Source organism: Mitsuaria sp. MSU3D, from assembly GCF_056867975.1.
This window is the reverse complement of record NZ_CP200314.1, coordinates 508105-618252: the sequence shown is the minus strand read 5'-3', so window position 1 is coordinate 618252 and position 110148 is coordinate 508105. Positions and strand designations below refer to the sequence as shown.

Annotated in this window: 105 protein-coding genes, 2 tRNA genes and 1 pseudogene (2 of these 108 cut by a window edge); 44 read left to right on the top strand and 64 right to left on the bottom strand. The window is 69.3% G+C overall.

Annotated features, from left to right (window positions below; translation table 11 throughout):
• On the top strand, positions 1-3 hold the final stretch of the coding sequence (locus tag AC1VNM_RS02840; protein WP_483105792.1) for a PEP-CTERM sorting domain-containing protein. Its footprint begins 666 nt before the window's first position; the window shows 3 of its 669 coding nt (coding positions 667-669); its start codon lies beyond the left edge, outside the window; the stop codon is at positions 1-3.
• Positions 4-69: 66 nt separating this feature from the next.
• Here the strand turns inward: AC1VNM_RS02840 and AC1VNM_RS02835 are convergent, their stop codons facing one another.
• The 6 genes from AC1VNM_RS02835 to AC1VNM_RS02810 form a co-directional block, all read right to left on the bottom strand.
• Entirely contained in the window at positions 70-456 is a 387-nt protein-coding gene (locus AC1VNM_RS02835) for a hypothetical protein (protein ID WP_483105791.1), read from the bottom strand.
• A gap of 9 nt (positions 457-465) precedes the next feature.
• On the bottom strand, positions 466-1068 hold the full coding sequence (locus tag AC1VNM_RS02830; RefSeq protein WP_483105790.1) for a hypothetical protein: 603 nt from the start codon (positions 1066-1068) through the stop codon (positions 466-468).
• 179 nt (positions 1069-1247) lie between these two features.
• Entirely contained in the window at positions 1248-3428 is a 2181-nt protein-coding gene (locus tag AC1VNM_RS02825) for a TonB-dependent receptor (protein ID WP_483105789.1), read from the bottom strand.
• A 133-nt stretch (positions 3429-3561) separates the two neighbouring features.
• Positions 3562-4656 carry an enoyl-CoA hydratase/isomerase family protein gene (locus AC1VNM_RS02820; protein WP_483109226.1) on the bottom strand — a complete coding sequence of 365 codons (1095 nt, stop codon included), beginning with the start codon at positions 4654-4656 and terminating at the stop codon, positions 3562-3564.
• A gap of 8 nt (positions 4657-4664) precedes the next feature.
• Entirely contained in the window at positions 4665-5591 is a 927-nt protein-coding gene (locus AC1VNM_RS02815; RefSeq protein WP_483105788.1) for a DMT family transporter, read from the bottom strand.
• Positions 5592-5617: 26 nt separating this feature from the next.
• Positions 5618-6685, bottom strand: a complete 1068-nt coding sequence (locus AC1VNM_RS02810) for an isoaspartyl peptidase/L-asparaginase family protein (RefSeq protein ID WP_483105787.1) — start codon at positions 6683-6685, stop codon at positions 5618-5620.
• A gap of 178 nt (positions 6686-6863) precedes the next feature.
• Between AC1VNM_RS02810 and AC1VNM_RS02805 the strand changes: the two genes are divergently transcribed.
• The 4 genes from AC1VNM_RS02805 to AC1VNM_RS02790 all read left to right on the top strand — a co-directional run bounded on the left by AC1VNM_RS02805 (position 6864) and on the right by AC1VNM_RS02790 (position 10936).
• Positions 6864-8042 carry an acyl-CoA dehydrogenase family protein gene (locus AC1VNM_RS02805; RefSeq protein ID WP_483105786.1) on the top strand — a complete coding sequence of 393 codons (1179 nt, stop codon included), beginning with the start codon at positions 6864-6866 and terminating at the stop codon, positions 8040-8042.
• Between the two features lie 15 nt (positions 8043-8057).
• The gene (locus AC1VNM_RS02800; RefSeq protein ID WP_483105785.1) at positions 8058-9179 is read left to right on the top strand and encodes an acyl-CoA dehydrogenase family protein; all 1122 of its coding nucleotides are present in this window, start codon (positions 8058-8060) and stop codon (positions 9177-9179) included.
• A 144-nt stretch (positions 9180-9323) separates the two neighbouring features.
• Positions 9324-9872, top strand: coding sequence for a DUF3617 domain-containing protein (locus tag AC1VNM_RS02795; RefSeq protein WP_483105784.1), 549 nt, complete (start codon positions 9324-9326; stop codon positions 9870-9872).
• Between the two features lie 68 nt (positions 9873-9940).
• A complete protein-coding gene (locus AC1VNM_RS02790) occupies positions 9941-10936 on the top strand; it encodes a P1 family peptidase (protein ID WP_483105783.1) in 996 nt (331 codons plus the stop codon).
• Positions 10937-11012: 76 nt separating this feature from the next.
• Here AC1VNM_RS02790 and AC1VNM_RS02785 read toward each other — a convergent pair whose 3' ends face one another.
• On the bottom strand, positions 11013-11915 hold the full coding sequence (locus AC1VNM_RS02785) for a hypothetical protein (RefSeq protein ID WP_483105782.1): 903 nt from the start codon (positions 11913-11915) through the stop codon (positions 11013-11015).
• Between the two features lie 131 nt (positions 11916-12046).
• Between AC1VNM_RS02785 and AC1VNM_RS02780 the strand changes: the two genes are divergently transcribed.
• The 4 genes from AC1VNM_RS02780 (at position 12047) to ileS (ending at position 19058) form a co-directional block, all read left to right on the top strand.
• A complete protein-coding gene (locus AC1VNM_RS02780) occupies positions 12047-12850 on the top strand; it encodes a pseudouridine synthase (RefSeq protein WP_483105781.1) in 804 nt (267 codons plus the stop codon).
• A 163-nt stretch (positions 12851-13013) separates the two neighbouring features.
• Positions 13014-14852 (top strand): ATP-binding protein, encoded by a 1839-nt coding sequence (locus tag AC1VNM_RS02775; protein WP_377155994.1) that lies wholly within the window; start codon positions 13014-13016, stop codon positions 14850-14852.
• 89 nt (positions 14853-14941) lie between these two features.
• The gene (locus AC1VNM_RS02770) at positions 14942-16030 is read left to right on the top strand and encodes a bifunctional riboflavin kinase/FAD synthetase (RefSeq protein WP_483105780.1); all 1089 of its coding nucleotides are present in this window, start codon (positions 14942-14944) and stop codon (positions 16028-16030) included.
• Positions 16031-16178: 148 nt separating this feature from the next.
• Positions 16179-19058 carry an isoleucine--tRNA ligase gene (gene ileS, locus AC1VNM_RS02765; RefSeq protein ID WP_483105779.1) on the top strand — a complete coding sequence of 960 codons (2880 nt, stop codon included), beginning with the start codon at positions 16179-16181 and terminating at the stop codon, positions 19056-19058.
• 115 nt (positions 19059-19173) lie between these two features.
• Here ileS and AC1VNM_RS02760 read toward each other — a convergent pair whose 3' ends face one another.
• The 6 genes from AC1VNM_RS02760 to AC1VNM_RS02735 all read right to left on the bottom strand — a co-directional run bounded on the left by AC1VNM_RS02760 (position 19174) and on the right by AC1VNM_RS02735 (position 26702).
• Positions 19174-20928 carry a trypsin-like peptidase domain-containing protein gene (locus AC1VNM_RS02760; protein WP_483105778.1) on the bottom strand — a complete coding sequence of 585 codons (1755 nt, stop codon included), beginning with the start codon at positions 20926-20928 and terminating at the stop codon, positions 19174-19176.
• A 55-nt stretch (positions 20929-20983) separates the two neighbouring features.
• Positions 20984-21805 carry a hydroxypyruvate isomerase family protein gene (locus AC1VNM_RS02755; protein WP_483105777.1) on the bottom strand — a complete coding sequence of 274 codons (822 nt, stop codon included), beginning with the start codon at positions 21803-21805 and terminating at the stop codon, positions 20984-20986.
• Positions 21806-22027: 222 nt separating this feature from the next.
• Entirely contained in the window at positions 22028-22264 is a 237-nt protein-coding gene (locus AC1VNM_RS02750) for a YbdD/YjiX family protein (protein WP_297523945.1), read from the bottom strand.
• Positions 22257-24335 (bottom strand): carbon starvation CstA family protein, encoded by a 2079-nt coding sequence (locus AC1VNM_RS02745; protein ID WP_377156003.1) that lies wholly within the window; start codon positions 24333-24335, stop codon positions 22257-22259. The genes AC1VNM_RS02750 and AC1VNM_RS02745 overlap by 8 nt, the downstream gene beginning before the upstream one ends.
• A gap of 250 nt (positions 24336-24585) precedes the next feature.
• Positions 24586-25287 (bottom strand): response regulator transcription factor, encoded by a 702-nt coding sequence (locus AC1VNM_RS02740; RefSeq protein WP_483105776.1) that lies wholly within the window; start codon positions 25285-25287, stop codon positions 24586-24588.
• Positions 25284-26702, bottom strand: a complete 1419-nt coding sequence (locus tag AC1VNM_RS02735) for a cache domain-containing protein (RefSeq protein ID WP_483105775.1) — start codon at positions 26700-26702, stop codon at positions 25284-25286. The genes AC1VNM_RS02740 and AC1VNM_RS02735 overlap by 4 nt, the downstream gene beginning before the upstream one ends.
• A gap of 144 nt (positions 26703-26846) precedes the next feature.
• Between AC1VNM_RS02735 and lspA the strand changes: the two genes are divergently transcribed.
• Positions 26847-27344, top strand: coding sequence for a signal peptidase II (lspA, locus tag AC1VNM_RS02730; protein ID WP_297523949.1), 498 nt, complete (start codon positions 26847-26849; stop codon positions 27342-27344).
• 352 nt (positions 27345-27696) lie between these two features.
• The gene (locus AC1VNM_RS02725; protein WP_483105774.1) at positions 27697-29484 is read left to right on the top strand and encodes a sensor histidine kinase; all 1788 of its coding nucleotides are present in this window, start codon (positions 27697-27699) and stop codon (positions 29482-29484) included.
• On the opposite strand, the gene AC1VNM_RS02720 is transcribed toward AC1VNM_RS02725, so the two are convergent.
• A complete protein-coding gene (locus AC1VNM_RS02720) occupies positions 29464-30447 on the bottom strand; it encodes a quinone oxidoreductase family protein (protein WP_377156009.1) in 984 nt (327 codons plus the stop codon). The genes AC1VNM_RS02725 and AC1VNM_RS02720 overlap by 21 nt on opposite strands.
• A gap of 95 nt (positions 30448-30542) precedes the next feature.
• Between AC1VNM_RS02720 and AC1VNM_RS02715 the strand changes: the two genes are divergently transcribed.
• The gene (locus AC1VNM_RS02715; RefSeq protein ID WP_483105773.1) at positions 30543-31460 is read left to right on the top strand and encodes a DMT family transporter; all 918 of its coding nucleotides are present in this window, start codon (positions 30543-30545) and stop codon (positions 31458-31460) included.
• A 17-nt stretch (positions 31461-31477) separates the two neighbouring features.
• Here the strand turns inward: AC1VNM_RS02715 and AC1VNM_RS02710 are convergent, their stop codons facing one another.
• Complete coding sequence (locus AC1VNM_RS02710; protein WP_483105772.1) at positions 31478-32266, bottom strand: SDR family NAD(P)-dependent oxidoreductase; 789 nt, start codon at positions 32264-32266, stop codon at positions 31478-31480.
• 120 nt (positions 32267-32386) lie between these two features.
• Positions 32387-33322, bottom strand: coding sequence for a DMT family transporter (locus tag AC1VNM_RS02705; RefSeq protein WP_431102616.1), 936 nt, complete (start codon positions 33320-33322; stop codon positions 32387-32389).
• Between the two features lie 478 nt (positions 33323-33800).
• On the opposite strand from AC1VNM_RS02705, the gene AC1VNM_RS02700 reads away from it, so the two are divergent.
• Both AC1VNM_RS02700 and AC1VNM_RS02695 read left to right on the top strand, forming a co-directional pair.
• The gene (locus tag AC1VNM_RS02700) at positions 33801-34826 is read left to right on the top strand and encodes a GGDEF domain-containing protein (RefSeq protein WP_483105771.1); all 1026 of its coding nucleotides are present in this window, start codon (positions 33801-33803) and stop codon (positions 34824-34826) included.
• Positions 34827-34890: 64 nt separating this feature from the next.
• Positions 34891-36444, top strand: a complete 1554-nt coding sequence (locus AC1VNM_RS02695; RefSeq protein ID WP_483105770.1) for a sensor histidine kinase — start codon at positions 34891-34893, stop codon at positions 36442-36444.
• A 48-nt stretch (positions 36445-36492) separates the two neighbouring features.
• Here the strand turns inward: AC1VNM_RS02695 and AC1VNM_RS02690 are convergent, their stop codons facing one another.
• Entirely contained in the window at positions 36493-36714 is a 222-nt protein-coding gene (locus tag AC1VNM_RS02690; protein WP_377156019.1) for a hypothetical protein, read from the bottom strand.
• A gap of 122 nt (positions 36715-36836) precedes the next feature.
• A complete protein-coding gene (locus tag AC1VNM_RS02685; protein WP_483105769.1) occupies positions 36837-37295 on the bottom strand; it encodes a hypothetical protein in 459 nt (152 codons plus the stop codon).
• A gap of 222 nt (positions 37296-37517) precedes the next feature.
• On the opposite strand from AC1VNM_RS02685, the gene AC1VNM_RS02680 reads away from it, so the two are divergent.
• Positions 37518-38393 (top strand): transglycosylase SLT domain-containing protein, encoded by an 876-nt coding sequence (locus tag AC1VNM_RS02680; protein ID WP_483105768.1) that lies wholly within the window; start codon positions 37518-37520, stop codon positions 38391-38393.
• 64 nt (positions 38394-38457) lie between these two features.
• Here the strand turns inward: AC1VNM_RS02680 and AC1VNM_RS02675 are convergent, their stop codons facing one another.
• The 4 genes from AC1VNM_RS02675 to AC1VNM_RS02660 all read right to left on the bottom strand — a co-directional run bounded on the left by AC1VNM_RS02675 (position 38458) and on the right by AC1VNM_RS02660 (position 41813).
• Entirely contained in the window at positions 38458-40140 is a 1683-nt protein-coding gene (locus tag AC1VNM_RS02675; RefSeq protein ID WP_377156023.1) for an MFS transporter, read from the bottom strand.
• Positions 40141-40384: 244 nt separating this feature from the next.
• The gene (locus AC1VNM_RS02670) at positions 40385-41038 is read right to left on the bottom strand and encodes a DsbA family protein (RefSeq protein ID WP_483105767.1); all 654 of its coding nucleotides are present in this window, start codon (positions 41036-41038) and stop codon (positions 40385-40387) included.
• Between the two features lie 11 nt (positions 41039-41049).
• Entirely contained in the window at positions 41050-41286 is a 237-nt protein-coding gene (locus AC1VNM_RS02665; RefSeq protein WP_377156027.1) for a DUF1289 domain-containing protein, read from the bottom strand.
• Positions 41283-41813 carry a YbaK/EbsC family protein gene (locus AC1VNM_RS02660; RefSeq protein ID WP_483105766.1) on the bottom strand — a complete coding sequence of 177 codons (531 nt, stop codon included), beginning with the start codon at positions 41811-41813 and terminating at the stop codon, positions 41283-41285. Before AC1VNM_RS02660 ends, AC1VNM_RS02665 begins: the two co-directional genes overlap by 4 nt.
• Before the next feature lie 118 nt (positions 41814-41931).
• Here AC1VNM_RS02660 and AC1VNM_RS02655 point away from each other — a divergent pair, with 118 nt between their 5' ends.
• The 5 genes from AC1VNM_RS02655 (at position 41932) to AC1VNM_RS02635 (ending at position 46682) form a co-directional block, all read left to right on the top strand.
• Positions 41932-42858: a LysR substrate-binding domain-containing protein gene (locus AC1VNM_RS02655; RefSeq protein ID WP_377156031.1), complete on the top strand. Its 927-nt coding sequence runs from the start codon at positions 41932-41934 to the stop codon at positions 42856-42858.
• A gap of 110 nt (positions 42859-42968) precedes the next feature.
• Positions 42969-44135: a CaiB/BaiF CoA transferase family protein gene (locus AC1VNM_RS02650; RefSeq protein WP_483105765.1), complete on the top strand. Its 1167-nt coding sequence runs from the start codon at positions 42969-42971 to the stop codon at positions 44133-44135.
• A complete protein-coding gene (locus AC1VNM_RS02645) occupies positions 44135-45061 on the top strand; it encodes an HpcH/HpaI aldolase/citrate lyase family protein (protein WP_483105764.1) in 927 nt (308 codons plus the stop codon). The genes AC1VNM_RS02650 and AC1VNM_RS02645 overlap by 1 nt, the downstream gene beginning before the upstream one ends.
• Positions 45062-45133: 72 nt before the next feature.
• Complete coding sequence (locus AC1VNM_RS02640) at positions 45134-46108, top strand: Bug family tripartite tricarboxylate transporter substrate binding protein (protein WP_483105763.1); 975 nt, start codon at positions 45134-45136, stop codon at positions 46106-46108.
• Positions 46109-46208: 100 nt separating this feature from the next.
• Positions 46209-46682, top strand: coding sequence for a thioesterase family protein (locus AC1VNM_RS02635; RefSeq protein ID WP_431102606.1), 474 nt, complete (start codon positions 46209-46211; stop codon positions 46680-46682).
• A 75-nt stretch (positions 46683-46757) separates the two neighbouring features.
• Here AC1VNM_RS02635 and AC1VNM_RS02630 read toward each other — a convergent pair whose 3' ends face one another.
• The 4 genes and pseudogenes from AC1VNM_RS02630 to AC1VNM_RS02615 all read right to left on the bottom strand — a co-directional run.
• The gene (locus AC1VNM_RS02630; protein WP_483105762.1) at positions 46758-47384 is read right to left on the bottom strand and encodes a helix-turn-helix transcriptional regulator; all 627 of its coding nucleotides are present in this window, start codon (positions 47382-47384) and stop codon (positions 46758-46760) included.
• Entirely contained in the window at positions 47381-48631 is a 1251-nt protein-coding gene (locus AC1VNM_RS02625; protein WP_377156043.1) for an MFS transporter, read from the bottom strand. The genes AC1VNM_RS02630 and AC1VNM_RS02625 overlap by 4 nt, the downstream gene beginning before the upstream one ends.
• A gap of 5 nt (positions 48632-48636) precedes the next feature.
• The gene (locus AC1VNM_RS02620) at positions 48637-49086 is read right to left on the bottom strand and encodes a questin oxidase family protein (protein ID WP_483109225.1); all 450 of its coding nucleotides are present in this window, start codon (positions 49084-49086) and stop codon (positions 48637-48639) included.
• 465 nt (positions 49087-49551) lie between these two features.
• Positions 49552-49959 (bottom strand): annotated as a pseudogene (locus AC1VNM_RS02615) (VOC family protein); the annotation flags it as partial.
• A 164-nt stretch (positions 49960-50123) separates the two neighbouring features.
• Here AC1VNM_RS02615 and AC1VNM_RS02610 point away from each other — a divergent pair.
• The 3 genes from AC1VNM_RS02610 to AC1VNM_RS02600 are packed head-to-tail and all read left to right on the top strand — an operon-like array spanning position 50124 to position 52130.
• The gene (locus AC1VNM_RS02610) at positions 50124-50600 is read left to right on the top strand and encodes a protein-tyrosine phosphatase family protein (RefSeq protein WP_483105761.1); all 477 of its coding nucleotides are present in this window, start codon (positions 50124-50126) and stop codon (positions 50598-50600) included.
• Positions 50601-50648: 48 nt separating this feature from the next.
• Positions 50649-51296 carry a pseudouridine synthase gene (locus tag AC1VNM_RS02605; RefSeq protein ID WP_483105760.1) on the top strand — a complete coding sequence of 216 codons (648 nt, stop codon included), beginning with the start codon at positions 50649-50651 and terminating at the stop codon, positions 51294-51296.
• 36 nt (positions 51297-51332) lie between these two features.
• Positions 51333-52130 (top strand): SDR family NAD(P)-dependent oxidoreductase, encoded by a 798-nt coding sequence (locus AC1VNM_RS02600; protein WP_483105759.1) that lies wholly within the window; start codon positions 51333-51335, stop codon positions 52128-52130.
• 190 nt (positions 52131-52320) lie between these two features.
• Here AC1VNM_RS02600 and AC1VNM_RS02595 read toward each other — a convergent pair whose 3' ends face one another.
• The 6 genes from AC1VNM_RS02595 to rpsP all read right to left on the bottom strand — a co-directional run bounded on the left by AC1VNM_RS02595 (position 52321) and on the right by rpsP (position 56576).
• Entirely contained in the window at positions 52321-53310 is a 990-nt protein-coding gene (locus AC1VNM_RS02595; protein ID WP_377156050.1) for a CobD/CbiB family protein, read from the bottom strand.
• Positions 53311-53379: 69 nt separating this feature from the next.
• Positions 53380-54183, bottom strand: coding sequence for an NUDIX hydrolase (locus tag AC1VNM_RS02590; protein ID WP_377156052.1), 804 nt, complete (start codon positions 54181-54183; stop codon positions 53380-53382).
• 133 nt (positions 54184-54316) lie between these two features.
• Entirely contained in the window at positions 54317-54682 is a 366-nt protein-coding gene (rplS, locus tag AC1VNM_RS02585) for a 50S ribosomal protein L19 (protein ID WP_297523974.1), read from the bottom strand.
• A 182-nt stretch (positions 54683-54864) separates the two neighbouring features.
• Positions 54865-55665 carry a tRNA (guanosine(37)-N1)-methyltransferase TrmD gene (trmD, locus tag AC1VNM_RS02580; RefSeq protein WP_483105758.1) on the bottom strand — a complete coding sequence of 267 codons (801 nt, stop codon included), beginning with the start codon at positions 55663-55665 and terminating at the stop codon, positions 54865-54867.
• Positions 55666-55685: 20 nt separating this feature from the next.
• A complete protein-coding gene (rimM, locus tag AC1VNM_RS02575; RefSeq protein WP_483105757.1) occupies positions 55686-56282 on the bottom strand; it encodes a ribosome maturation factor RimM in 597 nt (198 codons plus the stop codon).
• Between the two features lie 18 nt (positions 56283-56300).
• Positions 56301-56576 carry a 30S ribosomal protein S16 gene (gene rpsP / locus AC1VNM_RS02570; RefSeq protein WP_377156057.1) on the bottom strand — a complete coding sequence of 92 codons (276 nt, stop codon included), beginning with the start codon at positions 56574-56576 and terminating at the stop codon, positions 56301-56303.
• Positions 56577-56842: 266 nt separating this feature from the next.
• On the opposite strand from rpsP, the gene AC1VNM_RS02565 reads away from it, so the two are divergent.
• Together AC1VNM_RS02565 and AC1VNM_RS02560 are read left to right on the top strand one after the other, a co-directional pair.
• Positions 56843-57460 carry a GNAT family N-acetyltransferase gene (locus tag AC1VNM_RS02565; protein WP_483105756.1) on the top strand — a complete coding sequence of 206 codons (618 nt, stop codon included), beginning with the start codon at positions 56843-56845 and terminating at the stop codon, positions 57458-57460.
• Positions 57457-57930, top strand: a complete 474-nt coding sequence (locus AC1VNM_RS02560; RefSeq protein ID WP_377156060.1) for an NINE protein — start codon at positions 57457-57459, stop codon at positions 57928-57930. The genes AC1VNM_RS02565 and AC1VNM_RS02560 overlap by 4 nt, the downstream gene beginning before the upstream one ends.
• Positions 57931-57940: 10 nt before the next feature.
• On the opposite strand, the gene AC1VNM_RS02555 is transcribed toward AC1VNM_RS02560, so the two are convergent.
• From AC1VNM_RS02555 to murJ, 9 genes are all read right to left on the bottom strand, one after another.
• Entirely contained in the window at positions 57941-58951 is a 1011-nt protein-coding gene (locus AC1VNM_RS02555) for an inorganic phosphate transporter (protein ID WP_377156061.1), read from the bottom strand.
• A 21-nt stretch (positions 58952-58972) separates the two neighbouring features.
• Positions 58973-59620: a DUF47 domain-containing protein gene (locus AC1VNM_RS02550; protein WP_297523981.1), complete on the bottom strand. Its 648-nt coding sequence runs from the start codon at positions 59618-59620 to the stop codon at positions 58973-58975.
• 165 nt (positions 59621-59785) lie between these two features.
• Entirely contained in the window at positions 59786-60139 is a 354-nt protein-coding gene (locus tag AC1VNM_RS02545; RefSeq protein WP_483105755.1) for a DMT family protein, read from the bottom strand.
• A 40-nt stretch (positions 60140-60179) separates the two neighbouring features.
• The gene (gene folK / locus AC1VNM_RS02540; protein WP_483105754.1) at positions 60180-60680 is read right to left on the bottom strand and encodes a 2-amino-4-hydroxy-6-hydroxymethyldihydropteridine diphosphokinase; all 501 of its coding nucleotides are present in this window, start codon (positions 60678-60680) and stop codon (positions 60180-60182) included.
• On the bottom strand, positions 60677-62308 hold the full coding sequence (pcnB, locus tag AC1VNM_RS02535) for a polynucleotide adenylyltransferase PcnB (protein WP_377156067.1): 1632 nt from the start codon (positions 62306-62308) through the stop codon (positions 60677-60679). Before pcnB ends, folK begins: the two co-directional genes overlap by 4 nt.
• Positions 62305-62973 carry a histidinol-phosphatase gene (locus AC1VNM_RS02530; RefSeq protein ID WP_483105753.1) on the bottom strand — a complete coding sequence of 223 codons (669 nt, stop codon included), beginning with the start codon at positions 62971-62973 and terminating at the stop codon, positions 62305-62307. Before AC1VNM_RS02530 ends, pcnB begins: the two co-directional genes overlap by 4 nt.
• A 52-nt stretch (positions 62974-63025) precedes the next feature.
• Entirely contained in the window at positions 63026-63700 is a 675-nt protein-coding gene (gene hda, locus AC1VNM_RS02525) for a DnaA regulatory inactivator Hda (RefSeq protein ID WP_377156071.1), read from the bottom strand.
• Positions 63701-63823: 123 nt separating this feature from the next.
• Entirely contained in the window at positions 63824-64600 is a 777-nt protein-coding gene (locus tag AC1VNM_RS02520) for a SirB1 family protein (RefSeq protein WP_377156073.1), read from the bottom strand.
• A gap of 56 nt (positions 64601-64656) precedes the next feature.
• Complete coding sequence (gene murJ, locus AC1VNM_RS02515; protein ID WP_483105752.1) at positions 64657-66231, bottom strand: murein biosynthesis integral membrane protein MurJ; 1575 nt, start codon at positions 66229-66231, stop codon at positions 64657-64659.
• 192 nt (positions 66232-66423) lie between these two features.
• On the opposite strand from murJ, the gene rpsT reads away from it, so the two are divergent.
• Positions 66424-66720 (top strand): 30S ribosomal protein S20, encoded by a 297-nt coding sequence (gene rpsT, locus AC1VNM_RS02510; RefSeq protein ID WP_067269869.1) that lies wholly within the window; start codon positions 66424-66426, stop codon positions 66718-66720.
• A gap of 60 nt (positions 66721-66780) precedes the next feature.
• Here rpsT and AC1VNM_RS02505 read toward each other — a convergent pair whose 3' ends face one another.
• The 3 genes from AC1VNM_RS02505 to AC1VNM_RS02495 form a co-directional block, all read right to left on the bottom strand.
• Positions 66781-67587 carry an alpha/beta fold hydrolase gene (locus AC1VNM_RS02505; RefSeq protein ID WP_377156076.1) on the bottom strand — a complete coding sequence of 269 codons (807 nt, stop codon included), beginning with the start codon at positions 67585-67587 and terminating at the stop codon, positions 66781-66783.
• A complete protein-coding gene (locus AC1VNM_RS02500) occupies positions 67584-68639 on the bottom strand; it encodes a M14 family zinc carboxypeptidase (RefSeq protein WP_483105751.1) in 1056 nt (351 codons plus the stop codon). The genes AC1VNM_RS02505 and AC1VNM_RS02500 overlap by 4 nt, the downstream gene beginning before the upstream one ends.
• A gap of 100 nt (positions 68640-68739) precedes the next feature.
• Positions 68740-69075 (bottom strand): DUF3579 domain-containing protein, encoded by a 336-nt coding sequence (locus tag AC1VNM_RS02495; RefSeq protein ID WP_377156079.1) that lies wholly within the window; start codon positions 69073-69075, stop codon positions 68740-68742.
• A gap of 246 nt (positions 69076-69321) precedes the next feature.
• On the opposite strand from AC1VNM_RS02495, the gene AC1VNM_RS02490 reads away from it, so the two are divergent.
• Together AC1VNM_RS02490 and argF are read left to right on the top strand one after the other, a co-directional pair.
• Complete coding sequence (locus tag AC1VNM_RS02490; protein ID WP_483105750.1) at positions 69322-70545, top strand: acetylornithine/succinylornithine family transaminase; 1224 nt, start codon at positions 69322-69324, stop codon at positions 70543-70545.
• On the top strand, positions 70542-71504 hold the full coding sequence (gene argF, locus AC1VNM_RS02485) for an ornithine carbamoyltransferase (protein WP_431102586.1): 963 nt from the start codon (positions 70542-70544) through the stop codon (positions 71502-71504). The genes AC1VNM_RS02490 and argF overlap by 4 nt, the downstream gene beginning before the upstream one ends.
• Before the next feature lie 74 nt (positions 71505-71578).
• Here the strand turns inward: argF and AC1VNM_RS02480 are convergent, their stop codons facing one another.
• A complete protein-coding gene (locus tag AC1VNM_RS02480; protein WP_377156082.1) occupies positions 71579-72502 on the bottom strand; it encodes a substrate-binding periplasmic protein in 924 nt (307 codons plus the stop codon).
• 260 nt (positions 72503-72762) lie between these two features.
• Between AC1VNM_RS02480 and AC1VNM_RS02475 the strand changes: the two genes are divergently transcribed.
• The 3 genes from AC1VNM_RS02475 (at position 72763) to AC1VNM_RS02465 (ending at position 75570) form a co-directional block, all read left to right on the top strand.
• Positions 72763-73521 carry a metallophosphoesterase family protein gene (locus AC1VNM_RS02475; RefSeq protein ID WP_483105749.1) on the top strand — a complete coding sequence of 253 codons (759 nt, stop codon included), beginning with the start codon at positions 72763-72765 and terminating at the stop codon, positions 73519-73521.
• Between the two features lie 101 nt (positions 73522-73622).
• Positions 73623-75185: a serine/threonine protein kinase gene (locus AC1VNM_RS02470; RefSeq protein WP_377156084.1), complete on the top strand. Its 1563-nt coding sequence runs from the start codon at positions 73623-73625 to the stop codon at positions 75183-75185.
• A 43-nt stretch (positions 75186-75228) separates the two neighbouring features.
• Positions 75229-75570 (top strand): YkgJ family cysteine cluster protein, encoded by a 342-nt coding sequence (locus AC1VNM_RS02465; RefSeq protein ID WP_431102582.1) that lies wholly within the window; start codon positions 75229-75231, stop codon positions 75568-75570.
• A gap of 39 nt (positions 75571-75609) precedes the next feature.
• Here the strand turns inward: AC1VNM_RS02465 and AC1VNM_RS02460 are convergent, their stop codons facing one another.
• A complete protein-coding gene (locus AC1VNM_RS02460) occupies positions 75610-76851 on the bottom strand; it encodes a tetratricopeptide repeat protein (RefSeq protein WP_483105748.1) in 1242 nt (413 codons plus the stop codon).
• A gap of 178 nt (positions 76852-77029) precedes the next feature.
• Positions 77030-79885, bottom strand: coding sequence for an alpha-1,6-glucosidase domain-containing protein (locus AC1VNM_RS02455; RefSeq protein WP_483105747.1), 2856 nt, complete (start codon positions 79883-79885; stop codon positions 77030-77032).
• Between the two features lie 229 nt (positions 79886-80114).
• Here AC1VNM_RS02455 and AC1VNM_RS02450 point away from each other — a divergent pair, with 229 nt between their 5' ends.
• The 3 genes from AC1VNM_RS02450 to AC1VNM_RS02440 all read left to right on the top strand — a co-directional run bounded on the left by AC1VNM_RS02450 (position 80115) and on the right by AC1VNM_RS02440 (position 84867).
• Positions 80115-81872, top strand: a complete 1758-nt coding sequence (locus tag AC1VNM_RS02450; protein WP_483105746.1) for an alpha-amylase family glycosyl hydrolase — start codon at positions 80115-80117, stop codon at positions 81870-81872.
• Positions 81873-81998: 126 nt separating this feature from the next.
• The gene (locus AC1VNM_RS02445) at positions 81999-83864 is read left to right on the top strand and encodes a glycoside hydrolase family 13 protein (RefSeq protein ID WP_483105745.1); all 1866 of its coding nucleotides are present in this window, start codon (positions 81999-82001) and stop codon (positions 83862-83864) included.
• Between the two features lie 106 nt (positions 83865-83970).
• Positions 83971-84867: an amidohydrolase family protein gene (locus AC1VNM_RS02440; protein WP_483109224.1), complete on the top strand. Its 897-nt coding sequence runs from the start codon at positions 83971-83973 to the stop codon at positions 84865-84867.
• Positions 84868-84969: 102 nt separating this feature from the next.
• Here AC1VNM_RS02440 and AC1VNM_RS02435 read toward each other — a convergent pair whose 3' ends face one another.
• Positions 84970-86883, bottom strand: a complete 1914-nt coding sequence (locus tag AC1VNM_RS02435; protein WP_483109223.1) for an amidohydrolase — start codon at positions 86881-86883, stop codon at positions 84970-84972.
• A gap of 255 nt (positions 86884-87138) precedes the next feature.
• On the opposite strand from AC1VNM_RS02435, the gene AC1VNM_RS02430 reads away from it, so the two are divergent.
• Positions 87139-87336: a hypothetical protein gene (locus AC1VNM_RS02430; RefSeq protein WP_483105744.1), complete on the top strand. Its 198-nt coding sequence runs from the start codon at positions 87139-87141 to the stop codon at positions 87334-87336.
• Between the two features lie 167 nt (positions 87337-87503).
• A complete protein-coding gene (locus tag AC1VNM_RS02425) occupies positions 87504-87731 on the top strand; it encodes a type II toxin-antitoxin system death-on-curing family toxin (RefSeq protein ID WP_431102576.1) in 228 nt (75 codons plus the stop codon).
• Between the two features lie 57 nt (positions 87732-87788).
• On the opposite strand, the gene AC1VNM_RS02420 is transcribed toward AC1VNM_RS02425, so the two are convergent.
• Genes AC1VNM_RS02420 through AC1VNM_RS02410 form a run of 3 tightly spaced genes read right to left on the bottom strand, consistent with a single transcriptional unit; the run spans position 87789 to position 91733 of the window.
• A complete protein-coding gene (locus AC1VNM_RS02420) occupies positions 87789-89168 on the bottom strand; it encodes a hypothetical protein (protein ID WP_483105743.1) in 1380 nt (459 codons plus the stop codon).
• 41 nt (positions 89169-89209) lie between these two features.
• Positions 89210-90592 (bottom strand): PEP-CTERM sorting domain-containing protein, encoded by a 1383-nt coding sequence (locus AC1VNM_RS02415; protein WP_483105742.1) that lies wholly within the window; start codon positions 90590-90592, stop codon positions 89210-89212.
• Positions 90593-90629: 37 nt separating this feature from the next.
• Positions 90630-91733 carry a porin gene (locus AC1VNM_RS02410; protein WP_483105741.1) on the bottom strand — a complete coding sequence of 368 codons (1104 nt, stop codon included), beginning with the start codon at positions 91731-91733 and terminating at the stop codon, positions 90630-90632.
• Between the two features lie 257 nt (positions 91734-91990).
• On the opposite strand from AC1VNM_RS02410, the gene AC1VNM_RS02405 reads away from it, so the two are divergent.
• A complete protein-coding gene (locus AC1VNM_RS02405) occupies positions 91991-92911 on the top strand; it encodes a LysR family transcriptional regulator (protein ID WP_483105740.1) in 921 nt (306 codons plus the stop codon).
• The gene (locus AC1VNM_RS02400; protein ID WP_483105739.1) at positions 92904-93860 is read left to right on the top strand and encodes a Bug family tripartite tricarboxylate transporter substrate binding protein; all 957 of its coding nucleotides are present in this window, start codon (positions 92904-92906) and stop codon (positions 93858-93860) included. The genes AC1VNM_RS02405 and AC1VNM_RS02400 overlap by 8 nt, the downstream gene beginning before the upstream one ends.
• A gap of 109 nt (positions 93861-93969) precedes the next feature.
• Here AC1VNM_RS02400 and AC1VNM_RS02395 read toward each other — a convergent pair whose 3' ends face one another.
• On the bottom strand, positions 93970-95076 hold the full coding sequence (locus AC1VNM_RS02395) for an NAD(P)/FAD-dependent oxidoreductase (protein WP_483105738.1): 1107 nt from the start codon (positions 95074-95076) through the stop codon (positions 93970-93972).
• A 51-nt stretch (positions 95077-95127) separates the two neighbouring features.
• Entirely contained in the window at positions 95128-95976 is an 849-nt protein-coding gene (locus tag AC1VNM_RS02390) for an NUDIX hydrolase (RefSeq protein WP_483105737.1), read from the bottom strand.
• A gap of 129 nt (positions 95977-96105) precedes the next feature.
• Between AC1VNM_RS02390 and AC1VNM_RS02385 the strand changes: the two genes are divergently transcribed.
• A complete protein-coding gene (locus tag AC1VNM_RS02385; RefSeq protein WP_377156110.1) occupies positions 96106-96546 on the top strand; it encodes a hypothetical protein in 441 nt (146 codons plus the stop codon).
• Between the two features lie 48 nt (positions 96547-96594).
• Here the strand turns inward: AC1VNM_RS02385 and AC1VNM_RS02380 are convergent.
• The 6 genes from AC1VNM_RS02380 to AC1VNM_RS02355 form a co-directional block, all read right to left on the bottom strand.
• Positions 96595-96669 (bottom strand) — tRNA-Val (locus AC1VNM_RS02380).
• 87 nt (positions 96670-96756) lie between these two features.
• Positions 96757-96831, bottom strand: a tRNA-Val gene (locus tag AC1VNM_RS02375).
• A 123-nt stretch (positions 96832-96954) separates the two neighbouring features.
• Positions 96955-97674, bottom strand: a complete 720-nt coding sequence (gene dnaQ, locus AC1VNM_RS02370; protein ID WP_483105736.1) for a DNA polymerase III subunit epsilon — start codon at positions 97672-97674, stop codon at positions 96955-96957.
• Positions 97675-97702: 28 nt separating this feature from the next.
• Positions 97703-98539: a prolipoprotein diacylglyceryl transferase gene (gene lgt, locus AC1VNM_RS02365; protein ID WP_377156113.1), complete on the bottom strand. Its 837-nt coding sequence runs from the start codon at positions 98537-98539 to the stop codon at positions 97703-97705.
• A gap of 177 nt (positions 98540-98716) precedes the next feature.
• The gene (locus tag AC1VNM_RS02360; RefSeq protein WP_483105735.1) at positions 98717-99772 is read right to left on the bottom strand and encodes a tetratricopeptide repeat protein; all 1056 of its coding nucleotides are present in this window, start codon (positions 99770-99772) and stop codon (positions 98717-98719) included.
• Between the two features lie 147 nt (positions 99773-99919).
• Positions 99920-100819, bottom strand: coding sequence for a LysR family transcriptional regulator (locus AC1VNM_RS02355; RefSeq protein WP_377156116.1), 900 nt, complete (start codon positions 100817-100819; stop codon positions 99920-99922).
• 103 nt (positions 100820-100922) lie between these two features.
• Between AC1VNM_RS02355 and ilvD the strand changes: the two genes are divergently transcribed.
• Complete coding sequence (gene ilvD / locus AC1VNM_RS02350; RefSeq protein ID WP_377156118.1) at positions 100923-102641, top strand: dihydroxy-acid dehydratase; 1719 nt, start codon at positions 100923-100925, stop codon at positions 102639-102641.
• 19 nt (positions 102642-102660) lie between these two features.
• Here ilvD and AC1VNM_RS02345 read toward each other — a convergent pair whose 3' ends face one another.
• The gene (locus AC1VNM_RS02345) at positions 102661-102900 is read right to left on the bottom strand and encodes a TIGR04438 family Trp-rich protein (RefSeq protein WP_483109222.1); all 240 of its coding nucleotides are present in this window, start codon (positions 102898-102900) and stop codon (positions 102661-102663) included.
• 171 nt (positions 102901-103071) lie between these two features.
• On the opposite strand from AC1VNM_RS02345, the gene AC1VNM_RS02340 reads away from it, so the two are divergent.
• Positions 103072-103383 carry a c-type cytochrome gene (locus AC1VNM_RS02340; protein WP_377156122.1) on the top strand — a complete coding sequence of 104 codons (312 nt, stop codon included), beginning with the start codon at positions 103072-103074 and terminating at the stop codon, positions 103381-103383.
• 106 nt (positions 103384-103489) lie between these two features.
• Here AC1VNM_RS02340 and AC1VNM_RS02335 read toward each other — a convergent pair whose 3' ends face one another.
• Positions 103490-104017, bottom strand: a complete 528-nt coding sequence (locus tag AC1VNM_RS02335) for a helix-turn-helix transcriptional regulator (RefSeq protein WP_377156124.1) — start codon at positions 104015-104017, stop codon at positions 103490-103492.
• A 335-nt stretch (positions 104018-104352) separates the two neighbouring features.
• On the bottom strand, positions 104353-106323 hold the full coding sequence (acs, locus tag AC1VNM_RS02330; protein WP_431102563.1) for an acetate--CoA ligase: 1971 nt from the start codon (positions 106321-106323) through the stop codon (positions 104353-104355).
• A 173-nt stretch (positions 106324-106496) separates the two neighbouring features.
• Between acs and AC1VNM_RS02325 the strand changes: the two genes are divergently transcribed.
• Entirely contained in the window at positions 106497-107111 is a 615-nt protein-coding gene (locus tag AC1VNM_RS02325; protein ID WP_483105734.1) for a TIGR00645 family protein, read from the top strand.
• A gap of 95 nt (positions 107112-107206) precedes the next feature.
• Here AC1VNM_RS02325 and nhaA read toward each other — a convergent pair whose 3' ends face one another.
• Complete coding sequence (nhaA, locus tag AC1VNM_RS02320) at positions 107207-108373, bottom strand: Na+/H+ antiporter NhaA (protein ID WP_483105733.1); 1167 nt, start codon at positions 108371-108373, stop codon at positions 107207-107209.
• Positions 108374-108621: 248 nt separating this feature from the next.
• Here nhaA and AC1VNM_RS02315 point away from each other — a divergent pair, with 248 nt between their 5' ends.
• Positions 108622-108870, top strand: coding sequence for a hypothetical protein (locus AC1VNM_RS02315; protein WP_377156132.1), 249 nt, complete (start codon positions 108622-108624; stop codon positions 108868-108870).
• A 51-nt stretch (positions 108871-108921) separates the two neighbouring features.
• Here the strand turns inward: AC1VNM_RS02315 and AC1VNM_RS02310 are convergent, their stop codons facing one another.
• Positions 108922-109482 (bottom strand): outer membrane beta-barrel protein, encoded by a 561-nt coding sequence (locus AC1VNM_RS02310; protein WP_483105732.1) that lies wholly within the window; start codon positions 109480-109482, stop codon positions 108922-108924.
• Positions 109483-109713: 231 nt separating this feature from the next.
• Here AC1VNM_RS02310 and AC1VNM_RS02305 point away from each other — a divergent pair, with 231 nt between their 5' ends.
• Positions 109714-110148: the start of a fumarate hydratase gene (locus tag AC1VNM_RS02305; protein WP_377156135.1), read on the top strand. Its footprint extends 1104 nt past the window's final position; the window shows 435 of its 1539 coding nt (coding positions 1-435); it begins with the start codon at positions 109714-109716; the stop codon falls past the right edge of the window.

The window sequence follows — 110148 nt, the reverse complement described above, 5'->3', positions numbered from 1 at the left end:
TAAGTCTGCACCGGGGCCTGCCCGGCCCCGCACCGACGATCAATGCGCCTGGAGGCGCATTGATTGTCATCAGCTGCCGCAGGTCTTGAAGAGCAGGCGCGCGTCGTAGAGTTGCTTCTTGAGATCGATCTCACTCACGGAGCGCCGCAAACGATAGTCCGCGATCACGCGCTGATCCTTCTGGCGGCTCAGGAGCCGGTGCAGGTCGACCGATTGACACTTCTGCTTCGACGTGCAGGCACCGTTTGGCGCGCCGAGCCTGTCGATCAGGCGCTGATGAATGCCGCCCTGCGGTTTCGCGACTTGGCCGCGCCGGGCCAGCCCACGCTCCCACGCCAGACATCGGTGGAAAGACGCGTAGTACGCGCGGGAAATGGCAGAACGCCGCCACGGCTCACCAACATGCCGGGCTTGCTCGCTGGCCAGTTCCAAAAGGTTTTCGGGTTTGATTGACATGCGATCTCCTCAGTCCAAGTCTTGATCCCAATCAAGACTCTCATCCGTTTCGTCGTCTCCAGCCCCTTGAACGAAGCTGAAGCAGAATCCGTGATAAGGCACGCCAACCTGATTGGCGAGCCCATCGAGTTCACGCGTCAAGTCACTGGCTCGCTTCCAGTCGGTGTCGACGCTCAACTCGATGAAGATGTCCATCGTGTCCTCCTCATGGAGGAAAAGGATCGCCATCTCACCAGCGCAGATCCGGACGCCATGCTTGAGGAGCACCTCGACCCCCAAGTGCAGGTGAAACAACACATCGCTGCAGCGAGTGTCCCAGTAGGCAAGGAACTTGCCGATCTCCCGCGGCGCCGATGCCCAGTCGACCGACTCTCCCCGGTCCCTGGCTTTGCGCTCAGACGGAGTTCCAAAGAACTCTTCGGGCACGCGCAACATGCGCATCAGCCGAGCCAATCCAGGCATGCCTTCCAGCGCATCAAGCTCCGCCGCGGTCGACGGGTTGACGGGCGACAAGGAAGGCACCGACGCCGTCTCCGGCTCGGTCACGCGGTCATCGAGTGACTCCACCTCCGGCTCCATCTCCAGCTCAGATTCCATTTCTGCAAACGCCATTTGCATATCTCTCCATGTCTACTGCGACAACCATCGAGCTCACGGCTCGGATGCATGCAGTGTCGAAGCGAAGAGGCGTTTGTCGATTCCCTCCGAAGGGCGTTCTGATGGGGGGCGTTGATTGAAGTAGGTCAGTCCCCCTGCGTCTACGCAGAAGGGGTCATTGATTCAGCGCGGCGTCAGAAGCTGCGGCGCAGCGTGACGCGCACGGTGCGCGGTTCGGCGGGATGCACGTGGCGATCGGCGACCGGTGTGGCCTCACCGGGCAGCTGCGACTCGTAGTAGTACTCGATGTCGTTGACCTTGCGGTCGAAGAGATTGAATACGTCCAGCGTCAGCTCGGTCTTCGTGCCGAAGCGCCGGCTCACGCGCAGGCTGGTCGTCAGCGACGAATGGGAACGCACGCTGTTGTCCTCGATCAGCGCGCCGCTGCCGAGGTAACGCCATTGCAGGCTCGCCGACCACGGGCCCACCTCGCGCACGGTCACGCCCATCGAGGCGACCTTGTCGACCGCATTGGGAATGCGATTGCCAGCCGGATCGGCGTCGGAGAAGCGCGCGTGCGTCCACGCAAGGTCCGCGTCGATCAGCAGCCAGGGCAGCGGCAGGTAGCGGTTGTTCCACTCGATGCCGCGCCGCCGGCTCGGCCGGTTGGCCTCGGTCGCGCCGGCGTCGCCGACGTAGACCAGCTCCGAATCGAAGTCCAGCTTCCACAGCGCCACCGAGCTCTGCAGCCCGGGCACGATCTCGCTGCGCAGGCCGAGCTCGTAGCCCCTGGCCTTCACCAGACCTTGCGCCGGGTCGCTCGCGCTGGTCACCCCGCGCGCGTCGTTGCTGTGGAAGCCGCGGCCGGCGTTGACGAACAGCTCCGTCTTCGCCCACGGCCCCAGCACCAGCGAGAACTTCGGCGACACCAGCGTCGCGCGCTCGCTGCCGGAGTTGCCCTCCCCCGCGCGGTGGTCCACGCGGAAGCGTCCCTGGTCGGCGCGCACGCCGAGCACCGAACGCGCCCACGGTGCGAGCTCGACACTGGTCTGGCCGTACACGCCGGACAAGGTCTCACGCACGTCGTCGTCGCGCGTCGTGTCGGTCGCCGGATCGACGACCACGCGCGCCACCGTCTTGAACAGCCCCACCCGCGCCCGGTCCTGGCGCACCTGGAAGCCGAACTCGGAACGCGCCGGCAGGCCGCCCAGCACGTGGTCGAACGCGTGACTCCCGCTCAGGCCGTAGACCTGGCGGTCGTCCTTCTGCGCGAACTGGTCGCCCACGTCGGGGCGCTCCATCGCGTAGGTGAAGTTGGAATACAGCGCCAGTTGATAGGCCATCGCATAGGCGGCCAGTCGCGTGCTGCGGCCCTCGGCATCGCGCTGCCATTCGGCGGACAGGCTGCTGCGGCGCGTGTTGCCGCCGTCGCTCGGGTCGACCGCATCGAAGCGCCCGAAGGGCCGCCCGTCGAAGCGGCCCGCATCGATCAGCCGTTGCGGCACCTGGTCCGTCGAGGTCCAGTCCGCGCGGTAGTCCATCAGCCCGATGCGCCAACGGTCGCCGCCGGTGCCGCCCATGCCCGCGGTGCCACCCGACAGGCTCAGCACCACGTTGCGACGCTTCAGGTCCTCCGGCAGCTGCCACGGACCGTCGTTGCGCATGCCCTCCGCGGCGCCGAGCAGTTGCATGCCGCCGCCGATGGCCGTCGAACCGGCCGCCAGGGCGCGCCGGTACTTGCCCTCCCCCAGCGTGAGCGCGACGAAGGGATCGTCGAGCCGGCGGAAGTAGGCGATGTCCGCCGACCCCGCGGCCGCGAAGTCGCCGTTGCCGGCGAAGTACGGCCCCTTGCGATAGTCGATGCGCTCGACCAGTTCCGGGATCAGGAAGTTGAGGTCCGAGTAGCCCTGCCCGTGCGCATGGCTGGGCATGTTGACCGGCAGCCCCATGACCGTCGTGGCGAAGTCGGTCCCGTGGTCCAGGTTGAAGCCGCGCAGGAAGTACTGGTTGGCCTTTCCGTCGCCGCTGTGCTGCGTGACGATCAGCCCCGGCACGAACTCCAGGACCTCGCCGGGGCGCAGCGCCGGGCGGCTCTTCAGCAGTTCGGCGCGCACCGCGCCCTGCGAGGCCGCGTCCGTCGTGCCGATGCCGTTGTCGTAATGGCGGCCGTTGAGCTCGACGCGGTCGAGCGCGACCGGCTCGGCCCTGGCGACCTGGACGGGTGTCGCCGCCTCGTCCCGCGGCGTGGCGGTCGCCTTGGCGGAGGAGGCGTCGACGCTCCCTGGAATCTGGGCACACGCGGGGCCGCAGACCGCCAACACCACCGCGCCGATGCGCGCCCTGTTCGCGGCCCTGGGCCCTCGCCTGATCGTCATCCGTCCGTCGCTCCGAGATCCCTCCGCACGGGAGGTGCGCAGTGCGGCGACTCTAGGCGGACGCTGTGAAGGTTCTCTGAAAACGCGGGGGTCGGGTTTTGCCCGTCACTGACGTGGGGGACAGCGCGGGCGATCAGTCGAGCCCGCGCAGCGGGTGCTCGACGGCCGTCCAGGGGCTCTGGAAGAAGGCCTCGACATCGGCGCGCGTCACGTCCTCGACGCGGGCCGGGTGCCATTTCGGCGCGTGGTCCTTGTCGATGGCCAGTGCGCGCACGCCCTCGACCGTCTCGCTGGCGGCGCCGGGCCGGAGGTGGAAGCAGTGATGCACCAGGTCGCGCTCCATGCGCAGGTCGTCGGCCAGGCTCATCGACGCGGCGCGCCGGATCTGCTCCAGCGTCACCGCCATCATCAGCGGCGAGCGCTGCTTCAGCGTCGCCAGCGTGTGCTGCGCCCAGGGATCGGCGTCGGCCTCGAGCGAGGCGAACAGCGCCGGCACCGAGGCCGCCGAGAAGTGCCTGTTGATCAGCGCGCGCGAGTTCCAGTGCTCGGCGACCGGCGCCAGGTCCACGCGCTCCATCACCGTCGCGACCACGTGCTCGGCGCTGTCCTGCACGCCGGTGCGGAACGCCTCGACGATCGCCGGGAGCTCGCTGCTCTGGACGAAGACATCGCCCAGGCCGAGCTCGATCGCGTCGCCCGCGCCGATGACCTGGCCGGTCAGCGCCAGCCACTCGCCGCTGCGGCCGGGGCAGCGCGACAGGAAGTAGCCGCCGCCCACGTCGGGGAACAGGCCGATGTTGGTCTCGGGCATCGCGAGCTTGGAGTGCTCCGTCAGCACGCGCAGCCGCGCGCCCTGGCTGATGCCCATGCCGCCGCCCATCACGACGCCGTCCATCAGCGCGATGAAGGGCTTGGGGAACTGGTGGATCAGGTGGTTGAGCGCGTATTCCTCGGTGAAGAACGCGTCCAGCGCGTCGTCACCGGCGAGCGCGGCCTGGTGGAAGAAGCGGATGTCGCCCCCGGCGCAGAACGCCGCCGGTTTGCCCTCGCGGCCCGCGCCCATCAAGGCGACGGCCTGGATCGCGGGATCCTTTGCCCACGCGGTCAGCAGCGCGGTCATGTCGCGGATCATGGCCAGCGACAGCGCGTTCAGCGCCTGCGGACGGTTCAAGGTGATCAGGCCCAGGCAGCCGTTGACCTCGGCCAGGACCTGCCCTTCGGATTGCAGCGACGGAATCACAGCGACATCTCTCCACTCGTAGAAGCTGCCGGGCGGCGCCACGCGGCCAGCAGCTCATTGCCTATCAATGCGGCCAGCACCATAACACCGCCGAGCAGCGCGGCCCGCGATGGCGCCTCATCCGCCAGCAGCCAGGCCCACAGCACGCCCAGCAGCACTTCCATCAGACCCAGCAGCGCCACCTCGGCCGCCGGCAGCACCCGCGTCAGCCGCACGACGATCAGGCACGGCAGCGCCAGCTGGAACACGCCCAGCCCGGCCAGCAGCAGCAGGTCCCGCCCCGAGGCCGCGAACGGCCAGGCCAGCGGCAGCGTCGCCAGCGCCGACAACAGCGCGCCGAACCAGACGGCGGGCAGCAGGTCGGTCTCGCCGTCGCCGGCGCGCGCCTGCAGCAGCGTCCAGTTGCTGGCCGCCGCGACGGGGACCGCCAGCGCGACGCCCATGCCCAGCCACGCGGCCGGGCCGGCGCTCATCTCGTTCGCGAACATCCAGGCGATGCCCGCACTCGCGACCCAGATCGCGAACCAGGTCCGCGCCGCCAGCCGCTGATGCAGGAAGACGCGCGCGAACAGCGCCGTCAGCAGCGGCCCCAGCGCCATGGTCACCAGCACGTTGGCCACGCCGGTCATCGTCAGCGCCAGCATGAAGGCCGTGTACATCACGGCCCAGCACAGGCCCGAGCCCAGCACCGACGGCGAGCGGCGCAGGCGCGGCAGCGCGCGCCGCCAGTAGTCCCGGCCGCGCAGCAGCGGCAGCAGGACCGTCAGCGCCAGCGCATTGAAGGCGCTGCGCCAGAAGGTCACCTCGAAGCCGCGCGCCGAATCCAGGTGGCGCGACACCGCCCCGGCCGTGCTCCACAGCAGCGTGACCAGCAGCATCAGCAGGACGGCGACACGGTGGCTCATGGCATCGGTCGACCTCATTCGGCCTCGTTCGTGTTCATCCGTCCTCATTCTTCCTGGTAGACGCCGACCACCGGCGCGCCGCCGGCCTCGACCCAGCCGCGGTACATGCCTTCGGTGTTGAAGCCGAGCCAGACGTTGCCCAGCGTGTCGACCGCGATCAGGCCGCCGTCGCCGCCCACCGTCGGCAGCTCGTCGAACACGACGCGCGCACAGGCCTCCGACAGCGGCAGGCCGCCGATGCGCATCAGCGCGCCGACCTCGTGGGCCGCGGCGGCGCGGATGAAGGCTTCCCCGGTGCCCGTGCAGGAGACGGCGACGCTGCGGTCGTCCGCATAACAACCGGCGCCGGGGATCGGAGAATCGCCGACGCGACCCGGCCGCTTGTTGGTCATCCCGCCGGTGGAGGTCGCCGCGGCGAGGTGGCCCGCCGCGTCGCGCACCACCGCGCCGACGGTGCCGAACTTGGTCTGCTCGTCGATGGGACCTTCGACGGTCGAGTCGGCCTCGGCGAGCACCTGCTGCCCGTCATGATCCAGCACCTGGCCGAGCGCCGACGCCCTCGCCTTCTCCAGTTGCGCCAGCCGCTGCGGCGTGCCGAACCAGTCCGGCGCCACGCGCTCCAGGCCCTGCTCGAAGGCGAAGGTGTCCGCCGCCGTGCCGACCAGCAGCACGTGGCCGCTATGCGCCATCACCGCCCGCGCCGCGAGCACCGGATTGCGCACCCGCGTCACGCCCGCCACCGCGCCCGCCGCGCGATCGCGCCCGTCCATCACGCTGGCGTCGAGCTCATGCCGCTGGTCCGCCGTGTAGACCGCGCCCTTGCCGGCGTTGAAGAGCTCGCACTCCTCGAGCCGGCGCACGGCCTCGACCGCCACGTCCATCGCCGCGTCGCCGCGCGCCAGGCACGCCGCGCCGTCGGCCAGGATCTCCGCCAGGGCGGCCCGGTAGCGCGCCTCCATGTCCGCGCTCATGCTGGCGCGGCGGATCGTGCCCGCACCGCCGTGGATGGCGAGCACGGGCCGGGGAAGGGACGTCGCGAACAGGGTCGGGAGAGCCGTCGGGAGAGCGGTCGAGGAAGCGGTCGACGGAGCGGTCGGGAGCGAGGCGGTCATGGCGGTTCTGCGGAGCCCGGAAGCCGCGCATTCTCCCCCGCCCCCGGGATGCCCCTGGCTTTGTCCCGGTCGGGACAGGAAAAAAGCGAACGCTCGTGCTAAAAACCGCCGCAGTTCCCTCGACAGGCGCGCCACAAGCGCCGGGCAAGACATCAAGGACCGCAGGAGACACACCAGCATGGACCTCAACTTCACTCCCGAAGAACAGGCCTTCCGGGCCGACATCCGCCAGTGGGTGGCCGAGCATCTTCCGAAGGACATCAGCCACAAGGTGCACAACGCGCTGCGGCTGAACAAGGACGATCTGCAGCGCTGGGCGCGCATCCTGGGCAAGCAGGGCTGGCACGGCTGGGCCTGGCCGAAGCAGTTCGGCGGCCCGGGCTGGAACGCCGTGCAGCGCCACCTGTTCGAAGAGGAATGCGCGCTGGCCGGCGCGCCGCGCGTCGTGCCCTTCGGGCCGGTGATGGTGGCGCCGGTGATCATGGCCTTCGGCTCGCGCGAGCAGCAGGAGCGCCACCTCCCCGGCATCATGAGCGGCGACGTCTGGTGGAGCCAGGGCTACAGCGAGCCGGGCTCCGGGTCGGACCTCGCCTCGGTGAAGACGCGCGCCGAACGCCGCGGCGACACCTACGTCGTCAACGGCCAGAAGACCTGGACCACGCTGGGCCAGTACGGCGACTGGATCTTCTGCCTCGTGCGGACCGACGCCAGCGTCAAGCCGCAGGCCGGCATCTCCTTCCTGCTGATCGACATGAAGTCGCCGGGCGTGACCGTGCGCCCGATCACCATGCTCGACGGCGAGCACGAGGTGAACGAGGTCTTCTTCGACGACGTGGTGGTCCCCGCGGAGAACCTGGTCGGCGAGGAGAACAAGGGCTGGACCTACGCCAAGTACCTGCTCGCGCACGAGCGCACCAACATCGCCGACGTCAACCGCGGCAAGCGCGAGCTCGAACGCCTCAAGCGCATCGCCAAGGCCGAGGGCGTCTACGACGACCCGCGCTTCCGCGACCAGATCGCGTTGCTGGAGGTGGACATCGTCGCGCTCGAGATGATGGTGCTGCGCGTGCTGTCGGCGGAGTCCAGCGGCAAGCAGTCGCTGGACGTCGCCGGCCTGTTGAAGATCCGCGGCAGCGAGATCCAGCAGCGCTACACCGAGCTGATGATGCTGGCCGCCGGGCCGTATTCGACGCCCTTCATCCAGGAAGCGATGGAGGCCGGCTGGCAGGGCGACCAGGTCGGCGCGACCCACTGCGCGCCGCTGGCGAGCCACTACTTCAACTATCGCAAGACGACGATCTACGGCGGCTCGAACGAGGTTCAACGCAACATCGTCGCGCAGACGGTTCTGGGCTGAGGCAGGAGACACGACATGGATTTCGATTTCACCGAAGACCAGAACTCGCTGCGCGACGCGGTGCGGCGCTATGTGGACAAGGACTACGGCTTCGAGCAGCGCCGCGCGATCGTGAAGGCGGGCGGCTTCTCGCGCGACGCGTGGAACGCGCTGGCGGGACTGGGCCTGACCGCGCTCGCGGTGCCCGAGGCCCACGGCGGGCTGGGCTTCGGCCCGGCGGAGGCGATGGTCGTGATGGAAGAGCTGGGCCGCGGCCTGGTGATGGAGCCGTATGCGCAGGGCGGGCTGGTCGCGCCGGCCGTGCTCGCGCACGCCGGCGATGACGTTCAAGGCGAGTGGCTGCCGCGCATCGCGGGCGGTGAGGCGCTGGTCGTTCTCGCCCATCAGGAACGCCGAGCGCGTTACCGACTTCATATCTGCGACACGATGGTCAGTTCCGATCAGCGGCTGAGCGGCACGAAGAGCCTCGTGCCGGCCGGCGATGCGGCGGATGCCTTCATCGTGCCGGCGCGCATGGATGGCGCGGGCCAGAGCATCGCGCTGTACCTCGTCAGGAAAGACGCGCCTGGCGTCACGCTGCGAGGCTACGCGCTGCACGACGGTTCGCGTGCCGCAGAACTGACGCTCGATCGCGCGCCAGCCACGCTGCTGGTCGGCAAGGGTCGCGGTCTGGACGTCCTGGAGCACGCCGTCGACATCGCCATCGCCGCGCAGGCGGCCGAGGCCGTCGGCGCGATGGACCGCTTCGTCGCGTTGACGGCGGAATACCTGAACACGCGCAAGCAGTTCGGCGTCGCGATCGCGAGCTTCCAGGCGCTGCGCCACCGCATGGCCGACGTCAAGATGCAGCTGGAGCTGGCGCGCTCGATGAGCTACTTCGCCACGCTCAAGCTGAACGAGCCGGCGGACGCGCGCCGCCGCGCGATCTCGCAGGCCAAGGTGCAGCTGGGTCAGTCGATGCGCTTCGTCGGCCAGCAGTGCACGCAGCTGCACGGCGGCATCGGCGTGACCGACGAGTACATCGGCAGCCACTACTTCAAGCGCCTGGCCGTCATGGAGATGCAGTACGGCGACTCGCTGCACCACCTCGGCGAGGTGAGTGCGCGTATGCAGGACACGGCCGGCGTCTTCGCCTGACGCAGCGGCGATTCGGGCGCACCGCGTCGTTGGAAATCCTCGCCATAGCGCTGCTATGGCTCCGGTTTCCGCCTAGCGGTGCATCCCGACTCGCCGCTGCGTACACTGGCGTGGCTCGCCCCTGCTGCGGCGAGGGAGCCTGTCATGCCTTTTGCCCCCTCCTCCCTGGTCGTCGGCCTGCTGCTCGCGGCCGGCGTCGTGTCCGCTTCCGCCCAGGACTTCAAGCCCGGGTTGTGGGAGATCAAGCAGAAGCCCCAGCTCGATCCGCAGCGTCAGGCGCAGATGGAGCAGATGCAGAAGCAGATGGCGGCGCTGCCGCCCGAGCAGCGCAAGCAGATGGAATCGATGATGTCGCAGCACGGCGTCAGCATGAACTTCCAGGGCGGCGAGCTGACGCTCAAATCCTGCGTCACGAAGGAACAGGCCGACCGCGCCGCGATGCCGCGCACCGACGGCAAGTGCGAACACGACAGCAAGCGCACCGGCGACACGATGCTGGTGAACTTCCGCTGCACCAATCCGGCCTCGGAAGGGACCAACGAGATCACCTTCCTCGGCCCGGACCATTACAAGACCAAGAGCGAGATCCGCGCACAGCGCGACGGCAAGACCGAGGTCCTGCGCTCCACCGGCGAGGCCCGCTACCTGGGCAGCGACTGCGGCTCGCTGAAGCCGCAGGGTGGCAAGCCTTGAGCGGATCCCCGACCGGCGCCTTGACCGGCGCTTTGACCGACCCTTTGACCGGCCCTTTGACCGATGCCTTGCCTGACGCGTTGACCGGCTCGTTGTCCGACGCGTTGCACGACCCGTTGCCCGAAGCATCGCCCGACGCAGGCGCCCTGTGCGACGTCGCCGGCCTGAAGGTCGGCCACTTCACGCATCCGTCGGTGCCCACCGGCTGCAGCGTCGTGCTGTGCGAGGCCGGCGCGACCGCCGGCGTCGATGTGCGCGGCGCCGCGCCGGGCACGCGCGACCTCGAACTGCTCCGTCCCGAGAACACCGTGCAGCAGGTCCACGCGATCCTGCTGACCGGCGGCAGCGCGTTCGGCCTCGCCGCCGCGGACGGCGTGATGCGCTGGCTGGCGGAGCGGGGGCACGGCTTCCGTGTCGGCCAGGTGCGGGTGCCCATCGTGCCGGCCGCGGTGCTTTTCGATCTCTGGCTGCACGGGGCGCAGACCGCGCCCGATGCGGAGGCCGGCCGCGCGGCCTGCGACGCGGCGTCGGCCGATGAGCGCTCGCGCGGACGCATCGGCGCCGGCACGGGCGCGACGGTGGGCAAGCTGCTGGGCGTCGAGCGCTCGATGCCGGGCGGACTGGGCATGGCGTCCGTGCGCATCGGCGGCGTGACGCTGTCGGCGATGGTGGCGGTGAACGCGGTGGGCGACGTCGTCGATCCGCGCGGCGGCGAGGTGATCGCGGGCTCGCGCGGCGCGGACGGCCGGCCGCGATCGACGGTCCAGGCGCTGCTTGACGGCGAACGCCCCGGCGGTGCGCTGCAGGGCAGCGCCACGACGATCGGCGTCATCGCGACCGACGCGCGCCTGACGAAGGCGCAAGCCACCAAGCTGGCCCAGATCGCGCATGACGGCCTGGCACGCGCCATCCACCCGGTTCACACGGTGATGGACGGGGACGTGATGTTCGCGCTCGCCACCGGCGCCGCGGAGGTCGACGGCGACATGACGCTGCTCGGTGGGGTCGCCGCGGAAGTGGTGGCGCGGGCGATCGTGGACGCGGTCCGGGTTCAGTCGCGCTGAGGGTCCGCTCTGGTTTGACCACCCCGGCCGGCTGTCAGCCTCCCATCCCCGCCACCCGCGCCGGACGGGCCATCTGTCAAGGCAGATCCCGCGCTGCCAGCATCAGGCGGCCGAAGGCCATCAGTGACGCGAGGTCCTCGGCGCGGAACAGCTCCGGGCCGCGATCGCGGCGGATGGTCAGGCATTCGTCCAGCACGACATCCTGCAGTTCGTCCGCGAAGATCGGGAAGCGGCGATGCACCTCGAGCAATGCGTGGGCGGCCGCGAACGTGGCGCCGGTGTGCTGCCCCTGCGCGCACTGGAACGCCACGTGCGCCGTGGACGCCGCGCGGGCCAGATGCACGCTGGTGTCGAGCAATCGCTGGGGCGAAATGGGCTTGTCGTCGTCCACAGGCACCCGGATCCAGTCCAGCGACTGCGACAGGTCGCGCGGCGCATCGCCCTCCGCGGCCGGCGTCTGCCGACCGGGCTGGAGGCTGAGCTCGATCTTGCGGACGTGGTCTTCGGCCGCTCCCGGCCCCACGCCGCGCAACGGGGCCTCGCGCCCCTTCCGTGCAAAGCGGGCGACCCCGTCCTCATTGACGAAGGCCGGCTTTCCGCCGTCCAGGGGACTCGCGTGTGCAGGCTGTCCGTCATTCGACGAGCGAAGGTCCACGACCCAGCCGATCTGGTGCTTCACGCAGGCACGGGCAAAACACAGCGCCTCCTGGACCGTCGGCGACGCCATCAGCACCGGACCGTCGCGCAGGCGGCTGGCGTGCGGCAGCCCGTCGCCCAGCAGCGTCTCCTCGTTGAGATGGGCCGGCGTGCGCGAGCCCGCCGGCGCGGGGGGACAGCGCGGCAGCGTCGCTGTCTCGGCTCCCAATTGGTCGTGGAGGCGCCGGCCCTCGACCTGGTTGCGGGCCTGAGCGTCGGCCTGAGCGTGGGATTCGACCTGCCCGTTCAAGGAGATGGAAGTGCGTTGGACGATGGATGGCATGGCGGCGAGGACCGGTTCGGAGGTGCCGTGTAGGTGCCCCGCACGCCCCCACCCATCCCACTGACGAACGTCCAACATTGACATCGCTCAATTCCTGAACACATTCGCCCGCGAAGCGACAATTCCTCCCCATGACCTCGAGTTCCGCAATTTCCAACAAGTCCGCCAAGCCGGTGGCCCTCGCCCAGATCCTCTTCAGCCAGGGCTTCGGCACCCGCCGGCACTGCGCCGCGCTGGTCCACCACGGGCTGGTCTCGATCGGCGGCACGGTCGTCGACGATCCGCACCAGGCCTTCGACACCGCGGGCCTCGTCTTCGAGGTGGAAGGCCAGACCTGGCCCTACCACGAGAAGGCGCTGATCCTCCTGTACAAGCCGGCCGGCTACGAGTGCTCGCGCAAGCCCAGCCATCACCCGAGCGTGTTCTCGCTGCTGCCCGAACCGGTGCGCAACCGCGACATCCAGCCCGTGGGTCGCCTCGACGAGGACACCACCGGCCTGCTGCTGCTGACCGACGACGGTCCGCTCCAGCACAAGCTGACCAGCCCGAAGTACCACGTGCCCAAGCTCTACCAGGCGGTCTGCAAGGCCGATGTGGACGAGGAACAGCTGCGCCGGCTCGTCGCCGGCGTGCTGCTGGAGGAACGCAACCCCAAGCTCGCCGAGGAACCGGTGCGGGCCGTTTCCGCCGAGCGTCTGCCCGACGGGCGCCTGCAGATGGCGCTCACCGAGGGTCGCTATCACCAGGCCAAGCGGATGGTGGCCGCGGTCGGCAACCGGGTGCTGAGCCTGCACCGGCAGCGCATCGGCGCGCTGGAACTGCCGGCCGACCTGAAGGAAGGCGGCTGGATGTGGCTCGACGAGCGCCAGCGCGAGCTCGCCATGTCCGAACCGCCTTCCGGCCCCGGCTCTTCGGCGCCCGACTCGGCCGGCTGACCCGGGTCCGCGCCCGGGGCGTCGCCGGACAGCGCCCACTCGCGGGAAGTCCCCGAGTCCACGGATCACCATCCTTGGGTAGAAACGCGCCACCGAAGCGCCGCCCTGGAGCGGCGCCAGCAGCAGGAGCCGCATCGGTCGGACACCTCGCCGGCCGGGTCGTATGGGAATTTCAGACATCGCACATCACGAGGACAGCGCCGCCAGCGTGGCGATCCAGGTCCGGGCCGAGCGCCTGAGCAGCCTGCAGGCCCGCGTGGCCATGCCCGCGGGCGTGGGCGCGCTGTTCGGCCTGCTGCCGGTCGTGCTGCTGTGGCCGCACCTGCCCGTCGTGGACCTGCTCGGCTGGCTGGGGGCGCGCTGGATCATCTCGCTGTGGCGCACGGTCCAGGCCCGACGCTTCCTCGCCCTGCCGCTGCAGGAGCGCGCCTCGCCGCGCGAGGAACGGCGCTACCTGGCCGGACTGGGACTCGACGGCCTGGCCTGGGGCGTGATCGGTGCCCTCTTCGCCACCCCCAACCTGCCGGAGATCGACGGCGCGGTCATGACGACGCTGGTCGGCCTGGTCGCCTTCACGATGGTGTCGCTGGGCCACTGGGCGCGCGGGCAGGCGCTGTTCGCCTCGCTGGTGATCGCGCCGCTGGCGATCCGGCTCGCGCTGCAGGGCGGCGTGACCGGCTGGCTCAGCGTCGGCGGACTGGCGATGTTCTGGCTGCTGACGGTCCTGGAATCCCGCCGCATCGAGGCCGGCACGCTGGAACTGCTGCGCCTGCGCTTCGAGCAGGCCCGCCTGGCCGAGCAGCGCCGCCTGGCGCTCAACGCCGCCGAGGAGACCAGCAGCAGCAAGAGCCGCTTCGTCGCGGTGATGAGCCACGAGATCCGCACGCCGCTCAACGGCATCATCGGCATGACCCAGCTGCTGGAACGCGGCGACCTCAGCGCGCAGCAGCGCGAGCAGGTCGAGATCGTGCGCCGCTCCGGCCGGCATCTGCTGACGCTGGTCAACGACATCCTGGACCTGGCGCGCATCGAATCCGGCAAGCTGGTCGTCGAGGCGCGGCCCTTCGACATCCGCGAGGTCGCCGGCGACGTCGCCCGGCTGCTGGGCGAGTCCGCGCGGGCCAAGGGACTGGACTTCACGCTGAGCGTCGCGCCGCAGCTCCCCGCCCGGGCGATGGGCGACGCCTCGCGCATCCAGCAGGTGCTGCACAACCTGGTGGGCAACGCCATCAAGTTCACCGACCACGGCCGTGTCGGGCTGGAGGTCTCGTCGGTGCTGGACATGCGCGCCGGCACCCTGCTCCACTTCGCGGTCCGGGACACCGGCGACGGCATCCCGGCGGACCAGCTCGAACGCATCTTCGCGCCCTTCGAGCAGGCGGGCGGCCCCGGCACGGACCGCGCCCGCCGTGACGGCGCCGGGCTCGGGCTGACGATCTCCCGCGAGATCGCCCGGGCCATGGGCGGCGACCTGCGCTGCGCGTCGGCGCCGGGCCAGGGCTCGGTGTTCGAGTTCACGCTGCCGCTGCAGGCCTGCGCCGCCGAGGCCGCCGCCCCGATGCGCGCGCCGTCCGCCGGCACGCCGCCGCACCCGCCGCCTCAGCTGGAAGGCCGCGTGCTGCTGGTCGACGACAGTCCGGTCAACCTGCTGGTCGCCACGACGATGCTGGAGCGCTGCGGCTTGAGCGTCGTGCCGGCCGAACACGGGCGCGAGGCCCTCGAGTTGTTGAGCGCCCAGCGCTTCGACCTCGTGCTGATGGACTGCCACATGCCTGAGCTGGACGGTTATGCGACCACGACCGCGTGGCGGCAGGAAGAGGCGCGCCGCCTGCTGCCGCGCACGCCGGTGGTCGCGCTGACCGCCAGCACCGTCGACGAGGACCGCGCCCGCTGCCTGGCCAGCGGCATGGACGGTCATCTGGTCAAGCCGTTCGAGATGGACGAGCTGCTGGCCGTCGTCGCGCGGCATCTGCCGGCCTCGCCGGCCGCCGCGGCCGCCTGATCCGTCAGATCCGCGCCCGATCCATCGGATCCCGCCCGAATCCATGCATCGGCGGCGGCGCCTCGCGCGGCGGCTGATAATCCCCGCCCATGCAGGTTTTCCGCGGCTTCCACCATCCCGGCATCGCGGCGCAGTGCGCGCTGACGATCGGCAACTTCGACGGCGTCCATCGCGGCCATCAGGCCATGCTGGCGCTGCTGCTGTCGGAGGCCCGCCACCGCGGCCTGCCGACCTGCGTGCTCAGCTTCGAGCCGCACCCGCGCGACTTCTTCGCCAGGAAGCTCGGCAAGCCCGAACTGGCGCCGGCGCGCATCGCCACGTTGCGCGACAAGCTCCAGGAGCTGGAGCGCTGCGGCATCGACCAGGTCGTGGTGCTGCGCTTCGACGAGGCGCTGGCCTCGCTGCCGGCGCAGGACTTCATCCAGCAGGTGCTGGTCGACGGACTGGGGACGAAGTACGTGCTCGTCGGCGACGACTTCCGCTTCGGCGCCAAGCGCCAGGGTGACTACGCGACGCTGGACGCCGCGGGGCAGCGCCTGGGCTTCGACGTCGCGCGGATGATGAGCTACGAGGTGCACGGCCTGCGGGTGTCCAGCTCCGCCGTGCGCGAGGCGCTGGCCGCCGGCGACATGGACGGCGCCGCGCGCCTGATGGGCCGGCCGTACGCGATCTCCGGCCACGTGATCCACGGCCAGAAACTGGGGCGCCAGCTGGCGGAGACCGCGCCCGGCCGGGGCGACGGCTTCCGCACGCTGAACCTGAGGTTCGACCACGACAAGCCGGCGGCGCACGGGATCTTCGCGGTGCGCGTGCACGGGCTCGACGGCCAGGACCCCCATGATGGCAATGCGGGCGGCCAGGGTGGCGGCATCGTGCTGGACGGCGTCGCCTCGCTGGGCGTGCGACCGACGGTCGAGGACGCCGGCCGCGTGCTGCTGGAGGTCCATGCGCTGGACTGGCCGGCGGCGCTGGCCGACCGCCTGGGCCCGGGCGAGGCCTACGGTAAACTCGTGCGCGTGGAACTCCTGCACAAACTGCGTGACGAAGCCCGTTTCGACGGTCTGGACGCCCTGACCGCCGCGATCCGCGAGGACGTCCGCCAGGCACGCGCGTACTTCGCCGAACCGGCGACGACCCACGCCGCCGTCCGCCGCCAGACCACCCGCGACCGAATTTGAAGGGCTGAGCACCCGATCGCTCATCTCGACCGCTCATCTCGACCGCTCAGCCGGCGCGCGGGCCCGCCTCTTGTGCCTCCTGCCCAGCGCGCCACCCCTCTTCTCTCGCGGCCCCGTCCACCGGCCGCCTCCTTCGATTGCCGCCGCCATGACCGACGCTTCCAAGTCCAACACCTTGTCCGCCGACAAGTCGGGTGCCAAACCTGACTACCGCTCGACGCTGAACCTGCCCGACACCCCATTCCCGATGCGCGGCGACCTGCCCAAGCGCGAGCCGGGCTGGGTCCAGGAATGGGAAGACCAGGGCGTCTACCAGCGCCTGCGCGTCGCGCGCCAAGGCAAGCCGAAGTTCGTGCTGCACGACGGCCCGCCCTACGCCAACGGCCAGATCCACATGGGTCACGCCGTCAACAAGATCCTGAAGGACATGATCGTCAAGGCGCGCCAGCTCGAGGGCTTCGACGCCGCCTACATCCCCGGCTGGGACTGCCACGGTCTGCCGATCGAGAACCAGATCGAGAAGACCTTCGGCCGCGGCCTGCCGCGCGACGAGGTGCAGGCGAAGAGCCGCGCCTACGCCACCGAGCAGATCGACCAGCAGCGCCTGGACTTCAAGCGCCTGGGCGTGCTCGGCGACTGGGACCATCCGTACCGGACGATGGACTTCAAGAACGAGGCCGGCGAGCTGCGCGTGCTCAAGCGCCTGTTCGAGCGCGGCTTCGTCTACCGCGGCCTGAAGCCGGTGTACTGGTGCTTCGACTGCGGCTCCTCGCTGGCCGAGTTCGAGATCGAGTACGCCGACAAGGACTCCCCGGCCGTCGACGTGGCCTTCCTGAGCGCGGAACCGGAGAAGCTCGCCGCGGCCTTCGGCGTGCCGACGCTGGACAAGGAAGCGTTCACCGTCATCTGGACGACGACGCCCTGGACCATCCCCGCCAACCAGGCGCTGAACCTGAACCCGGAGCTGCCGTACGCGCTGGTCGACACGGCGCGCGGCTACTTCGTCGTGGCTGAGGCGCTGGTCGAGAAGTGCCTGGCCCGCTGGGGCATCGAGGGCAAGACCGTCGCGGTCACGCCGGGCAAATCGCTGGAGCTGCTGAAGTTCAAGCACCCGCTCGCGCACGTGCATCCGGGCTTCGACCGCGAGAGCCCCGTCTACCTGGCCGACTACGCCACCGCCGACGACGGCACCGGCGTGGTCCACTCGGCGCCGGCCTACGGCGTGGACGACTTCAACTCGTGCATCGCGCACGGCCTGGCGTTCAAGGACATCCTGAACCCGGTGCAGGGCAACGGCGTCTATGAGGCCGAGCTGCCGCTGTTCGGCGGCCAGCACATCTGGAAGGCCAACCCGGTGATCGCCGCGGCGCTGCAGGACGCCGGCCGCCTGATGGCGCACAGCAAGATCCGCCACAGCTACCCGCACTGCTGGCGTCACAAGTCGCCGGTGATCTACCGCGCGGCGGCGCAGTGGTTCGTCCGCATGGACGAGGGCGACGGCGTGTTCACCGTCGACAAGGCCGACAAGACCCTGCGCCAGCTGGCGCTGGACGCGATCGAGCAGACCAGCTTCTATCCCGAGAACGGCAAGACGCGCCTGCACGACATGATCGCCGGCCGGCCCGACTGGTGCATCTCGCGCCAGCGCAGCTGGGGCGTGCCGCTGCCGATCTTCCTGCACAAGGACAGCGGCCAGCCGCATCCGAAGACGCTGGAGTTCATCGAGCGCGCCGCGCAGCTGGTCGAGGCCGGCGGCATCGAGGCCTGGTCCAAGCTGGACCCGGCCGAGTGGCTGGGCGACGAAGCCGCGCAGTACTCGAAGGGCCAGGACATCCTGGACGTGTGGTTCGACTCGGGCTCCACCTTCCAGCACGTGCTCAAGGGCTCGCACGCCGGCGCGGCGCACGAGACCGGCCCGGAGGCCGACCTCTACCTCGAGGGCCATGACCAGCATCGCGGCTGGTTCCACTCGTCGCTGCTGATCTCCTGCGCGATCAACGGCCGCGCGCCCTACCGCGGCCTGCTGACCCACGGCTTCACCGTGGACAGCAAGGGCCGCAAGATGAGCAAGTCGCTGGGCAACGGCGTCGACCCTCAGGAGACCAGCAAGAAGCTGGGCGCCGAGATCATCCGGCTGTGGGTGGCGGCGTCCGACTACTCGGGCGACATCGCCGGCGACGAGAAGATCCTGGCGCGCGTCGTGGACGGTTATCGCCGCATCCGCAACACGCTGCGTTTCCTGCTGGCCAACACCTCGGACTTCGACGCGGCGACGGACGCCGTGCCGCTGGACCAGCTGCTGGAGGCGGACCGCTACGCGCTGGCCCGTGCCGCGCAGTTCCAGGAGGAGATCCTGGCGCACTACCAGCGCTATGAGTTCCACCCGGTCGTGGCCAAGCTGCAGGTGTACTGCTCGGAGGACCTGGGCGCGTTCTACCTGGACGTGCTGAAGGACCGGCTGTACACGAGCGCGCCGAAGTCGGCGGCCCGCCGCTCGGCGCAGACGGCGCTGTGGCACATCACGAACGCGATGCTGCGCTGGATGGCGCCGTTCCTGAGCTTCACCGCCGAAGAGGCGTGGAAGGTCTTCGCGGGCAAGCAGGCCGGCGACACGATCTTCACCGAGACCTACTGGTCCGTCGGCGTCGCGCACGACGACGGACTGATCGCGAAATGGAATCGCATCCACGAGATCCGTGACGCGGTGAACAAGGCGATCGAGGAAGTCCGCACGACCGGCGCGATCGGTTCGTCGCTGCAGGCCGAGGTCGCGCTGGGCGTGAACGCCGAGGACCTCGCCCTGCTGAACAGCCTGGGCGACGACCTGAAGTTCGTGCTGATCACGTCGGCGGCGAGCGTGGCGCTGGCCGGCGAGCTGAGCATCACGGTGACACCGTCGGCCCATCAGAAGTGCGAGCGCTGCTGGCACTACCGCGCGGACGTCGGCGCCAATCCGGCGCATCCGACGATCTGCGGACGGTGCGAGAGCAATCTCTACGGCGAAGGCGAAGCACGAACGATCGCGTGAACGTGGCCGTGATTGCGGACCTGCTGAGGCGCTGATGGGCTGATGCGTTGAAGCGCTGTCGAATCAAGCCGCCAGGCCATGCGCCTGGCGGCTTTTTTTCGCCCGAAGCGCGGGCTCAGAGCGTGTCCAGGTCGACGTCGAGCTCGATCAGTTGATCGAAGGCCGGATCCGTCCAGCCGCGCGCCTGAAGCGTCACACGCCCGCGGTGGAGACCAGCGGGTAGGTGAGGGTTGTCCTCCCGATGGAAGCGCACCATCACCCGCCCCGCCGACCGTCGCTGGCAGGTGGCGGCATCTTCCATGCGCGTCATCCGTCCGCCGCAAAGCGGATCGCGTTGCGCTCGCAGCACGACCTGCCGGTCCTGCTGGGTCACGGCGTCGCGCACCGTCACATCGATCCGGCTGGACAGCGGGCTGCCGTTCCACACGCCGGACACCGGTCCTTGCGCGCGCCCCTGCGGAGGGACCGTGTAATAGATCGTGCCGTGGGCCGCCCGCTCGGCCAGATTGGGCGAGACGTAAGCGGAGGTGGTCGAGACCTGGCCCCGCAGCAGATGCCGGACGTCGACATGGAGGCTCACCCGCTCCTGCCGCGAACGATCCAACCAGGACAGCACATCCACATGGAAGCGGCCGGTGTACGCGCCGGGTTTCAAGCCGGGGTTGTCGTCCGCGCGAAACGCCACCTTCAGCTGGTTGTTCTGCGAGCCGGGACACGGTGCCGCATCCTCGATCGGCGACCGCCGGCACCCTGCATCGCGGTGGGCACGGAGCCGGATCGTGGAGGTCGCACCGGTGCGGGACTCCTTCACCGCCACGGAGATCATGCTGTCGCCCTTGGTGCGCGACGATCGACCAACAGTCGGCCCGATGGCGCCCGCCTGGGGAGGAACGACGAAGAAGACGTTCATTCCAGACGGATCGAGCGCATGGTTCCGAGACACGAAGGGCGCGGACGCGGTCACCGACATGCGTTCCGACTGCATCACGGCGCCTGGAAACACGCCCTCGATCCACGCCGCATGTCGGGCCAGATGCGGACCCACGCCGTAGGAAGGACGCATGCCGGCGTTGACGCCGGCAGCCTGCCAGTAGCCCTGATGAAGACGCCATGCGGCTGAACCGCTGTCACCTGGCGAGGGGCGGGCCCACGACTGGCTGGCCTTCACCGACTCATATCGGCTGTAGAAACCGCGATCGCCGGAGAAGAAGCCTGCGACAGGGGCCTCGCCCCTCAACCGACCTTTCTCAGCCGCCGGCCGGTGGCTGTCGCTATAGGTTTGTCCGACGCCGACCAGGCCGTAGCCGACGTAGTGAAGGAGCTCCGATGTCTGCAGCGGTGTGTCGGCGATCGTCGGCGGCGCCAACCTTCTGCCAGAACCATCGACCGGGCTCGCCACGCGAGGCAGGCTCAGCACGGCGACGTCATCGGCAAAGCCGTCCCAGCTCGGCGTGGCCTGCCAGTTCGCCCACTTCGGCGGCCTGAGGGCCCAGCCCTCTCCTTGTGCAATGACCTGGCCGCGCCAGTCCTTGAATGTCCGGTGGGTACGAGTGACCTCGCCGTGCGTCGCGGACACGCAGTGCGCCGCAGTCAGAAGGTAGGTCCGACCGACCTCCTCGCCCAGCCAGGTCGCCGTGCATCCCTCGATCCAGCCCACGGGCATGAACTGCTCCGACAGACTCCACGAATGCAATCGCGCGGCGACCGCAGAGAATGTTGCCTTGACCGCGCCGAGGTCTCCGCCGAGCTCGACGAATTTCGCCTCGTTGACGATCAAGGCATGCGCCGTCCGGACGACGGCCAAGCCGCCGACCAGGGCGATCGCCAGCCCCGCCAGCGGGACGACGAGGCCCCTTCGAAAAAATCTCACCGCGACTCCTCGCTTGCAAATGGAGCCGCTCAGTAGATGGCGGGGGCAACCTGTGTCAGACGTTTTCCCGTCGAGTCGGGAACAACCAGCCGAGACCGGCGCTGGTACCGCCAGGGACTGCACCGCGCCGGGGTCGATATTCGCAACCGATCCAGCCGTCCCATCCGGTCGCCGCCGCGATCTCGTCGATCGCGGCAAGGGCGCTTCGCCAATCCAGCAATCCGTCATCCGGCTCGTGCCGGTCCGGGACGCCCGCGATCTGGAAGTGCCCCACACGCCCCGTCGGCAAGTAGCGGCGCACCTGCGCGACCACGTCGCCTTCGACGCGCGCGCAGTGGTACAGGTCCATCTGGACCTTCAGGTTCGAGGCACCGACACGTTCAACGACCGCGTGCGCCTCCTCCTGCCGCTGCAGCAGGTAGCCGGGGATGTCGTGCGGATTGATGGGCTCGATCGTCAGCCCGATACCGGCGCTCGCAGCCTGCGCCGCGGCCCAATGCAGCCGCTCCTCGTAGCGCGCAATCGCCGCATCGCGATCGCTCCCCTCAGGCAGCAGGCCGGCCAGCACATGCACGCGCGGCGCGACAACCACCGAGGCATAGGCGAGCGCGCGCTCGATCGACGCGCGGAACTCCCCTTCGCGGCCCTCGACCGACGCCAGGCCCCGATCCCCCGCCGCCCAGTCGCCCGGTGGCGCGTTGATCAGCACAATGTCCAATCCCTGGGCAGACGCGCGGGCGCGCAGCTCAGCCGCAGGGACGTGGTAGGGGAACAGACACTCCACGGCTTCGAACCCATCCCGCGCAGCAGCCGAGAAGCGATCGAGGAACGGCAGCTCCTGGTACAGGAAGCTCAAGTTGGCGGCGAAGCGGGGCATGCCCCGTAGTGTCACCGAGCCACGGCGCAAGGTCGCCCGGGGCCGGCGGAGTGGCCTCGCCGGGGCACCAACTCGCTCCGCTCACCTGCGGTTCGCTGTGCTCGAACAGACGGTGCCCCAAGTCAGCCCCAGGGCTCGGCCACTCCGCCGGCCCCGGGCGACCTTGCACCTACCGACGATCCAAGCGCACGCGGCCGTCCGGTGCCCGCCCGTTGTCGCTGCTCAGCAGCAGCGGCCGGTGCGGGAGCTGTAGCGAGCCTCCTGACGCTCGCGGAAGAAGGCTTCGTAGCTCAGCGGCGCCTGGTCGGGATGCGTGCGGGCCATGTGCGCCAGATAGGCGCCGTAGTCCGCGCCGATCAGTTGCTGGCGCACGCCTCGGGCCATGTAGCGGCCGGCCTGCAGCACGTCCGAGGCCGCCGACAACGCGGCCTGGGCCGCTTCCGCCGCCTGCTTAAGCATGACCGCCTGCCGTCGCGCCTTCGGGCATGCGCTCGAACGGCGTCTCTTGCACCGACGGCCTGCGCTCGGCACGCGCCTTCAGCACCGCCTTCACGCTGTACACGAGCACGCTCACGACCACGAACATGAACAGCGCGCACAGCGCCGCGTCGAGGCGGTCGTTGAAGATCACGCGCTCCATCGCCTCCAGGCTCTTGGCCGGCGCCAGCACCTTGCCCGCCGCCAGCGAGTCCGCGTACTTCGCGGCATGCGCCAGGAAGCCCACCTTCGGGTCGTCGCTGAAGATCTTCTGCCAGCCCGCCGTCATCGTGCAGATCAGCAGCCAGGCCGCCGGCAGGATCGTCGTCCAGGCGTAGCGGTCCTTCTTCATCTTGAACAGCACCACCGTGCCCAGCAGCAGCGCCACCGCGGCCAGCATCTGGTTGGCGATGCCGAACAGCGGCCACAGCGTGTTGATGCCGCCCAGCGGATCCACCACGCCCTGGTACAGGAAGTAGCCCCAGGCCGCCACGCACAGGCCGGTGGCGATCAGGTTGGCGGGCAGCGACTCGGTGCGCTTCAGGGCCGGCACGAAGGTGCCCAGCAGGTCCTGCAGCATGAAGCGCCCGGCGCGCGTGCCGGCGTCGACGGCGGTCAGGATGAACAGCGCCTCGAACAGGATCGCGAAGTGGTACCAGAAGGCCATCATCGCCTTGCCGCCGACCACCTGGTGCAGGATGTGGGCCATGCCCACCGCCAGCGTCGGCGCGCCGCCGGCGCGCGCGAGGATGGTGTTCTCGCCGACGTCCTTGGCCGTCTGCACCAGCATCTCCGGCGTGATCACGAAGCCCCAGGTGGACAGCGTCGCGGCCACCTGGTCCGGCGTCGAGCCCACCAGCGCGGCCGGGCTGTTCATCGCGAAGTAGACGCCCGGCTCGATGCACGAGGCCGCCACCAGCGCCATCACGGCGACGAAGGATTCCGCCAGCATGCCGCCGTAGCCGATGAAGCGCGCGTTGACCTCGTTGTCCAGCATCTTGGGCGTCGTGCCCGAGCTGATCAGCGCGTGGAAGCCCGACACCGCGCCGCAGGCGATGGTGATGAACAGGAACGGGAACAGGTTGCCCGACCACACCGGGCCGTTGCCGGCCGCGAACTGGGTGAACGACGGCATCTGCATCGGCGGCGCGACGATCACGATGCCGATGGCCAGCGCGATGATCGTGCCGATCTTCAGGAACGTGGACAGGTAGTCGCGCGGCGCCAGCAGCAGCCACACCGGGATGCTGGCGGCGACGAAGCCGTAGCCGATCAGCATCCACGTCAGCGCCTTGCCGTCGTAGGTGAACAGCGGCGCCCACGCGGGGCTCTCATGCACCCACTGGCCGCCGATGATGGCCAGCATCAGCAGCACGAAGCCGATGATGGAGACCTCGCCGATGCGGCCCGGACGGATGAATCTCAGGTACACGCCCATGAACAGCGCGACCGGGATGGTCGCCGCCACGGTGAAGGTGCCCCAGGGCGACCCCGCCAGCGCCTTCACGACGATCAGCGCGAGCACCGCCAGGATGATGATCATGATCATGAACGCGCCGAACAGCGCGATCACGCCGGGCACCGTGCCCATCTCCTGCTTGACCAGGTCGCCCAGCGAGCGGCCGTCGCGGCGCGTGGAGATGAACAGCACGATGAAGTCCTGCACCGCGCCGGCGAAGATCACGCCGGCCAGGATCCAGAGCAGCCCCGGCAGGTAGCCCATCTGCGCGGCCAGCACCGGACCGACCAGCGGGCCGGCGCCGGCGATCGCCGCGAAGTGGTGGCCGTACAGCACGTACTTGTGGGTCGGGACGAAGTCCAGGCCGTCGTTGTATTTCCAGGCGGGGGTCTTGCGGGTGGGGTCCAGTCCCAGGACCTTGGTGGCCAGGAACAGGCTGTAGTAGCGGTAGCCGATCAGGTACACGCAGATCGCCGCGACGACGACCCACAGCGCGCTCACCGCTTCGCCGTTGGCCAGCGCGACGGTGGCCAGGGCAAAGGCCCCGAGGATGGCCACGCCCGCCCAGGCGAGGTGGCGACTCATGTTTGACATCGATGTCTCCTTTTATCGTCGCGCGCCCGGTGCCCAAGAAGGACGACGACACGCGCGGGCTGTCTTGCGGCGGCAGTTTCCGTTCCTGTGCGGTTTCGCACATCCGTCGCGTGGACTAGCCGACCGGCGTAGGAGCGCTTAAGTGGAAACCCTCGGCGGCGTCGCATGACACCCATGGCGGGCGCCTTCGCAGGACACCCCGCGTCCGCGGATCGAAGCGATGGCGATGGCGATGGCGACGAGCCCGGCCTCAGGCGTCGTCGCGATGCAGCCCGCGCGCGTGCTCGACCGCGTAGCGGATCAGTTCGGCCTGGCCCTCCAGGTCGAGCTTGCGCTTGATGTTCTGGCGGTGGGTCTCGACGGTCCTCACGGACAGGTCGAGCGCCCGGGCGATCTGCTTGCTGGATTCGCCGCGGGCCAGCGCGGAGAGGATCTCGCTCTCGCGCGGCGAGAGGATGGGCCGCGGCTGCTGCGTGCGGAACATCCGCTTGGAGACGCCCGGGCTGAGGAAGGTGCCGCCGGCCGCGACCGCGTCGATCGCGGCCACGATCTCGCCCGCCGGCGCATCCTTGAGCACATACCCCCGCGCGCCGGCCTGCAGCGCGCGCTGCACGTACTCGGGGTTGTCGTACATGCTGTACATCAGGACGCGCAGGTCGGGCGCGCGCTCCAGCATGGTCTGCGCGAGCTGGATGCCGTTGTGGCCCTTCAGGCCCACGTCCAGCAGCACCACCTGCGGCTGTGTGGCGATCAGCATCATCATCGCCTCCTCCGCGGTGCCGGCCTCGCCGACGACGAGGTAGCGCGCCTCGCCCTGCAGCCGCGAGCGCACGCCCTCGCGCACCAGCGGGTGGTCGTCGACCAGCAGGATCCGGACGGGCGCGGCCGCGCCGGCCGATGCGGCCGCCGCGGCGGTTGTCGCGGTGGTGCTGGAGGAAGGATCGGCACTCATGGAGCGGGATTGTCGCGCGCCAGACGGCTGATCGCCGGCGCCGGCACGATGGCCTCCACCTGCGTGCCGTGACCCGGGCTGGACTGCAGGTCCAGCACCCCGCCGATCGAGGCCATCCGCTCGCGCATGTTGCGCAGGCCGATGCCCTGGCTGGGGTCGGCGCGCTCGGCGTCCGCGGGATCGAAGCCGGCACCGTCGTCGAGCACGCGCAGCAGCACCGCGCCCGTTTCGCCGCGCACCGCCTCCGGCGCGAACTCCAGCGTCATCTCCACGCGCGCGGCGCCGGCGTGCTTGGCGACATTCGTCAACGCCTCCTGCGCGACCCGGAACAGCACCGTGTTGAGCAGCTCCGGCAGCTCGCGCGGCGCGCCGGTGACGCGCAGGGCCACCGGCACCGCGCCCGCCTCGTCGAACTCGCGCGCGAGATGCTCCAGCGCCGCCGGCAGCCCCAGCGTGTCGAGCAGCGCCGGGCGCAGGCGGTGGGACAGGCCGCGCACCTCGCTCAGGCTGGCGTTGAGCCGCTCCAGCGCGCGCGGCAGCAGCGCGGTCGAGCCCGCCTGCTGCGCCGACTCGATCAGCAGCTTCGTCGAGACCAGCGTCTGGCTGACGCCGTCGTGCAGTTCCCGCGACAGGTGCGCGCGTTCGTCCTCCTGAGAACGCACCACCTCGTGCGCCAGCGCGCGCAGCCGCGCCTCGGACTGCCGGTGTTCGCTGAGGTTCAGCGCCAGCGCGCAGGCGCTGATCAACGCGACGCCGAACACCGCGATCGCGGCGATGCCCCACATCGTCCGCGCGATGTTGGCCTGCGCCTCGCGATCGAGCTGCTCCAGCGTCGCGCGGATGCCGTCGAGGTACAGGCCCGTGCCCAGCATCCAGTTCCAGCGCTCCATCGCGACGACGTAACCCAGCTTGGGCGCCATCTCGCCGCTGGACGGCTTGCGCCAGAGGTACTCGACATAGCCGCCGCCGGCCTTGGCCTGTCCGACCAGCTGCTGGATCGTCGGCCGGCCCAGGGGATCGCGCAGGCCCCACAGGTCGCGGCCGAGCAGCTCCGGCTGGCGCGAATGCATCAGCACCTTGCCCTGCAGGTCGTAGACGAAGAAGTAGCCGTCCTCGCCGTAGTCGAGCGAGGACAGCAGCCGCAGCGCCTCGCGCTTGTCGCGCTCGATATCGGCGTCGGTGGCGCGGGCGGCGAGCACGGGCGAGCGCTCGTACAGCGGTTGCAGCGTGCTGACGGCCAGCTCCACGTAATGGCGCAGCTCGTCGCGGCGCGCGTCCATGTAGGCGCGCTGCACGGCGGCGTGCTCGCGCTCGAGCAGCTCGCGCTCCTGCTGACGCACCGCCACCGCGATCAGCAGCAGCGAGGCGACCAGCGGCAGGAGCGCCAGCAGCAGGATCTTCAGGCGCAGTCTCATGGGGTCATCATCGGAACGTCATCGGAACGTCGTCGGATCGGCTTCGAGGGAAGCGCTCCGGTGCCGCACTCTAGCCGCACGGCGCGGCCTCGGCGGGGCGCTACAGTTGCGGGTTCCGTCCGACGTCCCCATCCCGCAGCATCCATGGCCACCAAGTCCCCGTCCTCGTCGAACAACCGCCTGATCCAGTGGCTGGCGATCGCCCTGCTGGTCATCGTGGCCGATCAGTTCACCAAGGTCCTGATCCTGCACAGCTTCCAGTACGGGGACAGCCACTACGTGCTGCCTTTCTTCAACCTGGTGCGGGTCCACAACACCGGCGCCGCGTTCAGCTTCCTGGCGGGCGCGTCGGGCTGGCAGCGCTGGTTCTTCGTCGGACTCGGCGTCGCGGCGACGATCTTCATCATCTGGATGCTGCGCCGCCACGGGCACCAGACGCAGTTCGCGTGGGCGCTCAGCCTGATCCTGGGCGGCGCGGTGGGCAACATCGTCGACCGGCTGCTGCACGGCTATGTCGTCGACTTCATCCAGCTGCACTGGGCCGGCTGGTACTACCCGTCGTTCAACATCGCCGACAGCGCCATCACGATCGGCGCCGTCCTGCTGATCTGGGACGAGCTGCGCCGCGTCAAGCGCGGCTGAGCGTCCGGCGCGCGGGAGCGCGCCCGCCACGCACGTCCCCTCGCGCCCCTCGGACCGAGGGTTCCTCCGGAGAAACGAGGCTGGCGCTCCTGCATCGGCCTGCGTAGCCTTGCGCCATCGAGGGTTGCCGCCACGCATGCGGCAGCTCGGAGGGGGTTCTTTCGGGCACCGACGCGGACACGCCGCAGGCAGGGCGTTGCGCCGCGCATGGGCGGTCTTCACGCACCGTCGCGCGCTTCGGCACGCCCGCGCGTCCGACGTGACGGAATGGACATCAGGACCATGGACAGGACACGGCCGACGGCGACAATCCGCTGCGACCAAACGTAACCAAGAACAGGGCCTCGCCCCCATGCTCGACTTCTCCTGTCTGACCCACTATGACTGGCTCGATGTGCCCATGTGGGTCTACGACCAGGAGCGTCAGCGCAACCTCTGGGCCAATGCCGCCGCGCTGGGTTTCTGGCGCGCCGACAGCGCCGAGGAATTCCTCTCCCGCGACCTCAGCGACATGAGCCCGTCGGTCGCGGAGCGGCTGGCGGTGACCGCCGCCGACCACACGCAGGGCAAGCTCGTGCGCGAGCAATGGACGCTCTACCCGAAGGGCCAGCCGACGACGGTGATGCTGGTCTCCCGCGGCATCCGCACGCCCGACAAGCGCCAGGTGATGCTGTTCGCGGCGGACTCGCTGGTCAGCGGCGTCGACAAGAGCCTGCTGCGCGGCGTCGAGGCGCTGCAGCACACCTCGGTCCGCATCGCGGTGTTCTCGCTGCGCGACGGCAGCACCCTGATGCGCAACCCCGCCGCGGCGATGTGCTTCAACGGCCTGCGCAAGACCATCGGCGCGACCGACTTCAGCGCGATCTTCCCCGAGCCGGACCTCGCGCGCCGCATCGTCGCGCAGGTGCGCGGCGGGCAGACCTTCGGTGCCGAGCTGGAGATCAACACCGCCAATGGCCGCCGCTGGCACGCCATCGACGCGCGACCGATGCGCGACCCGGTCAGCGGCGAGGTCGTGCTGCAGCTCAACGCGCGCGACGTCGGCGACTTCAAGGCCACGCAGGCGCAGCTCGAGGCCGCGCGCGAGGCCGCCGAGGCCGCCAGCCAGGCCAAGAGCTCCTTCCTGGCCAACATGAGCCACGAAATCCGCACCCCGATGAACGGCGTGCTGGGCCTGACCGAGCTGGTCCTGCAGACCGAGCTCAACGAGCGACAGCGCAAGTTCATCGAGCTCGCGCACAGCTCGGCCAAGGGCCTGATGGTGATCATCAACGACCTGCTGGACATCGCGAAGATCGAGGCCGGCCGCGTGATCATCGACCAGGCGCCGTTCAGCCTGCACGACTGCCTGCGCGAAGCGCTGCACCCGCTGCTGCTGCAGGCGCACGAGAAGGGTCTGCAGCTGCACGCGCGCGTGCAGCCGGGCGTGCCGCAGCATCTGCTGGGCGATGCGCTGCGGCTGCGCCAGATCATGGTGAACCTGGTCGGCAACGCCTTGAAGTTCACCGAGAAAGGCGAGGTCCGCGTCGACATCCAGCGCGTGGACGGCGGCGGCGACGAGCCGGTCCACGCGGGGCCGCTGCGTCTGCGCATCGCCGTGCACGACACCGGCATCGGCATGACGCGCGAGCAGATCGCGCAGATCTTCAGCCCGTTCACGCAGGCGGACGGCAGCATCACGCGCCGCTACGGCGGCACGGGCCTGGGCCTGACCATCGTGAAGCGCCTGGTGGAACTGATGGGCGGCGAGGTGCAGGTGGAGAGCCAGCCGGGCGCCGGTTCCTGCTTCAGCTTCGAGGTCAAGGTCTCGCAGCCGCTGGTGCTCGACGAGGTGCTGCGCACCGAGACCGTGGACGTGGACGTGCACGAGACGACGGCGGGCTCGCTCGACGGCGAGCCGGCCACCGACTTCGGCGCCGACACCGTGCCTGCGGGGCTCGACGACCTGCCCGCGCCGCGGCGCGTCGTCACCGACGAGGGCGCTGCGGAATCGCGGGAATCGCGGGAATCCCGGGATCCCCGGCATGACCCGCGCGCCGATGACAGTGCCAACGACGCGCTGCTGGACGCCGAGACGGTGGCGGCCGATCTGGATCCGCCGCTCGCCGCCTCCGCCGGTTCAAACCAGCAGCACGCCTGAGCCCGTCGTCGTGCGGGCTTCCAGCTCGCGATGGGCGCGCTGGACCTCGTCGAACGGATAGCGCTGTTCGACCTCGATCTTCACCGCGCCGCGCTCGACGGCCTGGAACAAGGCGCCCGAGATCTCCTGTGTCGCCTCGAGCGACGAGAGATGCACGAACAGCGACGGCCGCGTCAGGTAGAGCCCCGACGCCGCCAGCGCCTTCAGCGGCACCGGCGGCACCACGCCGGACGCGTTGCCGAAGCTGACCATCAGGCCGAAGGGCCGCAGGCTCGCGAGCGAGCCTTCCCAGGTCGACGCGCCGACCGAGTCGTAGACGACCTTCACGCCTTTCCCGCCGGTGATCTCCTTGACGCGATCGGCGAAGTTCTCCTTCGAATAGTTGATCGCGAACTCCGCGCCGTGGTCCAGCGCGAGCTGGCATTTCGCATCGCTGCCGGCGGTGCCGATCAACCGCAGCCCGAGCGCCTTCGCCCACTGGCACGCGATGAGTCCGACCCCGCCCGCCGCCGCGTGGAAGAGCACATGGTCCCCGGCCTGCAACCCGCCCTGCGGCAACGTGCGCTGCAGCAGGTACTGCACCGTCATGCCCTTGAGCATCATCGAGGCGCCCTGCTCGAAGCTCAGGAAGTCCGGCAGCTTCACCACGCACTTCGCAGGCATCACGCGCGCGGTCGCGTAGGCGCCGATCGGCTGGCTCGCGTACGCGGCACGGTCGCCGGGCTTCAGGTGGGTGACGCCCTCGCCCACCGCCTCGACGATGCCGGCGCCTTCCATGCCGATCCCCGTCGGCACCGGCAGCGGATAGACGCCGCTGCGGTGGTAGATGTCGATGTAGTTGAGGCCGCAGGCCGCGTGGCGGATGCGGATCTCGCCGGGGCCCGGGTCGCCGACCTCGACCGATTCGATCGTCAGGACCTCCGGTCCGCCGGGTTGCGAGATGCGCACGGCTCTGTCGCTCATCAGGGTTCTCCTCATGGGGGGATGTCGCTCGCGCGTCGCCCGACGCGTCGATCGCGGCTATCGTGCCAGTCTCGCGACTCGGGCGCATCGCCGCAATGACCTTGACCCCACGACTGGCCCTGATGCTGACGCTGCCGCCGCTGCTGTGGGCGGGCAACGCGGTGGTCGGGCGGTCGGTCGGGCCGCTGGTGCCGCCGCTGCTGCTCAACGCGACGCGCTGGACGCTGGCCTTCGTGCTGCTGGTGCTGATCGCGCGTCCGGCGCGCGCGCTGCTGCAAGACCTGACCCCGTTGCGCGCGCGCTGGGGCTACTTCGCGCTGACGGGTCTGCTGGGCATGGGCTGCTACAACGCGCTGCAGTACCAGGCGCTGCACAGCTCCACGGCCCTCAACGTGACGCTGATCGCCGCGAGCCTGCCCGTGTGGATGCTGGCCGTCGGCGCCCTGTTCTACCGCGTGTGGCCGACGCGCCGCCAACTGGCCGGCGCCGTGCTCTCGCTGGCGGGCGTGGCGCTGGTCATCTCCCGTGGTCATCTGGAGCGGCTGGCGCAGGTGCAGTTCGTCGTCGGCGATCTGCTGATGCTGCTGGCCGTGCTGAGCTGGGCCTTCTACAGCTGGCTGCTGGCGCGGCCGCCCGCGCACATGCAGGGCGAGCGCCGGCCCGACTGGGACTGGGCCGCGCTGCTGATGGCCCAGATGCTGTTCGGGCTGGCCTTCGGCTGGGCCTCGGCGGCCGTGGAACAGGCCGTCGGCGTGCCGCCGGTGCAATGGGGATGGCCGCTGGTGGCGGCGCTCCTCTACGTCGCGATCGGGCCGTCGCTGATCGCCTACCGCTGCTGGGGATTGGGCGTCGCCCAGGCAGGACCGACGCTGGCCGCCTTCTTCGGCAACCTCACGCCGGTCTTTGCGGCGCTGATGTCGGCCGCGCTGCTGGGCGAATGGCCGGCGTGGTTCCACGGCACGGCCTTCGCGCTGATCGCGGCGGGGATCCTGGTCTCGTCGGCGAAACGCTGAGATCCCAACGCCGACGTTCAGAACGTGCCCGGGTAGGAGCCGCCGTCCAGCAGGATGTTCTGCCCGGTCAAGTAGCCCGCGTGCGCCGAACACATCAGCGCGCAGATGGCGCCGAACTCCGCCGCGCTGCCGAAGCGCTGCGCCGGGATCGCACCCATGCGCTTGGCGCGCACGTCGTCGACCGGTTGCCCGGACTTCTGCGCGCCGGCGGCCATCGTCTTCTGCAGGCGTTCGGTGTCGAACGCGCCCGGCAGCAGGTTGTTGATCGTCACGTTGCGGCCGGCGATGCGCGACTGGCGCGCGATGCCGGCCACGAAGCCGGTCAGGCCCGAACGAGCGCCGTTGGACAGGCCCAGCACGTCGATCGGCGCCTTCACCGCGCCCGAGGTGATGTTGACGATGCGGCCGAAGCCGCGCCCCGCCATCTGGTCTACCGTCGCCTTGATCAGCGCGATCGGCGTCAGCATGTTGGCGTCCAGCGCGGCGAGCCACTGCTCGCGCTCCCAGTCGCGGAAATCGCCGGGCGGCGGGCCGCCGGCGTTGTTGATCAGGATGTCCACCTGCGGCGCGGCGGCCAGTGCGGCGGCGCGGCCGGCCTCGGTGGTGATGTCGCCGGCGACGGCCACGACCTGCACGGCCGGGTTGAGCGCGCGCAGCTTCGCGGCCTGCGTCTGCAGCGCCTCCTCACCCCGCGCGGTGATCACCACGTTGACGCCTTCGGCGGCCAGCGCCTCGGCGCAACCCGCGCCCAGGCCCTTCGAAGCCGCGCACACCAGGGCCCACTTGCCCGTCAGTCCCAAGTCCATGTCGATCTCCGTTCTAGATTCGTCGGCCCTCGCAAGAAGGCTTCAGCACTGCCACCGCCGCGGGCCCTCACCCCTGCCCTCTCCCGCAAGCGGGAGAGGGAGCAAGAGGACTTCAGCTTGTCAGCGCCGCTGGCGCGCGAGCAGCCACACGCCGCCCAGCACCAGCACCGTGCCCGCGACAACCCAGCCGGTCAGCGGCTCGTCGAGGATCAGCACGCCCATCAGTATCGTGGACATGGGGCCGACCATGCCGGTCTGCGCGGCGACACCCGCCCCCATGCGCTCGATCGCCATCATGACCATCAGCACCGGCGCGAAGGTGCAGGCCAGCGCGTTCAGCACCGACAGCCACCACACGGCTGGCGCGAGATCCGCCAGCCCCGACACCGGCCGCGTCAGCAGGAACTGCGCGATGCAGAAGCCGCAGGCGACCGACGTCGCCAGGCCGGTGAGCCGCATGGCGCCGAGGCGCTTGACCCATTCGCCGCTGTAGACGAGGTACAACGCGTACGACACCGCGCTGCCGAAGACCAGTGCGCCGCCGAGCCACACGTTCGCGCCGGCGACCTGCAGTTCATGCCCGAAGACCAGCAGCACGCCGGCGTAGCTGACCGCCAGCGCGCCCGCCTGGCGCAGCGTCACGCGGCGTCCGAACATCGCCCACGACAGCAGCAGCACGATGGTCGGGTTGAGGTACAGGATGAGCCGCTCGAAGCTCGCGCTGACGTAGGCCAGGCCGGCGAAGTCCAGGAAGCTTGCGAGGTAGTAGCCGCTGAAGCCCAGGCCGAGCACGGCGAGCTTCTCGCGTCCGGTGAGGGCCGGCTTGCCGCGGCCCGCCCACCAGGCCAGCAGCAGGAACAGCGGCAGTGCGAGCAGCATGCGCAGCATCAGCAGCGTGATCGCGTCGACGCCGTGGCGATAGGCCAGCTTGACGATGATTGCCTTGCCGGAGAACCCGATCGCGCCGCCCACGGCCAGCAGCAGTCCGCTCAGCGGCACGCGCGACGAGGCCGCATCGGGAGAAGCGACCGGCGTCGCTGAAGGGGAACTGCTCATGCGGTCGATTCTAGGAATCGGGGCGTGGGCCGCATTCGCGAAGGGGCAATGCACGCTTGCCGCCCGAGACCCGAGACCCGAGACCCGAGACCCGAGGCCCAAAGCCCAAAGCCCAAAGCCCGAGGCCCGAGGCCCGAGGCTCACGGTGCCTCGAAGCCGGCGGCGCCGGTGCCCCTCGAAGCGAATGCCGAGCGTGAGGAGGCGATTGAGCGCAGAGGGGCACCGGTGCCGCTGGCTTCTGCTCGGTCTTCGAGGGCGTGTCCCCTCCCCTGTCCCATGTCGCGTGAATAGTTGCGGCCCGTGCCGCCAAGGTGTGGTGGGGCCCTCAAGACCTGGCCCCACTGCGCCGAAGTCCGGGAGCGCCTGCCGCCGTGAAGCGGCGCACGGCGGAAGTGGAAGTGGAAGTGGGGATAGGAAACGACAAGGGACCGCGCGTCGACGGACGTGACAGGTTCCGGACCTGCGAGGGACCCTGCCGATGAGGTACACCGAGAGCATTGCCGCCAGCGCACAGGCGCTGCGGACCGCTTTGCCGTTGATGTCCAGACAGCGCGCCGCGCTGCATCCGGTCACCTATGCCGTCTGGTACGAGCACGTGACCGCGATGAACGGTGCGCTCAGCCGCGAGCTGATGGGACTGACCCAGGACGGCGCGACGCTGGACGAGCCGCAGACCTGGGCGCTCTACCGCAAGCACATTGCCGAGCTCGATGAACAGATGGCCGTCACGCTGGCGCAGGACGTCGGCGACGTGCTGCGCGGCGTGTCCGACTGCACCGACCAGGCGGGCCAGCAGGTGCAGCAGTACGCGCGGGCGCTGCAGGGCTGGGAGCGCTCGCTGCGCGACGCCGCGCCGGGGCAGCACGTCCAGGTGCTGGCGGCCGCGCTGCAGGGCACACAGGACATGGGCCACGCGGTCCTCAGCCTGGTGGCGAAGCTGGAGGCGAGCCGCCAGGAGGTCGCGTCGCTGCGGCAGGAGGTCCACCGCGCGCGCAGCGAGGCGCTGCTGGATCCGCTGACGGGCCTGAGCAACCGCCGCGGTTTCGACCGCGCGCTGGCCGACTGCCTGCGCAGCCCCGACGCCGGCACGCCGACGGCGCCGTGCCTGCTGCTGGGCGACATCGACGACTTTCCGGCGCTGCGCGAGCGCCTCGGCGAGGCACGCCTGAACGACACGCTGCGGCAGGTCGCCAACGCCGTGCGCAGCGTCGCGCAGAGCCACCACGTCGCCGCGCACATCGAGGACGACGAGTTCGCGCTGCTCATCCCGGGCGCCGGCCTTCACGAGGCCTACACGCTCGCCGAACAGTTGCGCCACGGCGTCGCGCAGCTGCAGGTGGCCGCGGACCGGCGCCTGAGCCTGTCGGTGGGCGTCACGCAGCTCGGCCAGGGCGACAGCGCGCGGGATTTCATCGGCCGCGCCGACCAGGCGCTGCAGGCCTCGCGCGCCCAGGGCCGCAACCGCGTGACCGTGCTGGCGGCGGATGAGCGTTTCGCCGCATGAGGTCGTCATCGTCGACTTGCATAATCGGCCGTCACAAGGGTTGAGAGGGACGGACGTGGCCCTGATGAAGACTTCTCTGCGCAGCGCCGTGATCCTGGCGTTGTTGGCGGGCCTGGCCCTGCCGACCGGCGGCGTGCTGCTGTACGAGCAGCAGCTGAGCCGCCGCGTCGTGATGGAGGACCTGCAACGCGACCTGTCGCGCGTCTCGGAGGTGCTGGCGCTGTCGCTGGCGGAGCCGATCTGGCAGGTCTCGCCCGACCTGGCCGAGCCCATGGTCAAGGCGCAGGTCGACGATCCCCGCTTCGTCTCCGTCGTCGTGACCGAGAACGCCGCGCAGCAGGCCTTCATCGAGTTCCACCGCGGCACGCCCGACGACGCGATGACGCTCAGCGAGACGCGCTCCGTGCTGCGCGACGGCCGCGAGATCGCCAAGCTGACCGTGGTCATGAGCGCCGAGCCGCTGATGGCGCGCAAGCGCGACGATCTCTGGAACGCGCTGTGGCGCAGCCTGCTGACGCTGACGGTGTCGCTGGGGCTGATCCTCGTCGTGATGCAGCGCCGCGTGCTGCGCCCGATGGCGCGGCTGTCCGAGGCCGCCGACGAGCTCGCGTCCGGCCAGCTCGACAAGCCGCTGGCCTTCGGCGGAGAGGACGAGATCGCACGCGTCGGCAAGGCGATGGAGCGCATGCGGCTCGCGCTGCTGAAGGCTTTCGACGACCTGCGCGGTCATGCCAGCACGCTCGAGGACCAGGTGGCGCAGCGCACCGTCCAGCTGACCGAATCCAACGCGGAACTCACGCAGGCGCTGGCCAACCTCAAGACCGCGCAGCGCGAGCTGGTCGAGTCGGAGAAGCTGGCCTCGCTCGGCCGGCTGGTCGCGGGCGTCGCGCATGAGCTGAACACGCCGCTGGGCAATGCGCTGACGGTGGTGTCGGCGCTCGAGGACCGCTGGGGCAAGCTCGACCGCATGCTGACCGACAACACGCCGATGCGGCGCAGCCAGCTCGAGGAGCTCGTCAAGGACACGCGACGCGGCCAGGACATCCTGCATCGCAACGTGCAGAAGGCGGCCGACCTCGTGCGCGACTTCAAGCAGGTGGCCATCGACCAGACCAGCGACACGCGGCGCGACTTCGAGCTGGCGCAGGTGGTGGAGGACGTGCTCGTGATGGTCGAGCCGAGCTTCAAGCACACGCCCTTCCGCATCGTCACCGACCTGCAGCCGGACCTGCGCATGAGCAGCTATCCCGGCGCGCTGGGTCAGGTCTTGACCAACCTCCTGATGAACACGCTGGTCCACGCCTTCGAGGGCGAGGCGCAGGGCGAGGTGCGGGTGAGCTGCCACCGGCTCGACGAGGCCACGGTGGAGCTCTGCGTCGACGACAACGGCCACGGGATGGATGCCTCGATCGTGCGCCGGATCTTCGATCCCTTCTTCACGACCAAGCTCGGCAAGGGCGGCTCGGGCCTGGGCATGCACATCGTGCACAACATCGTGACGAACGTGCTGGGCGGTCAGATCGAGGTGATCTCGCGGCCGGGCGAAGGCACGTGGATGATGATGCGATTGCCGGTCGACGCGCCGCTGCGCGCCGCCAGCGAGGACCGGGGCGGGTGACCGGTCCTCGGGCCTGCGCCGCGTGATGCGGCGCAGGTGTGGCACTGCTTACTGCGAAGCGCCCGACGCGGCGACGGAAGCCGCTTCTGCCGGCAGGGCCGCAGACGCAGCCGCCATCGCCGCCGAAGCCGCATCGCTCGCGGCCTGGTCCGCGTGACCGCCGGTCACGTCGTGCTTCTCGCCCGTCAGGTCGATGTTGCCGCCGCTCTTCATCAGCACGAACAGCGCGATGGCAGCGAAGACGATGAATCCAACGACGATTTTCCACATGGCTCCGAATTCCTCTTGAGGTTGCCGGTCGCGACAGACTGACCGGGTCGGAGGCCATTGTGGGAAGCAAGCCTGACAGCAGGCTGAGCGCCACCTGTATCCAAGCGTGATGCCGGTGCGGCTCAGCCGATCTGCTCGATCGCATAAGCGATCGCGCGCCACGTCGGATCGCTGCTGGTGGACAGCACCCGTTCGACCAGCGGCCGCCACTCGTGCTGGCCGCCGGCCAGCCGGTCGACCATCGCGAACACCAGCGTGGCGGCGTCGGCCTCGCCGGAATGCTGCTCGTGCGCCAGCTCCGCGCGGCCCACCGAGGCATCCCCGCCGAGTAGCGCGCCCACCGCCATCAGCACCTTGACGGCTCGCTCGTCGCCCAGGTCCCGCGCGAGCGCCGCTCCGATGTGAGCGGCCTCGTCATGCCGGCCGATCCGGCTGGCCAGCAGCAGGCACGCGGACAGGATGCGTCGCCCGTTCCAGGACGCTTCCGGCGCGGGCAGCACGGAAGGGAACCCGCCGCCACTGCCCGACATGGGATCGAACGGGGCGGTGCTGTCGAAGGAAGGCGTGGACTGCAGGTACATGGGGGTTGCTCACGGTGGCCGCTCTCGATGAGCCTGGCATGCAGCCGACGCGATCGAAGCTCGCATCGCGAAATCTTCGCCCTCGGCGCGAAGCAGCGAGGCCGGCGTCCAACTTCTCGATGTCTTCGGGGATCAGGACGCCGCTTCGGATCTGGCCAGCGACGCGCGCAAGGGTGCCCAAGATGGCCTTTTGTCGTCAGCAACCCCAGAAGGAGACCTGCCATGTCCGTGAGCTTCCAGAACCAACCGCTCGGAGGCCTCGGCGGCCTGGGCGGCCTCGATTCCCTTGGCCAGGCGGGAGGCCTCTCGGGCCTGTCGCAGGCGCCGGGCGGCGCGGCCGAGATCCAGGCCCGACTGACCGAGGTGATCCTCCAGATCCTCAACCTCCTGATCAACGAGATCATGAAGGCGCTGCAGCAACAGCAGCAGGGTGCACAAGGCGGTGGTGGAGGCGGTGGCGGTGGCGGTGGCGGCCCGTCGGCCGTCGGTGGCCCATCGGGTGCTTCGGGCGCCGGCGGTCCCCAGGGCGCGTGCGGTCCGCAAGGCCCCTCCAATGCCTACCAGCCCAACAACGCCTATCAGGCCCAGCAGCCGTCCTATGCACCGCCGGTGTCGAACACCGGCTCGCCGTCGGGCGTGGGCGACGTGTCCTCGACGAGCGGCGGCAAGGGCCCCGCCGGCATGCCCGCGGAGTTGTGGAAAGACTGCCAGGAGGCCGGCAGGAAGACGGGTGTCGATCCCTACATCCTGGCCGCGCAGATGGAGAAGGAAAGCCAGTTCGGCAAGGGTCTGAACGGCAGTCCCAGCGCGGGCGACGGCCTGATGCAGGTCGAGCCCGGCACCCGCCAGGCCTACGCCGGCAAGTTCCAGGAAAAGATGGGGCACGCCTACGACCACAACGATCCCAAGGACCAGGTCGCCATGGCCGGCGTGATCCTCGCGGACAAGGGCGGCGACGCCACCAACATGCTGCAGAAGTACAACGGCGGCGACAACTGGGCGCCGGGCGCCACCGACTCCTACGGCCGCGAGATCAAGGCCGCCGAGTACGCGTCCTCGGTGCTGGCGAGGGCGCAGCAGATGAAGGCCGCCGGCTGACGATCCGCGACCATGAAAAAGGGCGGCCTTTCGGCCGCCCTTTTCGTTGGTGCGGAGCGCTCGCTCAGTCGCGGGCGTAGATGTCCACGTCCTTGGTCTCGCGGACGAACAGCAGGCCGATCACCAGGGTGAGCGCGGCGATGCCGATCGGGTACCAGAGGCCGTGATAGATGTTGCCGTTCTGCGCCACCATCGCGAAGCTGATCGAGGGCAGCAGACCGCCGAACCAGCCGTTGCCGATGTGGTACGGCAGGCTCATCGAGGTGTAGCGGATCCGGGTCGGGAACAGCTCCACCAGCATCGCGGCGATCGGGCCGTAGACCATGGTCACGTACAGCACCAGCACCGCGAGGATCGCGATCACCAGCGGCGTGTTGACCTTGGCCGGGTCGGCCTTGGCCGGGTAGCCCGCGGCCTTCATCGCGTCGGCCAGGTCCTTCTTGAACGCGGCGATCTTCTTCGCGCTGTCCTCGTCGAACTTGTGGCCACCGGCGGTCAGCGTCGCGGTCGGCGCCTCGATGACCTTGTCGCCGATCTTGACCTGACCCGAACCGGCCGCGCCGGGCACGGTCTCGTAGTTCGCCGCGGCTTGCGCCAGGGCGCGCTTGGCGATGTCGCAAGGCGTCGTGAAGTCCACGTCGCGCGCGATCGGGCTGCCCTGGAACGAGCACTGCGCCGGATCGGTCGTCAGCGTGATCTGCGCGGTCGCCTGGGCCTTCGCCAGGTCCGGGTTGGCCGCGTTGGTCAGCGCCTTGAACAGCGGGAAGTAGGTCAGGATCGCCAGCAGCAGGCCCGCCATGATGATCGGCTTGCGGCCGATCTTGTCGGACAGCGTGCCGAACACGACGAAGAACGGCGTGCCGATCAGCAGCGCCACCGCCACCATGATGTTGGCCGCGGCCGGATCGACCTTGACCACGCTCTGCAGGAAGAACAGCGCGTAGAACTGGCCCGTGTACCAGACCACGCCCTGGCCGGCCACCAGGCCGAACAGCGCCAGCAGCACGACCTTCAGGTTCTTCCACTGGCCGAAGGACTCGGACAGCGGCGCCTTGGAGGTCTTGCCCTCGGACTTCATCTTCTGGAAGGCGGGCGACTCGTTCATCGACAGCCGGATCCACACGCTGATCGCCAGCAGCAGGATCGACACGATGAACGGGATACGCCAGCCCCAGGCCGCGAACGTCGCTTCGCCGAGCGCCGTGCGGGTGCCCAGGATGACGATCAGCGACAGGAACAGGCCCAGCGTCGCCGTGGTCTGGATCCACGACGTGTACGCGCCGCGCTTGCCGTGCGGGGCGTGCTCGGCGACGTAGGTCGCGGCACCGCCGTATTCGCCGCCCAGTGCCAGGCCTTGCAGCAGGCGCAGGCCGACCAGGATCACCGCCGCGGCGGGACCGATCGTGTCATAGGTGGGCAGCACGCCGACGATGAAGGTCGACAGGCCCATGATCAGGATCGTCACCAGGAAGGTGTACTTGCGGCCGATCATGTCGCCCAGACGGCCGAACACCAGCGCGCCGAACGGACGCACGATGAAGCCCGCCGCGAACGCCATCAGCGACGCGATGAACTGCGCCGTCGGATCCAGGCCGGTGAAGAACTGCTTGCCGATGATCGCGGCGAGCGAGCCGTACAGGTAGAAGTCGTACCACTCGAACACCGTGCCCAGCGAAGAGGCGAAGATCACCTTCTTCTCTTCGGCCGTCATCGGCGCATTGGTGGTCACTGCGCTTGCAGTTGCCATGGGATTGTCTCCTCGGGATTTCCCAGAGCCATCGACCGATGGCCCTTGGGGAGCGACTATCCGAGCGCGCTCTGACCCGTTTCTGACGACTTGCTTGCCTCAGGCTGACAAACCCGGGTGCAACCCTCGCTTCGCATTTCTCGATGCGGAATTTCGGTGCCTGCGCGCCGCATCAGAGGGTATGTCCCTACGGCGACATTCGAGGGCGAAGCGACCTCGTCGTCGTCTCGACGACCGCCCGCGCTCAGCCGCGCTGGATGCCCACCGGCAAGGTCCGCGCCGCGTCCCACGCGGGACCGTCGAACCACGTGTCGCCATCGAGGTAGCCGGTCAGCATCTCGATCGCGTCGAGGCCCCAGAACAGCTTGTCGTCGACGGCCATCGTCGGCACGCCGAAGACGCCGCGCGCGACGGCGGCATCGGTGGCCCCGCGCAGCGCGGCCTTGACCTCGGCCGAGGCGGGATCGCGCATCGGCGCGAGGTCCGCCGTCAGTTCGGCCAGGCGCTGCGCATCCGCCGCGTCGAGCCCGCCGCGCCAGACATGGTGGAAGACGCGTTCGACCGCGTAGCGGCCCGGCGTCCCGAGTCCGTCGTGGGCGCTTGGCGCGGTGGCCCACAACAGGCGCAGCAAGGGCAAGGGATTGAAAGGATGCGCCGCCGGCAGGTCCAGCGGCACGCCGAGCCGGTGGCCGAGCCACGACACCTGGCGGTAGGTCCAGTCGCGCTTGCCGGGGATCTCGGCGGGGCCCTTGTGGTCGAGCGCCTTCAGCATCGCGCCGAAGAGGATGGGCACGTAGCGGACCGCGACGCTGCGACCGGCCAGCGCCTCGGGCAGCCGCTCGAAGGCGAGCGCCGCATACGGCGAGATCGGGTCGAAGTAGAAATCGATCGTGACCATCGTCGCTCCGTTCAGACCTTGGGCAGCGGCTCGGTGGCAAGCGCGCCGTGCGCGATCAGCAGCGCGCGGCGCTCGGGCAGCAGCGCGAGCAGGCGGATGCGCGACTCGTCGTCCGACTTGCTCCAGCCGGCGATCTCGGGGATGGTGCGCGCGCAGCCGCGACACAGCGCGGTGGGCTCATGCATCTTGCAGATGTTGATGCAGGGCGAGGCGACGCGGCCTTCAGGCGTGCGGGCGACGTCGCTCACTGCGCGACCTCGATCACCGGCGCGCCGGTCAGCGCGACCAGCTGTTGCGGCGTCATCAGGAACACGCCGTTCGGATGGCCGGCCGCGGCCCAGATCGCGTCGAAGCGGAACAACTCCTGGTCGATGAACAGCTGCGGGGCGGCGCCCTCCTCCGCCGGCTGGAAGCCGAGTGGCGACACGCCGCCGATCGAGAAACCGGTACTCGCCTTCACGTAGTCGGCATCGGCGCGGCCGAGCTTGCCGGTGTGGAGCTCGAGCTTGCGCTCGTCGACGCGCTTGTCGCCGGAGGCGATCACCAGCACGGCCGCGCCGTCGGACTTGCGCTTGAACACGACGCTCTTGGCGATCTGCCCCAGCGCGACGCCGAGGGCGTCGGCCGCCTCCTGCGAGCTGCGGGCCGAGACCTCGAGCCAACGCGGCTCGTGTTCGTGGGACAGCGCGCGCAACGCGGCGCGCACGCGGAGGAAACCGTCGGGACGGGCGGTGTCGCCTGCCGTGGAAGTCGCGGGGGAAGTCGTGTCGCTCATGCCGCGCATTGTGCCAAGGCGCCCGGTGCGCGATTGGCGCATCGGCGTCAGACCACACGGCGCGCACTTCGGTATGGTGTGAGGGGCCGCACCCTGAGCGGCCTCTGGAGATCATCTCGTGGAACTGCGCCAGCTGAGGTATCTGATCGGCGTCGCCGACGCCGGCAGCCTGCTGAAGGCGTCCAGGCTGCTGCACCTGGCCCAGCCCGCGCTCGGCCAGCACATCGTCGCGCTGGAGGAGGAACTCGGCGCGCCCCTGTTCATCCGCTCCAGCCGCGGCATGGCCTTGACCGACAACGGCCGCCGCTTCGTCGAGCAGGCGCGCAAGGTGCTGGCGGAACTCGAGGCCGCCAAGGCCTCGGTGCTGGCCGACGGACAGCACCTCGCCGGCGAGGTCATCCTGGGCCTGCCCACGACCGTCGCGCTGGCGGCGACGGTGCCGCTGCTGCGCCTGGTGCGGACGCGGCTGCCGCTCGTGCGGCTGCGCATCGTCGAGAGCCACAGCGGCTTCCTGCGCGAATGGCTGCAGGCGGGGCGGCTGGAACTCAGCATCCTGTTCGAAGACCGCCAGGAGCCATGGTTGTCGCAACGGCAGCTGCTGACGGAGCAGCTGGTGCTGGTGGGCGCCGCGGGTGCCGGCGCGCAGCCGCTGGGGCGCGAGCTCGCGCTGCGCGAGCTGAGCCGCTTTCCCATGATCCTGCCCAACACGGAGCACGGGCTGCGGCGCATCATCGACGCGGCCTGCCGGGCCCATGGCGTCGAGCTCGACGTGGTGGCCGAGATCGACTCGCTGCCCGCAGTCAAGAGCGCCGTCGCCGCGGGGCTCGCGTTCACGATCCTCTCGCCGGGCTCGGTGAGCGAGGAACTGCGCCAGGGTCGCCTGCGCCAGGCCGTGATCCGCGATCCGGAAATCCGGCGAACCATCTGCAGCTGCTTCGCGCTGACCCGCTCGCCAGGGCCCGCGGCACGCGCGGTGAGCGATCTCGTCGATGAAGTGATCCGGGAACTCGTGCTGACCGGGCAATGGCCGGCGACGCTGGCGTAACGCGTCTCCGCACGCCCGCTAGTCCGGATCCGACTAGCGCCTAGCCGACATCCGTATTTCCCAGCGACGGCGCGCATCCGTAGGCTGCTTCCATGAAAGGAAGCGCCTCCATGAGCCTTGAGCCCTCCCTCTCCGACGAGCGCCAGCCGCTGTCGGATGTCGTCGTGATCGACCTGTCGCGGCTGGTGTCGGGCAACGTGCTGACGCATGTGCTCGCCGATCTCGGCGCGTCGGTCGTGAAGATCGAGTCGCCGGAGCGTGGCGACGACCTGCGCGCCTGGCAGCGCCAGGGCGTGAGCACCTACTGGATGGAGTACAGCCGCAACAAGGACAGCGTCGCGCTGGACCTGCGCTCGGACGACGGCATGGCCTCGCTGAGGTCGCTGATCACGCGCGCCGACATCCTGGTCGAGAACTTCCGTCCCGGCACGCTCGAGAAGATGGGGCTGGGCATCGACGCGCTGCAGCGGCTGAACCCGCGCCTGATCGTGGTCCGCATCTCCGGCTGGGGACAGACGGGCCCGTTCGCGAAGAAAGGCGGCTTCGGCTCGCTGATCGAGGCGATGAGCGGCTTCGCCGCGATGAACGGCCATGCGGACCGGCCGCCGGTGCTGCCGCCCTTCTCGCTCGCCGACTCGGTGGCGGGCCTGCACGGAGCGACCGCCGCGCTGGCCGCCCTGCATCGCCAGCGCGCCCATCCCTCGCCGACGGTCCAGGAGATCGACCTCTCGCTCTTCGAGCCGCTGTTCTCCATGCTCGGCCCGCAGGCCTCCGAGTTCCAGCTCACCGGCCAGGCCACGCAACGGTCCGGCAGCCGCTCGCCGACGCATGCACCGCGCAACGTCTACGCGACCAAGGACGGGCGTTGGGTCGCGTTGTCCGCCGGCATGGCGGGCACGCTGCAGCGGCTCTTCGCCGGCATCGGGAAGCCCGAGGCCCTGAAGGACGAACGCTTCGCCACGCACGAGGCGCGGCTCGCCAACATCGACGCGCTCGACGAGTTGATCCAGGGGCACCTGTCGACGCTCACGCTGGCCGAAGCGCTGGCCTTCTTCGAGGAACGCGACATCACCGCCGGCGAGGTCTGCGACATCGAGGACCTGCTCCAGCACCCCTACGTGCGAGAGCGCGAACTGCTGCTGGACGCGCAGACGCCGGACGGCCGCACGGTGTCCGTGCACGCCGTGCCCTTCAAGATCAACGGCGCGCGTCCGCCGGTGCGCCGACCCGCACCGGCGCTCGGCCAGGACAACGACAAATGGCTGAAGGACCAGTGATGAACGCCCGCCCCGCATCGACCACATCGACCACATCGACCGCTCCGTCGCACCGCTTCTACCGGTCCTACCTGTTCGTCCCCGCCGACAACGAGCGTCTGCTTCAAAGCGCCTTGAACAAGACGCCCGACGTCGTGATCCTGGATCTCGAGGACGGCGTGCATCCGAGCAGGAAGGCGGCCGCGCGTGCCGGCGTGGCGACCGCGATCGGACGCGTGCACGCGAGCGGCAAGGCCGCTGCGGTGCGCGTCAACGGCGCGCTGAACACCGCCATCGACGACCTGCGCGCCGCCGTGTCGCCGGGCCTGCGCCTGCTGGTGCTGCCGAAGGTCGAGCACGCCCGCGATGTCCAGCTGCTGGCCGGCGTCGTCGACGAACTCGAACGATCGGCCGGTCTGCCGGCGGGCGGGGTCCGCTTCCTGCTGCAGATCGAGTCCGCGGCCGCGCTGCCACGGCTCCACCACATCGCCGCGGCCTCGCCGCGCGTGCATTCCATGATGCTGGGCAGCGAGGACTTCTCGCTCGACGTCGGCGGTCTTCCGACGCCCCAGGCGCTGCTCACGCCGAGCCTGATGGTGCTGTACGCGGCGCGCGCGGCCGGCGTGCTGCCCGTGGGCTTCGTCGGCTCGATCGCCAACCTCGGCAACGTCGAGGATTTCGAAGCACTGCTGCAGCAGGCCCGCTCGCTCGGCTTCCGCGGCGCGGTGGTCGTGCATCCGAAGTTCGTGGACGCGATCAACGCCTGCTACACGCCAACGCCCGAGCAGGTGGCGCAGGCGCGCGCCATCGTCGCCGCCTTCGACATCGCCGATCGCGACGGCCTCGGCGCCACCAAGCTCGGCGATCTGATGATCGACAAGCCGGTGGTCCTGCGCGCGAAGGCTCTGCTCATCGAGGCCGGCCTCAGCCCCCTCGGCGACGGCTGAGCGCACTCGCCGCTTCGGCGTTCCGCGGCCCCGGACGACCCCGACCCCAAGACAACAACAGGAGACAACGTCATGCTGACGAAGCGAGAGTTCTGCGCCTTCACCGCCTTTTCCGCCTTGAACGCGGTCGTGCCCGCCGCGCGGGCGCAGGCCTATCCCGGCAAGCCGGTGACCATCGTCGTGCCGCAGGCTCCAGGGGGCACCAACGACGCGGTGGGTCGCATCCTGGCGCAGAAGCTCACCGAGAAATACGGCCAGGTCTTCAACATCGACAACCGCGCCGGCGCGGGCGGCAACATCGGCACCGAGCTCGCGGCACGCGCGCCGAAGGACGGCTACACGCTGCTGCTGACGATCAGCAGCACGCAGGCGATCAATCCGGCGCTGTACCGGCGCATCGGCTTCGACCCCGTGAAGGACTTCGATCCCATCGCGCCGATCGGCGTCGTGCCCAACGTGCTGGTGGTCCACCCGGGTTTCCCGGCGCGGGACCTCAAGGGCTTCATCGCGGCAGCCAAGGCGAAGAGCCCGTCCTACCAGTACGCGTCGGCCGGCAACGGCTCGTTGAACCACCTGCTCGGCGAAATGCTCAACCGCTCCGCCGGACTGCAGCTCGAGCATGTGCCATACAAGGGCGTCGGGCCCGCGTTGACCGACATGCTGGGCGGTCAGGTGAGCGTCGGTTTCGCGAGCCTGCCGTCGTGCCTCGAGTTCGTGCGCGCCGGCAAGCTCGTCGCGCTCGGCGTGAGCTCGCCCAAGCGTTCCTCCGCGCTGCCGGACGTCCCCGCGATCGGCGAGGTCGTCCCGGGATTCGCGGGTGAGCTCTGGGTCGGACTCTTCGCCCTCCACGGGACACCGGACGCGATCACGAAGCAGCTGTCCGAGGACGTGAGCTCGGTGATGAACGCGCCCGATGCGCTGGCCAAGCTCAAGGCGCTGGGCGTGGAGCCGCTCAGCGGCGGCCCGACCGCGCTGGCGGCGATGCTGAAGCAGGACATCGCCAGATGGGAGCCGATCGTGAAGGCGTCGGGAGCACGCGTGGACTGACGCGGCTCAAGGGGAGCGGCGCATACACGGCGTGCTTGTCCGCGCGGATTAGGGCGAGCGCTCTCCTGCCGCGCGCGGCCTTGCGTTATGGTCCGCGCCCATGACCGACGTGAAGAGCCCCTTCGAGCCCGAGTTCACCACCGCCCTGTGCGAGATCTTCGAAAAGCTGATCACCTTCAACCAGGTGCTCGGCGTGAAGATCGACGAACTGCAGCACGAGATCGTGCGGGCCCACATTCCCATGCGGCCGGACCTGGTCGGGCACTACGCCCACAACCGGCTGCACGGCGGCGTGATCAGCGCAACGCTCGATTCGATGGGCGGCCTGGCGGTGATGGCGGCGATCGGCGCGCGACATCTCGACGAAGCGCCGCAGCAACGGCTGCAGCGTTTCGCCAAGCTCGGCACGATCGACCTGCGCGTGGACTACCTGCGGCCCGCCATCGGCGCCCTCTTCCGCTGCGAGGCCGAGGTGATGCGGCTAGGCAGCCGCGTCGCCAACACGCGGATGGCGTTCACCGATGAGCAGGGCCGACTGCTGGCCACCGGCGCCGCGGCCTACATCGTCTCGTGACATTGGCGCCCTTCTTGCTCCCTCTCCCGCTTGCGGGAGAGGGTGGGGGTGAGGGCCAGCGGACTCTGCAGTCCACTACACCGCGCTGATCCGATAGGCACAGCGCCGCGCGCCGGCCAGCAGATGCTCGGTGCGCTCGACGGTAAGTCCGGGCCCCAGGCAGCGCTCGAACAGCGCCAGCTCCGAGCGGCAGAAGCCTTGGCAGCTCTGTGCGGCGGCGCAGATCGGGCAATGGTCTTCGACCAACAACCAGTCCTTGCCGACACGCTCGGCGCGGGCCATGTACCCTTCCTCGGCGCGCAGCCGAGCGAGTTCGCGCACACGGTCGCCGGTCGTTCGGCACCGCTCGATCGCGGCGCGGTAGCGTAACTCGCTGTCGCGCTCTCGAGCGCCGATCAACTGATCGAGCCCCGCCTCGCCGAAGACCGCGCGCGCCTGCTGGATCAGTTGCACCGTGAGATCGGCATGCCGATCCGGGAAACGCCCGTGGCCCGCCGCCGTCAACGACCACAGCTTGCGCGGCCGTCCGGCCTCGCCGCGCTGATCGTCCTGCGCGACGACGAGTCCCTGCTCCTCCAGGCGCGCCAGCAGCTTGTGCGCGCCCATCGGCGTGATGGCGACGGTTGCCGCCAGCGCGGCCGCCGCCTGCGGGCCGCGGCTCTTGAGCTCGAACAGCAGCCGGTCCTCGTTCCCTTGACTCATGAGTGGCGCCTCGCGAAGCGGATGAAGCCGATCGCCGCGCCCAAGCACATCGTGCCGCCCAGCAGCATGATCCAGCGCGCGGACAGCATGCCCAGCGCGCCGCCGATCAGCGCGATCAAGGTGTTGGACAGGCAGAAGACCGTCGTCAGCAGGCCCATCACGCGGCCTTGGCCATGCGCGGCGAAGCGCTCCGACATCCATGCCGGCATCAGCGCGTTGTAGAACGAGAGCGGCACCCCCAGCAACGGGATCAACGCAAGTCCCAGCCAGGAGGGCGCTAGGCTCAAGGCCAGCAGCCCGATCGCCGCGACGACCGCGAAACGCGCCGCGCGGTGCAGCGGCGTCGGCCCGGAGCCGATGCGCGCCGCGAAGATGCTGGCCGCCGTCATCGCGGCGCACTGCACCGCGGTGACCAGCGCGATGCCGCGGCTGTCCAGCCCCGCCTGCTGCAGCATCCACAGCGGCGCGAACTCGTACAGCGCGTTGACGCCCAGCGTGTACGCCAGCTGCAGCAGCGCGAGGTGGCGCAACACGGGATCCTGGGCGATCAGCCCCAGCGACTGCTGCCGCCGCATCGCGGCGAGCATCCCGCCTTCGGGCTTGGCGGTCGGCCGGTCGTCGGGCAGCCCGAAGCCGAGCAGCACCAGGCAAGGCAGGATCACGACGGCCGCCACGATGAAGGGCACCGCCTCGCCCCAGGGCAGCGTCAGGCCGCCGAGCAGCGGCCCGACCAGCCAGCCGATGTAGAGGCTCGCGTTGAGCCAGGCGAAGCTGCGCGTGCGCTCGAGCTGCGGATGCCAGTCGGCCAGCAGCGCCCGCACGACGGCGACGTTGCCTTCGGTCAGGCCCGTCGCGAAACGCGAGAGCACGAACAGCGGATAGTCCCGCGACGCCAGCGCGAAAGCGCTCAGCCCGTAGCCGACGAGCGTCGCGGTGATGGTGACGCTGAGCACACGGCGCCGGCCGTAGCGGTCGGACATCGGCCCGATCACCAGGCTGCCGACCAGGATGCCGGCCGGGTTCACCGCCAGCGCCAGGCCCATCAGCAGCTCCGGCCGCAGGCCGAGGAAATGGGTGAAGTCGTCGACCGGCCCGCTGACGAAGATCGGCGCCAGGATCGGGTACGGCAGCGCGACGCCGGCGGTGCTCATCAGCGCGAGCGCGCAGACGGCCCAGAGCAGCAGATGCGGATGGCGCAGCGGCGCCGGCGAGGTGGCAGTCGCGGAGGACTCGGAGGAAGACAGCACGGCGCTCATTGTGCGGCCCCTTCGCGGCGCAGACACAAGGCATAGCCGGGCCAGCCGCGATGGCGCCATTCCTCGCGCGCGGCGTCGGCGACCTTGATGCGGTGGTCGTTCATCGACGCGTGCAGCGCGGGCAGCTCGCGCGTCCAGTCGTCCTCCGTCGCGGGTCCCGCGTGGACCAGCGCCCAGGCCGGCGCCGGACGCAGTTCCGACAGATACGTGCCCAGCCACGCGCGCCAGACGGTGCGCAAGACCTGGCCCTCGTCGACCGCCAGGCCGCGTGAGGCGGCGGCCTCCAGCAGCACGCGCAGCGCATGCGTGCCCGTCACCAGGTGCAACGAGGCGAACTGGTGCCGCGACAGGTACGCGGCCAGCGAGGCTTCCGCCAGCGCATCGAGCGTCAATCGCGGGCGCTCCACGTAGCCGTCGAAGCCCGGCAGCGTCGCGGCATGTTGCATCCGCGTCGTGATCAGCGTGCCCGGCATCGCCGGCATGGCGAGCGCGGGATCGGCACGCACCGCATCGATGACTTCACGAAGGCTTTCACGCCCCTGCCCCGCCGGCACCGGCGCGCCGAGCGGGCTCTTCAGCCCGATCGTCGTCCTCAGCGCCGCGTCGAGCTCCTGACGATGCCCCGACTGCAGCGCATAGGCGAGCCGGATCGCGACATGGAAAGCCTGCGCTTCGGGCGCGGCCAGCACGCGGCGCAGCGCGTCCTCGACGGAGGGCGGCGGCACGCCGTCATCGTCCGCGACGCGTGACAGCGGCGCCCAATGGTCGATGTGCCGTTGCAGCGATTCGCGCGGCGCGCCCAGCCGAGCCAGCGCGCCGAGCGCCATCGGCAAGTGGTTGAAGAGCGGCAGCGCCTCGGTGCCGTACATGGGGCCGAACTTCACCGACTGGTCCAGCGCCTCGTGCAGCCCCGCCGGCCAGGGCGGGCCCTTGAGCTCGAGGGCATTGCCGTCGGGATCGAACAGGTACAGCGACGGTCCGTCGCCCTCCGCGCCGTAGCGCGAGCCGTAAGTGTCGACGGTGACGCCTTGCGACGTCAGCCAGCGACGCAGCGCGGGCTCGTCGAGCGTCTCGACGCGCAGGCAGAAGTGGTCGACATTGCGCCCCTCCGCGCCCGGGCCTGCGCCACCGACACGGCCGAGCTTGCCGTCCAGCGGCACGAGGTCGATCAACTGCGCGCCCGCGCGCAACTGCACCAGCCCGATCTCCTCTTGACGCCGCTCGACGGTGCAACCCAGCAGGTCCACGTAGAAGTGCAGCGCCGCCGGCAGATCGCGCACGCGCAGCACGAGATGGTCGAGTCCCTGGATCCTGATCATGGCGAGCTCCTTCCGCTTGCGTTGTTGTGACTTCGAGCCTTGCTTCGGCGGGGCGTCGAACGAGGCGCTGAACGCCATGCCGCGATGATCGCGCCGCCCGTCAAATTAATAAACTTTTAGTTGATTAACATCGCCTCCAGCAGGGAGACCCGACAATCGGGGGCATGGCTTTCCGACCCCTCCCCCTCCCCGACGCCATCCCGGGCCGGCTGTGGCTGCAGTCGATGCCGGGCCGCCGCGAGTCCTGGGGCGCCTTCCTCGACGAGGCGCGCCTGAATCAGCTCAACATGGTGGTTTGCCTCAACCCGCTCGAGGAAGTCGCCGAGCTCTCGCCGCCGTATCACAAGGCGATCGCCGAGGGCCGGCTGCCCTTCCGCTGGCTGCATGTGCCGATGCGCGATTTCGGTCTCGCGTCGGACAGTGCGGCGTTCCGGCAGGGTGTGGAGCACATCGCGCAAGGCCTGCGCATGGGCGACCGCGTGCTGCTGCATTGCGCCGCCGGCATGGGCCGCACCGGCACGATGGCCGCTTGCGTGCTGAAGCGGCTGGGCGTGCCCGCGGCGCAATCGCTCGAAGCGGTCAGCGCGGCAGGATCGAATCCGCAGTCGGCGCAGCAGTCCGGATGGATCCACCAGTTCTGAGCTGCAACGACGTTGGGTGATTCCTGATGATGCTTCAACGATGCCTCGATGATTGATCCGACCCTGGCGGCACTAACCATCGTCCATGCGGACAGATGGCGCGTCGTCGTCGACAAGCCGTCGGGCCTGCTGTCCGTACCCGGCAGAGGCGAGCACAAGCAGGACTGCGCCTGGGCGCGCGTGGCCGCTGAATTTCCGGATGCGCTGATCGTGCATCGGCTGGACCAGTCGACCTCCGGCCTGATCGTCTTCGCGCGCGGCGAGGCGATTCAGCGCGCGCTCAGCGAGGCCTTCGCCGCGAGGCTCGTCGACAAGCGCTATGAGGCGGTGGTGGCGGGCCTCGTCGAACGCGACGCGTTCGAGATCGACCTGCCGTTGATCGTCGATTGGCCGAATCGCCCGCGGCAGATGGTCGACCACGAGCGCGGCAAACCCAGCCTGACCCGCGTGCGGGTGCTCGATCGCGATGTCGCGGCGCGCACCACGCGCGTCGAGCTTGAGCCGGTCACCGGGCGCTCGCACCAGCTGCGCGTGCATCTGTTGGCCGCCGGTCATCCCATCCTCGGCGACGCGCTGTACGCGCCGCCGGAGGTCCTCGCGCAGGCACCCCGCCTGCTGCTGCATGCACGGGACCTCAACCTGCCGGCGGTGCTCGATGCGCCGCCGCTTTCATTGCATTCGCCGCCCGATTTCTGAGCGTGCATCCCGCCATCCGCCCAAGGAGCATTCCCAATGTCCTCGACCGTGTCCACCGACTCTTCCCAAGCTCATTCCCTCACGATCATCACCGGCAGCTCGCGCGGCCTGGGCGAGGCGCTGGCGCGCCAGTCGCTCGAGGCCGGTCATCTGGTCATCGGCATCGCCCGGGGACGCAGCGAGGCGTTGGAGCGTTTCGCCCATGAGCGCGGTCTGCCGCTGCAGCAATGGCAGGCGGATCTGTCGAGCCCGCTGGCGATCGCGCAGCGCCTGGCCGACTGGCTGCGCACGCAGCCCCGCGAATGGACCACCGCGACGCTGATCAACAACGCCGGCGTCGTCACCACGCCCGGCCCCATCGACGGAGAGTCGCTGGAGACACTGTCCGCCGCGCTGCGCGTCGGCCTGGAGGCGACTGTGCTGATGAGCGCGGCCTTCCTCGATGCCACCCGCGACTGGCCCGCCGAGCGCAAGGTGCTGAACATCTCGTCCGGCCTGGGCCGCCGCGCGATGGCCGGCAGCGCGCTCTATTGCGCGGCCAAGGCCGGCATGGACAACCTCAGCCGCGCCATGGCGCTGGACGAGGAACACAAGGCAGCCAAGGGGGAACGCGCCGCGCGCGTCGTCTCGCTGGCGCCCGGCATCATCGACACCGACATGCAGGCCCAGTTGCGCGGGGGCGATTCGTCGAAGTTCCCGGACCGGGATCGCTTTGCCGCCTTCAAGGCCGAAGGCCAGTTGGCCAGCGCCGGGGACACCGCGGCTCAGGTGCTGAAGTTCCTCGCCAGAAAGGACTTCGGCCAGCAGGTGCTGGCCGATGTGCGGGACGCTTGAACTTCCGGTTGGGGCGTGCGCAGAGCTTGGCCGGGTCCGGCGGCTCGGGCCTCGCGGGCGCGCCAACTCGCTTTGCTCACCTGCGGTTCGCGCCGCTCGGACAGACGGCGCTCAAGTCAGTTTTGGAACGCTCGGCTTCGCCGCCGGACCCGGCCAAGCTCTGGAGATCGTCTGCGCGCGGAAGGCGCGCTCAGCCCACCAGGTTCGCCAGCGTCAGTAGGGCCAGCAGCATCATCCACAAGACAACCGAGCGCCAGACGAGGCCGACCACGCTCTGCAGGTGACCCAGTTGCGGTGGGACACCACCGGTGGAACCTTCCGCCCGCGTCGCATCCATGTCGCCGCCAGATTCGAAGGTCTTGCTGCGGTCGGGCGTGACGCCTGGAGCGGCGCTGCCGCCCAGTTGCACGCCGACGGCACCCGCGGCGGAAGCGAGGATGATCCCCTCGTTGTCGTGGGCCCACAGCGCCGAGTCGCGACGCCAGGAACTCACCGCCTCCTCGAAGTTGCCCACGATCGCGAAGCCCGTCGCCGTCAGGCGCGCAGGGATGTGGTCGATCATCCCGAACAGCTTGCGCGAGAGCTCCATCAGGCGCTCGTTGGTCGGCGCGTCCAGCGTGCGGCTCTTGAAGGCCCAGTAGCGGCCGGCGAATTCAGCCATCCGGTACAGCACCGCGCCCGCCGGGCCCAGGCCCAGCGTCGAGAACAGCACGAACCAGAAGAACACCCCGAAGACATGCCGGTGTGCGGCAAGCAGCGAGTGCTCCAGCACGTGCCTCAGCAGCTCGGTACGCGGCAGCTCGCTGGCGTCGAGGTGACGCCACTCGGCGAGCAGGCGGCGGGCTTCGAGCTCGTCGCCACGCTCCAGCGCGTCACGGATGTCGGTGAAGTAGTGGCTGAACTGGCGGAAACCCAGCGTCAGATAGAGCACCAGCACGTCCATCGCCAGCGAAAGCAGCAGGCTGTAGGGCCGCACGAGCGCGTAGATCGCCCCGACCAGCAGGGCCGGACCGACGACGGTGATCGTCCACACGACGGCCGCATGGTGCGACCGGCCCGCGTCGAAGTTGCGCCCGGTCCAGCGCACCCAGGCGATCATGCCTTGGTGGACCGGATTCCCGTGCGGCAGAGGCTTGAGCTGCTCGCACACCAGCGCCAGCAAGACCGCGAAGAAGTTCATGGCCCGGGATGATAGCGGCCCGCACACCCGCCGAAGAGGGATCGGTGTCCCCCTGCCCCCTGCCGTGGCTCAGACCTGCAGGAAGCGGTAGAGATTGCGCAACATCGCGGCGGTCGCCCCCCAGATGAAGAACTCCTTCGAAGCGCCCGCCGTCAGCGTCACGTCGGGGTCCACGTTCGACACCGCAAGACCTGGCCCCGTCCACGGCATCGACAGGAACTGCCGTCGGCCTTTCAGGGGACCGTTGTCGCTGGCGGCCTCCCCGGTCGCGTCGCCCGCGTCGTACTCGAAGGTGTGGCGCTGGTGGTGCGCGGGGTTCATCAGGAACTCCAGCGGGACCTCGAACGCCTCCGCCACCTCGAAGGCATCCAGCCGCAGCGAGAAGCCCGGACGGATCAGACCCACCACCGGCGTGACCTCGTAGGCTGTCACCGTGCGATAGACAGGCAGCTGGCCGATCAGGTCCACGTAGCGCTCGTCGAGGCCGATCTCCTCCTCCGCCTCGCGCAGCGCCGTGCGCTCGGGCGAGCCGTCCTCCGGCTCGGCGCGGCCGCCGGGGAAGCTGATCTGGCCGGCATGGTCCCGCAGATGCGCCGTGCGTTGCGTCAGCAGGACGTGCAGGCCTTCGGCGCGCTGCACCAGCGGGATGAGCACCGCGGCCTGCGTCGTCGTGCGGCCCGGGAAGAGGCCGCCGTCGCCGGGCAGCTCCGGGTCGATGCTCAGCGGGTGCAGGAAGCGCTCACGCAGCCAGCCCGGGGTCAGACGCTCACGGGGGACGGCGGGGAGATGCGCATCGGTGCCGGTGACGGGGATGGCGCGGGGATCCTGGATGGCTGGACGGCTGGCGGGACGGCTGGAAGGAGGCGTCGGCATGCGGCAGGGTCGTCCGGTGTGCCGGACTTGTTCGTGGGCGCTCGGGGCGCGAAGCCCCGATTGGACGCCAGAAACGACAAAGCCGCTCCGGGCAGGGCCTTGGAGCGGCTTTGGGGGTGGCTTGCGCCGAGGATCAGGCCGACTTGATGGCCAGCTTTTCCTTGATGCGCGCCGACTTGCCCGAACGCTGACGCAGGTAGTACAGCTTCGCGCGACGGACGTCGCCGCGGCGCTTGACTTCGATCGAAGCGATCAGCGGGCTGTACAGCTGGAACGTCCGCTCAACACCTTCGCCGCTCGAGATCTTGCGGACGATGAAGTTGGAGTTCAGACCGCGGTTGCGGCGGGCGATCACGACGCCTTCGTAGGCCTGCACGCGCTTGCGGGTGCCTTCGACGACGTTCACGTTGACGATCACCGTGTCGCCAGGAGCGAAAGCGGGGATGGTCTTGTTCAGGCGAGCAATTTCTTCTTGCTCGAGGGTTTGGATCAGATTCACGAGGATCTCCTGTGATCTTGCCGGCGCGAATCAGGATGATTCCAGGTCTGGCCGCCATCGAATGAATTCTTCGGCGCCGCCCGCGTGGGGATTCAACCAACGGTGTCAAAGCACCGCCCTTGCCCCATCAGCCCAGTAGAGGATCGGAAAAACCCGCGATTATAGACGTGGTCGGGCGATCGTCAAACTTCGCCCGTCTTGGCGATCGTCCCGCCCTGGGCAGTGCGCAGTGACGCGAGGAACTTCTCGTCCTTCTTGTCGAGCTTGCCGTCGCGGCGCGCGGCCTCGATCAACTCGGGTCGGCGGCGCAATGTCAGCGCCAGCGACTGCTCGCGACGCCAGCGGGCGATCTCGGCGTGATGGCCGGACAGCAGCACCGGCGGCACCGGCAACGGGCCGTCGGGCGTCTCCAGGACCTCCGGGCGGCTGAAGTGCGGGCAGTCCAGCAGCCCGTCCGAGAAGCTGTCCTGCTGGTGCGAGGCGGCGTCGTTCAGCACGCCGTCCTGCAGACGCGCGATCGCATCGAGCATCGCGATGGCCGGCAGCTCGCCGCCGGACAGCACGAAATCGCCGAGGCTGATCTCCATCGTCACGTGGCGGTCCAGCACGCGCTGGTCGATGCCTTCGTAGCGGCCGCAGAGCAGGATCGCGCCCTCGCCTTGCGCGAGCTCACGCGCCAGCGCCTGGTCGAGCTTGCGTCCGGTCGGGCTGAAATGGACGACGGCCGGCGCACCGGGATGCGTGGTCGCGCGATCGGCCTTCACCGCCGCCAGCGCGCGCTCCAGCGGCGCGGCCAGCATGACCATGCCGGGACCGCCGCCGAAAGGCCGGTCGTCGACGCGACGGTAGTTGTCCTCGGCGTGATCGCGCAGTTGCCACAGGCGCACATCGACCTGCTTGCTCTCGTAGGCGCGACGCGTCACGCCGACCCGCAGAAAGGGGTCGAAGAGTTCAGGAAAGAGGGTGAGAACGTCGAAGCGCATGGGCATCGGGCCCGACGGCTTCAATAGTCCAGATCCCAGTCCACGGGGATGACCCGCGCGGCCTTGTCGACATCGCCGACAAACGCGTTCACGAACGGGATGAGGATTTCCTCGTCCGGCTTGACCGGCGTGGTCTTGCCGGCGGGCAGGATGCGCAGCACGCAGTGCGGGCCGGTGTCGATCAGGTCGATCACCTCGCCCAGCGTCTGGCCGTCCTTGTTGACGACGCTCATGCCGATCAGGTCGACCCAGTAGAACTCGTCTTCGCCGGTGTCCGGGAACACGCTGCGCGAGACGAAGATGCGGGCACCCTTGAGCGCCTCGGCGCCGTTGCGGTCCGCCACACCTTCGACCTGGGCGACGATGCCGTCCGCATGGTCGCGGACGGAAAGAATCTTGAGCACGGGGGGCACGACATGCGGCTTGCCCGGCAGGGCCTTCTCGCTCGGCTTCATGAACCAGCGGCGAGAGGCGAAAAGCGCCTGGGCATCGGCGGAGTGGCTGAGGATCTTCAGCCAGCCCTTGATGCCCCAGGCGTCCAGCACGCGCCCGACCTCGATGGCGTCCTCCGGAAAGGCCGGAGAACTCTCGATGACGTCGTCGGGCGCTTGCTTCATCTGCTGCGATCCGAAGGATTAGGCAGCGACGGCGGCGGCCGGAGCGGCAGCCGACTTCTTGGACACGTCGACCAGGCGGGCGACGGCCGGCGACAGCTGGGCGCCGGTGCCGACCCAGTAGGACACGCGGTCCTGGGCGACGCGCAGGCCTTCGGCGTTGCCGGTGGCGACGGGGTTGTAGAAACCGACGCGCTCGATGAAGCGGCCATCGCGACGATTGCGGCTGTCGGTCACGACGATGTTGTAGAACGGACGCTTCTTGGAGCCACCGCGGGAGAGTCGAATAACGACCATGATCTATCCTTCAGGTTTTGAGCGTTCCACCGCACCAGGGAGACACACAGGGGCAAGCAGACAATTGAATCGACTTTTCAAAGGGCACGCGTGTGTCGCGAAAGATCCCCACGAAAGTTCGACAGCTGGCCCTGTAGATACGCCCCCGGACTGTCATCGCACAAGCTCCGGATCAGGAAGCTTCGAAGCGTGACAGCCACACCCGGGGGCCAGCGCCAAAACCCGGCATTATAAACTCGCGTTTGACGCTTTGTCCTCCTCCCCCAATGACGACAACCACCAGCAGTTCCTCCCCCCTCCTGATCCGCCCCAGCCTGGAGGGCGACATCGCCGCGATCCAGCAGATCTACGAGCACGCGGTGCTGCACGGCACCGGCACCTTCGAGACCGACGTGCCCGACCGCGCCGAGATGGGCCGCCGCCGCACCGAGGTCCTCAGCCGCAGCCTGCCGTACCTGATCGCGGAGCGTGACGGGCAGGTGCTCGGTTTCGCCTACGCCAACTACTTCCGCCCGCGCCTGGCCTACCGCTACTTCGTCGAGGACTCGATCTACCTGTCCCCCCAGGCCCAGGGCCAGGGCGTCGGCCGCTTGCTGCTGGCCGAACTGATCGCCCGCTGCGAGGCGGCAGGCGCCCGCCAGATGGTGGCCGTGATCGGCGATTCGCAGAACCTCGGCTCGATCGGCGTGCACCGCAGCCACGGTTTCGAGGACATCGGCGTCATGAAGGCCGCCGGCTGGAAGTTCGGCAAATGGCTCGATGTCGTGCTGATGCAACGCCAGCTGGGTCAGGGTGACACCAGTTCGCCCACCGGTGCGACGCCCGCGACCGCGGCGGCCTCGCCGGCGGCCCCGTCCGCGCCTGCCGAAACGCCCGCCGCATGAGCGCCGTCGCTCCCGACGCCGGCGGCGCGGCGGACCTCAAGTCCAAGACCGTCGCCACCTGGCTGAGCTTCGCGCTCGGCAGCCTCGGGGCGCATCGTTTCTACCTGCACGGATTCAGCGACAAGCTCGCCTGGCTGCATCCGCTGCCGACGCTGCTTGGCCTCTATGGTGTGCACCGCATGGACACGCTGGGCCAGGACGACGTCGCCGCCTGGTTCCTGATCCCGCTGCTCGGGCTGATGATCGCCCAGAGCATGCTGGCGGGCATCGTCTACGGCCTGATGCCCGACGAACGATGGGCCGACCGCTTCAACCCCGGACAACCGGTGCGCAAGACCGGCTGGCTGCCTATCCTGGGCGTGATCGCCTGCCTGATGGTGGGCGGCGCCTGTCTGATGGCGACGATCGCCTTCTCGGCGCAGCGCTACTTCGAATCGCAGGTCGAAGCCGCCCGCGAGATCAGCCAGTAGCGCGCCGCGCTCAGAACAGCGTGAAGCTGATCCAGTAGAACAGCCCGGCGATGAACGCCGACGCCGGGATCGTGAAGATCCAGGCCCAGACGATGTTCCCCGCCACCCCCCAGCGCACCGACGACGCGCGCTGCGTCGACCCCACGCCGACGATGGCGCCGGTGATGGTGTGCGTGGTGGACACCGGAATGCCCAGGGAAGTCGCCAGGAACAGCGTGATCGCGCCGCCGGTTTCCGCGCAGAAGCCGCCGACCGGTTTGAGCTTGGTGATTTTCTGCCCCATCGTGCGGACGATGCGCCAGCCGCCGAACATGGTGCCCAGGCCGATCGCCAGGTAGCAGACGACGATGACCCAGGTCGGCGGCGAATGTTCGCCGGCGCCCGCGTAGCCGGAGGCGATCAGCAGCATCCAGATCAGGCCGATCGTCTTCTGCGCGTCATTGCCGCCATGGCCCAGGCTGTACAGCCCGGCCGAGACCAGTTGCAGCCGCCGGAACCAGTTGTCCACCCGCAGCGGCGAACTGCGTCTGAACACCCAGGCCACGGCCACCATCAGCAGCGAGCCCAGCAGGAACCCCAGCAACGGCGAGACGAAGATGAACAGCACCGTCTTGCCGATGCCGCTCATGATCAGACCCTTGGTGCCTGCCTTGGCGATCGCCGCGCCGACGAGGCCGCCGATCAGCGCATGCGACGAGCTCGACGGGATGCCGTAGAACCAGGTGATCACGTTCCACGCGATCGCGCCGATCAGCGCGCCGAAGATCACATGGTGATCGACGATGGACGCGTCGATCGACCCCTTGCCGATCGTCGCCGCCACCTTCAGCTCGAAGAACAGCACCGCGATCACGTTGAAGAAGGCCGCGAAGAGCACGGCCTGCTGCGGCTTGAGGACGCCGGTCGACACGACCGTGGCGATCGAGTTCGCCGCGTCGTGGAAGCCGTTCATGAAGTCGAAGGCGACGGCCAGCACCACGAGCATGGCCACGACCCAGAAGGCCACGTGCATCGTTCCCATGGGAGACGCTCCGGGACCGGGTCAGGAATTCTCGAGGACGATGCCCTCGATCAGGTTGGCGACGTCCTCGCAGCGGTCGGAGATCGATTCCAGCTGCTCGTAGATCGCCTTGAGCTTGATCAGCTCGCGCACGTCCTCCTGCTCGCGGAACAGCTTGGACATCGCGGCGCGCATCACGCGGTCGGCGTCGGACTCGAGCTTGTCGATCTCCTCGCAGGCCTTGATGGCGGCTTCGGCGGTCTTGGGCTCGCTCAGCTTGGGCAGCAGCGTCACGGCGTGCTTGACGCGTTCGCAGCACTTGGCCGACAGCTCGCCCAGGCGCAGCACCTCCTCGGGGATGGAGCGCACGTCGTAGAGCTGCATCGTCTCGCTGGAGTCCTGCAGCAGGTCCAGGATGTCGTCCATCGCGTTGATCAGGCCGTGGATCTGCTCGCGGTCGATCGGCGTGATGAAGGTGCGATGCAGCAGCCGGTTCACCTCGGCGGTGACGCGGTCGGCGTGGTGCTCGGCCTTGTCCACCTCGGCGGCGTATTTCTCGCGCAGCGTCAGGTCGTTGTAGTTCTGGATCATGAGCATGAAGGCGCGCGCGCCTTCGACGATCTGCGTGCCGTGCTCATTGAACAGTTCGAAGAAATTGCCCTCTCGGGGCAGCAGCTTGCCGAAAAACATGGGGGAGGCTCCGCGCCGTGCGATCCGCGCCGGATCGTCACAATTGATTCATTTCCGTGTCACGGAAAACCCGCGAGTGTAGCCGCCCCATGGCCCGTTGGAGCCACGGCCTGCGCACACCCCGACGTCTGCGGGTCTGCCTCGCCCCGCCGGGGGACGGGAATTTCAGCTGCGGAAGATGAAGTAGACGGCCCCCATCAGGCACAGACCGGCCCAGAGGTAGTCCGTCTTGAACGGCTGGTTCATGAAGAACATCGAGAAGGGCACGAACACCGCCAGCGTGATCACTTCCTGCGTGATCTTGAGCTGCGCCAGCGTGAAGCCGCCCTGGTAGCCGATCCGGTTGGCCGGCACCTGCAGCAGGTACTCGAACAGCGCGATGCCCCAGCTGATCAGCGCCGCGACATACCAGGGGCGCGCCGCCAGGTCCTTCAGGTGGCCGTACCACGCGAAGGTCATGAACACGTTGGACAGCGTCAGCAGGACGATCGTCTGCCAGCCGGCGGCGCTTGCGAACATGGGGCGAGCTCCCGAAAGGCTTGGACGTTGATTCGACTCGTCAGGGACGGCGAAGGCGCAAGGGCGCGTCCTCGCGTTCGACCACCTGATCGGCGACCGACGGCAGGTAGCCTGCCAGTCTACCAAGGCCCGGCGCGTCCAGCGTCGGAGCCAGCTCCAGCAGCGGGCGCAGCACGAAGGCGCGCTGATGCAGCCGCGGATGCGGGACGATGAGCCGATCCAGGTCGACGGTCTGGTCACCGTAGAGCAGCAGGTCCAGGTCGAGTGTCCGCGGCGCGTTGACGAACGGCCGTTCGCGCCCATGGCGCAACTCGATGGCCTGCAGTGCCGCGAGCAGCGTCAGCGGCGGCAGTGTGGTCGTCACGCGGGCGACCGCGTTCAGGAAGTCGGGCCCTTCGCAGCCGACCGGCGCGCTGCGCCAGGCGGAGGAGACAGCCTCCAGGGTCAGATCCTTCACGTCGGCCAGGTCGGCGAGCGCCGCCTCGAGCGTGTGCCGCAACTCGCCGAGGTTGGCGCCCAGCCCGACGTAGGCCGTGGTCATTCGTCGTTGGACGGGGCGGTGTCCGCCGGACCCGCGCCGCCTGCCGCCTTCGGCTTGCGACGACGGCGGCGCTTCTTGGCGGGGTGGCCCACGCCGCCCTCGCCTTCCGCGGCGTCGACCGCTTCGGCATCGATCGGCAGCGCGGCCGCCGATTCACCGCTGACAGGCATCGTCGAGGGCGTGCTCACCGCACCGCGCGGCACCGAGTGGACACGGCCGCCACCCGCCTTGGGCTTGCTGCGCGGACCGCCCTGGCGCTGCGTCTCGCGCGCCAGCTCGAGGAGCGCACGACGCTCGTCCTCGGTGCCCAGCGCGAAGTCTTCCCACCAGTCGGCCAAGGCCGGATCGATCTCGCCCGCCTCGGCGCGCAGCGCCAGGAAATCGAAGCCGGCGCGGTAGCGCGGCTGCTCGATCAGCCGGTGCGGACCGCTGCCGGTGCGGCGCTCGAAGCGCGGCTGCATCATCCAGATTTCGCGCATGTCCGCCGCGAGCTTGCCGCGACCGGAGATGTCCCCGACGCGCGCGTCGAAGACCAGGTCGATCGCCTGCTGCAGCGCCGCCACCGCGCCTTCGCCGCCGTCGATCAGGCGCGTCCAGCGCTGCTGGACTTCGCCCCACAGCATGCAGGCGAGCATGAAGCTCGGCGCCACCGAGCGGCCTTCTTCGACCCGCTTGTCGGTGTCTTCCAGCGCCAGGCGGACGAACTTGCCGTGCACGTTGTCCGGCAGCGCGCCGTCCTTGTCGAGCACCGCGTCCAGGATCGGGAACACGCCGCGCGCCAGGCCCTGCTTGCGCAGCTCGTCGATGCTGGCCAGCGCGTGGCCGGTCTGCAGCAGCTTGATCATCTCGTCGAACATCCGCGACAGCGGCACGTTCGCGAGCAGCGGCGCCATGACGGCGATCGGCGCGCGGGTCTTGGGCTCGATCGTGAAGCCCAGCTTCGCGGCGAAGCGCACGGCGCGCAGGATGCGGACCGGGTCCTCTCGGTAGCGGGTCTCGGGGTCGCCGATCATCCGCAGCACCTTCTTGCGGGCGTCGGCCAGACCGCCGTGGTAGTCGACCACCAGCTCGCGCTCCGGGTTGTAGTACATCGCGTTGACGGTGAAGTCGCGTCGCGCGGCATCCTCGATCTGCGGGCCCCAGACGTTGTCGCGCAGCACGCGACCGGACGCGTCGACGACGTGCGACTTGCCCTCCAGCGCGCCCTTGGACGTCTTCTCGTTGCCCTGCACCTGTTCGGCGTCGTCTTCCTTGAGCAGCGCCCGGAAGGTCGAGACCTCGATCACCTCGTGCTCGCGGCCGCGGCCGTAGACCACGTGGACGATGCGGAAGCGCCGACCGATGATGAAGGCGCGTCGGAACTGGTTCTTCACCTGTTCCGGCGTGGCGTCGGTGGCGACGTCGAAGTCCTTGGGCCGGCGGCCCAGCAGCAGGTCGCGCACGGCGCCGCCGACGATGAAGGCCTCGTAGCCCGCGTCGGTCAGTCCCTTGACGACCTTGACGCCACGCTCGTCGAGCAGGGCCGGATCGATGCGGTGTTCCTCCGCGCCGATCTCCACGCGCTTGCCCAGGGGCGTGGCGGTACTTTCGGGCTTGCCCAACAACTTGTTGATGAATTTCTTGATCATTCGAACAGCTTCAGTATCGGCCAGCCGCGCTCGCGCGCCAGCGCCTCGAGGGCCGAGGTGGGGTTGGTCGCCACCGGATGGCTGACCCGATCCAGCAGCGGCAGGTCATTCATCGAGTCGCTGTAGAAATGCACGCGCTCGAAATCCTCCCAGCGGCGCCCCTGCGCCGCCAGCCATTCGTTCACGCGCACGATCTTGCCCGCCTGGAAGGACGGAGTTCCGTGCACGCGCCCGGTGAACGACCCGGTCGCGTCGCGCTCCAGCTGCACGGCGATCAGGTGGTCGATGCCGAAGGCCTTGGCGATCGGCGCGGTCACGAATTCGTTGGTCGCCGTCACCACGACCACCAGATCCCCGGCGTCCAGGTGGCGCTGCACGAGTGCGCGCGCATTGTCGCGCAACATCGGCGCGATGATCCGGGCCATGAAATCGGCGCGGGCCGCCTCGGCCTCGGCCAGCGGGCGGGCGCGCCAGACCGAGGTGGCGAACTCGACGTACTCGTCCAGGTCGAGGTTCCCGCGCTGGTAGTCGGCGTAGAACCCGTCGTTGCGGGCGGCCCAGGCGGCGCCGTCGGCCCAGCCGATCTCCACCATGTAGCTGCCGAAGGCGTGGTCCGAGTCCTGCGGGATCAGCGTGCCGTCGAGGTCGAACAGGGTCAGGTCCACGTCGAAATCCTTGAAAGATCTTGAAAGCGAAGCAACCGGCGGCGTCGCGCCCTCAGGCGTGCGCCCCCTGGTCGGCGAGCATCTGGCGCAGCAGCGGCACGGTGACCGCCCGCTTGCTGGCCATGGCGAATTCGTCCAGCCCGTCCAGCAGCGTCATCAGGTGCTTGAGGTCGCGGGCGTAGCGGGTGAGCAGGTAGTCGATGACGTCGTCGGTCAGCGCGATGCCGCGCCGATCGGCCTCGCGGCGCAGCACGGCGCGCACCTCGGCCTCGGACAGGGGCTGCAGCGCGAAGGTCGGGCCCCAGCCGAGCCGGGTGCGCAGGTCCTCGCGCAGGTCCAGGTCCACCGGCGGCGCGGTACCGGTCGAGACGACCGCCAGCCCCAGCGTGGCCGCCTCGACGAATAGCGCGAAGGCCGCATGCTGCTGGCCGGGGTCGAAGCGCTGAGCGTCGTCGAGCAGCAGCAGGCTGGGGTGGGTGGGCAGTTCCCAGGGCAGCGGGGTGTCGGCGTCGTACCAGCCGACCTGCGCGCCGGCCTGCTGCCAGTGGCGCGCGAGCGCGCGCAGCAGGTGCGTCTTGCCGCTGCCGGGCGGCCCCCACAGGAACACCGGCGGCGAGCCAGTCCCCAGCGCCAGCACATGCGTGAGGGCCGCGGTGTTGGCACCGGTGAGGAGCGTGTCAAAGGTGTAGTCGGGCTCGGGACCGAGCGACAGCGGGATCTGCTTCAAACCACTTCAGCGTTGGATGGCGGGGCGACGTCGGCGACGCGGAGGTCGGCAACAGGGAGGTCACACCCTCAGGAAGAGGGGGATTCTATGCGTCGCCCGGCGCCCCTCCCCCGTCGTGCACCCTCAATGGAGGGTGGCGGGTCCGCCACCCGCATCGCGCAGCTGCTGCAGACTCTGCTCGAGCTCCGCGCGCTCCCCGCGATCGTCGGGCAGCAGCGCCACGAGTTTGCGCTGGACCGCCAGCAGCCGGGGCAGGTCCTGCTGGTCCATGTGGATCTGCTTGAGGTTGCGCAACATGCGCGCCAGGATCTGCCGCGGCGCCGCCGTGCCCAGGAAGGCATCCAGCGACATCGGCTCCTGCGGCATCAGGCCGGCACGCTCGCGCCAGGGGCTGAGGAACTCGTCGAGTTCGCCACGCCCCAGCGAACGTCCGCTGAACGGGTCCAGCACGACCTCGCCCTGCGGCAGGCGCAGCTTCATCAGGAAATGGCCGGGGAAGCTGACGCCCTTGACCTGCAGGCCGACGTGCGAGGCCAGCTCCATGTAGATGATCGCCAGCGAGATTGGAATGCCGCGACGCGTGGCGAGCACCTGGTGGAGGTAGCTGTTGCCGACGGCGTAGTAGTCGTTGACGTTGCCCGCGAAGCCGAGTTCGCCGTGGAAGTACTGGTTGAGCATGCGCAGCCGGTGGCTGGGCGGCGCATCGGCGGGCAGACGGTGGCGCAGCCGTTCGCCGAGACGGTCCAGCTCGGCCATCACCTGCTGCACGTCCAGCCGGGGCACCTCGTCGAGCGCGATCGCCGTGGCGGCTTCGGCCAGGTTCAGCGTGTCGTCGTCGGCAACCAGCGTCGAGAAATAGTCCAGCGCCGACGGCACCGTCCACTGCAAAGGCGAACTCATGCGCCCGAGTCTACGCCCACCGCCGCCGCCGGAAACCGGCGACGACGCCCCCGGGTTCAGGCCCGGCGAGCGAACTGGCGCAGCTTCACGCCCAGCAGCAGCAGCACGCCGAAGTACAGCAGGGCCGAGGCGCCGAGACTCAGCGCCATCCAGCCGGCGCGCGCCAGCTCGAAGTGGAAGCCCTTGCCGCCGACCCAGGCGACATGCCCGGCCAGCCACCATTGCAGCGCGCCCATCGCGGCGCTGGCGATCAGCACGCGCAGCAGGAACAGCATCCAGCCGGCTTCCGGCGCGTAGGTGCCGAGCTTGCGCAGGCCACGCAGCAGCAGCAGCGCATTGACGACGGCGCCCAGGCCGATCGACAGCGACAGGCCCGCGACGCCGATCTTGAATCCGAAGACGAAGATCGCGTTGAACACCTGCGTCAGGATCAACACGCCGACGGCGATGCGCACCGGCGTGCGCATGTCCTGACGGGCGTAGAAACCAGGCGCCAGCACCTTGATCGACACCAGCCCCATCAGGCCCAGCCCGTAGCCCATCACGGCGTGCGCGGTATGGGCGACGTCCTCCGCCCGGAAGGCGCCGCGCTGGTAGAGCACCGCCACCAGCGGCTCGGCGAAGACCAGCAGCGCGACCGCGCAGGGCAGCGCCAGCAGCAGGGTCAGGCGCAGGCCCCAGTCGAGCAGGCCCGAGTACTTCTCCGTCTCGCCCTTGGCCGTGCTGGCCGCCAGCTGCGGCGTCAGCACGACGCCCAGCGCGACGCCGAGCAGCGCGATCGGGAACTCCATCAGCCGGTCCGCGTAGGTCAGCCAGGAGGCGGCGCCCTCGCCCACCGCGATCGCGATCTGCGTGTTGATCAGCAGCGAGAGCTGGGCCACGCCGACGCCCAGCAGCGCCGGGCCCATCTTGCGCAACACCTGGCGCACGCCTTCGTCGCCGGCGGCGCGGCGCAGGCCGGAGAAGTTCAGCGCGAAACGCGGCATCAGGCCGATGCGGCGCAGCGCCGGCACCTGCACGGCCAGTTGCAGGATGCCGCCGATCATGACGCCGAGCGCCAGCGAGTAGATCGGCTCATAGCCGTGGCGCGCCAGCACGGGTGTCAGGCCGTAGCCGCAGGCCAGCGAAGCGAGGTTCAGCAGCACCGGCGTCACCGCCGGCACGATGAAGCGTTTCCAGGTATTCAGGATGCCGGCCGACAACGCCACGAGCGACATGAAGCCGATGTACGGGAACATCCACCGCGTCATCACGACGGCGGCCTCGTGCGCATCCCGGGACAACCCCGCTCCCAGCGTCCAGACCAGCACCGGGGCGCCGATCACGCCGATGACGCAGGTCGCCAGCAGCGCCCACAGCAGCACGGTCGCGACGGCGTCGATCAGGTGGCGCGTCGCCTCGTCGCCGTCCTTGGCGCGCGCGGCGGCCAGCGACGGCACGAAGGCCTGCGAGAACGCGCCCTCGGCGAAGAGCCGCCGCAGCATGTTGGGAATGCGGAACGCCACGTTGTAGGCGTCGGTCATCGCGTTGGCGCCGAACAGCCCCGCCACCATCTGTTCGCGGACCAGCCCCGTGATGCGCGACAGCAGCGTGAAGACCGAAACGACGGAGGCGGTGCGGAGCAGGTTCATTCAGGCGACGGCGCGGAGGCTCTACGAAGGCAGCACGGAAACGGTGCGTGGAACAATTCCCCTGGGGCATCGAGCCCCGGCGAACGACCGCGCATTATGGGTGGCCCGCCGCGGACGCCATACCTCGGGTTTGGTTTTTCCAATCCTGGCTGCTATACTCGCCGTCTTTGCACCAACTGGACCAATAAGACAATGGCAAGCTCTTCCAAAGCCAAGAAGAAAACCGTGCGTCTGGCCTCGGGCCGCAAGCGCGCACGTCAAGACGTCAAGCTGAACGCCGCCAACTCGGCGCTGCGTTCGAAGTTCCGCACGGTCATCAAGAACGTGCAAAAGGCGATCGTCACGGGTGACAAGGCTAAGGCCGCCGACCTGTTCAAGACCGCCCAGCCCGTGATCGACTCGGTCGCCGACAAGGGCATCTTCCACAAGAACAAGGCTGCTCGCCACAAGAGCCGCCTGTCTTCGAAGATCAAGGCGCTCGCCGCCTGATAGCAAAGTCCAGCTCTGGTGCACGGAAAGCCCGCCAATCGGCGGGCTTTTTCGTTGGGCTCAGAGCGGCATCGGCGTCGTGATCTGTCCGACGACCTCGCGCACGTGGAGCCAGTCCACGACGTTGCGCGCCACCCACTCCCCGTCATCGAGCGGCAGGTCGTGCCCCGCGTGCCGGTGCAGCCGCAGCGGCGCACCCCACGCCCGGCTGATGGCCTGCGAGCAGCGCCAGTCGACCAGCGAGTCCCCCTGGCTGCACAGCAGCAGCATCGGCGGCTCGGGCTTGGCCAGGCTGGCGCGGTAACGCGCCGCCGCCAGCAGCTGCCGCAGCGCATTGCGGCGTCGCACCGGGTGCTGGCGCTGGATCGAGACCCAGTCGTCGATCACCTGGTCCGGCTGACGCTGCATCCGCGTCGTCATCTGCAGCACCTTAGCCTCGCGCTGGCGCAGGCTCAGCCGCGTCAGGCTGAGCAACAGCAATGACCAGTAGTTCGACGGCCTCAGCCGCCGGAAGAAGGCGCTGAAGGGCCTCAGGCTGGTGTTGATGAGCACGATGCCGTCGAGCTCGCGCGGATGGCGCGACGCCCATTCGCTGGCGACCATGGCACCCAGCGACATCGCCAGCACCTGATACGGCGGGGGAACGCCGCGACGACGCAATTCCGCACGGCAAGCCTCCATCATCGCGTCGACATGGGTCGGACTGCTCTGCCGATGCTTGTCGCCATTGCCGGGCAGGTCGAGCAGTTCCAGCCGGGCGTCCGGCTGCTGCACCCGCAACGCGCGCAGCAGGCGCGCGGGGAAGTCCCCCCAATGGCCGCTCTCGCGGGTCAAGCCGCGCAGCAGCACCCAGGTGTGGACGCTCATCGAGCGGTCCTCCGATACCAGCGAATCAACGCCTGCTCCCCGTGATCGATTCTTGTGTCCGGTCCTGGCAACCACCGCAACGCGCTCTGCGTCGCACGTGTCATGAAGTCCATCCAGGCCATGTGCCGTCGCAACACACGCTGCTGTCGATGTGCGATCAGCGGGTTGAACATGCCGTGCCGGGAGAGTAGCTGGCGCGGGTTTTTCTTCACCCACAGCCATGACCCCATTTCGAGCGTCATCGGCAGGAAGATCCCCCGATCAAGGGAGAGGGACTCGTCGTAGAGGTGGTCCCACAGGTCGCCGTGGGTCAGGTAGTGCCGGCTCTGCGGCTCCATCACGTAGGGATGCGGGGACAGGCATTGATCGAGCACCTCGCACAGCGCGTGGATCTCGGCGAGGTGATGCATTGGACGGCGCGTGCGCGCATAGGGGAACCAGATGCGGTCGCGCAGGCCGAAACCGCTGTGGAAGTCGATGGCCACGGAGATCGGCCGCCCCAGCAGTTCCTCGCGGACGAATCGGCACAGCGCGTCGCTCTCGACCTGCAGCGGCGCGCCGGTCAGCCCGCGGTAATACGGCAGATGCGGGGACAGGCGATGCCCGCCGACCAGGAAGGGCACGCCGCGGTCGGCGTCCTGCGGCGCGTTGCGCATCAGGTCGACGCCCTGCGGATTCGCGCGCGACCCGGCCAGCACGCCACCCGGATTGACGACCGGCAGGAACACGAGCCGCAGCGACTCGAGCTGCTGATGCAGGCTGAGGTCCCAGCGCAGCCGGCGCACCAGGCTGCCGAGGTAGGCCAGCACCACCTGCGCGCCGATGCGCTCCAGGCCGTGGACCCCACCGATGAAACCGAGCGCGGGCACCGCGGGATCAGGATTGCCCAGGGTCACGCCGATCACCGGCAGCGGGCCGCCGACGGTGCTCACGGTCGCGAGTTCGCGGGCCTGCAGCATCGACCCGCCCTGGTCGATCAGGCGCAGCAACTGCTGCATTTCCGGCAGGACGGCCGCGGCCCGGGAGCCCGCGTCGGCGGTGAAGACGGCCATGTCCAGGGAGCCCGGTGGGGAGGTCGCGGCGAACCCGGCAGCGTAGTCGCAAGGACGCGGGCCGGCGATGGCCCGAACGGGCCAGCGGGCCTCCAGCGCTTCAGGCCTTGCCGGATTCCCGATCGCCGGGCAGCAGGCAGGCGTCGACGACCTGCAGCTTGTTGTCACGGGCGAAGTTCATGACGAACTCCCAGGCCATCGGTTCGACGGACTTCAGCGCCTCGTTGACGATCACGCACTTGATGCCGTCGATGACGCGCGGCACGCAGTAGGGCGAGTAGCCGAGGTAGGCGTCGCGGCCGCTGCGGGTGCCGCCGGGACGGAAGCAGGACATGGCCCCAGCCAGACGTTCGGCCCAGTCGCTCGGGCGGAAGGTGCGGCCATCCGTGGTGATCCCCTGGATGAACACTTCTCGCGGCTTGGGCTGCTCAGTCATTGGCTACGGTCTCACGCGTCCCGGCAAAAACGCTATTGTGCCCTGGATGTGTTGCGCCGCAGCACAGGTGGGCTTCTGCTCGCCCGCTGGTCAGCGCGGCTTGTCTGGCTGTGCAGGAGGAATCTCCTCACCCGCCAGGGTCGACCCGTAGAATCGATCGGCTCCCGCAACCCCGGTCCCGGACCGGGATTGCCGGGCGCCTTCCTGGAGATGATTCCCCCACCCCTCCCACGTTTTGGAGACTTGATGAACGCCCCGGACTCCTCGTTCGCCGCCCCGACCGAACCCCATGTGATGCACACCTACGGCCGCCTGCCGATCGCCCTGTCGCACGGCGAAGGCGCCTGGGTCTGGGATACGGCCGGCCGACGATACCTGGACGGCCTCGGCGGGATCGCCGTCAACACGCTCGGACACAACCATCCGAAGCTGGTGGCGGCCTTGCGGGACCAGGTGGGCAAGCTCATCCACACGAGCAACTACTACCACGTCCCGCTGCAGGAGCAGCTCGCGGCCAAGCTCTGCGCGCTGTCGGGGCTGACCAACGCCTTCTTCTGCAACTCCGGCCTGGAGGCCAACGAGGCCGCGCTCAAGATCGCGCGCAAGTACGGCCACGACCGCGGCAACGAGAGCCCCGAGGTCATCGTGTTCGAGAAGGCCTTCCATGGCCGCTCGATCGCGACGCTGTCCGCGACCGGCAACCCGAAGGTGCAGGCGGGCTTCGGCCCGCTGGTGCCGGGCTTCGTCCGCGTGCCGCTGAACGACATCGCGGCGATCCGCCAGGCCATCGCCGAGCACCCGAACGTGACCGCGATCTTCCTGGAGACCATCCAGGGCGAAGGCGGCATCAACCCCGCCCACATCGACTTCCTGAAGGACCTGCGCAAGCTGTGCGACGAGCACGACCTGCTGCTGATGCTGGACGAGGTGCAATGCGGCATCGGCCGCACCGGCAAGTGGTTCGCGCACCAGTGGGCCGGCATCGTGCCGGACGTGATGCCGCTGGCCAAGGGCCTGGGCTCGGGCGTGCCCATCGGCGCGGTGGTGTGCGGCGACAAGGCCGCCAAGGTCTTCGGACCGGGCAACCACGGCACCACCTTCGGCGGCAATCCGCTGGCGATGCGCGCGGGCGTCGAGACACTGACGGTGATGGAAGAGGACGGCCTGCTGGCCAATGCCGCGACCGTCGGCGCCGAGCTGAAGGCCGCGATCGAGCACGGTCTGGCGGGCGAAGCGGGCCTGGTCGAGGTGCGCGGCCACGGCCTGATGATCGGCATCGAACTCGACCGCCCCTGCGGCGTGCTGCTGACGCAGGCGATGGAGGCGGGCCTGCTGCTGAGCGTGACCGCCGACAAGGTCATCCGCCTGGTCCCGCCGCTGATCCTCACGAGCGCGGAAGCGGCCGAGATCGCCGCGCGTCTGGTGCCGCTGGTGAAGGCCTTCCTGGCCGCCCCGGCGTCCGCGCCATGAAGCCGGGGAACACGCTCATGCGTCATTACCTGCAGTTCAAGGACCTGCGCGCGGAGGAGTACACCCACCTGTTCGAACGGGCGGCGACGATCAAGCGACGCTTCAAGAACTACGAGAAGTACCAGCCGCTGCAGGACCGCACGCTGGCGATGATCTTCGAGAAGGCCTCCACGCGGACCCGCGTGAGCTTCGAGGCGGGCATGTACCAGATGGGCGGCTCGGTGGTGCACCTGACCACCGGCGACAGCCAGTTGGGCCGCGCCGAGCCGATCGAGGACAGCGCGCGCGTGATCAGCCGCATGGTCGACATCGTGATGATCCGGACCTACGAGCAGACCAAGCTGGAGCGCTTCGCCGCGCACTCGCGGGTGCCGGTCATCAACGGGCTGACCAACGAGTACCACCCCTGCCAGATCCTGGCGGACCTGTTCACCTTCATCGAGCAGCGCGGCATGGACCGACGCGGCGCGATCGACATGGACTGCCTGAAGGGACGCGTGGTGGCCTGGGTCGGCGACGGCAACAACATGGCCAACACCTGGTTGCAGGCGGCGGAGATCCTGGGCTTCACCGTGCACGTCAGCACGCCCAGCGGCTACGAGATCGACCCGGCGGTCGCCGGCATCAAGGACACGCGCTGCTACAAGGTCTTCAAGGACCCGAAGGAAGCCTGCCGCGACGCGGACCTGGTGACGACGGACGTGTGGACCAGCATGGGCTACGAGGCCGAGAATGAGGCGCGCCGCACGGCGTTCGCGGACTGGTGTGTGGACAAGGACATGATGGCGCAGGCCAAGCCGGACGCGCTGTTCATGCACTGCCTGCCAGCGCACCGCGGCGAAGAGGTGGCGGCCGACGTGATCGACGGCCCGCAGTCGGTGGTCTGGGACGAGGCCGAGAACCGCATGCACGTGCAGAAGGCGCTGATGGAGTACCTGCTGCTCGGACGCATCGGCTGAGCACCCTGCCCCGCCCCCGAGACGACAAGGCCCGCCGAGCGCGGGCCTTGTTCCATGACGCGGCGATCGCTGCGCTACTTCGGCACGACGATCGCCTTCAGGCCGTCTTCATACGACCCGGCCGGGTAATGCTTCTGCAGCGTCTTCCAGACGGTGCCGGAGCGTGAGTTCCGCTCCAGCGCGTCGCTCAGCACCTCGCGGTCCTTCGCCGGCAGGTGCCGTGACAGGTAGATCCCGCTGTCGGTCCAGGTGAGCTCCGCCATCGCCTCCAGGCGCAGACGGTCCAGCAGCGGCCGCGTCTTCGAGTCCTGCAGCAGGGTGCCCGCCAGGATCGACGGCGCCATCACCGTCACGTCCGCCAGGTTGCGCTCCAGCGTGCGCACCACCGCCGCCGGATCCGCTTCCACGACCAGTCGGCGCTGCGCCTTCAACGTCCTCAGCAACTGCTGGTAGGGCTCGCCGTAGTCGAAGCCGCGCACCACCGCCACGCGCAACTCCCGCCGCTCGCCGAGCTCGGTCAGGCTCTCGACCGGCGCGCGATCCGACGAGATCGAGATCAGCATCGCCCGCGCCTTCATCATCGGAATGAAGTCGCCGTGCAAGTCCCGCTGGGAGGTGCGCGTCGCCGGCACCAGCACGTCCGCGCCGCTGCCGGCGAACATCGCCTCGACCCGCGCCCGCGGCACGACGACGAAATCGAACTGGCAGCCGGTCTCCGCCGACACCTTGCGCAGCAGGTCCGGATAGACCCCGCTGACCTCGCCGCCCGAGGTCACCACGCTCATGCCGATCGGTGCCATCGGCACCCGGATCGGTCGCGAGCAGTCCGCCCGCGCGGCGCCGGTCACCGACGCGAGCATCAACCCCACCGCCAGACCGCCTGCCGCGCGCGCGACGAGCGGCAGACGGCCCCGCCAGGGCACGCATGCCCAGCGCTCGATCGCCGGCGTTCGCCCGCGCTCGCGCGGGTCCGGCCGCCCGGATTCCAACGTGTTCATCTTCTTTCTCTCCCATGCCGGAACTGCCGGCGGCGCTGCGCTCTCGCCACATCGCCTCCTGGGCGTCCCATGTCGTCGGCCAGATTAGCAAAGCCCGGGACATCCACAACGCGTCAAACCCGCGAGTCCCCCGATCCATCGCCCATCCGGAGGGGCCGTGCCCCTGCGCTTCGGGGGGCTTGCGTCCGCCACTCGCCGTCTTGCGAAGGTTGACGTCAGCCATGCGTGGCATGCTTGCCCCTCGCATCCATGCTGCCTCCATGAAGACCGCCCTGATCTCCGACCTGCACGCCAACCGGCAAGCCTTCGAGTCCGTCCTCGACCACGCCCGGCGGCAGGGCGCCCGGCATTTCGCCCTCCTGGGAGACTACGTCGGTTACGGCAGCGACCCCGGCTGGGTGATCGACCAGGTGCGGACCCTGCGCGCGGAAGGCGCGATCGTCGTCGCCGGCAACCACGACCTCGGCGTGACGCAGGGCCCCCGCCCCACGATGAACGACGACGCGCGCGCCGCCATCGCCTGGACGCGCGCGCGGCTCACCGACGACCAGGTGGCCTTCCTGGCCGGGCTGCCGATGTCGGAGGAAGAGGACGACTGCCTCTACGTGCACGCCAACGCGTTCGATCCGACCGGCTTCGCCTACGTGCAGGGCCGGCTGGAGGCGATGCGCAGCCTGCACGCCACCGAGTGCCGCTACACCTTCTGCGGCCACATGCACGAGCCGATGCTGTACCACCTCTCCGGCACCGGCAAGGCGGGCGACTTCAAGCCGCAGCCCGGCGTGCCGATCCCGCTCCTGCCCAACCGTCAGTGGCTCGTCATCCCCGGCGCCTGCGGCCAGCCGCGCGACGGCAACCCGGCCGCCGCCTACGCGCTGTTCGACCACGACAGCGAGGAACTCAGCTTCCAGCGCGTGCCCTACGATGTGGAAGCCGCCGCCGCCGCGCTGCGCGCCGCGCCCGGCCTGCTCGCCGGCCTGGCGGACCGGCTCGCGCAACGCCTGGTGGCGGGCCGATGAAGATCGATGACCGCAGATGACGGCCGGCCACTTGCTCCCTCTCCCGCCTCCGGCAGAGGGCGGGGGTGAGGGCCAGCGGCGGTAGAAGTGCCAATGAATCGATGAACGACGCCCACCCGACGCACGCTTCCACTTCAGTCCCGGTACCGATCACCTCGCCGCTGCAACCCGGCCAGGTGCTGGACGGTTTCGTGCTCGAGGCGCGGCTTCACCAGGGCGGCATGGCCAACCTCTGGCAGGTGCGGCGGCAGGATCCGGCGGACCCGACAGGTCCCGCCGACGCCCATGCCGTCGATGTCCATCCCGTCGAGGACTTCCCGCTGATCATGAAGGTCCCCCGCATCAAGGGCGGCGAGGACCCGGCCAGCATCGTCGGCTTCGAGGTCGAGCAGATGATCATGCCGGCGCTCAAGGGGCCGCACGTGCCGCGCTTCGTCGCGCGCGGCGACTGGCGCCGCCAGGCCTACATCGTCATGGAGCGCATCGAGGCCGAGAGCCTGCGCCCGCGCCTGGACCAGGCGCCGCTGCCGCTGGTGGAGGTCGTCGAGATCGGCATCCAGGTCGCGCACGCGCTGACCGACCTGCACCGCCAGCACCTGGTCCACCTCGACATCAAGCCCAGCAACATCCTGCTGCGCCCGGACGGCACCGTGGTGCTGGTCGACTTCGGCCTGTCGCGGCACGACTTCCTGCCCGACCTGCTGGAGGAGGAATTCTCCCTGCCGATGGGCACCGGGCCATACATGTCGCCGGAGCAGGTCCAGTTCGTCCGCAACGATCCGCGCAGCGACCTCTTCGCGTTGGGGGTCATGCTGTACCACCTTTCCACCGGCGAGCGGCCCTTCGGCCAGCCGACATCGGTGCGGCAGCTGCGGCGCCGGCTCTACGTCGACCCGATCCCGCCCCGCGCGATCCGGCCCGAGCTGCCGCCGTGGTTCCAGGAGATCGTCCTGCACTGCCTGGAGGTGCGCGCCGAGCGCCGCTACCAGAGCGCCGCGCAGCTCGCGCTGGACCTGCAGCGGCCGGACGCGGTGCCCCTGACCGCCCGCGCGCACAAGCTGCAGCGCAGCGGCATGGTGCGACGCTTCAAGCGCTGGTTCCTGGCGATGGGCGAGGAACCGCGCGCGCCGGCCTCGGTCGGCGCGCAGGTCGCGCGCAGCCCCGTGATCATGGCCGCCGTCGACGTGCTGGGCGCCACGCCCACCTTGCTCGAGGAATTGCGCGAGGTCGTGCGCCGCCTGATGCAGACCGAGCCCGGCGCGCGCCTGGCCTGCGTCGGCGTGATGAAGACCAACCGCATCGGCATGGACGAGCTCACCGACGCGCAGGGCCGCAGCCATCACGTGCAGCAGCTGATCGCGCTGAAGAACTGGGCGCATCCGATGACGCGGGAACTGGCGCTGGAAGACGGCCGGCTGACCTTCCACGTGCTGGAAGCACCGGACGCCGCCGATGCGTTGATCGAGTTCGCCGCGAAGACCGGCGTCGACCACGTCGTGATGGGCGCGCGCGCCAGTTCGATGATGCGCCGCTACCTGGGCAGCGTGTCGGCGCAGGTCGTCTCGCAATGCGCCTGCACCGTCACCGTCGTGCGCGAACCCGTGCTGCCCGACGACACGCCCGCGCCCGACAGCACGCTGATCAGCCCGTCGGCGTCGAACTGAAACCCTTCCCGCGGCGCCCTGCCCTCACCCGCCCTCCGTTGACATGCCGGCCTTCACCGACAACCCCTGCACCCGCTGCGGCGCCTGCTGCGCGAGCTTCCGCGTCGACTTCTCACGCCAGGAGCTGCTCAGCGAAGGCGGCACGGTGCCGGACGGCCTGACGGTGGAGGTCACGGACTCGACCTGCCGGATGCGCGGCACCGACCATGCGCGGCCACGTTGCGCCGCCTTGCAGGGAAAGCTCGGCGAGCACGCCGGCTGCGGCATCTACGAATGGCGACCGTCGCCGTGCCGCGACTTCGGCCTGCGCTCCCCCTTGGGCATCGGCGACGACGCCTGCGCCCGGGCGCGCGCGCGTCACGGCCTGCCGCCGCTCGACGCCTGAGTTCCCAAGCCGGCGTCCCCGGCCCGCGGCTGCCGCGGGCTAGCGGACCTGGACTTTCGCCGGCTGCATCTTCGCCTTCAGGCTTTCCAGCTTGGCCGCGTAGAGCTGCCGCTGCGGCGCGGTCACGCTGTACTCCTGGGCCTTGGCCAGTTCCGTGCGCACGACATCCCACTTGCCCAATCCCACGTTGGCCAGCGCCATCCAGAAATGGAACTCGTGGTAGTAGGCCGAGCGGTCGATCTCCTTGGCGAAGAGGTCGCGCGCCTGGGCGTAGTCGCCCGCCTTCATCGCGGCCACGCCGAGGTCGAAGAACTTGAACGGCGGATACGGCTGGAGCAGGGCCAGCTGGGTCTCGAGCTTCTGCGCCTCGGCGAACTGACCCTGGAAGCGCAGCGCCTGGGCCAGGTTGGACATGGACTGCACGTTGGCCGGCTCATGCGCCAGCACATGGCGGAAGGCGCGCTCGGCGAGCACGGTGTCGCCGTGCCGCCGGTAGATCACGCCCAGCGTGTTGAGCGCCGTCAGCATCCGCGGATCGTGCAGCCAGGCGGCGCGGGCCCACCAGTAGGCGCGGGCAATCTGGGCCTGCGCCAGCAGCTCCGCGGCGCGGTTGTTCATGTACATCGCGACGATGCCGCGCTCGTCGATGGGCATCGCGCGCTGGCGCGAGATCTGCGCGCCGGGCAGGAAGTCGACCACCAGCGAGGGCTCGTCGTTGCCCAGCACGCGGAAGTCCGTCCGGCGCCGGCCCAGCGCGATGTTGACGTGGCCGGAGACGACCTGCAGGTCGCCGACGCGGCTCCACTGCTCCTCGTCGTAGATCTGGCGGAACACGAAGGGCAGGCCCATCTCGCGCGCGAAGGCGGCCGTCATCATCGCCAGCGACAGGCAGTTGCCGGCCTTGGCGTCGAAGGCCTCGGCGGCGGTGCGCGTGGTCTCGGCGTCGTACTCCAGCTGGAGCTCGTTGCGGTTGTAGAGCGCATCCAGCAGCAGGTGGCGCATGTCGCGCGCATCCATCATCAGCGTCGTGCCGTTGGCGCTCGCATTCGGGATGCGGCTGCGGATGAACTCGCGCATCTTCGGCGTCAGCGCCATGACCTGCGACGGATCGATCACGTCGCGCGACGGCGGGAAGAGCTCGTCATGGATCAGCGAGGCCGCCTCGATCGGCGGCGTGGCCTCGGGCGCCGTGGCGCACCCTGTCACCGCCAGCGCGGCCAGCAACGCCGCGCCGAGCATCAGCGCCTTGCGGACCGAATGGATCGCCTGGATCGTTCCCATGACCGTCTCCGATGCGACCTCTGACGGGGCCGCTGGTGAGCCATGCTACTCCGCCGCGCGAGGCGTGCAGCCCCGTGCGACGGATGGGGTGATCCCGGGCTTGAAAGTCGCCCGGCGAAGGTCCAGACCCGGGACGCCCGCGAGGCTCAGCGACGCTCCGACTTCGTAACGGGACCGTTCAACGACGCTCGACGACGAACACCGCGACGCTGCGCGCCGGCACCCGGAAATGCCCCCGCACGCCGTCGACCCGCGACTCGTTGCGGATGCGCGTATCCGCCGCGCCGGCGGCGCGCTGCACCGGATGCAGGCGCCAGGCGAAGCCGGCTTCAGCCGGCAAGGTCAGCGACGTCGGCTCGGCGGTGGCATTGACGACGTACAGCAGCCGATCGAACACGGCATCCGCGCGTCCAGCCCCGTCGAGTCGACCCACGATCACGCCGGCCTGCTGAGCCGGGCCGGTGTTGTGGAAGACGAGCCGGCGCCGGATCTCCTCCGGATCGGCGAGCCGGAACAGCGGCGTGCTGGCGCGGATCCGCAACTGGTCGAGGAACACGCGCCGCGTCCAGTCGATCTGCGCCGGACCGGGCTTGATCGCGGGATCGGCCAGCAGCGGCCGCAGCAGTGCGAAGTCCTGGCCGCTGTCGCGGGCAGGCGGCAGGCCGGCGCCGAAGCCGTTGTCGCGACCGCGCCAGTCGAGCCGGTTGAACCAGTCGCCCGAGTCGTAGCTGTTGCGGTCCATCGACTTGGAGCGCAGCAACTCGCCGCCGGCATGGAAGTAGGCGACGCCCTGGCTCAGCGCATTGATCCCGAGCGCCACCGCCTGCGTGCGGGCGCGGTCGTCGGCGCTCGTGGTGCGCGGCAGCTTCAGCACCAGCGCGTCGAACAGCGTCTGGTTGTCGTGGTTCTCGACGTAGTTGACGACCTCCGCCGGCACCGAGGCGTAGCCGGCGGGCTGGTCGCCGTAGGGCAGGCGTTCGCCGGCGACGCGACGGCCGTCGGCGGTCTCCAGCTCGAAGCCGCGCAGCGTGCCCGCCATCGCGAGCTTGAGCAGATCGCCCTGGCGCAGCAGTTCCTCGCGGCGCGCGGCATCCCCCGAGTGCGCCGGCACGATGAATCCAGGCCGGCGCGCCGAAGTGGCCGCATCGTCACCCGCCGCGCCGCCGCGCACCGCATCGCGGCCGCGATCGCTGAAGGTGCCGATGCCGGTGCCGTTCAGCGACAGCTGGGAGGCCTGCACGAATCGCGCGCCGTTGGCGACCTCGCCGAAGTTCCAGCCTTCACCGATCAGTTGGACGTCGCGACCCAGCTCGCGCTTCAAGCGCGCCTGGAGTTGTTCCATCACCGCGCGCGGCTGGTGCCCCATCAGGTCGAAGCGGAAGGACGCGATCTTGTACTCCCGCGCCCACAGCACCACCGAGTCGACCAGCAGCTTGCCCATCATGCGGTGCTCGGTGGCGGTGTTGTCGCAGCAGGTCGAGCGCTCGACACGGCCCAGCACGTCCAGGCGCTGGTAGTAGCCGGGCACGATGCGGTCCAGCACCGAATGCGGATGCTGCCCGGAGGCCGTCGTGTGGTTGTAGACCACGTCCATGCCGACGCGCAGTCCCGCCGCATGCAGCCCCATCACCATCGCGCGCAACTCCCGCACGCGGACCGCGCCGTCATTGGCATCGCTGGCGAAGCTGCCCTCGGGTGCGCTGTAGTGGTACGGGTCGTAGCCCCAGTTGAAGCAGTCGCTGTCGGCGACGGCCATGACGGCCGCCTGCTGCGCGTCGCTGTCGGGCGCGGCCCTCGGCACGCGCGGGATCGCGCAGTGGCGCTCCGGTACGGTGGCCAGATCGAAGACCGGCAACAGATGCACGTCCGTCAGGCCTGCCTCGCTGAGCGCGCGCAGGTGGCGCATGCCGGCCGAGCCGGACTGCGTGAAGGCCAGGTACTTGCCACGCATCGCGGCGGGCACGCTGCGGTCGTCGCGGGAGAAGTCGCGCACATGCAGTTCGTAGACGACCATGTCCGTCGGCGTCTTCACGCGGTCGGGGATGCGGCTGACCGACCAGCCGCGCGGCTGCAGGCGCGGCTCGGACAGGTCGGCGACGTAGCTGCGCGCCGAATCCGCCGACAGGCTCACCGAGTACGGATCGGTCACGAGGTTGCGCACGCGGCCAATGCCCGGCACGAAGAGCTCGACGAGGTAACGGTAATACGAGCCGCTTCGCACGCTCGCCGCGCCGGATACGCCGGGTGCGCCGGGTGCGCCAGCCTCGCCGGACGTGCGCGCCGTGTCGACGGCCCAGATCCCCGTCCGGTCGTCGCGCGCCAGCGGGAGGCGCACGCGGGCAGCGCTGTCGGGGCCGTCGTAGACGCACAGCGCGACGCGATCGGCCGTCGGCGCCCACAGCTTGAAGGCGGCGCCCTTCGACCCCACCGTCACGCCCAGCGCCGACTCGTCCTCGGCGGCGGCGTAGATCGCATCGAGCGCGCGCGCGGTCTGCGCCGGACTCCAGCGCCGCACGCGGCCCTGCGCGTCCTCGACGACGACCAGCGACTGACCGCGCTGCAGCACGGCCGCGTCGACGCCCTCCTCCAACGCGAACTCCGGGCCGGCGCCCAGATAGGCGCCCTGCGCGGCGATCTCCGCGCTCAGCGGCTCGCGGGCGACGTCGACGATCCGGAGCGCGAGGCTGCGGTCGCTCCCGGCCACGCGCCCTTCATTCAAGGTCAATCCGCCAGCCGCCGAGTGATGCCACCGGACGGTCTCGCCGGCGGCCAGCGTCAAGCCCGGCCAGCGCAGGCGGCGTGCATCGAGCCACACCGGCTGCGGCATCGCGGGCGCGGCGGGCTGGGGCGCCAGCGTCGGCGACTGCGGTGCCAGCACCGTCGCCCACCCGGCGCCGCAGGCGGCCAGCGAAGGGTCACCTGCAGCGATCGAGGAATCGCCTGCGGCGATGGCCATCGGCATTCCGGTCAGGCCGCTCAGCATCAATACCGCCAGATGTGGCCAGGGGCGGGACAAGGTCGAGCGGACGCCCATCGGATCTCCATCGGAAGGTGGTTCTGGCGCCGGATCCGCCTTCCTCGAAGGCCATGCCGGCGCTGCGCTTCAGATGGTAGCAAAACTACATACGAGGGCGATCAGGACTTCCCTTCATAGGCCATACCTTCTATGCTGCGGCGCGACGACGTCTCCGAAGCTTCTTCCGGCGACGTTCAGATTTGTACTTTTGCTACAGACAAGATCACAAGACCAGGAGATTCGCGAGATGACTCGTCGCCCCTTCGCCCTCGCCACGGCCACGGTGCTGGCCGTCGCGACGGCCGCCGGACTGACGGCGCCGACGGCGCGTGCGGCGCCGGCCGCCGCGGTGACGCCGGCCAGGGCCGCGACGCCCGTCGACCTCTCCCCCGTCCAGGAGGCGCGCGGCCGCAGCGCGCTGCCCGAGGGCTGGCAGCACGGCGCCTTCATCGAGATCTTCGTGCGCGGCTTCCAGGACAGCGACGGCGACGGCATCGGCGACCTGCGCGGCGTGACGCAGCGGCTGGACTACCTGAAGGACCTCGGCATCAAGGGCATCTGGCTGATGCCGATCACCGCCAGCGCCGACCACGACCACGGCTACGCGACGACGGACTACCGTGCGATCGAGCCGCAGTACGGCACGCTGGCCGACTTCGACGAGCTGATCCGCGAAGCCCACCGGCGCGGCATCGGCGTCGTCATGGACTACGTGATCAACCACAGCGCGCGCGAGCATCCACTGTTCCGCGCGGCGGCGGCGGATCCGGCCAGCCCGTGGCGCGACTGGTTCGTGTGGACCCCGCAGCCGCTGGGCGAGCTGAAGGACTGGGACATCTGGGGCAAGACGCCCTGGTACCTGCCCGGCGAGGACGTCCCGCCCGAGGTGCCCGAGGGCGCGAGCGCGCCGCCCAAGCCTGAATCGACGGCCCAGGCGGGCGCCGGATCGCCGCGCTACTTCGCGGTGTTCGGACCGCACATGCCCGACTTCAACATGCGCAACCCGGCGGTGGTGAAGTACCACGCGGACAGCCTGCGCTTCTGGCTCAACCGCGGGCTGGACGGCTACCGCCTCGACGCGGTGCCGCACCTGATCGAGAACAGCGCGAAGGACTGGAACGACCAGCCGGAGAGCCGCGTCCTGACCGGCGACTTCACGCGCCTGATCAAGCGTTACCCGCGGCGCTTCGTCGTGTGCGAGGCCACCGCCGAACCCAAGGTCTACACGCGCGACGACATCTGCGGCAGCGCCTTCGCCTTCGGGCTGGAGCGCGCGGTGATCGATGCCGCCAAGGGCGGCGACGGTTCGGTCGAGGCGGTGGCCAAGGTCGCGCGCTTCTTCACCGAGGCGCCGTTGTCGATGGCCACGATGCTGAGCAATCACGACATCTTCGCGGGCAAGCGGGCCTGGGACCAGTTCGAGGGCGACGAGGCACGCTACAAGCTCGCCGCCGCGACCTACCTGCTGCTGCCGGGCACGCCGTTCATCTACTACGGCGAAGAGATCGGCCAGGCCGGCGTCGCCGGCCTGCCGGGCGATGCGCCGCTGCGCGCGCCGATGAGCTGGACCCCGGCGCCGGGCGGCTTCTCGACAGGCACGCCGTTCCGGCCGGCCTCGCCGAACCTCTCGACGCACAACGCGCAGGCGCAGGCCGCCGATCCGGGCTCGCTGCTGAACTTCTACAAGGCGATGCTGGCGCTGCGCAACGGCCAGCCGGCGATCGCGCGCGGCCGCTACGAGGCATCGCTCGCGCAGGGTCAGGTGTTGAGTTTCCAGCGCGCCTACAAGAACGAACGCGTGCTGGTCGTCATCAACTACGGGCGGGCTGCCACCGAGGTGACGCTCCCCGGCCTGCCGGCGAAGGCGCGCCTTCGCGCCTTGCACCCGCAGCCTCCGTCGGGCTCGGCGGCCGCCATCCAGGCCAGGGCACTCGCCGCCGATGCGCGGGGTCGGGTCACGCTGACCGCCGCGCCGCTGTCGGTGCAGGTCTTCCGCCTTCGCTGAAGGGCGTGCAGGATGCCGACCACGACGCGCCACATCGCACGACTCGCCCCGCTGGCCTCGCTCACGCCTTCCACCCCCTTCGTCTCCACCGTCTCCACCGTCTTCCTCGCCTTGAGCCTTCTTGTCATGACAAACGCTCCCTCCGCCGCGACGACCGCTCCCGCCTCTTCCACCGCTTCCACCGCCCCGGTGACGCTTGATCACGTCGAACCGCCGGACTGGTGGGTCGGCATGAAGTCGCCCGACCTGCAGCTGATGCTGCACGGCGCGGGCATCGGCGCCCTGCAGGCGGAGCTGGCGCCCGTGCCCGGCGTGACCCTGGTCGGCACGCGGCGCGGCGACAGCCCCAACTACCTGTTCGTGGACCTGCGGATCGAATCGTCGGCCCAGCCGGGCACGCTGACGCTGCGCCTGAAGCGTGACGGACAGGTCGTCGTCGAGCATGGCTACGTCCTGCGCGCGCGCCTGCCGGGCTCGGCACAGCGCGAAAGCTTCGGACCGAAGGACGCGATCTACCTGGTGGTCCCGGACCGTTTCGCCAACGGCGATCCGCGCAACGACGAGGTGCCTGGCCTGGCCGAAGGTCTGCGTCGCGACGACCCGGGCGGCCGCCACGGCGGCGACCTCGCGGGCCTGACGTCGCACCTCGACTACATCGCCGCGATGGGCTTCACGATGCTGTGGCCGACCCCGCTGTCGGTGAACGACAGCCCGAAGTGGAGCTACCACGGCTACGGCGCGACCGACTTCTACCAGGTCGATCCGCGCTTCGGCAGCAACGACGACTTCGTGCGGCTCGGCGCCGAAGCGAAACGCCACGGCATCGGCCTGATCCAGGACATCGTGCTGAATCACATCGGCGTGCATCACTGGTGGATGGCCGACCTGCCGACGGCCGACTGGGTCAACGCCTGGCCCCAGTACACCGAGACGCATCACGCGCGCATGTCGCTGCAGGACCCGTACGCCGCGCCGAGCGACCGCAAGCGCTTCAGCGACGGCTGGTTCAGCCCCGGCATGCCCGACCTCAACCAGCGCCAGCCGCTGATGGCGACCTACCTGACGCAGATGAGCCTGTGGTGGATCGAGACCGCCGGCCTGGCCGGCGTGCGCACGGACACCTACAGCTATTCCGACAAGGACTTCCTGGCCGCCTGGTCGCGCCGCCTCAAGGACGAGTATCCGAAGCTGAACATCGTCGGCGAGGAATGGAGCCCCCACCCGGCCGTGGTGTCGTACTGGCAGGCGGGCAAGCACAACCACGACGGCTACGTGTCCTCGCTGCCGAGCCTGATGGACTTCCCGCTGCAGGAGGCGCTGCTGGCCGCCCTGAACCAGCAGGACGCGCACGACGGCGGCTTCACGAAGCTCTATGAGGCGCTGGCGCATGACTTCGTCTATCCGGATCCGGCCAACCTGGTGCTGTTCGAGGGCAACCACGACACGCCGCGCGTCTACAGCGTGCTGCACGACGACGTCGAGCTGACGAAGATGGCTTGGGCCTACCTCGCCTTCGTGCGGCGGATCCCGCAGTTCTTCTACGGTTCCGAGATCCTGATGACCAGCCCGCGCCATCGCGACGACGGCGCGGTGCGGGCGGACTTCCCCGGCGGCTGGGCCGGCGACGCGGTCAACGCCTTCACCGGCGCGGGGCTGGGCGAGCGCCAGGCCGGCGCCCAGGCCTGGCTGAAGCGGCTGCTGAACTGGCGCAAGACGGAGGCGCTCGTGCACGGCGGCGCGCTGATGCAGTACGCGCCGCTGGCCGAGAGCTACGTGCTGTTCCGCTACGACGCGGCCCAGGGCCTCGGCGGCAGGCGCCTGATGCTCGTGCTGAGCAAGGCGAAGGAGCCGCGCGAGCTGGACCTGTCGCGCTTCCCCGAGATGCTGCGCGAGGGCGACACGGCGGTCGACGTCATGACCGGCGAGCGCAGGACGCTGGGCCGGACGCTGACGCTGCCGGCGAGGTCGGTGACGCTGCTGTCGATCGAGTGAGCGACTGCAGGAACGACTGCAGGAACGACTGCATGAGCGACTGAGTAAGAATAGACTCCAGTCCCATCGACTGGAGCCGTCCATGCGCCCTGCTCTCCGGCGGCTGATGTCGTTTGTCTCCGTGTTCGCGTCGTTCACCGCGGTCGCGGTGTCGTTGACCGGCGGCAGCGCGGCCCACGCCGCCGACTACGTCGGCCCGATCTTCGACGCCCACCTCCACTACAACGAGGAAGCCTGGAACGGCCTTGACGGCCCGCATCCGCCGTCGGACGTGCTCGCGCGCATGCAGCGCAGCGGCGTGAAGGCGATCCTCGCCAACTCGCGCCCGAACGACGGCACGCGCACGCTCGCGTCGCTGCCGGAGACACGAGCGGCCGGCGTGACCGTCGTGCCGTTCATCCGCCTCTATCGCACCCGTTCCGACTACGACGGCTGGTTCCGCAACGAGAGCATCTATCGCATGGTGCAGGATGAACTCGCGCGCGGGACGGCGTCAGGCCCCTACCGCGGGATCGGCGAGTTCCACCTCTACGACAGCGCCAACGCGCGCGGCCCGGTCGCGCAGAAGCTGATGGCGCTGGCGGAGGAGAAGTCGCTCGTCGTGCTCGCACACGTCGACGACGAGGCGATCGACCTGCTGATGGAAGCGACGCCCAGCAAGGGCCGCGAAGCGCGACTGATCTGGGCGCACACCGGGATCAACGGCGCGCCGATCGAGCGCGTGGAGGCGCTGCTCGCGAAGTACCCGCGGCTGATGGGCGAGCTGTCCTACCGCCCCGGTCTCACCTGCGACGACGGCAGGCTCTGCCCCGCGTGGCGCGCCTTGATCTTGAAGTACCCGGATCGTTTCCTCGTCGGCTCCGACACCTGGGTCAACCAGCGTTGGCAGCACTACGAGGCCACGATGAAGGGCTACCGCACCTGGCTGGGCGACCTGCCCGCGGACGCGTCCCGCAAGATCGCCTGGGGCAATGCGGCGAAGCTGTTCGGACTCGGCGACTGACGACGCCCGCCGGTGCCGCGCGACCCCTCTGGCAGCGCCAGCAACGACGGCGGCTGAGGCCGCGGCCACCGCGATCATCAGCATCGACGTCAGAGGACGGCCTCACACGTAGCAGCTGCATCCCATCGCGCCCCAGAACGCCTGCGCCGCCGATGCGTCGCGCGCCGCGCTCGCGACCGCCGTGTGATCGTGGGCATGCACACCGCACGCGCTCGCGCAGGCGCACTGCGCGGCGTACTGGTAGCGGCGCTCGGCATCGCTCAGCGACGACGACGCCGCCGACTTGCGCGCCTGGTAGCCGCCGTAGGTGCGCACCGGCGACCAGTCCGGCATCGCCGGCGGCAAGGCCGGCGCGAGCGACGCATAGGCACCGCTGCCGTGCACCGGCTTCCCCGCCACCACGGTCAGCACGGACGTGATGTCCTGGATCTGGTCCTCGGGCACGGTCAGGAAGTCGCGGTCGAGCACCGCCAGGTCGCCGAACGCGCCCGGCTTCAGCACGCCCTTCTTCCCCGTGTCGCGCGAGAACCAGGCGCCATCGGCCGTCATCAGCCGCAGCGCGGCGACGCGGTCGAGCCGCCGCTCCTCCGGATACAGCAAGGTGCCGCCGATCGTGCGACCCGACACCAGCCAGTACAGCGCCTGCCACGGGTTGTAGCTATTCACCCGCGTCGCGTCGGTGCCCAGCGAGACGGGGATGCCCATCTCCAGCATGCGCTTGACCGGCGGCGTCTCGGCCGTCGCCTTCAGCCCGTAGCGGCGGATGAAGTACTCGCCCTGCATCGACATCCGGTTCTGCACCGCGATGCCACCGCCCAGCCGCTTGATGCGCTCGAGGTTCTGCGGCGTCACCGTTTCGCAGTGGTCGAAGAACCAGCCGAGCTTGTCGATCGGGTGGTCGCGATGGACCTTCTCGAACACGTCCAGGCTGCGCGACACCGTCTCGTTGTAGGTCGCATGCATGCGCCACGGCCAGCCGTTGCCGGCAAGGAAACGCACCACGCCTTCCAGGTCGTTCTCCATCGCCGCCGGCATCTCGGGCCGCGGGACGAGGAAGTCCTCGAAGTCCGCGGCGCTGAAGGCCAGCATCTCGCCGGCGCCGTTGAGCTTGTAGAAGTCGCTGCCGTCGCCCGGCTTGCCGGTGCGCGCCCAGCGCTGGAAGTCGGCCAGTTCCTGTTTCGCCTTCTGCGGGAACAGGTTGTAGGCGATGCGCACCGTGAGGCGGTTCTCCCTGGCGAGCTTGTCGATGATCGCGTAGTCGTCGGGATAGTTCTGGAAGCCGCCGCCCGCGTCGCCGACCGAGGTCACGCCGAGCCGGTTCTCCTCGCGCATGAAGTGCAGCGTCGAGTTGAGCTGCTGCTCGGGATCGAGCTTGGGGCCGAGGTTCAGCGTGTTGTAGAGGATGAAGGCGTTGGGCTCGGCGAGCAGCAGGCCGGTGGGCTCGCCGCGCGCGTCGCGCTCGATGATGGCGCCGGCGGGCTGCGGTGTGTCCTTCGTGTAGCCGACCGCGCGCAGCGCCGCGCGGTTGAGGAAGGCCTGGTTGTAGAGGTTGAGCACGAACACCGGCGTGTCCGGCGCGGCGGCATTGAGCTCGGCGAGCGTCGGCATGCGCTTCTCGTCGAACTGGAATTCGTTCCACCCGCCGACGACGCGGACCCACTGCGGCGCCGGCGTGCGCGCGGCCTGGTCCTTGAGCATCTGAAGCGCCGCGCCCAGCGAGCGCACGCCGTCCCAGCGCAGCTCCATGTTGAAGTTGAGCCCGCCACGGATGATGTGCATGTGCGAGTCGGTCAGCCCTGGGATCACGCGACGCTTCTCGACATCGACGACACGCGTCTTCGCGCCGGCGAGCTTGGCGATCTCCGCGTCCGTGCCCACGGCCATCACGACGCCGTCGCGCAGCGCGATGGCAGTGGCCTCCGGCCTGGCCGGATCCATCGTCGTGATGCGGCCGTTGCGCAGGATCAGGTCGGGCGCGCCACCCTGCCCCGTCTGCGCGAGCACCGGCCCCGCCATCACGCTGATCCCGAGCGCGGCGGCCGCCTCCATGAAATCTCGGCGGTTGCCCTGCGGCGCATCCTCGCGGCCGGTGCGGATCAGGTCGGTGAACATGGCGAGCTCCTGTGCATGGGAACTGGCCGATTCTTCGCCTGATCGGAGCGCTTCGCTTCTCCCGAAAGGGGGGACACCGATGGGGGATGCGATACCTACGTCGAGGTGATTGCGGGAGATACCGCGAGCCGAATACGCTGCAAGCCCAAGGAGTCGCTCATGAAATCGATACGCGAATTGCACGAGAAGTACGGCATCCCCTACGTTGAACGCACGAGGAAATACCCGCCAAAGAATCTCCCACGCCCCGGGGAAGAACGCGCCCCCTCACGCGAAGTGAGTCCGGAGTTCATGGCCATCGTCGAACAGGTCATCGCGGAACATCGCGACGTCCTTCGCGCGCTTGCAAAGCGTTGAACCATGCTGGACGCGAATGAGGTCTTGCGAATCCACGACTCGATCCTTCGAGATGAAGGTGGATTACCCGGTGATCACGGCATGGGCGCCTTGGAGAGTGCGCTCTCACGTGTCATCAATCGTATGCAGTTCGCAGGCATGGATGACATCTTTGAGAGATTGCCGCCATGTACGCGGTGGCCATCGCTCGAGGACATGTTTTCAACGATGGCAACAAGAGGACGGCGCTCGCCAGTGCCCTGGCGTATCTGAAGGCCGAGGGCATCAACTTGCAACGGAGCATTGAACTTGAAGAAGTCATGGTCGACGTTGCGCAGGGGCTTCTGAACGAATGCGACCTGGCAGAGTTCCTCCAGTCGCTCCAGCCCGCGACTCATCGGCCACCGGCCGAGTGAACCGCGATGAGGCGTCATCCCGACGCCTCATCGCGGCCACTTTGGCAGACCGCCTTGTCAGGGCCGGTCGCGCTTGGGCACCCGCGTCTCGATGGCCTTCACCTGGTACTTCGGCTCGAAGCGGCAGGTCTGCCCCAGCTTCTCCCTGGCCTTCTCGCAGCCGGCGGCGATGGATTCGGGCGTCGGCTTCTTCCCTTGCGTGGCCCAGGTCGTCAGCGCGTCCATCAGCGCCGCATAGGTCGGGTCGCTGAGGTAGCTGTGGTCCTTGTCGCCGGTGAAGGTCTGCACCAGCGCATCACCGCGGCCCGCGGCAGCCATCGTGCGGCCGAAGCTCTCCTGCAGCTCGACCATCGCCGTCGGGTCGTGGATCGCGTGCACCGTCAGCACCGGCACCGGGATCTTCCCGCCCAGGTCCGCATCGGCGGACAAGGTCGCCACCGCCTTCGCATCGGCCGTGTAGCGCAGGACGCCCGCGTTCAGCGCCGCGTCGTCGCTCGAGCCGGCATACACCGCGCCGACGTTGCCGAACGGGCTCGCGCCGCCGGTGCGCTTCTGCGCGATGTCCTGGAAGTGCCAGGTCGCCCAGTTCAGATGCGACTGGATGCTGCGCTCCGGGATGTGGATCACGTCGACGATGGTCTTGATCTTCGACGCCTGCTCCGGCGTGCGCTCCGCCGCCGGCTTGTTCAGGCCCAGGCAGTCGTCGACGCGCTTCGCAAGATCAGGCTGCTTCAAGGGCGAATCCGCCGGCAGCCCGATGTTGAGCGGGTACTGCGGTTCGCTCGCCAGCGGATGGTTGTGGCAGAGGTACTGGTAGACGACACGCAGGTCGAGCCGGAAGTCGTAGCTCCGCGTCCCGCCACCCAGCACGCCGGAGGTGAGCAGCACCGCGTCGTAAGGCTTGCCGTCGGCGAACAGCTCCGCACCCTTGGCCGCCACGCTCGCGCCCCAGGACTGGCCGTGCAGGTAGACATGCCTGGGCTTGGCGACCTTGTCGATGAACAGGCGCCGCAGGCGCTCGTTGTCCTCGGCCGCGGCGGTGACCGCCACGCCGCCCTGACGGTAACTCGACGTCGCGAACGCGTAGCCCAGGCGCGGCATGATGGTCCAGCGCTCGACGTCCTCCGTCACGCGCTTGATCGTCGGCGCGCCGAGGAAGGGCCCGCCGTGCGCATGCACGACGAGGTCCCCGTTCCACTGCCTGGGCATCACGATCATGTAGAGCGCACCGGCGCTGTCCTTGCCCGACAGGCAGCTCGCGCCCTCGCCGACGCCCGACGGACAGGCGGCCGGGGCCGGCGCGGTCTCGGCCGCCATGTCGAAGCTCGCGCCCGCCGGGCCCTTCGCGAAGGTGGCCGGCACGCCGGCCACCAGCAACAAGGTCGTCGACCACGCGATCCACGCGCTCGCGCCGCCGATCCCGTTCGTTCGCGTCATCCGCTTCATCGTCATCCTCTTCTCCCTTCGGATCATTGCAGTCAGGCCGCCGCGCCGCCGGGCGCGAGCGCGGTGGGCCTGGTGGCCATCAAAGGCGCCGCGACCGACGCCGCCGCGCGACGTCGACGCAGCATCCACAGCAGGCCCAGGCCCAGCCCCGCCAGGGCGAACGACGCCGGCTCCGGCACCGCCGCGGCGAAACCGAGCTGGTCGCTCGCCACGCGCTGCAGCAGCAGCGCGTCGGCCGCGCTGATGCCGAGGTCGCGCGCGGCGATCTCGTTCAGGCCCAGCACCGCCGGATCCAGCCCCGTGATCGTGCCGAACAGCGTCAGCGCGCTCAGGTAGGAGCCGTACTTGCTTGCATGGGTGCCGTCGTCGAACCACAGGTCGAGCAGTCCGTCTGTCGCCGCCGTCGACGCGTACATGTCGGGCGTCGCGACACCCGCCGCGATCGCGCGCATGAAGGCCTCGCCCACCGGCGCGACGCCGGCGATGCCGCCCGAACCGTCCGCGCCCGCCATCAGCGCCGCCGCGGTGTACGCCTGCTTCAGGTCGTCGGTCATCGCCTGCAGCGACGGGTAGAAGGACGGCGCAGGCTGCCCCGTCGGGATGACCTCGCCGGTGTTCTCGTCGGTGACCGTCGTGCTGGGCGCGTTGACCAGGTTGGGCCGCGCCCAGGTCTGGTAGAGGTACACGTCGGCGTTCGCGTTGGCATGGGCGTTCGCCGGCACGTTGCGCAGCAGCGAGCAGGTGCCCGTCGACGCGCCGGTGATCTCCGCGCACTTGGCGTTCGTGCCGCCGATCAGGTCGCGCTCGCGGTAGCTGAGCGCGTTGCCTTGATGAATCCAGTTCTCGATCAGGTTGGTGTACGTGTTGAAGTAGGCCGGGTTGGAGGCCAGGCCCGGCTGCTTGGTCAGCGGCTCGTCGCTCTGCTCCTGCAGCACCACCTTGTCCCAGGCCTGCGAGCCGATATTGCCCCGCAGGTCCCAGCCGGCGTTGTTGGTGTTGAGGAACTGCCCGCGCAGCGAGGCCGCGTTGCGCGCCGAGATCGAGACGTCGTAGTCCAACCCGACCTGCACGGTGAACTGCTTGAAGATGCCGGCGACGCCGCCCCACGGATGGGGCTCGAAGCTGTTGGCGCCGCTCGGGTTGCTGGCGTACATCGCCGCCGTCAGGTCGTGGACGTTGGCGGCGTTGTAGCTCATCACCGGATCGACGCGTCCGAAGGTGTAGCTGTTGCCGACGAAGAGGATCTTGGTCGCTTCCGCCTGCGCGCCCAGCGGCACGCAGGCGCCCAGCGCCGCGAAGGCGAGCGCGACCGCGCCGGCCAGGTTCGAGGACCGCCGCGATGGCCGCCCCGAGGACGGCCCCGAGGACTGCCAGGACGACCGCCATGACGTGGTGGAGAGCATGCTGTTCGACATGGTCGTACTCCTTCGTTGCTGCTGGTTGAAGCGAGGGTCAGAAGTTGTGGCGCACGCCGGCCTCGAAGCCGCCGCTGTCGCCCCCGGGCTGCGTCGTCGCCAGACCGACGTTGAAGCGCGTGCCGCGGCCCTTGTTGTCCACCTTGGCGACGTTGGTGTAGAGCGCCGTCCGCTTGGACAGGTCATGCACGTAGCCGATCGCGATGTGCGTCGCGTCGCTGGCGACGTTCTTCGCCTTCAGCCAGGCGTAGGCGAAGCGCAGCTCGCCCTGCGGCCACACCTGCCACTGGGTGCCCAGCATCGTCGCGGTCGTGCTGGTGATGCCGACCTCGTTGCGGCCCCACAGCGCCATCAGCTTGGCCGGCCCCCAGGTGTAGGCCATGCCCACGTTGCTCTGCGTGTAGTCGCCGGTGGCATACCGCGTCTTGGAGATCGCCGCCGAGCCGTTGAAGGTCTCGTTGCGCCAGCCGATGCGCACGCCGGTCAACTGGCCGTCCTTGTGCGTCGGACCCGCGCCCTGCTCGCCCAGCGCCAGCATCGCGTGGCCGTAGAAGCCGTTGAGGCCCGACGGCGTGAAGTAGCCGATCGAGTTGGACGCCCGCACGTTGGTGCGCGCCGTCGTGCCGTTGGCGGGCGCCGGGTAGTACATGATCCCGGAGCTGCCCACGCCGTTCGTCCCGAACGGATGCATGGAGGTGGTCAGGTTGCCGAAGGACGGCACGTAGTCGCGGCCCAGGCGCAGCTCGCCCCAGTCGGCCGAGGAGATCTGGACGGTCGCACGGCGACCCCAGGTCAGGCCGCCGCTGACCGAATCCTTGTTGTTGGTGCTGGTCGCGCCGCTGGTGCCGTCGTCGACGGACACCGCCGACTCCAGCCAGAAGCCGACCTTCAGCCCGCCGCCCAGGTCTTCCGTGCCGCGCACGCCGAAGCGGCTGGACGTGTTGCCGTCGCTGTTCACGAAGTAGCGGGTGTCGCTGCCGCTGGCCTTCAGCGCCTGCACGCCGATGTCGAGCAGGCCGAACACCTGCACGCTGCTGCCGCTCTGCGCCTGCGCGCCGCTGGCCGCTCCCACCGCGGTGGTGGCCAGGACCAGGGCCCTGGATGCGTTCCACGCGTTCCTCGACTGTCGTTTCGTCTTCATCAGCGTTGTCTCCGTATGGTTGTCGTCGTGTCCTCGTGCGGGACCGCTCGTCGTACTGCTCACCCGACCGCAGTGGGACCGTTCTCGGACGGTTCTTGGATCGCTTTTCTCGGTATCCGGGCCGGACCTTAGTGACCGGCCTCCATAGCGTCAAATACACTGATCCGCAGAGTCCGAGACGTTTTGAATATGGGACGTACGTAGCTTTGCGCATGGCAGGGCGACGGCGAGCCCGAGGACCAGGAGACAACGCAGACATGGACCTTCGACATCTGCGCTACTTCGTGACGGTCGCGGAGACCGGCCACATGACGCGCGCGGCGGCGCTGCTCGGGATGCAGCAGCCGCCGCTGAGCCAGCAGATCAAGACGCTGGAACAGGAGCTGGGCATCGCCCTGCTGCACCGCCATCCGAAGGGCGTGAGCCTGACCGACGGCGGTCGCCAGTTCCTGGACGAAGCGAGGCGGCTGCTGCGCGATTACAACGACATGCGCGACCGCATGGACCGGCTGGCCGGCGGGCAGCACGGGCTGCTGGCGATCGGGTTCACCAGTTCGGCGGCGGCGCATGCGTACACGCCGGCGGTGCTGCGCGCCTGCCGCGGCGAACACCCGGGCATCGCGCTGACGATGACCGAGAACCATGCCGCCGGGTTGATCGAATCGATCGTGAAGTCGCGGCTGCACTGCGCCTTCCTGCGCGTGCCGGTCGCGCAGCCCGAAGGCGTCAGCTTCGAGACGCTGTTGACCGAGCCCGCGCTGCTGGCGCTGCCGCTGGACCACCGGCTCGCGACGGTGCCGCGCGCGGGGGCCACGCCGGTGCCGCTGGCGGAGCTCGAGGACGAGGACCTGATCCTCGTCCGCCGCCCGGGGGCGCCGGGCCTCTACGCCAACCTGCTGGCGCTGTGCGAGCGCGACGGCGTCAAGCCGCGCAGCTTCGTGGAGGTCGACCGGATGATGATGAACCTCAACCTGGTGGCGGCCGGTGCTGGCATCACGGTCGTGCCGGCGTCGATGCGCGGCGTGCACGCGCACTCGATCGTGTTCCGGCCCCTGGAGAAGCATGCGCGGCTGGAAGCGCCGTTGACGATCGCGTATCGCTCGCATGACCAGGAGGGTCCGACGGCGACCTTCCTCGCGCTGGCCCGCCGCATCGCGATGGAGCACCGCGATGCGTAGGCGCGCGTTGCTGAACGCCGCCGCGTGGACCGCGGTGGCGGTGCCAGGTCTTGCGCAGGTCGCGGGCGAGCCCTGGCCGGCGCGCCCCATCCACCTGATCGTCGCCTACCCGCCCGGCGGCGTCAGCGACGAGACCGCACGCGCGCTCGCGCAGCACATGAGCGCGCGGCTGAAGGTGCCGGTGATCGTCGAGAACCGCGCCGGCGCTGGCGGGCTGACCGCGCTGGAGGCGCTCGCGCGTGCGGCACCGGACGGTCACACGCTGGCCTACTGCGCGATCTCGCCGCTGGTGTTCGCGCCGGCCGGCGCCGGCCCCTCCGCGACGGCGCCCGATGTGGCGCCCGTCGTCAGCGTCATGGACACGCCGGTGCTGGTGCTCGCGCATCCGTCGTTCAAGCCGAAGGACTTCGCCGCGATGCTCGCCGCCGCGCGCGCGGCGCCTGGCCGCCTGCGCTGGGCGACGTCGGGCCACGCGACGGTCGGGCACATGGTGCTGGCGCAGGTGCGCGCCGCGGCGCGCGTCGACATCATCCACGTGCCCTACAAGGGCGGCGGCCAGCAGTTGACCGATGCGATCGGCGGGCAGTTCGAGCTGCTGTCCTCCAACGTCGCGTCGCAGCAGCTGCAGTTCGTGCGGCAGGGCAAGCTGAAGGCGCTGGCGATCGGCTCGCCGGTCCGGCTGCCGGTGCTGCCCGACGTGCCGACGCTGGCCGAGCTCGGCTTTCCGGACGCGAACCTCGTCTCGACGTTCGGGCTCTTCGCGCCGCGCGGTGTGCCGGAGGAGCGGCTGCGATTGATCAACAGCGTCGTCAACGAGGCGCTGCGGCTGCCGGAGATCCGCTCGAAGATCCTCGACGTCAGCAACCTGCCGACGGGCGGCTCGGCGGCGGACTTCGCCGCGCGCATCGCGAAGGAGCGGGAACGCGCGCTGCGCGTGCCGGCAGATTGAAGCGGGAGGCATTCCACCTGCCAAGTCTCTGCGCTTGGCCGCCAGTGCATGAGGCCCGGACGGCAAGCGTCCAAACCTCACGCACTGCCGTCCCTGATCGACCGCGCACTCATTCGAGTCCGCTGCGTGCAACGACCTCTTCGGCGATCGCCAAAGCACTCGTGAGTCCGGGCGACTCGATCCCCATCAGGTTCACCAGTCCCGGCACGCCGTGCTGCGCGGGGCCGTCGATGCGGAAATCGGGCGCAGGCTCGTGCGGCCCATGGATCTTCGGCCGCACGCCGCTGTAGGCGGGCTGCAGCGCGCCATCCGGCAGCGCGGGCCAGTAGCGGCGCACGTCGTCGTAGAACACGTCGGCGCGGGCGGGATCGACGGCGTAGTCGATGTCTTCGGGGCTCGCGACGTCCAGCCATTGCGCATCGGGGCCGAAGCGCGCCTGGCCGCCGAGGTCCAGGGTCAGGTGCACGCCCAGCCACGCGTCCTGGGGCATCGGGTACACGAGCCGCGAGAACGGCGCCCGCCCCTGCAGCGCGAAGTAGCAGCCCTTGCTGAAGCGCGCCACGGGTGGCGGCGGCAGGCCCTCGATCGCGGCGGCAAGCAAGGGGGCGCGCAGCCCCGTCGCGTTGACCACGATGCGGGCGCCGAGCGTCATGTCGTCGGTGTGGACCACGTGCGCGCCACCGTCGCGACGCACCGCGGTCACCGCCGCGCCGAAGGCGACCGCGCCGCCATGCCGCTCCAGATCGCCTTGCAGCGAGAGCATCAGCCCGTGGCTGTCGACGATGCCAGTCGAGGGCGACAGCAAGGCGGCCTCGCACTGCAGTTGGGGTTCGAGCGCGAGGGCCTCCTCGCGCGTGAGCCAGCGCAGGTCGTCGACCCCGTTCGCGGCGGCGTTCGCCTGCAACGCGCGCAGGCCGGGCAGTTGTTCGGCCGACGTGGCGACGACGAGCTTGCCGCAACGCTGGTGCGGCACGCCGTGCGATTCGCAGTGCGCGTAGAGCAGCTGCTTGCCGCGCACGCACAGCCGCGCCCTCAGCGAGCCGGTGGGGTAGTAGAGCCCGGCGTGGATGACTTCGCTGTTGCGCGAACTCACGCCGGTGCCGATGCCGAGTTCGCGCTCGAGCACCAGCGTCTCCAGTCCGCGCATCGCCAGCGCCCGTCCGACCGCGAGGCCGACGACCCCGGCCCCGATCACCACTGCATCGACTTGATCCATCCCGGCGATTGTGCCGAGCCGCTTCTGCCTTGGTCCGCCCTCGGACGCCGATCAGGCGCGCAGATCGACCAGCGCGTGCGAATGCTGGAAACCGAAGGCGCTGACCGCGGCGGCGTCGTGGCTGAACTCGCCCGCGGCGAGTCGTTGGGCGAGCGTCTCCAGGTCCAGCGTCAGGAACTCGCTGACCTCGCCGTCGCCGTTGCGCGGCGAGAAGCCGGCGGGCAACTGCAGGCTGAAGACATGCAGCACCTCGTCGTGCAGGCCTTCGGGTTCCATGCGCGTGCTGCGCAAGGCGCCGCGCGCTTGCACGGAAGCGCTGACGACCATCGGCACGCCGGCCTCTTCCAGCAGCTCACGACGCGCGCAATCGACGAGGTCTTCATCGGCGGTCAGACCACCGGCGGCGAGGTTGTCGAGCTTGCCCGGATCGGTCGCCTTCGTCAGCGCGCGTCGGCCGCACACGAGCCGCGCGCCCGGCAGGAAGCCATTGATGTGGACGGCGCGGCTCATCAGGCCGAAGAAGCGGAAGGCGGCGCGCTCCAGACGGAACAGCACTTCGCCGCGTTCGGAGCAGGGATCCTCGACGGGCCGCTCGCAGGCGTAGCGTTCGCCGCGCCAGCCGGCAATGGCGCCGCGCGCCTTCAGCGCGAGCGCCACGGCGCCGATGCGCTCGGAGCGGGCGTCGACATCGAGCGCCTCGGCGTCCCAGCACAACGCGCCCTCGCGGCGCTTCAACTCGGGCCAGACCTCGCCTAGCAAGACCTGGCGCATCGGATGCACACGGCCGATCGTGGCGTCACCGAGCCGCAGCGCAACGAGCCCCTCCGGCAGCGGCTGACGCGCCAGTTGCAGACAGCGCGGAAGGACGGCAACGAGCGATGGCGGCAGCAGCGGAGACATGCGTCGATTCTCTCCGCGCCTCCCCCGGAAATGACTGAAATGTGCGAGAGACGAGACCCCGTGAACGCAGGATGATCGCTGCCCACCCCACCCAAGAACACGCAGTACACAACGCGAAGGAGCCGCTCAATGAAGCTCGCATTGCACAAGGCATTCCGTCAGGTCGGCGCCTCGCAGCAGGACGCCGACACCGCCGCTGAATCGATCGACAGCGCCTTGGAGAAACGCATGAACGACAAACAAGCCCATCTGGCCAAGAACTCCGACATGTATACGGTCAGGACGGAAATGGCGGAGATGAAGTCCCAGATCGCCGGCGTTCGCAGCGAGGTCGGCATGGTGCGCGCTGAACTGCGGCAGGAGATTGCCCTCGTGCGTGGCGAGATTGCCACCGTCCGCGCAGAGTTGAAGCAGGACATCGCCAGCGTCCGCGGCGACATCGCCAACGTTCGAGGCGAGATGTCGCACATGCGAAGCGACTTGGTCCGCTGGATCATCGGAAGCCAGGTCGCAACGATCGGCGCGACGACGTCCATCGTGTTCGGGATGCTGAAGTACCTTCATCCCTGATGAACAGCCAAGAAAAAACCCCGCCAACTTGCGTTGACGGGGTTGATCTGGTGGGCGGTGCAGGGTTCGAACCTGCGACCCCTGCCGTGTGAAGGCAGTGCTCTACCGCTGAGCTAACCGCCCGGTATCTGGACCGGGACTTTTCCGACTCTTCGCCGACTTTTTGCCGACGTCCAACAAGAGGCCAAAGCGACTTCGATGAAGAGACTTTGGTGGGCGGTGCAGGGTTCGAACCTGCGACCCCTGCCGTGTGAAGGCAGTGCTCTACCGCTGAGCTAACCGCCCGGTCTTGTCGTCCTCAACCGCGACCTGAGCCGCCGCCGGGGATGTCCGGGAAAGTCGGAGATTATGCCATGAGAATTTGACGTGATTCAAGAACTCTTTGGCGCTCGTCTCTCGAGCCGACGTTCAAGCCGTCGCCGGCACCTGCCAGATGCGCTTGCCGCCGCTGGCCTTGTCGAGATCCGCCAGCGCCTTGTCGTGCAGCGCCAGTTCCTCGGCCGTCGCCGCGATGACCGGCAGGTCGAAGGCGCTGAAGTCGATGGCCACGACTTCCAGCTGACCGCCCTCGCCCGACGACGACGACGCGTTGTCGTCGATGACCAGCGAGTCCTGACCCCGCGTCAGCCGGATGAAGACCTCCGCCAGCAGCTCCGCGTCCTTCACCGCGCCGTGCAGGCCGCGGTTGCTGTTGTCGACCTCGAGCCGGCGGCACAGCGCGTCCAGCGAGTTCGCCTTGCCCGGGAACATGTCCCGCGCCATCAGCAGCGTGTCGCGCACGCTTTCCACGCATTCATGCAGCGGCGCGCGCCCGCAGCGCTTGAGCTCGGCATTGATGAAGCCGACGTCGAAGGCCGCGTTGTGCGCGATCAGTTCCGCGTCGCGGATGAACTCGAGGAACTCGTCGACGATCTGCGCGAACTTGGGCTTGTCCGACAGGAACTCGCTGCTCAGCCCGTGGACGCGGAACGCCTCCTCGGGCATGTCGCGCTCGGGGTTCAGGTAGAAGTGCAGATGGCGGCCCGTCAACTGACGGTTGACCATCTCCACGCAGCCGATGTCGACGACGCGGTCGCCCGATTCGGGATTCAGGCCGGTGGTTTCGGTATCGAAGAAGATCTGACGCATGTCTGGTCTCGAAGAGGGATCGCCCCGCTCAGCGGGCCGCGGGCGCGGCCTGCAGCCGGGCGGCGCGCCGGTAGGCCCACAGCATCATGAGGACGCCGATGACGATCATCGGCGCGCTCAGCCACTGGCCCTGGCTCAGGTGCAGCGGCTGCTTGTCGAGCGTGAGGAAGCTGTCGGGCTCGCGGAAATACTCGGCGACGAAACGCGCCACGCCGTAGCCGACCAGGAACAACCCCGATACCGCCGCCATCGGGCGCGGCTTGCGCGCGAACAGCCACAGCACGATGAACAGCAGCACGCCCTCGCCCAGGAACTGGTACAGCTGCGACGGATGGCGCGGCGTCAGCACCGCATCATGGGCCTGCGGAAACACCATCGCCCACGGCAGGCTGGGGTCCGCCTGACGGCCCCACAACTCGCCGTTGATGAAATTGCCCAGACGGCCCGCGGCCAGGCCGGTGGGCACGCAAGGCGCGACGATGTCGCCAACCTCGAGGAAGTTGAAACCCCGCCGCCACGCGAAGAAAGCCAGCGCCACGATCACGCCCAGCAACCCGCCGTGGAAGGACATGCCGCCCTGCCACACCGCGAGGATCTCGCCCGGATGGCTCAGGTAGTAGCCCGGCTTGTAGAAGAACACGTACCCCAGCCGCCCGCCCAGCACCACACCCAGCACGCCGTAGAACAGCAGGTCGTCGATGTCGCGGCGGGTCCAGCCGCGCGCCGCGTTCCAGGGCTTGCGGACCATCCGGTTGCCCAGCCACAGGAACAGGCCGAAGGCCGTCAGGTACATCAGCCCGTACCAATGGATCGGCCACCCGAAAATCGAGATGGCCACAGGGTCGAACTGGGGATGGACCAACATGGAGAAAGCTTTACCGCGTCGCGAAGGGGCGAATCATAAATGGCACCCGTGGGGTACTTAGCGGAGGAGCGACCGCGAGGCAGGCCGGTGCCCCTTTCCGCTCAATCTGCTCCTCGCCGCTCGGAATTCGCTCCAAGGGGCACCGGCCCGCCTCGCTCCGAGCCACCGAGGTGATCGTCAGGGAGCGCCGAGCGCGGCGAGCTGCTTGCGGCAGTCCTCGATGTCGCCGTTGCTGCCGCGGCGGTTGTCGATGCAACGTTGCAGCGCCACGCGCGCGCCGGCCTTGTCGCCCTTGCCCGCCAACGCGCTGCCCAGGCGCCGGTCCAGGCCCAGTTGCTCGGCGCCCAACATGCCGCGGGCCCGTTCGAAGGCGGCCACCGCCTTGTCGTACTGGCCCAGCGCGTCGTATGCGCGGCCCAGGCCGTAGGCGCCCATCGCCTGGGTGGGCTGGCTCTTGAGCAGTTCCTCGAACCACGGCACCGCCCGCTCCTTCTGCTCGCTGAAGAACAGGTTGCGACCGTAGTCGCTCCACAGCACGCGTTGCTCCAGCAGCAGTTCGGGCCGCTGCGTGCGCACGGCGCGCAAGGCCTTCTCCATCGCCGGCCAGTCCTTCTTCGACGCCGCCACCCGCGCACGCATCAGGCTCAACTGGGCCGGGTCCTTCACGTCCTGCTCGAGGGCGCGCGCCTTCGACTCCCCGCCCCCGACGAAGCTCGGCAGGGCCAGGTAGTACTGCTGCAGCGCACTGCGCGGCTCGGGCGCGTCGGGCAGCAGCGTCATCGCGCGCTGCGCCAGCTCGCTGACCCGGCCCAACGACCCCAGCGCCTTGAGCTTGCTGCCACCGCGCGCCTGCATCACCAGCGCCAGCGCCAGTGCGTAATGGCAGGCGCCTTCGTTCGGCGTGCGCTGCACGCATTGCTCCAGGCGCTGCGTGTTCTGCTTCAACACCGCGCCGTCGACCAGATCGAGCTGCGCCAGCGCCAGCGCGGCCACCGCCTGCGGATCGTCCGGATCCGCTTTCAGGCGCTGTGCGGCGAGCTTCTCCAGATCGTCCGCGCGCCCGGCGTCGAGCAGCGCCTGCAGCGCCGTCTCCTTCAGCACCGCGGCCTGGGCCGTCGTCGCGAAGGCCACGCTCATGAGCATCGAGAAACCGGTCACGACGCAGATCGCGCCGATCAGGCGTCGCCAGGTGCCGCGGCGGGCGGTGTCGTCGTTCTTGCGGGGAGCTTTCACGGGAGAAGGTCCTTTCATCGGCAGATGGTCGCAGAAGTCCGCCGGGCCTGCATGCCCCCTGCATGCCGAATACGGAACTTCACCTTCGTCTTCACCATCGGCAACAAACAGGCCGGACCTGCCCCTTGGAGCCCGGTCCGCGCGGGGTCACGCCTTGACTTTCACCTGACCGCGGACATGGTCGACGAAGCGATGCACCACCGGCGACGCATCGCGGCGCCAGATCAGGCTGGTGTCGCAGGCCGGTACGCGCGCGGACGGCCACGGCCGGTAGCGCACGCCGGGCCGCTGCAGCGCGCAGACCGACTGCGGCACCCAGGCCACGCCCATGCCCGCCGACACCAGGTTGACGATGGTCTGCATCTGGATGGCCTCCTGCGCGATGTGAGGCGTCGCGCCGTGCGCGCGGTAGAAACCGAGCAACGCGTCGAACAGCGACGGCGCAATCTCGCGCGGGAACACGACCAGCGGCTCGCGCAGCACGTCCTCGAGCGACGGACCGCGGCGTCGCGCCAGCGCCCAGTCCTCGGGATGCGCCAGCACCAGCGGCTCGGTCGACACGGTCAGGCAGTCGAAGCCGGCCGGTTCGGCGCCGGGCGCATGGATCGCGAAACCGGCGTCGAGCTCGCCCGTCTCGAAACCGCGCAGCTGGACATCGAGCGTGGCCTCGCGCAATGCGAGCTGCACGTCCGGCAACGCTTCGCGGAACAGCCGCAGCCAACGCGGCATGTCGCCGTAGCCGACGGTCGACACGAAACCCAGGCTCAGCCTGCCGGCTTCGCCGGTGGCCGCAGCGCGGACGCGGGCGGGCACCTGGTCGGCCTGCTCCACCAGCCTCGCGGAGGCCTCGACCAGCGCCAACCCGGCCGCCGTCAGCGCGACGGTGCGGCGACCGCGCTCCAGCAGCTGGACGCCCAGCTGCGCCTCCAGCTTCTGCACGGCCAGGCTCAGCGGCGGCTGCGTCATGTGCAGCCGCTCGGCGGCGCGGCCGAAGTGCAGTTCCTCGGCCAGCACCAGGAACTGACGCAAGGGGCGGAGTTCGATCATCGATACATGGCATGAATCAAAACACCGACAACTATATATTGGACCCGCAAGAAGGCGCGACGCATACTGGCGCGCTCCAAGCCTCGCTCGCCAGGATGACGCCATGACCGACCCCAAGAACAACGCCCCCGCGCCTCACGACGACGCGCCCAACCGCCGCTCGAAGCACATCACCGAGGGCGTCGCGCGCGCGCCGAACCGGTCGATGTACTACGGCATGGGCTACCAGGAAGGCGACTTCGGCAAGCCGATGATCGGCGTGGCCAACGGCCACTCGACGATCACGCCGTGCAACTCCGGCCTGCAGAAGCTGGCCGATGCCGCGGTCATCGGCCTGAAGGCCGCCGGCGCGAACGCGCAGCTCTTCGGCACGCCGACGATCTCCGACGGCATGGCCATGGGCACCGAAGGCATGAAGTACTCGCTGGTGTCGCGCGAGGTCATCTCCGACTGCGTCGAGACCTGCGTCGGCGGCCAGTGGCTGGACGGCGTGATGGTCATCGGCGGCTGCGACAAGAACATGCCCGGCGGCATGATGGGCATGCTGCGCGCCAACGTGCCGGCGATCTACATCTACGGCGGCACCATCAAGCCGGGCCACTACAAGGGCCAGGACCTCAACATCGTCAGCGTCTTCGAGGCGGTCGGCCAGTTCAGCGCCGGCAAGATGAGCGAGGAAGACTTCTGCCAGATCGAGAAGCGCGCCATCCCCGGCAGCGGTTCCTGCGGCGGCATGTACACCGCCAACACGATGAGCTCGGCCTTCGAGGCGCTGGGCATGTCGCTGCCCTACTCCTCCAGCATGTCCAACGTGGAGGACGAGGTCGTCGAGAACACCAGACGCGCCGCCGACTACCTGGTCGCCGCCGTCAAGGCCGACCTGAAGCCGCGCGACATCGTGACCAAGCAGGCGATCGAGAACGCCGTCGCCGTGATCATGGCCACCGGCGGCTCGACCAACGCGGTGCTGCACTTCCTGGCGATCGCGCATGCAGCCGAGGTGGACTGGACCATCGACGATTTCGAGCGCATGCGCACGAAGATCCCGGTGCTGTGCGACCTCAAGCCCAGCGGCCGTTTCCTGGCCGTGGACCTGCACAAGGCCGGCGGCATCCCGGCGGTGATGAAGCAGCTGCTGAAGGCCGGCCTGCTGCACGGCGACTGCATCACGATCACCGGCAAGACCGTGGCGGAGAACCTGGCCGACGTGCCGGACCTGTCGCCCGACCAGGAGGTCATCCGCGCCGTCGACGATCCGATCTACGCGCAAGGCCACCTGGCCATCCTGAAGGGCAACCTGTCGCCCGAGGGCTGCGTCGCCAAGATCACCGGCCTCAAGAACCCGGTCATCACCGGCCCGGCGCGCGTCTTCGACGACGAGCAGTCGGCGCTCGCGGCCATCATGGCCAACCAGATCAAGGCGGGCGACGTGATGGTGCTGCGTTACCTCGGACCCAAGGGCGGTCCGGGCATGCCGGAGATGCTGGCGCCGACCGGCGCGCTGATCGGTCAGGGCCTGGGCGAGAGCGTCGGCCTGATCACCGACGGCCGCTTCTCGGGCGGCACCTGGGGCATGGTCGTCGGGCACGTCGCGCCGGAAGCCTATGCGGGCGGCACGATCGCGCTGGTGAACGAAGGCGATTCCATCACCATCGATGCGCTGCAACTGCTGCTGCAGCTCAACGTCGACGACGCTGAACTCGCCCGCCGCAAGGCGGCATGGAAGCAGCCCGCGCCGCGCTACACGCGGGGCGTGCTGGCGAAATTCGCGAAGAACGCATCGAGCGCCAGCTCCGGCGCGGTGCTCGACAAGTTCGAGTGAGGGGTAGGCGCGGGAAGCTTCAACGCTTCTTGCGCGTCTTGTCGCCCTGGCCGATCGCGTCGAGCTGGCGTTGGCGGCGCGATTCCTTCTTCTCGTCCATCTTGTCCATTTCCTTCTTCTTGGTGTAGCCCGTCTTGTCGGCGATCTCCCACCACACGACGGCCACCGGGAAGGGCGACAGCACCCACCACCAGCTCAGCGTCTCAAACGGGCCGACGGCGGCCAGTTTGAGAAGGATCAACAAGACACCGATCACCATCAACCACATCGTCGTTCTCCTCGTGCGCACGCCCGGTCGGCGCGTCCCTCAACACTACAATCGCGCGAGCCCGGAATCTCCCAGCCACTCGTCGACTTGCGTCGCGACTCGTCATGTCGCGGCGGCGATTGTGGCGCCATTCGGAGGCCCGGCGACACCTGAAAGGATGCCATGAGAAACGCCCTGTTCATCTCCGCGGCCCTCGCCGCCACGTTGACCGCACCCAGCGCCTTCGCCAGTCCCGAACTGGCGCAGAAGAAGAACTGCATGGCCTGCCATGCGGTCGACAAGAAGCTGGTCGGCCCCGCCTACAAGGACGTCGCGGCCAAGTACGCCGCGGACAAGGACGCGGTGAAGAAACTGGCCGAGAAGATCATCAAGGGCGGCTCCGGCGTCTGGGGTCCGGTGCCGATGCCGGCCAACACGCAGGTCAGCCCGGCGGAGGCGGAGCAGCTCGCCAAGTGGATCCTGTCGACGAAGTGACCGCTTGAAGTGATCGTCGACCGGGCGTCCCGCGACGCCCCCACCCTGCAGGCCCTTCGGGGCCTTTGCTTTTTCAGGATGGTCGGGCGGGCCCGTGGTGGCCTCGTCAGGCCACGAGCTTGAGCAGCTCGTCGCGCCGCCGCTCGTCGAGGTGGCGGCTCTCGCGGGCGAGATTGACGGCCTTGGCCACCGTCGCGAGCTCGAGGATGGCCTCGTCGATCTTGTAGCCGCCCCGCCCCTGCATCCAGCGCAGCACGTCCCACAGATGCCAGACCGAGGACGAGTTGCCCTCATGGATCGGCGACGGAAAGCTCATCGGATGCGTGAGCATCAGCTTGCGCATGTTCTGACGGGACACCCCCACCAGCGCCGCCACGTCGGTCAGGCCGACCATGTCCGGCCCCGCCTCGATCAGCCGCGCGCCGGGGATGGCCTTGCGGACCTCGCGCAGCGCGCCCAGCAAGGCCTGGTCGGCGCGCTCGGCGCCTCTGGCGAAGCTCAGCATCATCCTGCCGCGCAGGCCCACGGCGACCCGCACGTCCTTGCAGCCGACGGATGCGAGCCGTTGTTTCAACGGCTCTTCCTCGCAGTCCGACGGCGGCATCTGGTACTTGAGCGTGAACGAATATTCCACAAACGACTCCTTCTGTGAGGGCGGCGTCTGGCGCGCCGTGTCGCCCGAGCGCCGCCATGATCGCGGGCACCGCTCCTGACGGAACGGAGCCGGCATTCTTGGCCCGGGCGCGTCCGGGCTCCACAACCCGTCGGAGTGTGGATCGCGCGTCCGCTGCCACGTGAAGGTCAGCCGCTCACCAAGGTCGAGGCATCGAGGCGGTTTTCCGCTTGCGCCAGCGCAAGAAAAAGCCCCGCGAAAGCGGGGCTGCGACGGTCTTCAGAGGAGAAACGCCTGAGGAACCGATGACAACGGGGATGCCACGCGCATCCCGCGCGCGGCACCGGACCGGGTCCTCAATAGGCCTGTCCGAGCTGTTCCAGGATGGCCGGGTTCTCCAAGGTGGAGGTGTCCTGCGTGACGCTCTCCCCCTTCGCGACCGAGCGCAGCAGGCGCCGCATGATCTTGCCGCTGCGCGTCTTGGGCAGGTTGTCGCCGAAGCGGATGTCCTTGGGCTTGGCGATCGGACCGATCTCCTTGGCCACCCAGTCGCGCAGCTGCTTGGCGATGGCCTTGGCCTCGTCGCCGCTCGGACGCGCGCGCTTGAGGACGACGAAGGCGCAGATCGCCTCGCCGGTCGTGTCGTCCGGACGGCCGACGACCGCCGCCTCGGCCACCAGCTCGGTGCAGCTGACCAGCGCGGACTCGATCTCCATCGTGCCCATGCGGTGGCCCGACACGTTCAGCACGTCGTCGATGCGGCCGGTGATCGTGAAGTAGCCGTTGTCGGCGTCGCGGATGGCGCCGTCGCCCGCCAGGTAGTAGCCCTTGAGCTCCGGCGGGTAGTAGCTCTTCTTGAAGCGCTCCGGATCGCCGTAGATCGTGCGGATCATCGACGGCCACGGCTTCTTGACGACCAGGATGCCGCCCTGCCCGTTGGGCACGTCGTTGCCGGTCTCGTCGACGATGGCCGCGGTGATGCCGGGGAACGGCAGCGTGCAGGAGCCCGGCACCAGCGGCGTGGCGCCCGGCAGCGGCGTGATCATGTGGCCGCCGGTCTCCGTCTGCCAGAAGGTGTCGACGATGGGGCAGCGGCCGCCGCCCACATGCTCGTGATACCACTCCCACGCGGCCGGGTTGATCGGCTCGCCGACCGAGCCCAGGATGCGCAGGGAGCTGAGGTCATAGCGCTTCGGGTGCACGGCCTCGTTCGCCTCGGCCGCCTTGATCAGCGAGCGGATCGCCGTCGGCGCGGTGTAGAAGATCGTGACCTTGTGCTTCTCGATCATCTGCCAGAAGCGGCCGGCGTCCGGGAAGGTCGGGATGCCCTCGAAGACGACCTCGGTGCCGCCCAGCGCCAGCGGGCCGTAGGTGATGTAGGTGTGGCCGGTCACCCAGCCGATGTCGGCGGTACACCAGAAGACGTCCGAGTCCTTCAGGTCGAAGGTCCACTTCGTGGTCAGCGCGGCATGCAGCAGGTAGCCGCCGGTGCTGTGCTGCACGCCCTTGGGCTTGCCGGTCGAGCCCGAGGTGTAGAGCAGGAACAGCGGGTGCTCGGCCTCGACCCATTCCGGCTCGCAGCTCGAGGACTGGCCGGACACCGCGTCGTGCAGCCACTCGTCGCGGCCGTCGACCCAGGCGATGTTGCCGCCGGTGCGCTTGTAGACGATGACGTGCTTGATCGTGGGGCAGCTGTTGTCGGCCAGGGCCTCGTCGACGATGGCCTTGAGCGGCAGCGACTTGCCGCCGCGCGCCTGCTCGTCGGCGGTCAGCACCATCACGGCGCCAGCGTCCTGGACGCGGTCGCGCAGCGATTGCGCCGAGAAGCCACCGAACACCACCGAGTGCGTCGCGCCGATGCGCGCGCAGGCCTGCATCGCGACCACGCCCTCGACCGACATCGGCATGTAGATGACGACGCGGTCGCCCTTCTTCACGCCGCGCGCCTTCAGCGCGTTGGCCAGTTGCGCCGTCCTGGCCAGCAGCTCGGCATAGGTGACGCGGGTCGTGGTGCCGTCGTCGGCCTCGAAGATGATCGCGACCCGGTCGCCGCGGCCCGCTTCCACGTGACGGTCCAGGCAGTTGTAGGAGACGTTGAGCTTGCCGTCCTCGAACCACTTGAAGAACGGCGCGTCCGATTCGTTCAGCACGGTCGTGAAGGGCTGCTTCCAGGTCAGCAGCTCGCGCGCCAGGCGCGCCCAGTAGCCTTCGTAGTCGTCCTCCGCTTCCTTGCACAGCGCCTCATAGGCGGCCAGGCCGGACACGTGGGCGCCCTGGACGGCGGATGCGGGGGGGTTGTAGATCTTGTCGCTGATCTTGTCGCTCATGGCCTATGTCTCCGTACAGGCAGGGATCTTCGAACTCAGGTTCACACTCGGGCGAACTCTCCGCTTTCACACTGACGATGTGCTTACTCTTGTAGAAGAGCACGCGGCATGCTCTCACTAAAATCAACTGGTTTGGCGGTTCCCGCCAGTTACGACTTGAAGGACTTACCCCGATGACCGACAGCCCGAAGCCTCCGGCCGAGACCGCGCGCAAGCGCATGCACCCGCTCTCGCATCTGATGTTCGGGAGCCGCTGGCTGCAGTTGCCGTTGTACATCGGGCTGATCCTGGCGCAGGCGGTCTACGTCTTCCAGTTCTGGACCGAACTCGTGCACCTCGTCGAGGCCGCGTTCGGCAACCCGGAGGCGCTGCAACTGCTGGTCAACAGCGTCGGCTATGACCCCGGCGTCAAGGTCACGAAGCTCAACGAGACCATCATCATGCTGGCCGTGCTGGCGCTGATCGACGTGGTGATGATCTCCAACCTCCTGATCATGGTGATCATCGGCGGCTACGAGACCTTCGTGTCGCGGCTGCACCTGGAAGGCCACCCCGACCAGCCGGAGTGGCTGGACCACGTCAACGCGTCGGTGCTGAAGGTCAAGCTGGCGACGGCCATCATCGGCATCTCGTCGATCCATCTGCTCAAGACCTTCATCAACGTCCAGAACCTTCAGGAGAAGACGCTGATCTGGCAGACCGCGATCCACCTGGCCTTCCTGCTGTCGGCGCTGGCCATCGCGATGACCGACAAGCTGCTGTCGCACGGCCCGACCGAGAAGCACTGAGCAGGGAGTGCCCCAGCATCCGAGCCGATGCACGCGGCGGCGCATGAACGACGAAGGGGCCCTCGGGCCCCTTCTTCATTGACGGATCGACATTCTCAGCCGCGCTTGCGCATGAGGATCAGCGTCCCCGCGATACCCGACAGGATGGACCCGCCGAGCACGCCCAGCTTGACGCGGGTTTCCCAGTCCGGACCGTGCCCCTCGAACGCCAGGCCGCCGATGAACAGGCTCATCGTGAAGCCGATGCCGCACAGCACGCAGACGCCGAAGAGCTGGACCCAGTCGGCGCCGCCCGGCTTCTGCGCCAGGCCCAGCCGGATCATCAGCCACGAGCTGCCGAACACGCCGATCGCCTTGCCCAGCAGCAGGCCCAGCGCGATGCCCAGCGACACCGGATGCAGCAGGTCGCCGGCGTTCAGTCCGAGCAGCGACACGCCCGCATTGGCGAAGGCGAACATGGGCAGGATCAGGAACGCGACCCAGGGGTGGAGCGCGTGTTCGAGGTCCTCGGCCGGCGAATGGCCGTGGCCGTCGTCATCGGACGGGATGAAGAGCGCGGTGGCCACGCCCGCCAGCGTGGCGTGGACGCCCGACTTCAACACGCAGGTCCACAGGACGAGGCCCACGACGATGTAGACGTCGGCGCGCCTGACCTTGGCGCGGTTGAGCCCGAAGAGGACGGCGAGGCAGACCGCGGCACCGGCAAGCGCCGTCAGCGACAGCTGGCTCGTGTAGAAGAGCGCGATGACGACGATGGCGCCGAGGTCGTCGATGATCGCGACCGCCGTCAGGAAGACCTTCAGCGAGGACGGCACGCGGCTGCCCAGCAGCATCACGATGCCGATGGCGAAGGCGATGTCGGTCGCCGCGGGGATGGCCCAGCCGTGCAGCGCGACGGGGTCGCCGAGGTTGAGGCCCGCGTAGATCAGCGCCGGCGCGGCCATGCCGCCGAACGCGGCGACGATGGGCAGCACGGCCTGCGACCGATCCGACAGTTCGCCGCCGACGAATTCGCGCTTGATCTCCAGGCCGACCAGGAAGAAGAAGACGGCCATCCACAGGTCGTTGACCCAGACCAGCAGCGGCTTGGCCAGCACCAGCCAGTCGCCGCCGATGCGGACCTCGCCCTCGATGCGGGTGAAGGCGGCGTACAGCTCCCGCCAGGGGGAGTTGGACAGGATCAGCGCGACGACTGCGGCGATGGCGAGCACGATGCCGCCGGCCGATTCGCTGGCGAAGAAGCGTTTGAGTCCCGGTGTCAAGAAGCATTCCTCCAGAAGACGTCCCGCAGGATCGGCGGGGCTGGGCAGTAAAACAGAGCGGACGCGCCGCGTCGATGGCTCATCGGGGCAGAAGACGCCGTGAGGACCCGATCATCGCCGGTGCGCGCCCCGCCCGGGCGCCTCGGGACTCCGCGTTCGTCCCGAGGCGGAAGGCACGCGGGCGCCGATAGCATCGGCGCCGGGGGCGAATCGCCTCGACAACCATGAAGGTCAGGGAGAAGGACGCGATGAGATTCTGGATCTGTGCGGCACTGCCGCTGGTGGCGACCTTGGCCGCGTGCGCCGCGCCGGACACGGACAAGGCCTCGGCGGTCAAGGCGGAGTCCTGCGAGCGTGAAGCCCGCACCGGGTCGATGCTCGGACGCAAGCAATGCGGCCCCGCGCTGAGCGAGGCCGAGCGTGCGCGCATGGCTTCGGAGCTGCAGACGCAGATCAAGCCGACGGCCAGCAATCCCGGCAGCGGCGGCGGTCACTGAGCCGACGGCGCTGCCGGTCGAGTCTGGCCGAACGGGCCGGACGTCGCGGGATCAGAAGCTGAAGCGCGTCCCGAAGTACCAGGCGCTGAGGGTGCGCTTGTCGTCGACGTAGAGATCGAAGTGCCTGGCGCGGCTCAGGTCCGCGCCGAGCTCCACACCCCAGTACGGCTTGACGGCGACGGTCAATCCAACGCCGGCATAGGGCTGGGCGGAGGTGCGAGAGAACCTGCCGTACGCGGGGTTCATCAGTTCCGCCTTCTGCCACGACACACCGCCGCGCGCCACCACGCCCAGCGTGCGCCACACCGGTTGGCGATACGACAGTCCGGCGGTGAGCGCACGACTCTTGAGCACACCCCACATCCAGTTGTCGGCTGCGACGCGGACGGTGCCGTAGTCCACGCGCCCGATCTCGAGGCCGAGACCGTTGTCGAAGTGGTAGCCCACCAGCAGCCGGTTGAACTCGCCGTGGCGGTCGCAGGGCTCGCTGCTCTGGCACAGCGACTTCGAGAACTGGCTGGCGCCGACGTCGAACTGGGCGCTGATCTCGGCCTGCGCCGCGGGCATGGCAACGGCGGAAGCGGCCAGCACGGCCGCGATGGATGTCTTCAAGGGAACTCCCTCTGATCCCGCTCGGACGGGATCGGTTGTTGTGGTGATCGTTGCCGTCTCTTGCGGCGGGCGACATCGTAGCCGCGAGCGGCACGGCCGCCCGATCGGCGCCGTGGCGTTCGCACAAGCGTGCGCACCGCGTCCCGCCGACGCCTCTGGCGACGGGGATTTCATCGGGTAACGGGATAAAAAGGATAATCGCCGTCTCCCGTGACCAGCCTGTCCACGACCATGACCACCATCCGCTACGCCGACCTCGTCGAAAGCGTCGCCGCCGCGCTGCAGTACATCAGCTACTACCACCCGGCCGACTACATCCAGCATCTGGCGCGCGCCTACGAGCGCGAGCAGAGCGTGGCCGCGAAGGACGCGATCGCGCAGATCCTGACCAACTCGAAGATGTGCGCCGAAGGCCGCCGTCCGATCTGCCAGGACACCGGCATCGTCAACGTGTTCCTGAAGATCGGCATGGACGTGCGCTGGGGCGACTTCCCCGGCTCCATCCAGGACGCCGTCAACGAAGGCGTGCGCCGCGCCTACAACCACCCGGACAACAAGCTGCGCGCCTCGGTGCTCAGCGATCCGATCTTCGAGCGCAAGAACACCAAGGACAACACGCCCGCGGTGATCTTCATGGACGTCGTGCCCGGCAACACCGTCGACGTG

Bases quoted from the DNA above. Each gene is read 5' to 3' on its own strand.
- AC1VNM_RS02490 (WP_483105750.1), top strand. From the start codon at position 69,322: ATGAACGCCCCGGACTCCTCGTTCGCCGCCCCGACCGAACCCCATGTG.
- AC1VNM_RS02695 (WP_483105770.1), top strand. From the start codon at position 34,891: ATGAAGACTTCTCTGCGCAGCGCCGTGATCCTGGCGTTGTTGGCGGGC.
- AC1VNM_RS02415 (WP_483105742.1), bottom strand. From the start codon at position 90,592: ATGTCGAACAGCATGCTCTCCACCACGTCATGGCGGTCGTCCTGGCAG.
- AC1VNM_RS02770 (WP_483105780.1), top strand. From the start codon at position 14,942: ATGCAGGTTTTCCGCGGCTTCCACCATCCCGGCATCGCGGCGCAGTGC.
- lgt (WP_377156113.1), bottom strand. From the start codon at position 98,539: ATGTTGGTCCATCCCCAGTTCGACCCTGTGGCCATCTCGATTTTCGGG.
- AC1VNM_RS02725 (WP_483105774.1), top strand. From the start codon at position 27,697: ATGCTCGACTTCTCCTGTCTGACCCACTATGACTGGCTCGATGTGCCC.
- AC1VNM_RS02630 (WP_483105762.1), bottom strand. From the start codon at position 47,384: ATGAGTCAAGGGAACGAGGACCGGCTGCTGTTCGAGCTCAAGAGCCGC.
- AC1VNM_RS02520 (WP_377156073.1), bottom strand. From the start codon at position 64,600: ATGAGTTCGCCTTTGCAGTGGACGGTGCCGTCGGCGCTGGACTATTTC.
- AC1VNM_RS02460 (WP_483105748.1), bottom strand. From the start codon at position 76,851: ATGGGAACGATCCAGGCGATCCATTCGGTCCGCAAGGCGCTGATGCTC.
- AC1VNM_RS02390 (WP_483105737.1), bottom strand. From the start codon at position 95,976: ATGTCTCCGCTGCTGCCGCCATCGCTCGTTGCCGTCCTTCCGCGCTGT.
- AC1VNM_RS02410 (WP_483105741.1), bottom strand. From the start codon at position 91,733: ATGAAGACGAAACGACAGTCGAGGAACGCGTGGAACGCATCCAGGGCC.
- AC1VNM_RS02675 (WP_377156023.1), bottom strand. From the start codon at position 40,140: ATGGCAACTGCAAGCGCAGTGACCACCAATGCGCCGATGACGGCCGAA.
- murJ (WP_483105752.1), bottom strand. From the start codon at position 66,231: ATGAACCTGCTCCGCACCGCCTCCGTCGTTTCGGTCTTCACGCTGCTG.
- AC1VNM_RS02640 (WP_483105763.1), top strand. From the start codon at position 45,134: ATGCTGACGAAGCGAGAGTTCTGCGCCTTCACCGCCTTTTCCGCCTTG.
- AC1VNM_RS02680 (WP_483105768.1), top strand. From the start codon at position 37,518: ATGTCCGTGAGCTTCCAGAACCAACCGCTCGGAGGCCTCGGCGGCCTG.
- AC1VNM_RS02785 (WP_483105782.1), bottom strand. From the start codon at position 11,915: ATGCCATCCATCGTCCAACGCACTTCCATCTCCTTGAACGGGCAGGTC.
- AC1VNM_RS02600 (WP_483105759.1), top strand. From the start codon at position 51,333: ATGTCCTCGACCGTGTCCACCGACTCTTCCCAAGCTCATTCCCTCACG.
- dnaQ (WP_483105736.1), bottom strand. From the start codon at position 97,674: ATGCGTCAGATCTTCTTCGATACCGAAACCACCGGCCTGAATCCCGAA.
- AC1VNM_RS02590 (WP_377156052.1), bottom strand. From the start codon at position 54,183: ATGCCGACGCCTCCTTCCAGCCGTCCCGCCAGCCGTCCAGCCATCCAG.
- AC1VNM_RS02810 (WP_483105787.1), bottom strand. From the start codon at position 6,685: ATGACCGCCTCGCTCCCGACCGCTCCGTCGACCGCTTCCTCGACCGCT.
- AC1VNM_RS02435 (WP_483109223.1), bottom strand. From the start codon at position 86,883: ATGGCGGGGCCGGTGCTCGCGCAGACGGGGCAGGGTGGCGCGCCCGAC.
- AC1VNM_RS02470 (WP_377156084.1), top strand. From the start codon at position 73,623: ATGAACGACGCCCACCCGACGCACGCTTCCACTTCAGTCCCGGTACCG.
- AC1VNM_RS02355 (WP_377156116.1), bottom strand. From the start codon at position 100,819: ATGATCGAACTCCGCCCCTTGCGTCAGTTCCTGGTGCTGGCCGAGGAA.
- AC1VNM_RS02425 (WP_431102576.1), top strand. From the start codon at position 87,504: ATGTACGCGGTGGCCATCGCTCGAGGACATGTTTTCAACGATGGCAAC.
- AC1VNM_RS02835 (WP_483105791.1), bottom strand. From the start codon at position 456: ATGTCAATCAAACCCGAAAACCTTTTGGAACTGGCCAGCGAGCAAGCC.
- argF (WP_431102586.1), top strand. From the start codon at position 70,542: ATGAAGCCGGGGAACACGCTCATGCGTCATTACCTGCAGTTCAAGGAC.
- AC1VNM_RS02825 (WP_483105789.1), bottom strand. From the start codon at position 3,428: ATGACGATCAGGCGAGGGCCCAGGGCCGCGAACAGGGCGCGCATCGGC.
- AC1VNM_RS02800 (WP_483105785.1), top strand. From the start codon at position 8,058: ATGGATTTCGATTTCACCGAAGACCAGAACTCGCTGCGCGACGCGGTG.
- AC1VNM_RS02450 (WP_483105746.1), top strand. From the start codon at position 80,115: ATGACTCGTCGCCCCTTCGCCCTCGCCACGGCCACGGTGCTGGCCGTC.
- AC1VNM_RS02815 (WP_483105788.1), bottom strand. From the start codon at position 5,591: ATGAGGTCGACCGATGCCATGAGCCACCGTGTCGCCGTCCTGCTGATG.
- folK (WP_483105754.1), bottom strand. From the start codon at position 60,680: ATGACCACGGCCTACGTCGGGCTGGGCGCCAACCTCGGCGAGTTGCGG.
- AC1VNM_RS02340 (WP_377156122.1), top strand. From the start codon at position 103,072: ATGAGAAACGCCCTGTTCATCTCCGCGGCCCTCGCCGCCACGTTGACC.
- AC1VNM_RS02405 (WP_483105740.1), top strand. From the start codon at position 91,991: ATGGACCTTCGACATCTGCGCTACTTCGTGACGGTCGCGGAGACCGGC.
- AC1VNM_RS02610 (WP_483105761.1), top strand. From the start codon at position 50,124: ATGGCTTTCCGACCCCTCCCCCTCCCCGACGCCATCCCGGGCCGGCTG.
- AC1VNM_RS02620 (WP_483109225.1), bottom strand. From the start codon at position 49,086: ATGCAACATGCCGCGACGCTGCCGGGCTTCGACGGCTACGTGGAGCGC.
- AC1VNM_RS02795 (WP_483105784.1), top strand. From the start codon at position 9,324: ATGCCTTTTGCCCCCTCCTCCCTGGTCGTCGGCCTGCTGCTCGCGGCC.
- rpsT (WP_067269869.1), top strand. From the start codon at position 66,424: ATGGCAAGCTCTTCCAAAGCCAAGAAGAAAACCGTGCGTCTGGCCTCG.
- AC1VNM_RS02420 (WP_483105743.1), bottom strand. From the start codon at position 89,168: ATGACGCGAACGAACGGGATCGGCGGCGCGAGCGCGTGGATCGCGTGG.
- AC1VNM_RS02750 (WP_297523945.1), bottom strand. From the start codon at position 22,264: ATGCTTAAGCAGGCGGCGGAAGCGGCCCAGGCCGCGTTGTCGGCGGCC.
- AC1VNM_RS02465 (WP_431102582.1), top strand. From the start codon at position 75,229: ATGCCGGCCTTCACCGACAACCCCTGCACCCGCTGCGGCGCCTGCTGC.
- AC1VNM_RS02775 (WP_377155994.1), top strand. From the start codon at position 13,014: ATGGGAATTTCAGACATCGCACATCACGAGGACAGCGCCGCCAGCGTG.
- AC1VNM_RS02705 (WP_431102616.1), bottom strand. From the start codon at position 33,322: ATGAGCAGTTCCCCTTCAGCGACGCCGGTCGCTTCTCCCGATGCGGCC.
- AC1VNM_RS02395 (WP_483105738.1), bottom strand. From the start codon at position 95,076: ATGGATCAAGTCGATGCAGTGGTGATCGGGGCCGGGGTCGTCGGCCTC.
- AC1VNM_RS02545 (WP_483105755.1), bottom strand. From the start codon at position 60,139: ATGTTCGCAAGCGCCGCCGGCTGGCAGACGATCGTCCTGCTGACGCTG.
- pcnB (WP_377156067.1), bottom strand. From the start codon at position 62,308: ATGATCAAGAAATTCATCAACAAGTTGTTGGGCAAGCCCGAAAGTACC.
- AC1VNM_RS02685 (WP_483105769.1), bottom strand. From the start codon at position 37,295: ATGTACCTGCAGTCCACGCCTTCCTTCGACAGCACCGCCCCGTTCGAT.
- ileS (WP_483105779.1), top strand. From the start codon at position 16,179: ATGACCGACGCTTCCAAGTCCAACACCTTGTCCGCCGACAAGTCGGGT.
- rimM (WP_483105757.1), bottom strand. From the start codon at position 56,282: ATGAAGCAAGCGCCCGACGACGTCATCGAGAGTTCTCCGGCCTTTCCG.
- AC1VNM_RS02480 (WP_377156082.1), bottom strand. From the start codon at position 72,502: ATGAACACGTTGGAATCCGGGCGGCCGGACCCGCGCGAGCGCGGGCGA.
- AC1VNM_RS02445 (WP_483105745.1), top strand. From the start codon at position 81,999: ATGACAAACGCTCCCTCCGCCGCGACGACCGCTCCCGCCTCTTCCACC.
- AC1VNM_RS02645 (WP_483105764.1), top strand. From the start codon at position 44,135: ATGAACGCCCGCCCCGCATCGACCACATCGACCACATCGACCGCTCCG.
- AC1VNM_RS02740 (WP_483105776.1), bottom strand. From the start codon at position 25,287: ATGAGTGCCGATCCTTCCTCCAGCACCACCGCGACAACCGCCGCGGCG.
- AC1VNM_RS02745 (WP_377156003.1), bottom strand. From the start codon at position 24,335: ATGTCAAACATGAGTCGCCACCTCGCCTGGGCGGGCGTGGCCATCCTC.
- AC1VNM_RS02805 (WP_483105786.1), top strand. From the start codon at position 6,864: ATGGACCTCAACTTCACTCCCGAAGAACAGGCCTTCCGGGCCGACATC.
- AC1VNM_RS02345 (WP_483109222.1), bottom strand. From the start codon at position 102,900: ATGGTGATCGGTGTCTTGTTGATCCTTCTCAAACTGGCCGCCGTCGGC.
- AC1VNM_RS02830 (WP_483105790.1), bottom strand. From the start codon at position 1,068: ATGGCGTTTGCAGAAATGGAATCTGAGCTGGAGATGGAGCCGGAGGTG.
- AC1VNM_RS02780 (WP_483105781.1), top strand. From the start codon at position 12,047: ATGACCTCGAGTTCCGCAATTTCCAACAAGTCCGCCAAGCCGGTGGCC.
- AC1VNM_RS02430 (WP_483105744.1), top strand. From the start codon at position 87,139: ATGAAATCGATACGCGAATTGCACGAGAAGTACGGCATCCCCTACGTT.
- AC1VNM_RS02605 (WP_483105760.1), top strand. From the start codon at position 50,649: ATGATTGATCCGACCCTGGCGGCACTAACCATCGTCCATGCGGACAGA.
- AC1VNM_RS02690 (WP_377156019.1), bottom strand. From the start codon at position 36,714: ATGTGGAAAATCGTCGTTGGATTCATCGTCTTCGCTGCCATCGCGCTG.
- AC1VNM_RS02440 (WP_483109224.1), top strand. From the start codon at position 83,971: ATGTCGTTTGTCTCCGTGTTCGCGTCGTTCACCGCGGTCGCGGTGTCG.
- AC1VNM_RS02400 (WP_483105739.1), top strand. From the start codon at position 92,904: ATGCGTAGGCGCGCGTTGCTGAACGCCGCCGCGTGGACCGCGGTGGCG.
- AC1VNM_RS02670 (WP_483105767.1), bottom strand. From the start codon at position 41,038: ATGGTCACGATCGATTTCTACTTCGACCCGATCTCGCCGTATGCGGCG.
- AC1VNM_RS02325 (WP_483105734.1), top strand. From the start codon at position 106,497: ATGACCGACAGCCCGAAGCCTCCGGCCGAGACCGCGCGCAAGCGCATG.
- AC1VNM_RS02495 (WP_377156079.1), bottom strand. From the start codon at position 69,075: ATGACTGAGCAGCCCAAGCCGCGAGAAGTGTTCATCCAGGGGATCACC.
- AC1VNM_RS02700 (WP_483105771.1), top strand. From the start codon at position 33,801: ATGAGGTACACCGAGAGCATTGCCGCCAGCGCACAGGCGCTGCGGACC.
- AC1VNM_RS02755 (WP_483105777.1), bottom strand. From the start codon at position 21,805: ATGCCCCGCTTCGCCGCCAACTTGAGCTTCCTGTACCAGGAGCTGCCG.
- rpsP (WP_377156057.1), bottom strand. From the start codon at position 56,576: ATGGTCGTTATTCGACTCTCCCGCGGTGGCTCCAAGAAGCGTCCGTTC.
- AC1VNM_RS02555 (WP_377156061.1), bottom strand. From the start codon at position 58,951: ATGGGAACGATGCACGTGGCCTTCTGGGTCGTGGCCATGCTCGTGGTG.
- AC1VNM_RS02650 (WP_483105765.1), top strand. From the start codon at position 42,969: ATGAGCCTTGAGCCCTCCCTCTCCGACGAGCGCCAGCCGCTGTCGGAT.
- AC1VNM_RS02505 (WP_377156076.1), bottom strand. From the start codon at position 67,587: ATGAGCGTCCACACCTGGGTGCTGCTGCGCGGCTTGACCCGCGAGAGC.
- AC1VNM_RS02455 (WP_483105747.1), bottom strand. From the start codon at position 79,885: ATGGGCGTCCGCTCGACCTTGTCCCGCCCCTGGCCACATCTGGCGGTA.
- ilvD (WP_377156118.1), top strand. From the start codon at position 100,923: ATGACCGACCCCAAGAACAACGCCCCCGCGCCTCACGACGACGCGCCC.
- AC1VNM_RS02710 (WP_483105772.1), bottom strand. From the start codon at position 32,266: ATGGACTTGGGACTGACGGGCAAGTGGGCCCTGGTGTGCGCGGCTTCG.
- AC1VNM_RS02735 (WP_483105775.1), bottom strand. From the start codon at position 26,702: ATGAGACTGCGCCTGAAGATCCTGCTGCTGGCGCTCCTGCCGCTGGTC.
- AC1VNM_RS02660 (WP_483105766.1), bottom strand. From the start codon at position 41,813: ATGAGCGACACGACTTCCCCCGCGACTTCCACGGCAGGCGACACCGCC.
- AC1VNM_RS02560 (WP_377156060.1), top strand. From the start codon at position 57,457: ATGAGCGCCGTCGCTCCCGACGCCGGCGGCGCGGCGGACCTCAAGTCC.
- AC1VNM_RS02475 (WP_483105749.1), top strand. From the start codon at position 72,763: ATGAAGACCGCCCTGATCTCCGACCTGCACGCCAACCGGCAAGCCTTC.
- AC1VNM_RS02635 (WP_431102606.1), top strand. From the start codon at position 46,209: ATGACCGACGTGAAGAGCCCCTTCGAGCCCGAGTTCACCACCGCCCTG.
- trmD (WP_483105758.1), bottom strand. From the start codon at position 55,665: ATGCGCTTCGACGTTCTCACCCTCTTTCCTGAACTCTTCGACCCCTTT.
- AC1VNM_RS02565 (WP_483105756.1), top strand. From the start codon at position 56,843: ATGACGACAACCACCAGCAGTTCCTCCCCCCTCCTGATCCGCCCCAGC.
- AC1VNM_RS02720 (WP_377156009.1), bottom strand. From the start codon at position 30,447: ATGAGCGACAGAGCCGTGCGCATCTCGCAACCCGGCGGACCGGAGGTC.
- AC1VNM_RS02595 (WP_377156050.1), bottom strand. From the start codon at position 53,310: ATGAACTTCTTCGCGGTCTTGCTGGCGCTGGTGTGCGAGCAGCTCAAG.
- AC1VNM_RS02715 (WP_483105773.1), top strand. From the start codon at position 30,543: ATGACCTTGACCCCACGACTGGCCCTGATGCTGACGCTGCCGCCGCTG.
- AC1VNM_RS02315 (WP_377156132.1), top strand. From the start codon at position 108,622: ATGAGATTCTGGATCTGTGCGGCACTGCCGCTGGTGGCGACCTTGGCC.
- AC1VNM_RS02500 (WP_483105751.1), bottom strand. From the start codon at position 68,639: ATGGCCGTCTTCACCGCCGACGCGGGCTCCCGGGCCGCGGCCGTCCTG.
- acs (WP_431102563.1), bottom strand. From the start codon at position 106,323: ATGAGCGACAAGATCAGCGACAAGATCTACAACCCCCCCGCATCCGCC.
- AC1VNM_RS02550 (WP_297523981.1), bottom strand. From the start codon at position 59,620: ATGTTTTTCGGCAAGCTGCTGCCCCGAGAGGGCAATTTCTTCGAACTG.
- AC1VNM_RS02385 (WP_377156110.1), top strand. From the start codon at position 96,106: ATGAAGCTCGCATTGCACAAGGCATTCCGTCAGGTCGGCGCCTCGCAG.
- lspA (WP_297523949.1), top strand. From the start codon at position 26,847: ATGGCCACCAAGTCCCCGTCCTCGTCGAACAACCGCCTGATCCAGTGG.